General features: G+C 52.7%; 104 protein-coding genes and 3 pseudogenes (2 of these 107 cut by a window edge). 83 read left to right on the top strand and 24 right to left on the bottom strand.

Annotated elements, in window-relative coordinates:
* On the bottom strand, window positions 1-329 hold the start of the coding sequence (locus Q3Y66_RS05985) for a transposase DNA-binding-containing protein (protein ID WP_368411722.1). It extends 616 nt beyond the left edge of the window; the window shows 329 of its 945 coding nt (coding positions 1-329); it begins with the start codon at window positions 327-329; the stop codon falls past the left edge of the window.
* Window positions 330-435: 106 nt separating this feature from the next.
* Between Q3Y66_RS05985 and Q3Y66_RS05990 the strand changes: the two are divergent.
* The 8 genes and pseudogenes from Q3Y66_RS05990 to Q3Y66_RS06025 form a co-directional block, all read left to right on the top strand.
* Window positions 436-728 (top strand): annotated as a pseudogene (locus Q3Y66_RS05990) (transposase); the annotation flags it as partial.
* A 324-nt stretch (window positions 729-1,052) separates the two neighbouring features.
* Window positions 1,053-2,045, top strand: coding sequence for a TRAP transporter substrate-binding protein (locus Q3Y66_RS05995; protein WP_008958705.1), 993 nt, complete (start codon window positions 1,053-1,055; stop codon window positions 2,043-2,045).
* A 48-nt stretch (window positions 2,046-2,093) separates the two neighbouring features.
* Entirely contained in the window at window positions 2,094-2,606 is a 513-nt protein-coding gene (locus Q3Y66_RS06000; RefSeq protein WP_008958706.1) for a TRAP transporter small permease, read from the top strand.
* Window positions 2,607-2,624: 18 nt separating this feature from the next.
* Window positions 2,625-3,923 (top strand): TRAP transporter large permease, encoded by a 1,299-nt coding sequence (locus Q3Y66_RS06005; protein ID WP_008958707.1) that lies wholly within the window; start codon window positions 2,625-2,627, stop codon window positions 3,921-3,923.
* Between the two features lie 108 nt (window positions 3,924-4,031).
* A complete protein-coding gene (locus Q3Y66_RS06010) occupies window positions 4,032-4,700 on the top strand; it encodes an RraA family protein (RefSeq protein WP_008958708.1) in 669 nt (222 codons plus the stop codon).
* 2 nt (window positions 4,701-4,702) lie between these two features.
* The gene (locus Q3Y66_RS06015) at window positions 4,703-5,920 is read left to right on the top strand and encodes a pyridoxal phosphate-dependent aminotransferase (protein WP_008958709.1); all 1,218 of its coding nucleotides are present in this window, start codon (window positions 4,703-4,705) and stop codon (window positions 5,918-5,920) included.
* Window positions 5,921-5,952: 32 nt separating this feature from the next.
* Window positions 5,953-6,423: an acetyl-CoA carboxylase biotin carboxyl carrier protein gene (gene accB, locus Q3Y66_RS06020; protein WP_035587086.1), complete on the top strand. Its 471-nt coding sequence runs from the start codon at window positions 5,953-5,955 to the stop codon at window positions 6,421-6,423.
* 16 nt (window positions 6,424-6,439) lie between these two features.
* Window positions 6,440-7,155 (top strand): annotated as a pseudogene (locus Q3Y66_RS06025) (biotin carboxylase N-terminal domain-containing protein); the annotation flags it as partial.
* Between the two features lie 27 nt (window positions 7,156-7,182).
* On the opposite strand, the gene Q3Y66_RS06030 reads toward Q3Y66_RS06025, so the two are convergent.
* On the bottom strand, window positions 7,183-8,154 hold the full coding sequence (locus Q3Y66_RS06030) for an IS30 family transposase (protein WP_303319548.1): 972 nt from the start codon (window positions 8,152-8,154) through the stop codon (window positions 7,183-7,185).
* A gap of 345 nt (window positions 8,155-8,499) precedes the next feature.
* Between Q3Y66_RS06030 and Q3Y66_RS06035 the strand changes: the two genes are divergently transcribed.
* The 4 genes and pseudogenes from Q3Y66_RS06035 to Q3Y66_RS06050 all read left to right on the top strand — a co-directional run bounded on the left by Q3Y66_RS06035 (window position 8,500) and on the right by Q3Y66_RS06050 (window position 10,749).
* A complete protein-coding gene (locus Q3Y66_RS06035) occupies window positions 8,500-8,787 on the top strand; it encodes an AAA family ATPase (RefSeq protein WP_202945537.1) in 288 nt (95 codons plus the stop codon).
* Window positions 8,788-8,947: 160 nt separating this feature from the next.
* Window positions 8,948-9,601: an AAA family ATPase gene (locus Q3Y66_RS06040; protein WP_202945536.1), complete on the top strand. Its 654-nt coding sequence runs from the start codon at window positions 8,948-8,950 to the stop codon at window positions 9,599-9,601.
* Window positions 9,598-10,203 (top strand): annotated as a pseudogene (locus Q3Y66_RS20940) (DUF4276 family protein). Before Q3Y66_RS06040 ends, Q3Y66_RS20940 begins: the two are co-directional and overlap by 4 nt.
* Window positions 10,204-10,272: 69 nt before the next feature.
* Window positions 10,273-10,749, top strand: a complete 477-nt coding sequence (locus Q3Y66_RS06050; protein ID WP_035586580.1) for a hypothetical protein — start codon at window positions 10,273-10,275, stop codon at window positions 10,747-10,749.
* Between the two features lie 102 nt (window positions 10,750-10,851).
* Here Q3Y66_RS06050 and Q3Y66_RS06055 read toward each other — a convergent pair whose 3' ends face one another.
* Both Q3Y66_RS06055 and Q3Y66_RS06060 read right to left on the bottom strand, forming a co-directional pair.
* Window positions 10,852-10,992 carry a hypothetical protein gene (locus tag Q3Y66_RS06055; RefSeq protein WP_238528481.1) on the bottom strand — a complete coding sequence of 47 codons (141 nt, stop codon included), beginning with the start codon at window positions 10,990-10,992 and terminating at the stop codon, window positions 10,852-10,854.
* A 276-nt stretch (window positions 10,993-11,268) separates the two neighbouring features.
* Window positions 11,269-12,324: an NADH:flavin oxidoreductase/NADH oxidase gene (locus Q3Y66_RS06060; RefSeq protein WP_161598800.1), complete on the bottom strand. Its 1,056-nt coding sequence runs from the start codon at window positions 12,322-12,324 to the stop codon at window positions 11,269-11,271.
* 307 nt (window positions 12,325-12,631) lie between these two features.
* Here Q3Y66_RS06060 and Q3Y66_RS06065 point away from each other — a divergent pair, with 307 nt between their 5' ends.
* The 14 genes from Q3Y66_RS06065 (at window position 12,632) to Q3Y66_RS06130 (ending at window position 29,096) form a co-directional block, all read left to right on the top strand.
* Window positions 12,632-13,801 carry an iron-containing alcohol dehydrogenase gene (locus Q3Y66_RS06065; RefSeq protein ID WP_008957294.1) on the top strand — a complete coding sequence of 390 codons (1,170 nt, stop codon included), beginning with the start codon at window positions 12,632-12,634 and terminating at the stop codon, window positions 13,799-13,801.
* 228 nt (window positions 13,802-14,029) lie between these two features.
* Window positions 14,030-15,001 (top strand): thiamine pyrophosphate-dependent dehydrogenase E1 component subunit alpha, encoded by a 972-nt coding sequence (locus Q3Y66_RS06070; RefSeq protein ID WP_008957293.1) that lies wholly within the window; start codon window positions 14,030-14,032, stop codon window positions 14,999-15,001.
* Window positions 14,998-15,972: an alpha-ketoacid dehydrogenase subunit beta gene (locus tag Q3Y66_RS06075; RefSeq protein WP_303319540.1), complete on the top strand. Its 975-nt coding sequence runs from the start codon at window positions 14,998-15,000 to the stop codon at window positions 15,970-15,972. The genes Q3Y66_RS06070 and Q3Y66_RS06075 overlap by 4 nt, the downstream gene beginning before the upstream one ends.
* Window positions 15,973-15,983: 11 nt before the next feature.
* Window positions 15,984-16,769, top strand: coding sequence for an enoyl-CoA hydratase/isomerase family protein (locus tag Q3Y66_RS06080; protein ID WP_008957291.1), 786 nt, complete (start codon window positions 15,984-15,986; stop codon window positions 16,767-16,769).
* Between the two features lie 5 nt (window positions 16,770-16,774).
* Window positions 16,775-18,052 (top strand): dihydrolipoamide acetyltransferase family protein, encoded by a 1,278-nt coding sequence (locus Q3Y66_RS06085; protein ID WP_008957290.1) that lies wholly within the window; start codon window positions 16,775-16,777, stop codon window positions 18,050-18,052.
* Between the two features lie 3 nt (window positions 18,053-18,055).
* Complete coding sequence (locus Q3Y66_RS06090) at window positions 18,056-19,228, top strand: acyl-CoA dehydrogenase family protein (protein WP_008957289.1); 1,173 nt, start codon at window positions 18,056-18,058, stop codon at window positions 19,226-19,228.
* Between the two features lie 62 nt (window positions 19,229-19,290).
* Window positions 19,291-20,820: an AMP-binding protein gene (locus Q3Y66_RS06095; RefSeq protein ID WP_008957288.1), complete on the top strand. Its 1,530-nt coding sequence runs from the start codon at window positions 19,291-19,293 to the stop codon at window positions 20,818-20,820.
* Window positions 20,821-20,831: 11 nt separating this feature from the next.
* Window positions 20,832-22,175: an MmgE/PrpD family protein gene (locus Q3Y66_RS06100; RefSeq protein ID WP_050805294.1), complete on the top strand. Its 1,344-nt coding sequence runs from the start codon at window positions 20,832-20,834 to the stop codon at window positions 22,173-22,175.
* Between the two features lie 79 nt (window positions 22,176-22,254).
* Window positions 22,255-23,484 (top strand): ABC transporter substrate-binding protein, encoded by a 1,230-nt coding sequence (locus Q3Y66_RS06105; RefSeq protein WP_008957286.1) that lies wholly within the window; start codon window positions 22,255-22,257, stop codon window positions 23,482-23,484.
* Between the two features lie 70 nt (window positions 23,485-23,554).
* The gene (locus tag Q3Y66_RS06110) at window positions 23,555-24,439 is read left to right on the top strand and encodes a branched-chain amino acid ABC transporter permease (protein WP_008957285.1); all 885 of its coding nucleotides are present in this window, start codon (window positions 23,555-23,557) and stop codon (window positions 24,437-24,439) included.
* Entirely contained in the window at window positions 24,436-26,238 is a 1,803-nt protein-coding gene (locus tag Q3Y66_RS06115; RefSeq protein WP_008957284.1) for an ATP-binding cassette domain-containing protein, read from the top strand. The genes Q3Y66_RS06110 and Q3Y66_RS06115 overlap by 4 nt, the downstream gene beginning before the upstream one ends.
* Complete coding sequence (locus tag Q3Y66_RS06120) at window positions 26,231-26,932, top strand: ABC transporter ATP-binding protein (RefSeq protein WP_008957283.1); 702 nt, start codon at window positions 26,231-26,233, stop codon at window positions 26,930-26,932. Before Q3Y66_RS06115 ends, Q3Y66_RS06120 begins: the two co-directional genes overlap by 8 nt.
* 10 nt (window positions 26,933-26,942) lie before the next feature.
* The gene (gene lpdA / locus Q3Y66_RS06125; protein WP_008957282.1) at window positions 26,943-28,355 is read left to right on the top strand and encodes a dihydrolipoyl dehydrogenase; all 1,413 of its coding nucleotides are present in this window, start codon (window positions 26,943-26,945) and stop codon (window positions 28,353-28,355) included.
* Window positions 28,356-28,451: 96 nt separating this feature from the next.
* On the top strand, window positions 28,452-29,096 hold the full coding sequence (locus Q3Y66_RS06130; protein WP_008957281.1) for a TetR/AcrR family transcriptional regulator: 645 nt from the start codon (window positions 28,452-28,454) through the stop codon (window positions 29,094-29,096).
* Between the two features lie 237 nt (window positions 29,097-29,333).
* Here Q3Y66_RS06130 and Q3Y66_RS06135 read toward each other — a convergent pair whose 3' ends face one another.
* Entirely contained in the window at window positions 29,334-30,185 is an 852-nt protein-coding gene (locus Q3Y66_RS06135; protein WP_008957280.1) for a fumarylacetoacetate hydrolase family protein, read from the bottom strand.
* Window positions 30,186-30,262: 77 nt separating this feature from the next.
* The gene (locus Q3Y66_RS06140; protein WP_008957279.1) at window positions 30,263-30,994 is read right to left on the bottom strand and encodes an SDR family oxidoreductase; all 732 of its coding nucleotides are present in this window, start codon (window positions 30,992-30,994) and stop codon (window positions 30,263-30,265) included.
* Between the two features lie 110 nt (window positions 30,995-31,104).
* On the opposite strand from Q3Y66_RS06140, the gene Q3Y66_RS06145 reads away from it, so the two are divergent.
* From Q3Y66_RS06145 to Q3Y66_RS06165, 5 genes are read left to right on the top strand one after another with little or no spacing between them, the layout of a single operon-like run.
* Window positions 31,105-32,091 carry a TRAP transporter substrate-binding protein gene (locus Q3Y66_RS06145; protein WP_008957278.1) on the top strand — a complete coding sequence of 329 codons (987 nt, stop codon included), beginning with the start codon at window positions 31,105-31,107 and terminating at the stop codon, window positions 32,089-32,091.
* 57 nt (window positions 32,092-32,148) lie between these two features.
* Complete coding sequence (locus Q3Y66_RS06150; RefSeq protein ID WP_008957277.1) at window positions 32,149-32,637, top strand: TRAP transporter small permease; 489 nt, start codon at window positions 32,149-32,151, stop codon at window positions 32,635-32,637.
* 2 nt (window positions 32,638-32,639) lie between these two features.
* Window positions 32,640-33,911 (top strand): TRAP transporter large permease, encoded by a 1,272-nt coding sequence (locus Q3Y66_RS06155; RefSeq protein WP_008957276.1) that lies wholly within the window; start codon window positions 32,640-32,642, stop codon window positions 33,909-33,911.
* Between the two features lie 10 nt (window positions 33,912-33,921).
* Window positions 33,922-34,695, top strand: coding sequence for an IclR family transcriptional regulator (locus Q3Y66_RS06160; RefSeq protein WP_008957275.1), 774 nt, complete (start codon window positions 33,922-33,924; stop codon window positions 34,693-34,695).
* Between the two features lie 41 nt (window positions 34,696-34,736).
* Complete coding sequence (locus Q3Y66_RS06165) at window positions 34,737-35,903, top strand: extracellular solute-binding protein (RefSeq protein WP_202945535.1); 1,167 nt, start codon at window positions 34,737-34,739, stop codon at window positions 35,901-35,903.
* A gap of 31 nt (window positions 35,904-35,934) precedes the next feature.
* On the opposite strand, the gene Q3Y66_RS06170 is transcribed toward Q3Y66_RS06165, so the two are convergent.
* Window positions 35,935-36,369 carry an EamA family transporter gene (locus tag Q3Y66_RS06170; protein WP_238528480.1) on the bottom strand — a complete coding sequence of 145 codons (435 nt, stop codon included), beginning with the start codon at window positions 36,367-36,369 and terminating at the stop codon, window positions 35,935-35,937.
* Window positions 36,370-36,867: 498 nt separating this feature from the next.
* Here Q3Y66_RS06170 and Q3Y66_RS06175 point away from each other — a divergent pair, with 498 nt between their 5' ends.
* The 3 genes from Q3Y66_RS06175 to Q3Y66_RS06185 all read left to right on the top strand — a co-directional run bounded on the left by Q3Y66_RS06175 (window position 36,868) and on the right by Q3Y66_RS06185 (window position 38,725).
* Window positions 36,868-37,350 carry a hypothetical protein gene (locus Q3Y66_RS06175; protein ID WP_008957270.1) on the top strand — a complete coding sequence of 161 codons (483 nt, stop codon included), beginning with the start codon at window positions 36,868-36,870 and terminating at the stop codon, window positions 37,348-37,350.
* Window positions 37,351-37,725: 375 nt separating this feature from the next.
* Window positions 37,726-38,172: an AAA domain-containing protein gene (locus Q3Y66_RS06180; RefSeq protein WP_303319541.1), complete on the top strand. Its 447-nt coding sequence runs from the start codon at window positions 37,726-37,728 to the stop codon at window positions 38,170-38,172.
* Between the two features lie 4 nt (window positions 38,173-38,176).
* Window positions 38,177-38,725 carry an AAA domain-containing protein gene (locus Q3Y66_RS06185; RefSeq protein WP_008957267.1) on the top strand — a complete coding sequence of 183 codons (549 nt, stop codon included), beginning with the start codon at window positions 38,177-38,179 and terminating at the stop codon, window positions 38,723-38,725.
* Between the two features lie 97 nt (window positions 38,726-38,822).
* Here Q3Y66_RS06185 and Q3Y66_RS06190 read toward each other — a convergent pair whose 3' ends face one another.
* From Q3Y66_RS06190 to Q3Y66_RS06200, 3 genes are all read right to left on the bottom strand, one after another.
* Window positions 38,823-39,335 (bottom strand): ABC transporter permease, encoded by a 513-nt coding sequence (locus Q3Y66_RS06190; protein WP_008957266.1) that lies wholly within the window; start codon window positions 39,333-39,335, stop codon window positions 38,823-38,825.
* Window positions 39,336-39,488: 153 nt separating this feature from the next.
* On the bottom strand, window positions 39,489-40,682 hold the full coding sequence (locus Q3Y66_RS06195; RefSeq protein WP_008957265.1) for a site-specific integrase: 1,194 nt from the start codon (window positions 40,680-40,682) through the stop codon (window positions 39,489-39,491).
* A gap of 347 nt (window positions 40,683-41,029) precedes the next feature.
* The gene (locus Q3Y66_RS06200; RefSeq protein WP_008957263.1) at window positions 41,030-42,556 is read right to left on the bottom strand and encodes an alpha/beta hydrolase; all 1,527 of its coding nucleotides are present in this window, start codon (window positions 42,554-42,556) and stop codon (window positions 41,030-41,032) included.
* A gap of 425 nt (window positions 42,557-42,981) precedes the next feature.
* Between Q3Y66_RS06200 and Q3Y66_RS06205 the strand changes: the two genes are divergently transcribed.
* Entirely contained in the window at window positions 42,982-43,320 is a 339-nt protein-coding gene (locus Q3Y66_RS06205; protein ID WP_008957262.1) for a hypothetical protein, read from the top strand.
* Window positions 43,321-43,605: 285 nt separating this feature from the next.
* On the opposite strand, the gene Q3Y66_RS06210 is transcribed toward Q3Y66_RS06205, so the two are convergent.
* Together Q3Y66_RS06210 and Q3Y66_RS06215 are read right to left on the bottom strand one after the other, a co-directional pair.
* The gene (locus tag Q3Y66_RS06210; protein WP_008957261.1) at window positions 43,606-44,352 is read right to left on the bottom strand and encodes a Crp/Fnr family transcriptional regulator; all 747 of its coding nucleotides are present in this window, start codon (window positions 44,350-44,352) and stop codon (window positions 43,606-43,608) included.
* Window positions 44,353-44,897: 545 nt separating this feature from the next.
* A complete protein-coding gene (locus tag Q3Y66_RS06215) occupies window positions 44,898-45,677 on the bottom strand; it encodes a CLCA_X family protein (RefSeq protein ID WP_008957260.1) in 780 nt (259 codons plus the stop codon).
* A gap of 196 nt (window positions 45,678-45,873) precedes the next feature.
* Here Q3Y66_RS06215 and Q3Y66_RS06220 point away from each other — a divergent pair, with 196 nt between their 5' ends.
* Both Q3Y66_RS06220 and Q3Y66_RS06225 read left to right on the top strand, forming a co-directional pair.
* Window positions 45,874-46,560, top strand: coding sequence for a type 1 glutamine amidotransferase domain-containing protein (locus tag Q3Y66_RS06220; RefSeq protein ID WP_008957259.1), 687 nt, complete (start codon window positions 45,874-45,876; stop codon window positions 46,558-46,560).
* Window positions 46,561-46,713: 153 nt separating this feature from the next.
* Window positions 46,714-47,451 carry a MauE/DoxX family redox-associated membrane protein gene (locus Q3Y66_RS06225; RefSeq protein WP_008957258.1) on the top strand — a complete coding sequence of 246 codons (738 nt, stop codon included), beginning with the start codon at window positions 46,714-46,716 and terminating at the stop codon, window positions 47,449-47,451.
* A 162-nt stretch (window positions 47,452-47,613) separates the two neighbouring features.
* Here the strand turns inward: Q3Y66_RS06225 and Q3Y66_RS06230 are convergent, their stop codons facing one another.
* The 3 genes from Q3Y66_RS06230 to Q3Y66_RS06240 form a co-directional block, all read right to left on the bottom strand.
* Window positions 47,614-48,369, bottom strand: coding sequence for a MipA/OmpV family protein (locus tag Q3Y66_RS06230; protein WP_008957257.1), 756 nt, complete (start codon window positions 48,367-48,369; stop codon window positions 47,614-47,616).
* Between the two features lie 1,587 nt (window positions 48,370-49,956).
* Window positions 49,957-51,312, bottom strand: a complete 1,356-nt coding sequence (locus tag Q3Y66_RS06235) for a M20/M25/M40 family metallo-hydrolase (protein ID WP_035586552.1) — start codon at window positions 51,310-51,312, stop codon at window positions 49,957-49,959.
* A 106-nt stretch (window positions 51,313-51,418) separates the two neighbouring features.
* The gene (locus Q3Y66_RS06240; protein WP_008957254.1) at window positions 51,419-52,303 is read right to left on the bottom strand and encodes a LysR family transcriptional regulator; all 885 of its coding nucleotides are present in this window, start codon (window positions 52,301-52,303) and stop codon (window positions 51,419-51,421) included.
* 167 nt (window positions 52,304-52,470) lie between these two features.
* Between Q3Y66_RS06240 and Q3Y66_RS06245 the strand changes: the two genes are divergently transcribed.
* From Q3Y66_RS06245 to Q3Y66_RS06270, 6 genes are all read left to right on the top strand, one after another.
* Window positions 52,471-53,436 (top strand): TAXI family TRAP transporter solute-binding subunit, encoded by a 966-nt coding sequence (locus Q3Y66_RS06245; RefSeq protein ID WP_008957253.1) that lies wholly within the window; start codon window positions 52,471-52,473, stop codon window positions 53,434-53,436.
* Window positions 53,437-53,457: 21 nt separating this feature from the next.
* Window positions 53,458-55,368: a TRAP transporter fused permease subunit gene (locus tag Q3Y66_RS06250; RefSeq protein ID WP_008957252.1), complete on the top strand. Its 1,911-nt coding sequence runs from the start codon at window positions 53,458-53,460 to the stop codon at window positions 55,366-55,368.
* Window positions 55,365-56,771 (top strand): acyclic terpene utilization AtuA family protein, encoded by a 1,407-nt coding sequence (locus Q3Y66_RS06255; protein WP_008957251.1) that lies wholly within the window; start codon window positions 55,365-55,367, stop codon window positions 56,769-56,771. Before Q3Y66_RS06250 ends, Q3Y66_RS06255 begins: the two co-directional genes overlap by 4 nt.
* Complete coding sequence (locus Q3Y66_RS06260; protein WP_008957250.1) at window positions 56,758-57,111, top strand: hypothetical protein; 354 nt, start codon at window positions 56,758-56,760, stop codon at window positions 57,109-57,111. The genes Q3Y66_RS06255 and Q3Y66_RS06260 overlap by 14 nt, the downstream gene beginning before the upstream one ends.
* A 138-nt stretch (window positions 57,112-57,249) precedes the next feature.
* Complete coding sequence (locus Q3Y66_RS06265; RefSeq protein ID WP_008957249.1) at window positions 57,250-58,473, top strand: YbfB/YjiJ family MFS transporter; 1,224 nt, start codon at window positions 57,250-57,252, stop codon at window positions 58,471-58,473.
* 67 nt (window positions 58,474-58,540) lie between these two features.
* The gene (locus Q3Y66_RS06270) at window positions 58,541-60,004 is read left to right on the top strand and encodes a sodium-dependent transporter (protein ID WP_008957248.1); all 1,464 of its coding nucleotides are present in this window, start codon (window positions 58,541-58,543) and stop codon (window positions 60,002-60,004) included.
* Window positions 60,005-60,024: 20 nt separating this feature from the next.
* Here Q3Y66_RS06270 and Q3Y66_RS06275 read toward each other — a convergent pair whose 3' ends face one another.
* Genes Q3Y66_RS06275 through Q3Y66_RS06285 form a run of 3 tightly spaced genes read right to left on the bottom strand, consistent with a single transcriptional unit; the run spans window position 60,025 to window position 62,918 of the window.
* Window positions 60,025-61,134 (bottom strand): hypothetical protein, encoded by a 1,110-nt coding sequence (locus Q3Y66_RS06275; RefSeq protein WP_008957247.1) that lies wholly within the window; start codon window positions 61,132-61,134, stop codon window positions 60,025-60,027.
* Between the two features lie 42 nt (window positions 61,135-61,176).
* Window positions 61,177-62,478 carry a Y-family DNA polymerase gene (locus Q3Y66_RS06280; protein ID WP_008957246.1) on the bottom strand — a complete coding sequence of 434 codons (1,302 nt, stop codon included), beginning with the start codon at window positions 62,476-62,478 and terminating at the stop codon, window positions 61,177-61,179.
* Entirely contained in the window at window positions 62,475-62,918 is a 444-nt protein-coding gene (locus tag Q3Y66_RS06285) for a LexA family transcriptional regulator (protein WP_008957245.1), read from the bottom strand. Before Q3Y66_RS06285 ends, Q3Y66_RS06280 begins: the two co-directional genes overlap by 4 nt.
* A gap of 261 nt (window positions 62,919-63,179) precedes the next feature.
* Between Q3Y66_RS06285 and glyA the strand changes: the two genes are divergently transcribed.
* From glyA to Q3Y66_RS06335, 10 genes are all read left to right on the top strand, one after another.
* Complete coding sequence (gene glyA / locus Q3Y66_RS06290) at window positions 63,180-64,445, top strand: serine hydroxymethyltransferase (protein WP_008957243.1); 1,266 nt, start codon at window positions 63,180-63,182, stop codon at window positions 64,443-64,445.
* Window positions 64,446-64,965: 520 nt separating this feature from the next.
* Window positions 64,966-65,907, top strand: a complete 942-nt coding sequence (locus Q3Y66_RS06295) for a mannosyl-3-phosphoglycerate phosphatase (protein ID WP_008957241.1) — start codon at window positions 64,966-64,968, stop codon at window positions 65,905-65,907.
* Between the two features lie 50 nt (window positions 65,908-65,957).
* Window positions 65,958-67,178, top strand: a complete 1,221-nt coding sequence (locus Q3Y66_RS06300) for a glycosyl transferase (protein ID WP_008957240.1) — start codon at window positions 65,958-65,960, stop codon at window positions 67,176-67,178.
* Between the two features lie 267 nt (window positions 67,179-67,445).
* Window positions 67,446-68,312 (top strand): MBL fold metallo-hydrolase, encoded by an 867-nt coding sequence (locus Q3Y66_RS06305; protein ID WP_008957239.1) that lies wholly within the window; start codon window positions 67,446-67,448, stop codon window positions 68,310-68,312.
* Between the two features lie 49 nt (window positions 68,313-68,361).
* Window positions 68,362-68,829 (top strand): YeeE/YedE family protein, encoded by a 468-nt coding sequence (locus tag Q3Y66_RS06310; protein WP_008957238.1) that lies wholly within the window; start codon window positions 68,362-68,364, stop codon window positions 68,827-68,829.
* Entirely contained in the window at window positions 68,826-69,245 is a 420-nt protein-coding gene (locus tag Q3Y66_RS06315; protein ID WP_008957237.1) for a DUF6691 family protein, read from the top strand. Before Q3Y66_RS06310 ends, Q3Y66_RS06315 begins: the two co-directional genes overlap by 4 nt.
* 123 nt (window positions 69,246-69,368) lie before the next feature.
* On the top strand, window positions 69,369-70,070 hold the full coding sequence (locus Q3Y66_RS06320) for a response regulator (RefSeq protein WP_008957236.1): 702 nt from the start codon (window positions 69,369-69,371) through the stop codon (window positions 70,068-70,070).
* Complete coding sequence (locus Q3Y66_RS06325) at window positions 70,067-71,386, top strand: ATP-binding protein (RefSeq protein WP_008957235.1); 1,320 nt, start codon at window positions 70,067-70,069, stop codon at window positions 71,384-71,386. Before Q3Y66_RS06320 ends, Q3Y66_RS06325 begins: the two co-directional genes overlap by 4 nt.
* A gap of 27 nt (window positions 71,387-71,413) precedes the next feature.
* Window positions 71,414-72,079, top strand: a complete 666-nt coding sequence (locus Q3Y66_RS06330) for a c-type cytochrome (RefSeq protein ID WP_303319542.1) — start codon at window positions 71,414-71,416, stop codon at window positions 72,077-72,079.
* A complete protein-coding gene (locus Q3Y66_RS06335) occupies window positions 72,076-73,086 on the top strand; it encodes a c-type cytochrome (protein WP_035587423.1) in 1,011 nt (336 codons plus the stop codon). The genes Q3Y66_RS06330 and Q3Y66_RS06335 overlap by 4 nt, the downstream gene beginning before the upstream one ends.
* Window positions 73,087-73,175: 89 nt before the next feature.
* On the opposite strand, the gene dsbG is transcribed toward Q3Y66_RS06335, so the two are convergent.
* The 3 genes from dsbG to Q3Y66_RS06350 form a co-directional block, all read right to left on the bottom strand.
* Window positions 73,176-73,955, bottom strand: a complete 780-nt coding sequence (dsbG, locus tag Q3Y66_RS06340; protein ID WP_008959660.1) for a thiol:disulfide interchange protein DsbG — start codon at window positions 73,953-73,955, stop codon at window positions 73,176-73,178.
* A 65-nt stretch (window positions 73,956-74,020) separates the two neighbouring features.
* Entirely contained in the window at window positions 74,021-74,836 is an 816-nt protein-coding gene (locus Q3Y66_RS06345) for a TlpA family protein disulfide reductase (protein ID WP_008959661.1), read from the bottom strand.
* 119 nt (window positions 74,837-74,955) lie between these two features.
* Window positions 74,956-76,722 carry a sugar phosphorylase gene (locus tag Q3Y66_RS06350; protein ID WP_008959662.1) on the bottom strand — a complete coding sequence of 589 codons (1,767 nt, stop codon included), beginning with the start codon at window positions 76,720-76,722 and terminating at the stop codon, window positions 74,956-74,958.
* 211 nt (window positions 76,723-76,933) lie between these two features.
* Between Q3Y66_RS06350 and nrdR the strand changes: the two genes are divergently transcribed.
* The 11 genes from nrdR (at window position 76,934) to Q3Y66_RS06405 (ending at window position 89,649) form a co-directional block, all read left to right on the top strand.
* Window positions 76,934-77,437 carry a transcriptional regulator NrdR gene (gene nrdR, locus Q3Y66_RS06355; RefSeq protein WP_035587415.1) on the top strand — a complete coding sequence of 168 codons (504 nt, stop codon included), beginning with the start codon at window positions 76,934-76,936 and terminating at the stop codon, window positions 77,435-77,437.
* Window positions 77,434-78,600 (top strand): bifunctional diaminohydroxyphosphoribosylaminopyrimidine deaminase/5-amino-6-(5-phosphoribosylamino)uracil reductase RibD, encoded by a 1,167-nt coding sequence (gene ribD, locus Q3Y66_RS06360; protein ID WP_008959664.1) that lies wholly within the window; start codon window positions 77,434-77,436, stop codon window positions 78,598-78,600. The genes nrdR and ribD overlap by 4 nt, the downstream gene beginning before the upstream one ends.
* Window positions 78,601-78,710: 110 nt before the next feature.
* Window positions 78,711-79,877, top strand: a complete 1,167-nt coding sequence (gene ribBA / locus Q3Y66_RS06365) for a bifunctional 3,4-dihydroxy-2-butanone-4-phosphate synthase/GTP cyclohydrolase II (protein ID WP_008959665.1) — start codon at window positions 78,711-78,713, stop codon at window positions 79,875-79,877.
* 59 nt (window positions 79,878-79,936) lie between these two features.
* Window positions 79,937-80,425: a 6,7-dimethyl-8-ribityllumazine synthase gene (gene ribE / locus Q3Y66_RS06370; protein WP_008959666.1), complete on the top strand. Its 489-nt coding sequence runs from the start codon at window positions 79,937-79,939 to the stop codon at window positions 80,423-80,425.
* Window positions 80,422-80,916 (top strand): transcription antitermination factor NusB, encoded by a 495-nt coding sequence (gene nusB / locus Q3Y66_RS06375; protein ID WP_008959667.1) that lies wholly within the window; start codon window positions 80,422-80,424, stop codon window positions 80,914-80,916. Before ribE ends, nusB begins: the two co-directional genes overlap by 4 nt.
* Before the next feature lie 36 nt (window positions 80,917-80,952).
* Window positions 80,953-81,954 carry a thiamine-phosphate kinase gene (thiL, locus tag Q3Y66_RS06380; RefSeq protein WP_008959668.1) on the top strand — a complete coding sequence of 334 codons (1,002 nt, stop codon included), beginning with the start codon at window positions 80,953-80,955 and terminating at the stop codon, window positions 81,952-81,954.
* A complete protein-coding gene (locus Q3Y66_RS06385) occupies window positions 81,951-82,424 on the top strand; it encodes a phosphatidylglycerophosphatase A (protein ID WP_008959669.1) in 474 nt (157 codons plus the stop codon). The genes thiL and Q3Y66_RS06385 overlap by 4 nt, the downstream gene beginning before the upstream one ends.
* Window positions 82,425-82,529: 105 nt before the next feature.
* On the top strand, window positions 82,530-83,783 hold the full coding sequence (locus tag Q3Y66_RS06390; protein ID WP_008959670.1) for a DUF945 family protein: 1,254 nt from the start codon (window positions 82,530-82,532) through the stop codon (window positions 83,781-83,783).
* 176 nt (window positions 83,784-83,959) lie between these two features.
* A complete protein-coding gene (gene lon / locus Q3Y66_RS06395) occupies window positions 83,960-86,413 on the top strand; it encodes an endopeptidase La (RefSeq protein WP_008959671.1) in 2,454 nt (817 codons plus the stop codon).
* Window positions 86,414-86,691: 278 nt separating this feature from the next.
* Window positions 86,692-88,536 (top strand): dihydroxy-acid dehydratase, encoded by a 1,845-nt coding sequence (gene ilvD / locus Q3Y66_RS06400; RefSeq protein WP_008959672.1) that lies wholly within the window; start codon window positions 86,692-86,694, stop codon window positions 88,534-88,536.
* Between the two features lie 54 nt (window positions 88,537-88,590).
* On the top strand, window positions 88,591-89,649 hold the full coding sequence (locus tag Q3Y66_RS06405; RefSeq protein ID WP_008959673.1) for an oxidoreductase: 1,059 nt from the start codon (window positions 88,591-88,593) through the stop codon (window positions 89,647-89,649).
* Window positions 89,650-89,685: 36 nt separating this feature from the next.
* Here the strand turns inward: Q3Y66_RS06405 and nudE are convergent, their stop codons facing one another.
* Entirely contained in the window at window positions 89,686-90,327 is a 642-nt protein-coding gene (gene nudE / locus Q3Y66_RS06410) for an ADP compounds hydrolase NudE (RefSeq protein ID WP_008959674.1), read from the bottom strand.
* Between the two features lie 77 nt (window positions 90,328-90,404).
* Here nudE and yrfG point away from each other — a divergent pair, with 77 nt between their 5' ends.
* The 5 genes from yrfG to Q3Y66_RS06435 all read left to right on the top strand — a co-directional run bounded on the left by yrfG (window position 90,405) and on the right by Q3Y66_RS06435 (window position 95,681).
* Complete coding sequence (gene yrfG, locus Q3Y66_RS06415; protein ID WP_008959675.1) at window positions 90,405-91,094, top strand: GMP/IMP nucleotidase; 690 nt, start codon at window positions 90,405-90,407, stop codon at window positions 91,092-91,094.
* Window positions 91,094-91,483, top strand: a complete 390-nt coding sequence (gene hslR / locus Q3Y66_RS06420; RefSeq protein WP_008959676.1) for a ribosome-associated heat shock protein Hsp15 — start codon at window positions 91,094-91,096, stop codon at window positions 91,481-91,483. Before yrfG ends, hslR begins: the two co-directional genes overlap by 1 nt.
* A 98-nt stretch (window positions 91,484-91,581) precedes the next feature.
* Window positions 91,582-92,457 carry an Hsp33 family molecular chaperone HslO gene (gene hslO / locus Q3Y66_RS06425; RefSeq protein ID WP_008959677.1) on the top strand — a complete coding sequence of 292 codons (876 nt, stop codon included), beginning with the start codon at window positions 91,582-91,584 and terminating at the stop codon, window positions 92,455-92,457.
* 311 nt (window positions 92,458-92,768) lie between these two features.
* Complete coding sequence (locus tag Q3Y66_RS06430) at window positions 92,769-94,322, top strand: phosphoenolpyruvate carboxykinase (protein WP_008959678.1); 1,554 nt, start codon at window positions 92,769-92,771, stop codon at window positions 94,320-94,322.
* A 168-nt stretch (window positions 94,323-94,490) separates the two neighbouring features.
* Window positions 94,491-95,681, top strand: coding sequence for an alpha-hydroxy acid oxidase (locus tag Q3Y66_RS06435; RefSeq protein ID WP_008959679.1), 1,191 nt, complete (start codon window positions 94,491-94,493; stop codon window positions 95,679-95,681).
* A 213-nt stretch (window positions 95,682-95,894) separates the two neighbouring features.
* Here the strand turns inward: Q3Y66_RS06435 and Q3Y66_RS06440 are convergent, their stop codons facing one another.
* On the bottom strand, window positions 95,895-96,551 hold the full coding sequence (locus tag Q3Y66_RS06440; protein WP_008959680.1) for an HAD family phosphatase: 657 nt from the start codon (window positions 96,549-96,551) through the stop codon (window positions 95,895-95,897).
* A 213-nt stretch (window positions 96,552-96,764) separates the two neighbouring features.
* Here Q3Y66_RS06440 and rppH point away from each other — a divergent pair, with 213 nt between their 5' ends.
* Both rppH and ptsP read left to right on the top strand, forming a co-directional pair.
* Window positions 96,765-97,256 carry an RNA pyrophosphohydrolase gene (gene rppH / locus Q3Y66_RS06445; RefSeq protein ID WP_008959681.1) on the top strand — a complete coding sequence of 164 codons (492 nt, stop codon included), beginning with the start codon at window positions 96,765-96,767 and terminating at the stop codon, window positions 97,254-97,256.
* 88 nt (window positions 97,257-97,344) lie between these two features.
* Window positions 97,345-99,606, top strand: a complete 2,262-nt coding sequence (ptsP, locus tag Q3Y66_RS06450) for a phosphoenolpyruvate--protein phosphotransferase (RefSeq protein ID WP_008959682.1) — start codon at window positions 97,345-97,347, stop codon at window positions 99,604-99,606.
* An 11-nt stretch (window positions 99,607-99,617) separates the two neighbouring features.
* Here the strand turns inward: ptsP and Q3Y66_RS06455 are convergent, their stop codons facing one another.
* Window positions 99,618-100,400 carry an NRDE family protein gene (locus Q3Y66_RS06455; RefSeq protein ID WP_008959683.1) on the bottom strand — a complete coding sequence of 261 codons (783 nt, stop codon included), beginning with the start codon at window positions 100,398-100,400 and terminating at the stop codon, window positions 99,618-99,620.
* A 209-nt stretch (window positions 100,401-100,609) separates the two neighbouring features.
* On the opposite strand from Q3Y66_RS06455, the gene Q3Y66_RS06460 reads away from it, so the two are divergent.
* From Q3Y66_RS06460 to Q3Y66_RS06515, 12 genes are all read left to right on the top strand, one after another.
* Window positions 100,610-101,776, top strand: a complete 1,167-nt coding sequence (locus Q3Y66_RS06460) for a response regulator (protein ID WP_008959684.1) — start codon at window positions 100,610-100,612, stop codon at window positions 101,774-101,776.
* 210 nt (window positions 101,777-101,986) lie between these two features.
* Entirely contained in the window at window positions 101,987-102,784 is a 798-nt protein-coding gene (gene lgt, locus Q3Y66_RS06465; protein ID WP_008959685.1) for a prolipoprotein diacylglyceryl transferase, read from the top strand.
* 113 nt (window positions 102,785-102,897) lie between these two features.
* Window positions 102,898-103,716: a thymidylate synthase gene (locus Q3Y66_RS06470; protein ID WP_008959686.1), complete on the top strand. Its 819-nt coding sequence runs from the start codon at window positions 102,898-102,900 to the stop codon at window positions 103,714-103,716.
* On the top strand, window positions 103,713-104,270 hold the full coding sequence (locus Q3Y66_RS06475) for a dihydrofolate reductase (protein WP_008959687.1): 558 nt from the start codon (window positions 103,713-103,715) through the stop codon (window positions 104,268-104,270). The genes Q3Y66_RS06470 and Q3Y66_RS06475 overlap by 4 nt, the downstream gene beginning before the upstream one ends.
* A 158-nt stretch (window positions 104,271-104,428) precedes the next feature.
* Window positions 104,429-105,010, top strand: a complete 582-nt coding sequence (locus Q3Y66_RS06480) for a ProQ/FINO family protein (protein WP_238528595.1) — start codon at window positions 104,429-104,431, stop codon at window positions 105,008-105,010.
* Between the two features lie 262 nt (window positions 105,011-105,272).
* Window positions 105,273-106,328 carry a porin gene (locus tag Q3Y66_RS06485; protein WP_008959689.1) on the top strand — a complete coding sequence of 352 codons (1,056 nt, stop codon included), beginning with the start codon at window positions 105,273-105,275 and terminating at the stop codon, window positions 106,326-106,328.
* Between the two features lie 664 nt (window positions 106,329-106,992).
* Window positions 106,993-107,217: a hypothetical protein gene (locus tag Q3Y66_RS06490; RefSeq protein ID WP_238528596.1), complete on the top strand. Its 225-nt coding sequence runs from the start codon at window positions 106,993-106,995 to the stop codon at window positions 107,215-107,217.
* 383 nt (window positions 107,218-107,600) lie between these two features.
* The gene (gene wecB / locus Q3Y66_RS06495; RefSeq protein ID WP_035587417.1) at window positions 107,601-108,728 is read left to right on the top strand and encodes a non-hydrolyzing UDP-N-acetylglucosamine 2-epimerase; all 1,128 of its coding nucleotides are present in this window, start codon (window positions 107,601-107,603) and stop codon (window positions 108,726-108,728) included.
* A gap of 65 nt (window positions 108,729-108,793) precedes the next feature.
* Entirely contained in the window at window positions 108,794-110,068 is a 1,275-nt protein-coding gene (gene wecC / locus Q3Y66_RS06500; RefSeq protein WP_008959693.1) for a UDP-N-acetyl-D-mannosamine dehydrogenase, read from the top strand.
* A gap of 19 nt (window positions 110,069-110,087) precedes the next feature.
* The gene (locus Q3Y66_RS06505) at window positions 110,088-112,724 is read left to right on the top strand and encodes an FkbM family methyltransferase (protein ID WP_008959694.1); all 2,637 of its coding nucleotides are present in this window, start codon (window positions 110,088-110,090) and stop codon (window positions 112,722-112,724) included.
* Window positions 112,721-114,910: a glycosyltransferase gene (locus Q3Y66_RS06510; protein WP_008959695.1), complete on the top strand. Its 2,190-nt coding sequence runs from the start codon at window positions 112,721-112,723 to the stop codon at window positions 114,908-114,910. The genes Q3Y66_RS06505 and Q3Y66_RS06510 overlap by 4 nt, the downstream gene beginning before the upstream one ends.
* A 357-nt stretch (window positions 114,911-115,267) precedes the next feature.
* Window positions 115,268-115,343 carry the 5' end (the start) of a hypothetical protein gene (locus Q3Y66_RS06515; RefSeq protein ID WP_139041601.1) on the top strand. The gene runs 1,658 nt beyond the window's last position, so only the first 76 of its 1,734 coding nucleotides appear in the window; its start codon is at window positions 115,268-115,270; its stop codon lies off the right edge, out of view.

The following is a 115,343-nucleotide window of genomic DNA, read 5'->3' on the forward strand; positions in this document are numbered from 1 at the left end:
ATCTTCTCAGGTGACGAGCGCTTGAAGGAAAATTCGGTTGTATCCTGCAGGATCAATATGGGGCCATCGGTGGCTTGGATGCGCAAAGCAGAGGCGGCAAAATGTCCCTCCAAAATCTTGTCCTCGCTGACATTCTCATTCGCGAAGAAGCGATAGGCGGCCTTGGTATTGGCCCAGTCCTGGAATGCGGTGGGTAGTGATTTGTCTGGCCGATCACCGAGTGCTTCCAGCATGACAGCCAACCTTTGATTCAGTCGCGCGTCCCCCAAGTCGCAGCCAGTCATTTCCTCGTTCACCCAGTGTTGTCCCATATTGATACCTCTTATCATATCGAACGAACTGAGAAGCCAAAAAACACATCGGGCTTTACTTTATCAACGGTATGCTTATGTAGCTGATGACTTGTGGGTAATTGCAAGGTTAGTGGATCGCTTACGAATCAAGGATCAACAACTGAGCCTGTTTGCTGACCGAACCTCCAGCACGCACTGGTGGGCTAATCAGTGGCGGCTGATCTTATCGGGCTTCGCCTATACGCTGTTCGAGCGCTTACGCACTTACCTGAAGAAGACGCCGTTCGCGCACATGAGCCCGAGCAACCTACGGCTAAAGCTCATCAAGGTGGGCGCGTCATCCGCAATACGCGCCGCATCCGGGTGTTGATGAGTGACAGCTACCCCTATAAAACGGAACTATCCGATCTCGTTAGGCGGTTGGTGCCGAACTGAATGCGCGGGCGCCCCTGGCCCGACGCAATGGGGGAAAGGGGGCATGTGTCTGAACGACGGAAAGCGGTTAAAAAGTATGCAATTTAAGATGTGCCAATAGGTTTTTAATAGCATGGCGGCCTGGGGGCGGTACTTGCTGAGGTGCTATGAGAAATCCGGGCTAGGGCAGCTCTTCATTGTGACGCATCTTAATCATTCCGCAAAGGAATTAAAATGCATCTATAAATATCTCTTTTCTTTGTTTTTCAGGCCTGTTATTCATATTTATGGAAATGCAGCATTATGCTGTGACAACGACAATCAACCCAGTTAAAGGATACCAATATGTTAAAAGGTACCGGTTATTTCGCCTCTGCAACTGCTCTGGCTCTAGCTTTCGCTGCTTCTAGTCAGGTTATGGCTGCAACCTCTTGGGATCTTCCGCTTGCTTGGCCTGCTGACAACTATATTGTTGAAAATGTAAGTCAATTCGCAGATGAAGTAAGCGAAGCTACTGATAACGAAGTCAGTATTACCCTTCATCCGGGTGGATCACTTGGCTTCAAAGGTCCCGAAATGTTTTCTGCAGTTCGTGATGGGCTTATTCCCATTGGGGACATGTTGCTGAATCAGCAGACGGGGTCAAACCCGCTCTTGGGGCTTGAGTCACTGCCCTATTTGATAGACAGCTTCGATGAGCTGCGAGAGTTTAGTAAGGCTTATCGTCCCCTGCTTGATGAGATCTTTGCTGAAAATAACCAGAAAATCCTTTTCACTATTCCATGGCCACAGCAGCAAATATATGCAACCAATGAGATAAATACGATAGAGGACATGGAAGGCGTTAAGATTCGAACCTATGACAGGTCTTCTACCGAAATCTTTGAGGCTGCCGGTATGACTCCTGTCCAGTTGCCATGGGGTGAAGTCGTACCTTCGCTAGCTGCTGGTGTTATCGATGCTGTAGCAACCTCATCACCCTCCGCTGTGGATGGTTCCTTCTGGGAATTTGTTAACTATGGATATCCAACACGCCAGACTTGGAACACCAACGTAGTTAGTGTCAACCTCGATTATTGGTCTGAACTTAGTGATAAGGAACAAAGCGCCATACTTGAGGTGGCTAACCGACTAGAGCCGGAGTTCTGGGAGTCTGCCAAGCAGGTGGACGAAAAAATGATGAAAACGCTAGCAGAGAATGGCATCAAAAACCAAGATATTAGCGAAGAACTTCGAAATAATTTGAAAGAACGTGCTGCTCCTTTACGTGAGGCCGCTTTAGAAGAAATGGGTCAGAATGCATCTAAAGTTATTGAGCGTTTTAACGCCCAGCAGTAAGCTAAAGGAGGGCTGCGCCCTCCTTTATACTTTAGCTAGGAGAGGTCAATGTGGCGTTTAATTTTTAAATATACTGACTTCCTTGCTCTTGTGCTTGCCTACTTGAGCGGATTTACTATTTTGTGTATAGCATTGCTGCAGCTATTGGAAATAATAATAAGGAATACTGTAGGGTATAGTTTGCCTTTCGTCTGGGAATATGCTGCGTACATGCATATCTGTGCAGTATTTTTAGCTGCTGCATACACCTTACGGACGGGGGGGCACATACAAGTAACGTTGCTTAAGAGCATTAATCCCCGAATCTTCGAGGGTGTCGCAACATTTATTGGACTCTTGATATCGCTATTCTTATCATGGTCATTAGTTAGCTTGGCCTATGGCTATGGAGAAACAGGCAGGACATCCAGCACAATTAATGCTGTTCCCTTGGTTTATCCTGCTGCAATAGTTGCATTTGGTGCGTTAATGCTTTCGCTTCAGCTAATTTTGCGTCTCGTTAAAGTGGTTTTGGACCATCCCGCAGAATTAAGTATTGACACTGTCCCCACAGGTGAATGAGACCGAAGGTAAAAATCTATGCCACTTCCCATAATAACCACAGTCATTATACTTTTTGCGTTACTTGCTTCAGGAGCGTGGGTAGGGCTTGCTTTGATGGGAGTAGGCATTACTAGCCTAAGCCTTTTTAAGTCATTTCCAGTCGACAAGCTGCTTGCCCAGTTCGTTTGGAACGGGCTCTCATCGCCAGAGCTGGTAGCGCTTCCTCTGTTTATATTAATGTCTGAGCTTTTGATGCGCAGTCGATTTATTGATGATCTCTTCAATGCTTTGGAGCCTTGGGTTCGACGCTTGCCAGGGGGGCTTTTACATACCAACATAATTGGTTGCACCTTCTTCGCGCTTATTTCGGGTTCTTCAGCTGCAACCACGAGTGCTGTAGGTAAAATTACTATTAAAGAGCTGGATAAAAGAGGGTACGACCGTACCATTTCAATGGGTTCCCTTGCCGGTGCAGGAACTCTTGGCTTTCTGATTCCGCCTAGCATAATTATGATTATATATGGTGTGCTGTCTCAAACATCAGTCATCAAACTTTTTGCCGCTGGCTTGATTCCCGGGTTCCTGCTGGCTTTATTGCTTATGTCATTCGTTGCCATCCGCTCGGTAATCGTAAGAGATAGCCAGTCAGTGCTGCCTACAACTAATTCTTCTTCCATATGGCAAGAGCGTTTCAGCCAGTTGCCGAAGTTACTTCCTTTCTTTATTCTGATGTCTGTTCTTCTTGTGTCATTGTATGGCGGTTATGCGAGCCCCTCTGAAGCAGCCGCTATTGCTGTAGGCGTGACACTCATCATCATGGCTGTAGAGCGAAGCTTATCTCTTAAAGCCCTGAAGGCTGCCTGTATCGGAACAGCTCGTACGTCAAGTATGCTAGGCTTGATTATTGCTGCTGCTTCTTTTCTCTCCATTGCGATGGGCTACCTTGGGCTTCCGCAAGCCATTTCTTCTTCTGTCGAATCGTTGGCACTCTCACCATTACAGCTTATAGCTCTTTTGGTTGTTAGCTATATCGTTTTGGGATGTTTCCTTGAGGGTATGTCTTTGATAGTTATGTCTTTGCCAATTGCACTTCCTTTAATTACAGCTGCAGGCATAGACCCAATCTGGTTTGGCGTCTTCATTATTATCGTTGTCGAGATGGCTCAGATAACTCCGCCAATAGGTATGAACCTTTTTGTCATTCAAGGCATTACCGGAGAGAGCCTGGGGCGAATTGCTCGCGCAGTGGTTCCCTTTTTCATGATAATGGTTGCCTTTATATTCATTCTTTTCTTTTTCCCACAACTTGCCCTGTTTTTGCCTTCGCTTATGTAAACACTTGGTATTCCTAAAGGTAATGCATTTGCATGTATTTTTATCGCTAAAAATATTAAGTAATTTTATATACTATACGTTAAAGCCAGACACTAAGAGACTTCTATTATGAACTTGCCTGGAACACGCATTTTCCCTTCCCCAGCTCAGCCTGATCAAAAGACTCTCGACGCGTTTGCGTCGGTGGTGACTCCTCATCTCAGTGATAATATGGGGCGGCATGTTGGTCTACGAGGCCTGACCCGCTTCAATAAGCGCGGAAAGCTTGTAGGAACCGCTTTGACTGTTAAGTGCCGCCCTGGCGATAATCTCTATGTTTATAAAGCCATGACTATGTTGCAACCTGGGCAAGTGCTTGTCATAGCCGGTGGGGGGGCTACTGATAATGCCTTGATTGGCGAACTTATAAAGCTGCAGGCTGAAGCTTGGGGGTGTGTCGGCTTTATTGTAGATGGGGCGATTCGTGATGTAGCCAGCTTTGAAGACACTCCGCTTTATGCACGGGCTATTACCCATTGTGGCCCGTATAAAAATGGTCCTGGTGAAATCAACGTTCCTGTTTGTATCGGTGGGCAAGTCATCAACCCTGGCGATATCATAGTAGGTGACGAGGATGGTGTCGTTAGCTTTTCTCCCGATCACGCCGAAACTTTGTTGGCTAAGGCCCATGCTCATGCTGAGAAAGAACGCAAGGTTATGGATGAGATAGCTACTGGTACAAGAGATCCGCAGTGGTTGAATGCTGTTTTGGACGCCAACGGACTGGGAGGAAAGTGATAATGTCTGATAGCAAACCTGGCTTGGCCAAGCGGCTTGATATTATCAAGCCTTCCCCGAGTATTGCTGCAAACGCCATGGTTGCAGAACTGCAATCACAGGGGCGCGAGATCATCAACTTTACGCTTGGGGAGCCCGACCTCGATACGCCTTCCCATATTCTCGAAGCAGCCAAAGAAGCTATGTATCATGGTGATACACACTATACCCCTTCGCTGGGTACTATTGCACTGCGGCAGGCTATAGTCGAGAAACTATCTCGTGATAACCAGCTAGACTATGATATATCGGAAGTTGTCGTAGGAACGGGTGGTAAACATGTTATTTATCATGCATTTGCCGCTACCCTTAATCCTGGTAATGAAGTAATTGTTCCTACTCCTTACTGGGTTTCCTATCCTGATATAGCACTACTCAACGAAGCCACCCCTGTTTTCATAGAGACATCGCCTGATAATGGCTTTAAGCTAACCCCTGAGCAGTTGGATAAAGCGATAACACCTAACACCAAGTGGGTTGTCCTTAATTCACCTAATAATCCAAGTGGCGCTGTTTATAGCTCTTCTGAATTAACCGCTATAGCAGATGTGCTTCGCCGTCACCCACATGTTTGGATTCTTTCCGACGAAATCTACGAACATTTCGTGTACGCACCTGCAGAGCATATATCACCACTTAACGTCGCACCTGACCTGCGTGATAGAACGCTCATTTTAAATGGCGTATCCAAAGGTTATGCCATGACTGGATGGCGTATTGGCTTTGGCGCAGGGCCTCGTCATTTGATTGTTGCCATTGGTAAGTTAATATCTCAGACTACAACTTGTCCGAGCTCAGTTAGCCAGGCCGCGGCGGTTGCTGCATTTTCCGGTGACCAGACTCCCATTTCTCAAATGCGGGAGAAATACCAGAATCGCCGCGATTTAGTACATGCAAGATTATCCTCCGTTGATGGCATTTCATGCCATTCGCCTGATGGGGCTTTTTACATTTATCTTGATGTATCTGGCCTACTAGGCTGTTCCGCTCCAAATGGAAGTATTCTCAGCAGCGATGATGATGTAGTGGCTTATTTTCTAGAATCTGCTGGTGTTGCTATGGTTAGCGGCAAAGCATATGGGCAATCACCATTTATTAGAGTCTCCTTTGCTAGTAGCGAGGCTGTACTTGAACGGGGCTGCGATGCCATCTTAAAAGCCTGCCAGGCGCTCTCTAGGTAAATTGCTCTAATTCTAAGTATAATGAGTTATTTATTGACATCAATAAAATAAAAGCATTGGCTGATTTGCTTGAGTCTTTTGAGCTCAGCGAGATTGAGCTTCAGGAAGGTGAAAAGTCGGTACGGGTTAGTCGTCACCCCACCGGCACTCAGGCTCAAGCGATACCCTTACATGACGGGGACATGTCTAGCTCTAGCGCACACCAGGTATCGCATCCGCCTGCGACTGACGCACCGACGACTGCCGCGCCTGATGAAACCGAGTCGGCCGGACAAGCCGTCACCTCGCCCATGGTGGGTACCTTTTATCGGGCTTCGGCGCCGGGTGACATGCCGTTCATCGAAGTCGGCCAGAAAGTCAAGAAGGGTGAGACGCTGTGCGTCGTCGAGGCCATGAAGATGATGAATCAGATCGAAGCTGATCAGGATGGTGTAATCGAGGCAATCCTTGTTGAAGACGGGGAACCGGTCGAGTTCGACCAGCCGATGCTGATCATTTCTTAAACAAGTGGATAACGCCATGTTGGATAAGGTACTTATCGCTAACCGCGGCGAGATCGCACTGCGCATCCTGTGAGCCTGCAAGGAACTGGGCATTCGTACAGTCGCAGTACATTCCAAGGCCGACCGTGAACTGATGCACGTGCGTCTGGCCGACGAAGCGGTCTGCATCGGCCCGGCTCCCTCGGCCCAATCCTACCTCAACATTCCGGCGCTGAGTCAGTGCCGCCGAGGTTACTGATGCCAGCGCCATCCACCCAGGCTATGGCTTTCTATCCGAGAATGCCCAATTTGCCGAACAGGTCGAGCAATCCGGCTTCGTCTTCATCGGCCCACGTGCCGAGACCATCCGTTTGATGGGCGACAAGGTCAGCGCGATTGATGCCATGAAGCAGGCGGGAGCCCCCACCGTACCCGGCTCCGACGGTCCACTGCCCGAGAATGATGACGAAGCTGTGTTGGCCATGGGCCAGCGCATCGGTTACCCGGTCATCATCAAGGCGGCAGCTGGTGGGGGCGGACGCGGCATGCGCGTGGTTCACAGCGAGGCCCAGTTACTCTCCTCGATCAGCGTAACGCAATGAGGCCAATGCCGCTTTCGGCGATGGCACGGTGTACATGGAGAAGTTCCTCGAAAAGCCACGCCACGTCGAGGTGCAGGTGCTTGCCGATGGCCAAGGCAACGCCATCCACCTCTACGATCGTGACTGTTCGCTACAACGCTGGCATCAAAAGGGGCGGCCTCAAGTTCCAAGTGCAACACTATTGAAGAGTGCTCGGGCCGGCGACGGATTTCTTGAGCACCTCGGCGTAGACTTCCAGTGGCGAGCGCCAATCCAGTGTCTTGCGCGGCCGTGTATTGAGTGAGTCGGCGATCTCGTCGAGTTCTTCCTGGCTGTAGACCGACAGATCCGTGCCCTTTGGCAAGTACTGTCTCAACAGCCCGTTGGTGTTCTCATTGGAACCCCGCTGCCATGGGCTATGCGGGTCGGCAAAGTAGATCGCTGTCCCCGTCTTCTGAGTGATCTCGGCATGTTTCACCATCTCTTTGCCCTGGTCATAGGTCATGGACAGGCGCAGGGAGCGCGGCACCTCATTGAGCTTGTCGCTGAAGCCGACAGCCGCCGCTGTGGCCGTGGTGCCATCCACTTTCGCCAGAATCACTAAACGCGTCGTGCGCTCCACCAATGTACCAACGGCAGAGCGATTGTTAGCGCCCATGATGAGATCCCCTTCCCAGTGGCCGGGCATCAGGCGATCTTCGATTTCAGGCGGCCGCAGATGGATGCTCACCAAGTCTGGAATCTGTTGTCGCCTATCCTTGCCACGGCTGCGAGGGCGTCGTTTACCTTTACCCTGGCGCAAACAGGCAATCAGCTCTTTCTTGAGCGAGCCGCGCGGCATGAGATAGAGCGCATTGTAGATGGCTTCGTGCGAGACGTGGCGGTCAGTATTATCAGGAAACATACGCTTTAGTGTGCGGGCTATTTGCTCTGGTGACCAGTACTTGCGCAGCAGGTAGACCACCAGTTCGAACAGCTCACCGTCGAGAGGAAGCTTCAAGCTACGGCGAGGCCGACAGCGGGTCAGTCGGGCGCGATGTCCAGCGAGGCTGGCGTCATACGCTCTGTTAGGGCTAACAGTATGACGCACCAGTTCTCGTGAAATAGTACTGGGCGAACGCCCTAACTGACGGGCGATAGCGCGAATCGAGTGGTTAGCCCGCATCAGCATGATGGCGGCTCGGTCTTCGGCAGAAAGATGGCGATAACAGTGAGTCATGGCAATACCCTACCTGATAGGTTAGGTGTTGCACTTGGTCATTGAGACCGCCCACTGGGCCCCGCAGTAAGCTCAGTGAACTGGTTCAGCGCTCAGAGTGTGGACGTACCGGCATAAACTTTTGGTCGGCCCAAACCCTGAGCATAGTCAGAGGCCGCTGTAGGGCAGCAGCCGGAAAATTATTTCTAGCGTATGATATAACCACGACTGACAGGACACTGAGCGTATCTACACCGCTCAGGTCGAAGCTTATTCTAGGCTATGACTACACATCAAATTAGTTGGAGGGCACGGTGAATGGCTAAGGTTGGCTACCTCACGTACCTAGAGATAAATGGTTTTCGCTCTATTGAGTCAACCTCGTTAGCGCTTAAGCCATTGAACGTGCTGATCGGCCCAAATGGTGCGGGGAAGTCGAACTTCATCAATTTTTTTCGCTTCATGAACAAGCTGCTTCAAAAAGATCTGCAGCTTTACGTGGCAGAGCAGGGGGGGCAGATGCACTTCTGCACTTTGGCCGCAAGCAGACGTCCGCGCTATCTACGTATCTACGTTTTGACCCCAACAGCTATGGCGCAACGTTAATTCCCTCGCAGGATGGGCGCTTGGTTTTTAAAGAAGAGTTTTGTGAATTCTTCGCTGATAGCCTTGGCTTTTCAGGTGGTGACAAAAAAAAGCACTCGCCAAGCCAGGTGCTGACGAGTCAGCTTTGCCTTCCCCACAAGGAGCGACTATTGCAGGTAATGTGGCTAAGCACATAGCTGACTGGAAGGTGTATCACTTTCATGACACTAGCAGCAGCGCACCTATGAAGCAGGCGGGAGAGCTGTTAGACAATGACCGTTTACGCGAACAGGGTGAAAATCTAGCGGCTTTTCTTTACGACATTCAGGCGCATAACCCAGAGATCTATAAGCGAATCGTGTCCACGATCCAGCGAGTCGCGCCGTTCTTTCACGATTTCATCCTAGCGCCTGAGCGGCACAATGACAGCAAGATCCGGCTACGTTGGAAACATAAAGGCAGCGATGCTTACTTTGATGCCCATGCGCTTTCCGATGGAACCCTGCGTTTTATCTGCATGGCCACATTACTGTTACAACCTAATCTACCTTCTCTGATATTGCTGGATGAGCCTGAATTGGGCCTGCATCCCTATGCCATACAGCTACTAGGCTCGATGCTCCGGCTGGTTAGCCAATCCACTCAGATCATTATTTCTACTCAATCCATTTCGTTGGCCAATGAGTTCAGCGCTGACGATGTCGTCGTTGTCGAGCACCTGGAAAATCACTCTACTTTTAAGCGGCTAGATACGCACTCCTTAGAAGCATGGCTGGAGGACTATCGCTTGGGTGATTTATGGGAGAAAAATCTGCTGGGAGGTACCCCCGCGTGATTCGACTAGGCATTAGCGTTGAGGGAGCGACTGAGCGAGAGTTTGTAACACGTGTTTTGGCACCGGTATTAGCCCAAAATCAAGTGTTTGCTAGCCCCATTGATATGCGCGGACGTGTGTCACTTGAGCGCATCGATAAAGAGCTTAGCAAGTTGATGGCTATGTTTGATCATGTAACAACGTTTTATGACTTTTATGGTTTTCATAAACGCCCGCCGGGTGACGTTTACGCTCTAGAGGATGCTATCAATGGTCTTGTGCCCGAGGATAAACGTCACCGCTTTACCCCTTATGTTCAGCAGTACGAATTTGAAGCCCTTGTGCTAGCAGTACCTGGTCATGCATAGGAAGTCATTGGCGTCGATGGCCTCAGCGCTAAGCTCCGTAGCATCGTTGGTCTAAGCGGCGGTGCCGAGCTGGTCAACGATGGATACGAAACTTGTCCATCTCGGCGTATAAAAGCAATCGCTCCACAGTACGATAAAAAATTCCATGGACCAGTGACTTTAGAAGGCGCCTTAGATGAAGCAAGGGCGGGCTGCCCTAGATTTGATGTTTGGTTGACGTGTATTGCTCAACTCAGCTCAGAAAATAAAATTTAACTAAATTAAATTTTATTCAGGTCGATAGTAGTCATTGCAGCATTTAAAAAGCTAAATAAGGGAATTTTTATGAAGTTGGCAACTGCTTTGGCGCTATCATGCTCAGTGGGCGTATTAGCTCTACCTACTACGGTCTCAGCCTATTTTGACGAGCCTGGCACTTGGTCTAGCGAATGGGGACAAGGCATTTCTGAATACTCGGCAGTGAGTGCTGATGGGACAGCAAGACTTTATATTGCTTGTAGTCCTGATCGGGCTGTTAGTATGAATCTAACTGTTGGTGATAATACCTACGGTATTGATAGCCAAGGTGATTTTAATCTAATAATCGATGGTGAAGAGGTCTCTACTCCCTATGAAACCGATTCGCATGTTGGTGCTGATTGGTTTCTCTATAGCTGGGAGGCCCTAAGAAAAGCGAATAGCATTGTTGCTGTAACAAGCGATGGTCAGAGCGTAGCGCTTCCAAGCAAAGGCTCAGCCGCAGCTTTGCCTAATGCATCCTCTCCAGAAATGTCCTGCCTGACCGGTTTTTACTCATTTTAAAAATGATAGAGAAACGATTCCTTAGGCGCTACCAGCAATGGTGGCGTTTTTTATTTAAAAGCTGACTTTCAGCCTAAATATTTTTGTAGCCGCTTAAGTTTTTCAAGCAATGTAATCTGCCCACTCTTGCATCATTGCTCTGCGTTTTTCAACAATATCGCCTCGTCGGTAGGCGGCTTCTACTTTATTTTCAATGGCATACGCTAGCGCCATTTCACCTACGTCACATGGATAGCTGGTCACTTCGCCTATCCAGTATCGAATGCTTAAGCGGAAGCCATAAGGTACATAGGTGCTTTTGAGACAGTGATGACAGGCATCGAGGCTTCGTATGGTCTGCAGGAGCAGGCAGCCAAGTTGCCAAGTATTGCATATGATGTCTATACGCTGTTATGGGGGTTGGCCGGATTGTTTAGGTAGCTGCTGAAAATTATTTGCTAAGCCTTTGCAGGGTGCGGGCGCGGTTGGCAAGCCAACTGCGTACCTGTTGGGGCCAGCGTTCGAAGCCTGCTTGTGGATTCAGCTGTTGTCCGCATGTAGTGCCCAGTGGGGGTTAACGAGTGCTTCCCGGGCAATCGCTATTAGATCGGCTTGGTCCCGTTGAAGTACTTCTTCTGCCTGAACTGCCTCCACAATTAGGCCAACAGCCATAGTGGGAATTTCCACTGCTTGACGAATAGCTTCAGCAAATGGCACCTGAAATCCGTACCCACGGGTGATGCCAGTTGTAGTGGCTGATCCCGCTATCCCACCGCTGGAGCAGTCAATCATATCTACTCCTACCTCTTTAAGACGGCAGCCAAAGTGAATGCTGTCTTGTAAGTTCCATCCATCTACTTGTCCATCCACCGCAGATATGCGTACCAGAAGGGCTGTATGTTCTGGCAGGCTTACGCGCAGTGCCCCGACAATTTCTAAAGGATAGCGGCAGCGGTTAGTTAGGCTGCCGCCATAGGTATCCTGGCGGTTATTACTCAGCGGTGAAAGAAACTGATGCAGTAAATATCCGTGTCCACAGTGAAGTTCAATAACCTTAAAACCTGCCGACAGTGCTCGCTTTGCGGCCTTTACGTAGTCACTTTTTAACGCCTTCATTTCAGCAATAGTGAGTGTTGAAGGGGGCGAATCTTGGTCTGCCAATGGCATGTCTCCTGAGGATAACGTGGGCCAAGGCGGCTCGCCTGGAGCGTAATTGCTAGCACTGAGCGGAGCACCGCCTTCCCAAGGACGGGCAGCACTCCCTTTGCGCCCTGCATGGGCTAGCTGTATGGCTGGGATGGAACCTTGTTGGCTTAAAAATGTTGCCAGCCTGCGCAAGCCCGGTATATGCCGATCCGACCAAATGCCAAGGTCTCCATGGGTAATCCTTCCATCGCGAGTAACTGCACTGGCTTCGGCGAACACCATACCCGCCCCTCCCAAGGCGTAGCGTCCTAACTGCACTAAATGCCAATCATTGACCATTCCCTCAATTGCTGAGTACTGGCACATAGGCGAAATAACAATCCGGTTGGTTGTTTCAACGCCTCCCAGACTTAGGGGAGTAAACAGTTGGGTAGCCGCTGATCTATTCACTTTGTCTCCTCGTACTAATAAGTGTCTTTCAATGCAGTGCATGTTAGATGCGCTTTTTGCAGGTCAGTTAACCCTAATCAAGGGCTTAAAGTGCAGACAGTGCTTACCTGGGAGCATTAACACTGGGTGGTAAATTATTTTTACATACTCACTGGTAAATAAACTAACTATTTGTTAAATGTTGTTCAAGCGTTGCGAATTACAAACGCTAGGGAGGAGAGGTTGCGGCGGTTATGCATTTCATTTGGCAGCGTGAATATATATTACTACTAGCTAATAAAGAAACTAACAATAAGAGGATGTTGCAATGTCATTATCAGGACAGTATGAGTTTTTGGCTCAGGATCGCGTGGTATTTGGTGTGCCAGCGGCCCAAGCAGTGCTGGAGCAGGCCGAGCGTTTAGGAGCACAACGGGTGTTCGTGGTCTCAAGTAAAACTTTGAACCGCAATACCGAGGAAATTAAACACATTCGTCATGCATTGGGAGAACGTTTTGTCGGTCTATTCGATGAATGTGTAGCACATGTTCCCAGGGATAGTGTGCTTAAGGCGGCAGCTAAAGTGCGAGCAGCTGATCCCGATCTAATTGTCACTGTGGGCGGCGGAACACCGATAGATACCGTTAAGGTGCTGTTAATTTGCCTAGCCCAAGACCTGTATCGTGCTGATCAACTGGACGACTACCGGGTACGTGTTAATGAGGATGGCAGCAAAGTAATACCTGAGGTGGCGAGCCCACCATTGCGTCAAATAATTGTTCCCACCACCCTTTCGGGGGCCGAGTTTAGCAAAATTGGCGGTGCCAGCGATCCAATTCGCCAAGTTAAAGATCTTTATATAGGGAGCGAGATTGGCGGCCAGGCAGTGATTCTAGACCCTGCTTTAACCATACATACCCCGGATTGGCTATGGTTGTCCACCGGAGTGCGAGCGGTAGACCATGCTGTAGAAACGATTTGTTCGCGCCAATCTCAGCCCTTTACCGATGCCACCTGCCTTTATGGCTTACGTATGCTCAACGCATCGCTACGAATTAACCGCGACCGCCCAGATGACCTTGAAGCGCGTCTTAATAGCCAACTTGGCGTTTGGTTGGCATCCACTGGGCTTGGCCGGGTGGACTGGGGTGCGAGCCACGGCATTGGCCATCAATTAGGGACGGTAGCCGGTGTGCCTCATGGCCACTGCTCGTGTGTGATGCTGCCTAGTGTGCTGCGTTATAACCACGCAGTAAATGCTGATCAGCAGCAATTAATTAGCGACGCATTGGGTCACCCAGAGGCGCTCGCTGCAGATCTAGTGGCAGAGCTGATCAGGGATTTAGGTCTTCCTGAAACGTTACAAGATGTGTCGGTTAAGCGAGCGCATTTTGAGGCAATCGCCCAAGGGGGCATGCAAAACATGATGGTTCGTAGTAACCCGCGCCAGATTAAAAGTCCTGAAGATATTTTGGAAATTCTTGAGTTGGCATGGTGATGTAACCCACCGAGATGTGGCCTCTTTTAGAGAAACTGCTTCCAGCAGTTTTTCTTTATCAGGGACTGTTTAAAGTCAAAAAAGGTAGCTTGCAAACAAATGGATATTTTTTCATTTGACAGATGAAGTTTGATAGTCCAGATTTCTACTAACCAGTCGGTAGAATTAATAACTATAAGTTTAATAAATGAATACCCCCACCGATGAAGCCGAGTTGAGGAATGTAGTATGACGATGAGGAAGAATGCTGAGCTATTAGAACTCTACGAAGGTATGTACTTGATTCGTCAAGTGGAACTTCGACTTGGTCGGCTGTTTGCAGATGGCGAGGTTCCAGGCTTTATCCATCTGAGCATTGGACAGGAAGCTATCGCTACCGGGGTAGGCAGCGTTCTGCGACCTGAGGATACGTTAGCTTCAACACATCGTGGACATGGCCATGCCTTAGCCAAGGGCGTCGACTTAGGTCGCTTTTTTATGGAGTTGATGGCGCGCGAAGAAGGGATGTGCCATGGACGCGGCGGTTCTATGCATGTGGCAGATCTTTCCATTGGTATGCTGGGCGCGAATGCCATTGTGGGGGCCAGTATACCCATTGCTCTTGGCAGTGCTTTGGCGCACCAAGTACGTGGTGTAGATGCGGTGGCCGTGGCTTTTTTCGGCGACGGTGCTATGGCCGAGGGTACATTGCATGAAAGTTTAAATATGGCGGCATTGTGGAATTTGCCGCTGTTATTCGTCTGCGAAAATAACGGTTGGGCAGAATTTTCGCCTACGTCAAAGCAGTTCGTTGCTTCGCTGGACAAACTTGCCAAGGCTTTTGGTATTACCTACGAAAAAGCCGATGGACGAGATGTACAGGCAGTCGCCAAAGCCACTGAGCGAGCTGTAAAAGCAGCGCGTACGGGTAAGGGACCACAGGTGCTGGAGTTCACCACTCACCGTTTTCGGGGCCATTACGAGGGCGACCCACAAAAGTACCGCAGTGCTGATGAACTCTCAGGACTGAGTGACCATGACCCATTGGTCCTGCTTGAGCCAAAGCTAGCTAAAAGTGGGGTCCATGAAGAAGAGCTTGTGCGTATACGCGAGGAGATAGAAGCCCGCGTAGATAAGGCTGTAGAAGCTGCTCGCCAAGGAACAGCGCCAGATTTTGAGGCCGGTCGTGCAGACGTATACACACAGATAGGAGCTGCATGATGGCGGAAGTGAGATTCGGAAAGGCGGTGAATTTGGCACTGGCCGACGCCTTAGAGCAAGATCCTGCGGTGTTTTTATTCGGCGAAGATATCGCAACGGCAGGTGGTCCATTCGGAGCAACTCGGGGTTTATACGAGCAGTTTGGAGACCGTGTTCGTGATACGCCAATTTCTGAAGCAGCGTTAGCTAATGCTGCCGTTGGTGCCGCACTATCAGGTCTTAAGCCGGTGCTCGAAATAATGTTCATGGATTTTATGACATTGACCATGGATGCGTTAGTTAACCAGGCCGCTAAGGCACGCTATATGTTCGGTGGACAGGCATCGGTGCCTATGGTGGTGCGTACTCCGCATGGCGGTGGAATTAGTGCCGGTCCACAGCATTCGCAATGTTTAGAAGCCTGGTTTGCCCATGTACCAGGTCTAAAGGTGGTCTGTCCAAGCAACCCGGCGGATGCCTACGGGCTGCTGAGATCGGCAATCGCAGACCCAGACCCAGTGATTTTTGTTGAAAATAAGGCACTTTACGCCATGAAGGGGGAATTGCCTGAACCGAGGGAAATAATTCCGTTGGGTAAAGCGCGATTAGTACGTACAGGTAAAGATGCCACGGTTGTGTGCTATGGGGCGGCTGTGCATACCGTCGAGAAGGCAGCATCCCAGTTGGCCGAGCAGGGGCTGGAGATCGAGGTGCTGGATTTACGCAGTATCCAACCTTGGGACGAGGCAGCTGTGCTGGCGTCTTTAATGCGAACCCATCGGCTGCTAATCGTACATGAGGCGGTTGAGGCATTCGGAGTAGGTGCGGAAATCGCGGCGCGCATTGGGGATATTGGTTTTGATGAATTAGATGCCCCAATTTTACGTGTGGCGGCCCCCTTTGTTCCGGTGCCTTTCGCACCCAGCCTTGAAAAAGCATACCAACCTGATGCAGCGGCCGTAATGGCAGCGGTACACAAGCTATGCGCCTAGGAGAAACTGACATGAGTGAGAACGTCATAATAAGTGAAGTGAGTGGACACGTGGGTCTGCTCACCATTAATCGTCCTAAAGTTCACAACGCGTTGAGTACCCAAGTATTACTGGAACTTGAGAGAGCGTTTATTGCCTTGGAAAAAGATTCGGAAGTGAGGGTCATTGTTTTCACCGGGGCAGGTGATAAGGCGTTTGTTGCGGGGGGTGACCTTGCGGAAATGATCAGTCGCGATGGGATAACCCATTATCAGGAATTCGCTGAGGATATCCACCGTGTGTTTCGCCGTTTTGAGGCATCTGACAAGCCGACTATTGCTGCGGTAAATGGCTATGCCCTGGGCGGTGGTACGGAACTATTACTGAGTTTGGACATACGTCTACTTGCAGATAGCGCTGATTTGGCACTGCCAGAAATCGGTCTTGGTGTTTTCCCCGGTGCTGGAGGTACCCAGCGTTTAATCCGTCAAGTGCCCCCCTGCATCGCCAAGGAGCTGATGTTTAGTGGGCGACGATTCAAGGCTGAAGAAGCACTCCGTATCGGGCTCGTCAACCGAGTTGTGCCACATGCAGAGCTAATGAATGAAGCTATGAGTTTAGCAGCACAGATAGCGGAAAAATCTCCTCTGATTCTCAAACTAATGAAGCGTGCTTTACGTGACGGCATTAATATGCCGATGGAAGCGGCATTAGCTCATGAGCAAGCTCTGATTGGTTTGGCCTTTGATACCCAGGATGCCCAGGAAGGAATGGCAGCATTCCTGGAAAAGCGCAAAGCAAACTTTAAAGGACGCTAAAGCATATGAGCAATGTGAATGAACTGCTTATGCCAAAGCTAGGGTTGACCATGACTGAGGGAACCCTCTCAGAATGGTCTATCTCGCCAGGTGATAGCGTGCGTCCGGGCGATCTCTTATTTGTGGTTGAAACCGATAAAGTGGCCACAGAAGTAACCGCAGAAGCAGAAGGTGAACTGCTCGAGATTTTAGTGCAAGAGGGGGAAACGGTGCCCGTTGGGACAGTAGTTGGGCATTGGACCGGGCCAGGGCAGAGCTCCAACGATAGCGAAGAGCCATTGCAAGAAAGTGAAGTTGGGCTGGAAAGTGACGATGGGCAGGTGAGCCAAGCTTCACCTTCATCCTCCAAGCCCGAATCGCTTTCTCCTGCAGGGGAGCCACCATCTAGACGCCGGATAATTGCTACACCGCTGGCGCGACGACTTGCACGTGAACACGGCCTAGACCTTGAGCAAGTTCAACCAAGTGGCGGAACTGTTCGAGTAAAAGCGAGCGATGTACGTGCTGCAGTTCATCAGCAACATTCACAACAATCTCCCGCTGAAAGTGCGGAGGTCCCAAGCTTGGCACCTCGTGAGAGCCAAACCATTAACGCCTCTGCTCATATGCAGGCGATGGCTCGTCGCATGGTGGATTCAAAGCAGCAGGTACCGCATTTTTATTTAGCGGCTGAGGCTGAAATCACTGAGCTGCTAACGCTACGGAATATGCTTAATCAACAAGAAGGTTTCGAGAAACTTAGCTTAAACCACTTAGTCGTGGCTGCGGTGGTACGAGCGCTCGAGCGCACACCTGAGCAAAACAGAAGCTTTATTAATAATGACATCGTTCAGTTTGAACATATTGATGTGGGGATGGCGGTGAGTACTGAACGTGGTCTATTCGCGCCTGTACTTAAGCATATGGAAGGCATGGCTCTAGACGACATCGCTATTAAAGCCCGAGCTTTACAAGATCGAGTTCAGACTAATTCTTTAAGTCATGACGACATGCAAGGAGGAGCAATTACCGTATCAAATGGGGGCATGTTCAACGTGAGTTATATGACTCCTATTATAAATCCTCCCCAGTCAGCCATTTTAGGAGTTGGGAGTATACGTGAACTATTCCGCCCCGATGCGCAGGGACAGCCCGCTCTGCATAAAGAAATGGGACTAGTGCTAGCTGCCGATCATCGGTTGCACGATGGGGCTGGCGCGCTGGCTTTTCTAAATCGCATCGTTGACGCCTTGCAGCAGCCCTATCAATTGCTACGCCCCCGCGTCGCTGCCCTAAGAGGTTAAAAAATGGATTTCGAACTAACTAAAGAACAACAAATGATTGTTGATACCGCTACCAAAGTTGGTCAGGACTTTGGTCTGGAGTATTGGGAAGCTCAAGATAAAGCTAAGAATTTTCCACATGAGTGCTGGCAGGCTATTTGTGATACAGGGCTTGCCGCAGTACTGCTACCAGAGGAACACGGTGGTGCGGGCCTAGGCATGCTTGAAATGGCTCTGATTGTTGAAGCTCTAGCAGAAGGCGGGGCGGGTAGTACCCTTGGGCAACTGTTTATGATCAACCCGATCTTTGGTGGAGTGCCAATTGAACAGTTTGGTACAGATGAAATGAAAGCCAATTTGCTGCCCAAACTGGCTAACGGAGAACTTAATTTTTGCATGGCTCTCACTGAGCCAGACTCTGGCTCTAATACGCTGGATATGAAGAGCTTCGCTAAGGAAGATGGCGATGGGTGGCGGTTGCGCGGTCAAAAAATATGGATAACAGGTGTGAGTAGTGCTGGCAAAATGCTGGTGGTATGTCGTACCCGTAAGCTTGAAGACGTTGAAAAACCTACCCAAGGTATCTCGATGTTCCTGATCGACACTGATCGAGAAGGGCTTAGCCACACACCTATTGATAAGTTAGGGACGCATACCTTAAGCGCCAGTTCAGTGTTTTTTGATGATGTACGTATAGAGCCCCATGAATTGATAGGAACGCTGCATAGTGGTTGGCGTGAGCTTCTACAGGTACTGAATACCGAGCGCATTGTCACTACAGCCGGTTTGATCGGTGCTGGTAAATTGGCCACTCGGTTAGCAGTAGAGTATGGGAATGAGCGCAAAGTATTTCGTAATCGCCCTGTTACTGCGTACCAGGGCATTCAGTTTCCCTTGGCAGAATCCCACGCTGAACTTGAGTGTGCACGGATCATGAATTTACGTGCTGCTTCTTTGTGCGATCTTAATCAGGCTTATGGAAGCGAAGCAAACATGGCCAAGCTGGTTGCAGCAAGAGCGGCCATGCATGCTATTGAGCGCAGCATGCAAACGATGGGAGGAATGGGTTATGCCCGGGAATATCATGTTGAGCGATTATGGCGCGACGCTAGGTTGTTTAAATTCGCCCCTGTTTCGGAAGAGATGATACTGAACTTCATTGCTACCCATAACCTAGGTATGCCGAAGTCTTACTAATCGTCTCTGAGTAGCTGCTAGCAAGTACGTTATTGAGACCAATAACAAAAAGGAGAGTGTCCGTGGTGAATTTGAGCGCTTTCATCGCGTTCCATGCGCGGCAAAGGCCGGAGCATACCGCGATTATCTATGGCGAAGAGAGGGTGAGCTATAACGCTTTCGATCAACGAATCCGGCGGCTAGCTGCCCTGCTAAAGCAACGTGGCATTGGAGAGGACGATATAGTGGCTGTGTTTATGAAAAACAGCCCAGCTTTCTTAGAAGTTGCCTTTGCTACTAGTTATTTGGGCGCAGTTTTTTTACCGGTTAACTTTCGGCTTGCAGCGAACGAACTTGCCCACATTTTGAAAGATGCTGGTGCCAAGTTGTTGTTTATAGATGAAGAGTTAACTTCCGTCTGTGAAATTGACCAGCACGTGGTAGTGGTTGATACGATGTCTCAGCATGATAGCCGTCGTCTTTCAAGCCCAGACTTGCCTTTACCGGACGCAGTGCCACGGCGTAGTGATCAGCTATTTAGGCTTATGTATACATCAGGCACTACGGCCCGACCCAAGGGCGTAATGCACAGCTACGAAAACTTCTATTGGAAGTGCATGGATCATGTTATTGCGCTGAATCTAACGGCTGAAGATAAATTGCTAACAGTAGGCCCTTTGTACCATGTAGGGGCCTTCGATTTGCCGGGGGTGGCGGTGCTTTGGCGTGGCGGAACTATATGTTTGCAGCGTGAATTCATTGCTGAGGACGCGCTGGCCAGCATAGAACAACATCAACTTTCGTGTGCCTGGACCGCGCCGGTCATGCTCAACCAAATCCTTTCTTTTGAAAGCCCTGAGCGTTTCGATTTGAGCAGCTTGCGTTGGTGCATTGGTGGTGGCGAAAAAACCCCTGAGAGCCGCATTCGTGATTTTACTCGCGTTTTTACATCGGCTCGTTATATCGATGGTTACGGACTAACCGAAAGCTGTAGCGGTGACACGTTGATGCCGCCAGGCATGGAGATAGAGAAAATCGGATCGACGGGACGTGCCCTTGCCCATGTGGAGATACGTATCTGCGATGAGCAAGGCCATCCATTACCTCCCAATACGGATGGTGAAATTTGCCTGTGTGGCCCGAAGGTTACCCGTGGCTATTGGAATGATCCTGTAAAAACGGCAGAAAGCTTTTTTGGCGAATGGTTTCGTACTGGCGATATCGGACATTTGGACGGTGATGGTTTCCTTTTTGTAACTGATCGGCGTAAAGACATGATTCTCACTGGGGCGGAAAATGTTGCCTCTTCAGAAGTTGAAAACGTGATCTATTTATTGCCTCAAGTTGCAGAAGCGGCGGTTGTCGGTCTGCCGGATGAGCAGTGGGGGGAACGGTTGGTCGCTGTTGTGGTTCTCCGCGAAGGGAAAACGCTTAGTTATTCCCAGCTTGAACAGCACTGCCGTGGTCATCTGGCGAATTTTAAGGTGCCTAAACAGTTGCTGATCAGTGAGGGCTTACCACGTAACCCATCGGGGAAGATATTGAAGCGCGAGCTGCGAGAGATGTATGCGCGACCGAGTTTCGTTTCTTCTCACCCAAAGCAGACAGGATAGAGGTAAGCAACATGAGTCTAGCGATGCGGTTGGCAGAATTTGTTTGTGAATTGAAATTGGAAACGTTACCTGAAGAGGTGGTCGAAAAAGCCCGTACCTGTGTACTTAACGGTTATGGAATAGCCTTAGGTTCGCATACAACGCCTTTTTTTCCAGTAGCTGCACAAGCTGTACTGGCGATGGATGGAGAACGCGAGCTTGGTTCAACGCTGTTGGCAAGTGGTCATAAGAGCACCGTGGCTGGGGCGGCGCTGGCCAATGCAGCTTTGTTTCATGGACGTGCTCAGGAGGATACCTGCGGAGTAGCGCATTTTGGTGCGGTGCTGCTGCCTCTACTAACCGCCATGATGGAAAACAATGAAGGCTCTGTAGAACAATTGTTGCCAGCTTTAATTGCAGGTTATGAGGTGGGCGGCTTATTGGAAACCGCCTACTCTGCCAAAACAACGGCTAAAGGTCTGCGTGCTTCTCCCCTATATGGCACGATTGCAGCGGCCGCAGCAGTAGCAAAAATGCGAGATTTGAAGGTTGAGCAAACGGCGGCAGCATTAAGCAACGCTGCCTCATTCACAGGCGGCATTCTTCAGTCGTTTGGCGATGGCACAGACGAGTGGCGTTATCAAGTAGGTATTGCCGCGCGTAATGGACTTGCGGCGGCAACACTAGCTGAGGCGGGTTCCATATCGGCACACGCCGCTTTTGAAGGACGTAGTGGTTTCGTACGTACTTACGTAGGAGAAGAGTGCGATGTGTCGGCATTGGTTGCTCAGCTTGGAAAAGAGTGGTCAATATCTAAAGTAACCTTTAAACCTTACCCGGTTTGTGCTTTGAACCAAACACCGGTAATTGCAGCGCTTGCTATGCATAAACAGTTAGACGGGGCTCAACCACAAGCGGTGCGTATCCGGATGAACCCCACCTGTGTTGGGTATGCCGGTATGGACAATATCGGTCCTTTTAGTTCACTTTCGGGTACTTTGATGAGTATCCAGTTCTGTGTGGCTACAACCCTGCTTTATGGCGAGCCTAGCGTTGAGCGTATGAGCGATTTCTCTGATTCTGCAGTCATGGCGTTGATGCCATGCATCCAGCCCATTGCCGACCCTGCCTATGATTTGTTGTCTTGCTGTATTGAGGCAGAGGTTGAGGGAAAGGATCAGGCTCTAGTGCAAGAGTGCTTAGTTGACCATACCGAATATAGCTATGACCGATCTCAGGTCTCGACATTAATTCGCCGCATTGGGGTTGAAACCGGTGTCCCAGAGCAAGCCTACGAGTATCTGGAACGCTTCGCTGAAACATTACCACAGGCGAAGCTTAATGATGTGCTTAGTGCATTTAAAACAATCCAATAATAACAACTCAACACTATCTCCTGAAGACTTCACTTACAACGCATGATGATAACGACAAACAAAAGCTAGGAGTATCTCCATGAAACGTCAACAAAAAACAGCTTCTTTTTTGGCTAAGACTACTTTAGGGCTGTGTGTAGCCGCTATTTTAGCATCCCCTGCGATAGCTGAGTCAGATACCATTAAGATAGGTATGACCTCGGCCTTGACCGGCCCTTACAACGAATTTGGGGAGGGAAATCGCCGCGCTGTTGAACTGGCTATTAAGCAGTGGAATGAAAAGGGGGGGATCAACGGTAAAGAAATTGAGCTGGATATGTTGCTTGATGACCAATTGAACCCAGATCGTGCCGTTCAGAACATCCGACGAATTTTTGATAACGAAGAAATCATTGGCATCATTGGGCCTGCAGGCAGTGGCCCCACCTTGGCTGTCATCGATATGGCTGAGGCTGATGGACGACCATATATGAACCCTATTGCACAAACGCCAATGGTGACCTATCCAAACGGTACAGGGACCACGCCGAGACCAAACGTCTTTTCCTTTGCTTTGCAAAATGATGTCGAAGCTACGGCTATGGGCCAGCATTTGTCCGATAATTTTGAACGGGTAGGCGTAGTACATGAAAGTACTGCCTATGGAGTGACTGGCCTGGATTATCTTTCCGAAGCCATGACCGCAGCAGGTGGTAACGCCCCCGTGGCCGCCGACAGTTATAACCAAGGGGCGCAAGATATGACCGCTCAAGTGGCACGTATGAACCGAGCCGACGTGGATGTGATTGCGGCCATCGGACTTGGACGCGACTTGGCGGTGTTGCGCAGAACTATGGAGCGATTAAATGTTGATGTGCCACTCATCGCCACCAACGGTGCTTTGGGGCAGCCTTTTCAGGATGGCGCTGGTGATCTCGTTGAAGGTGTCCAGGGCACAATGATTTCTGCCTTTGGCCAGAGGCCTATGCGAGAAGCTACCCAAGAGTTTGTTGACGCGTATAAAGCAGAGTATGGCGTTGACCGCTGGTGGGGAAACGACGAGGAAAATCCGCAACTTTTTATGGCGATTTCCGTTGCTAACGGGTATGACGCAGCCAATATTCTGTTTGAAGGCATTCGCCTAGCAGAATCCACTGTCCCGAACGACATCATTGCGGCTATTGAGTCTATTCAAGACTACGAAGGCGTTAACGCGGTTTATAGCTTTGCCAATGATCGCCACCATGCAATCGAGGCTGATGGGGTTGAGGTGTTTGAGTACGTGCAGGAAGGCGACAGTTATCCCTTAGTTCCGGTAAGTAACCTATAACGTTACTTCTTGTCTCCTGGCGAGCCCTTGATGGGCTCGCTGAATTTACCTCGTAAGCGAGCACCTAATTATGGACTTCTTCCTGCAAATGGTACTGTCCGGGCTTAGTGTTGGGGCAGTATATTCGCTGATAGCATTGGGACTGAATTTAACATTCTGGACAACAAGGGTGCTGAACTTTGGACAGGGTTCAGTGCTTATGATTGCGGCGATGCTTACTGCTGTAATGATCGGTGCTGGCCTGCCGATGCTATTAGCTCTTCTTATTGCAATGGCGGTAGCTGGTACGGTGTTGATCATTACTGAAATTGTCGCTATTCGTCCGCTCCTTAAAGTAAAAGGCAGCATGGGATGGGTGGTTTCGACGCTTGGTGTGGGTATTTTTCTACAAGGGGTAGCGAGTGTCGCCTTCGGTACCCAAGCAGTAGCTTTCCCTGATGTCCTGTTCAGCAGTTCAGCCTCAGTCGAAATATTCGGCGCCTGGGTGTCCCTTCAATATATAGCTGTATTTGTCATCAGCATAATGATAGTTGGTTTGATGGAGCTTTTTCTACGCTTTTCAACGTGGGGTTATGGCGTACGTGCCGTTGCTCACGACCCTGACCTTGCCTCCCTAATGGGTATTCCGGTGCGAAAAGTTGTTCTTTACTCATTCTTTTTCAGCGGATTGTTGGCTGGTATAGCCGGAATTTTGGTTAGTCAAATCTCCGGCACGGTAGACCCAGGTTTTGGCTTACAACTTCTCATTCTCGCCTTTATTACAGCGGTAGTAGGTGGAATGGGTAGTGCTTCTGGCGCACTGATCGCGGGGCTAATGTTGGGTGTGCTTGAGAAGCTTATTGCTGGATATTACTCCCCTGCAGCAGCGCATATGGTTGCTTTTGTGCTGTTGGTGGCTGTTCTGGCAGTTCGGCCTCAAGGTCTATTGGGCAAGAAGGAAATGGTGAAAGTATGAACCCCCTACACATTATTGGTCGGGTGATTAGTAACCCCTGGTTTGTCGGGGGGCTTTGCACCGTCGCGGCAGTGGCCGCAGGATTTGTTGATCAGGGCACAGTACAGATGTGGTGCTTTTTAATTATCAATATCATGCTTGCACAAAGCATCAATCTATTAACCGGCATAGCGGGGCAAATATCCCTTGGACATGCAGGGTTTCTTGCCATTGGTTCTTATGTAGCGGCTATCCTGCTCAAGGATTATGGCGTTCCCTTTCCATTGGCTATTGTCTTTACTGTAATTGTGTCTGGCATGGTGGGTTATCTACTTGCCATTCCCTCTGGTCGGGTACGGGAGTTTTATCTAGCGATGATGTCGCTGGCGTTTGGTTTGATTGTCTATGAACTGCTCCGAGATTGGCGCGGAATAACGGGAGGTGTCATGGGTACACGTGGCATACCTTCGCCTAATCTCAATACTTTAGAGTTGTTCGGCTGGCAAGTTACCATGGAGTGGTATTTCCGGATTATGCTGTTAAGTTTGCTGGCATTAATGTTCATGCTGCGTAACTTTGTGAAGAGCTATTATGGGCGTGCATTCTATGCCATTCACGTTAGCGAACTTGCTGCCAGTAGCCTCGGTATTTCTCAAGGTGGTACAAAACGCTTTGCCTATATGCTGAGTGGAGCGATTGCCGGCATTGCTGCTGGGTTTTACGCTTATATGGTAGGCTATTTAACCCCAGAAAGTTTTACCCTAATGCGTTCGGTAGAAATACTAGTGATGGCCATCGTAGGTGGACTCGGCTCGCTTATAGGGCCAATCTTGGGTGCAACTTTGTTCACCTATTTGCCACAGCAGTTGCAAGCATTTAATGATTATCAATTTATCGTTTACGGCCTGATCTTAGTCTTTTCCTTTATATTATTGCCGCGTGGTATTGCGGGCTTGTTAGGTACCCATACCCGCTACAGCAAGCATGATCAACTTTCTGCAAACATCTCACAAGCAGAGACGCTCATGAGCAGGAGAAGTGTTGATGGTGGGGCGCTGGTGGAGGTGCAGAGTGTCGTCATGGAATTCTCAGGCTTAAGGGCTTTAAATGATGTAAGTCTACAGGTATTTCCAGGCACTATTACTGGTCTAGTGGGGCCTAATGGCTCTGGTAAAAGTACCTTGGTCAACGTGATCAGTGGGATATATAAGCCCAGTGCAGGTACGGTACGTTTTAAAGGCCAGACAGTCAGCGGATGGCCAACCCACAAAGTAGCTAGCCTGGGGGTTACGCGCACATTTCAAGATCCTCGTAATGTGCCGAGTTTAACTGTGCGTGAGAACATTCTTATGGGGGCGCATAGATTATACAAACATGGTGCTTTTGCTGCCTCTATCAATAGCCGTGCCGCTGCAAGGGAAGAGACTAAATTCTTGGGCCGAGTACAAGCGCTTATGCAAGAAGCTGATCTATTGCAGCATGCTGACGATGCAGTAGGCAGTTTGCCATATGGCATACAGCGGTTGGTAGAAGTGGCCCGAGCACTTGCCAGTGACCCAGAGCTACTTATGTTAGATGAACCTGCCGCTGGTCTCTCTGAGCAAGAGTCAGAGCGGCTGATTGCAATGATACGTTTAGCTAAAGCTCATGGCGTAGGAATCATATTGATCGACCATCATATGGACTTTTTGGAACAACTGGTAGATGAAGTAATTACTTTCGACGCTGGTCAGGAGATTTATCGAGGTGATATGGCCGGTATGCGGGCTGATCTTGCTGTCGTAGAAGCATACTTGGGTAAGGAGGAAAACCATGCTTGAGCTGCAAAATCTGTCTGTAAGCTATGGTGCTATTGATGCGGTGAAATCAGTTAGTTTAACTGCGCAGCGTGGCGTCATTACTGCATTAATCGGTGCGAATGGCGCGGGAAAATCCTCATTGCTTAAATCCATTTCTGGCTTGGTAGCCCCCGAACAGGGGAAAGTTATGCTAGACGGTAATGATTTAGCAAAAATCGGACCTCATGAACGGGCGCGTCTAGGGATCGCTCATGCGCTAGAGGGTCGGCGAATCTTTCATCAACATACAGTGGAAGAAAATCTTATTACTGCATGGCACTTCCGTAAACCTAAGGGAAACTTTAAAGCTGCTCAAGAGCAAGTCTATTCAAATTTTCCAATCCTTCATGAGCGGCGTCGCGCTAAAGCTGGCACGTTGAGTGGTGGCCAACAACAGATGCTAATTTTATCTATGGCGACGCTTCACAAGCCTACGCTAGTGTTGCTGGATGAGCCTTCCCTAGGGTTGGCTCCCATCGTAATCACCCAGATTTATGATTTTATTCGCCGCTATGCTGCGGAGGGTGAACGAGTGGTTTTGATTAGCGAACAGATGGCTACCCTTGCTCTCAAAGTGGCAGATTATGGACATGTTCTTAGACAAGGGGTGCTGATGCAGTCGGGTACAGCCGAGCAGCTTAAAGGCGCTGGGTTAACTAACGCTTATTTAGGCTAAAGAGGAAACCATGGAAAAAACTGTACATGCCGGGCTATTGGTGCTTGGTGGCGGCCCTGGAGGATACACGGCGGCCTTCCGGGCTGCCGATTTGGGTTTAAACGTTGTGCTAGTGGAGCGCGACCCCTACTTGGGTGGGGTATGTTTGAATGTAGGGTGTATTCCTTCAAAAACGCTGCTGCATGCTGCCCTTGTTTTGAAGCAAGCGCGAGAGATTTCAGATCATGGGATTAGTTTCAGTGAACCGAGGATAGAGCTTACCAAATTGCGTAGTTGGAAAGACTCAGTGGTAGATAAACTTACACATGGCTTAGCTGGCCTCGCGCGGCAAAGGAATGTGAAAGTACTCCAAGGAGAAGGGCAGTTCGCCGGTTCACATGAGCTGAGGTTAACAGGGCCAGAGGGGAATCAACGAATATTATTCGAGCAGGCTATCATTGCAGCGGGGTCACATCCCGTACGGCTGTCTATGCTGCCATCCGACCCGCGAATTATGGATTCGACATCAGCTTTAGATTTGGAAGATATACCCAAGCGTTTATTAGTTCTGGGTGGCGGAATCATCGGACTTGAAATGGCTGAGATTTACTCTTCGCTTGGTAGTCAAGTCACTATTGTTGAGCGTACTGATGGCCTAATACCTGGTTGTGACCGTGATTTAGTAAAACCACTGAAGTCGGAGGTTTGCAAACGTTACGAGGCGGTGCTAACTAAAACAGAAGTAACCGCCGTTGTGGCCGAAGCTCAAGGCTTGCGAGTAACCTTCAGTAATAGTCAAGAACCCGCTTACTACGATAAGTTACTCTGTGCCGTAGGACGGGCACCAAACGGTAACGCTTTGAATGCCGAAAAAGCTGGTTTTTTAGTTGATGCTGAAGGCTTTATTGAGGTAGATGAATTTCAGCGTACAACGGTGAAGCATATATATGCCATTGGGGATGTAGTTGGTAACCCAATGCTTGCTCACAAGGCGACATATGAAGGTAAGGTGGCTGCAGAAGTAGCTGCTGGATACCGAGTGGCTAACGATGCGAAGGTGATCCCATCAGTTGCTTATACCCACCCCGAAGTTGCCTGGGTAGGACTAACCGAAACGCAAGCCCGTATAACTGGTAAACAATATATAAAAGCTAGCTTCCCTTGGTTAGCCAGTGGACGGGCACGAACATTTGGTGCGGAGCAGGGTTTGAGCAAGCTATTGGTAGATCCAGATACGGGCGTAATTATTGGTGCCGGAATTGTGGGAGCTCATGCCGGTGAGTTGATTGCCGAAGCTGCACTAGCTATCGAGTTAGGTTTAGAGCCCTCAGAAATAGCCTTAACCATTCATCCTCATCCAACGTTGTCGGAAACTGTAGCATTTGCGGCAGAAGCCTATGACGGCACTCTCACGGAGCTGTATTTAGATAAGCTTAGCAATTAACATTGGCCTGATAAATTACCTGTACTGTCCATTTGAGTGTTTGAATGGTCAGTATAAATTGCCCGTGACGGGCACACCGCTATAGGAATTTGGCTTGTGACGACTTGGAATAATTCCGTTCTCGATAAGAACGAACTGCGTTTAGCTAAGCGAGAAGCCTTATTGCGTGAAGCAGTAACCGCATTTAATCAAAGAGGCTTTCATGCCACTTCGATGGAGGATATTGGTAAGAGCTTAGGCGTTACCAAGGCAGCTCTATACTATTACTTTCCCAATAAGCAGGCGCTGCTTGCCGCCGCGTTTGACCATGTATTAGAAGTGGCTTTTGAAAGCCTGGAGTCTGCAATAAAAGCAGGTGGTACAGGTTACGATAAACTTAAGGCCACTATTCGAGGCTATTTGAGCGAAACACTTAGCGAGCTTAATCGTTGCGTTGTTCTCACCGAAGAGCATGCACTTATACCCAAGCAGCGTGAGGTTATCTTCGAAAAACGGGACCGTTTTGAAGCAGGCTTGCGAGAACTTGTTCGTGAAGGTATTGCTGATGGAAGTATTGTTCCTTGCGATCCGAAGCTAGCCATCTTTACTATCTTTGGTGCGGTTAACTGGGTGCCGAAGTGGTTTTCTACCGAGGGAACATGGAGCAGTAATCAATTAGCTGAAGCAATGACTGAGCTTGTTTGCCGTTCTATCGCAGCCCAGCCGGTCCCAATCCTTATAGAAGATGTTTCAACTGGCTAATTCCAATAAAGATAGCATGCCCTGGAGTTAGATGGTTGAATCGCCCCGGATATTCTAGACACCCGTTAGGCTCTTAAGGTAACGCCTTTCATACTCAATCGGTGACAAGTTATCACTTGTGCCGTGTCGGCGCTTTGGGTTGTAAAGAACCGGTGACTTGGACAGCCAACAATGGTTTTATTACGTACTGTTAGCGTAGCAGGCCCTAAGCGACCGGCCTGCTACTAGCCAGCTTTTCTATGCGCCGTAGCTGCGTACATTTTGCCTCTGTTCTCCGAGACCTTCGATCCCCAGGCGCATAACGTTTCCAGATTTGAGCCAAACTGGGTCGGGTTTGACGCCCATCCCAACACCAGGCGGGGTGCCGGTGGAGATGATATCGCCGGGCTGCAGGCTCATGAACTGGCTAACATAGGAAACTACATTAGCGACACTGAAAATCATCGTTTCAGTCGAACCGTCCTGATAACGCTTACCATCAACCTCGAGCCACATGCCAAGCGCTTGTGGATTGGCCACTTCATCCTTAGTCACCAACCAAGGACCTATAGGACCAAATGTATCACTGCCCTTACCCTTGTCCCAGGTACCGCCGCGCTCAATCTGGAAGTGACGCTCAGAGATGTCATTGACAACACAATAGCCAGCCACATATTCCATGGCATCAGCTTCATCGACATAACGGGCTTCCTGACCAATGACAACACCAAGCTCAACCTCCCAATCGGGCTTGATGGCATTCTTAGGAATAACCACATCATCGTTCGGACCAATAATAGCGCTGGTAGCCTTCATGAAGATGATCGGCTCGTCCGGAATAAGTGCGCCAGTTTCTGCAGCATGATCAGAGTAGTTGAGGCCGATGCAAATAAATTTTCCGACGCTGGATACGCAAGGACCAACGCGCTCCTCGTGGTCTAGCTCGGGGAGGCTGGCAATGTCAGCATTACGGAGCCTATCAAGCCCGGCACAAGAAAGTGTATCACCACCAATGTCACTGACGATGCTTGAGAGATCGCGAAGGGAGCCATCAGCGGCAAGAATAGCTGGCTTCTCGGCGCCTTTTGCACCGACACGGAGTAATTTCATACTAGATATTCCTTCTTTAGTGAGTATTACACTCATTTCAGGTTCAGATGAGCCTGGGTTTTACCGAGGCAGGATGCTTAAGCCGTCCAACCCCCGTCGATAATATGGATTTGGCCGGTCGTATAGGTGGCGCCAGCAAGGTATACCACTAGATCCGCAATTTCTTCTGGCTGTGCAATTCGGCCTATAGGCTGGCGAGCGGCAAACGCTTGACGGGCTGCTTCAACGTCACCGGTAGCGGCCCATCGCTCATGCAGACTTGGAGAATCCACAGTGCCGGGGCAGATGGCATTTACCCGGACATTGCTGCTGGTGAAGTCGGAAGCGATAGATTTAGTTAATCCAATAACGGCGGCTTTAGAAATTGAATAAGCAGCTCGATTAGGCACGCCTTTGACAGAGCTGGCAACGGTCGCCATGTTTATAATAGCGCCATCCTTGCGCTCCAGCATTTGGGGCATTATTGCTTTGATAGTACGAATCTGGGCCTTAACGTTTAGCTCAAGGGCAAAATCAATATCCTGATCACTCATCTCCAATACTGTGCCGGCATGCACAACACCGGCACAGTTAAAAAGTATATCGATATGACCGATGTCAGCGACCACTCGTTTGACGGAATCATCAGATAACACGTCGAGAACGCGAGTCGTAACATTCGCCACTCCCTCCAGCTCAGAAAGCTTGGCCGCATTAATGTCGGTAGCAACCACTAGGGCTCCAGCACTGGCAAAAGCCTCTACCGAAGCACGACCTATGCCTTGCGCAGCTGCAGTTATAAAGACGATTTTCCCTTCTAGGTAAGCCATTTTGTTCTCCCTTGTCATTGCTTGACCACCAGAATTTAGCCATATATGATAAACAGGAATCATATATAAAAAAACAACAATAGCATTAATGTAAACCGGAGAAGAACACAATGAGAAAAACAATTTTGACGACTTCAGCAATCACCATGATTGCTGCCAGCTTTACTCTTTCTGCTAATGCGCAATCGGTTGTTCGGTTCGCACACATGAACTCACCGGAGCATTTCGTACACATCGCTGCTGAAGAAATGGCAGAAACCGTAGATATGCGTACCAATGGCGAGGTAAAGATTGAGCTCTTCCCGAGCGGACAGTTAGGTGAAAACGGTTCAGTAACCGAGCAGATGTCATTTGGGGCCGACTTGATGGGTCAAGTGGGCATAGGCATGCTGGCCGATTACGCACCAGATTATTCGATCGTACTCTACCCCTTCCTGTATCCGGACTTCGAAAGTGCCAAGCGCTTATTGGCCAGCGATCTCATCAAAAATCTTGAAGCGACGGTTGCTGAAAATAATATAAAGGTTATGTGCTACGCCCATTTTGGCGTTCGCGATCTTTATACGCGTAACGTCGAAGTACACTCCCCCAGCGACTCCGAAGGCCTTAGTATTCGTGTTCAGCCGGTGACAATTTATACCGAGTTGGTTCGATTGGTATTCGGTGGCGCAGCTACCCCAATGCCCTGGCCAGATGTCTATAGCGCTCTTGCTCAAGGCGTGATTGACGCAGCCGAAGCACCGCCTTCAGCCATGATTGACCAAAAACACTACGAGAACACTCAGTTCTTCATTCAGACCAACCACATGACTGATATTGTCCCAGTGACGGTCAGCGCTTCTTGGTACAATAATCTATCTGAAGCCAATCAGGCGATTTTCCAAGAAGAATCTAGTGCTGCGTGTGACAGGATGTCGGAAGCGTCCATTGCCAGCTATGAAGCAGGTATTGAGAAGCTAGCTGCCGAGGGAATGACCATAATTTCCGATATAGATCGTGCAGCGTTTGCTGAGCGCGCTGCAGGCATTGCTGAAGCCTTCCCTGAATGGAGTCCAGGTCTCTACGATCAAGCTAAATCCATCGTCGAAGGCCAATAACATTGAGTAATGGCCCGGCGCTAGTCCGGGCCAAGACACAAATAGAGGAGAGGGAACTTGCCCACATTCTCCAAATTGTTTGATAGTGTGCTGCAGGGACTGGACAGATTGCTCATTCTGCTGTGTGTAGCAGCTCTTGTAGTGCTGGTCAGCGTGATTTTCTTCGCAGTAGTTATGCGGTATGCATTCAATGCGCCGCTAATATTCTCTTTCGATCTATCCACATTATTGTTTGCCTGGGTCATCTTCGTGGGCCTGATTATTGCCGATCATGACGACTCTCACATGGGGCTTGATCTCATCCCCATGCTTGCAAACGTGCAACTACAAAACACGCTTATCACATTGCGCTATTTGCTGGTGCTAGCACTTAGCATTTACCTAGCCTGGATTGGCTACCAATTATTCCAACGTACTGGCGCACAGATTTCATCGCTGCGCATCTCGGCGCGTTGGCTTTATGCAGCGATGTCCATCGGCTTTGCGCTACTTGCCCTATCCTATATCGGCCGCATTCTGCGCCATCTAGCCGGCTGGAGGCGCTAACATTGCTTACACTTATTGCCATTCTTTTCGTCCTATTATTACTACTCGGCATGCCCGTTGGCCTTATCCTACTCAGCCTATCGGTTTCCTATGTACTGATTGAGCCAGCCGTGATGGATGTGGTGCTAGCCCAGCGCATCGTTCAGGGCACTCAGAGCTTTCCACTCTTAGCCGTACCGTTGTTTATCCTTGTTGGCGAATTGATGAACATTTCAGGCATTAGTCGCCGAGTAATGGACTTTGCTTCAGCTCTTACTAGACGTATTTGGGGCGGGGTAGCGCAGACAAATATACTTCTATCCACCCTTTTAGCAGGCATGTCCGGTTCGGCGAATGGCGATGCCGCAATGCAGGCCAAAATACTCGTCCCCGAAATGACCAAGAGAGGTTACCCGCTCGGTTTTTCCAGTGCCATAACGGCTATGTCATCACTGATTGCACCGATGATTCCACCGGGTATCGGACTGATTTTATTTGGATTCGTGACAAATACCTCAATTGGATCTCTTTTTGCTGGCGCCATTCTGCCTGGCTTATTCCTGGCGTTAGTGATGATGGCGCAGGCGTATTTCATCGCTAGAAAAAACAAGTGGGATCCCCCCTCCCGTCCAAAAGCTGAGGGCCCTGCCCTCCTGAACAGTTTTTACGGCGCGCTGCCCGCAATAATGCTGCCGGTGATGATTATTGTAAGTATACGGGGTGGCATCTTCACACCTGCGGAAGCTGCTGGAATCGCAGTCATCTATACCGTGTTGTGCATGATGTTTTACCGCGAGGCTAGCTGGACTCAGGTCTGGCAGGCCCTTCGGTCGACCATCGCAACCACCGCAGCGATAATGCTAGTTCTTGCCGCCTCAGCGGCCTTTAGCTGGGTGCTGACCTTCGAACGCGTCCCGCAAACAGTCGCAGAAGGGCTGCTTACCCTCACCGACAGCCCGACGCTGCTTTTAATGTTAATCGCAGGCGTTTTGTTGATCGCAGGTGCCTTTATCGAAGGCACGGCGCTCATCCTCATTCTTGGCCCTATTTTCTTACCGGTGACGAACGCGCTGGGCATCGACCCAGTACAATATGGCGTCGTGTTTGTCTTAATGGCCCACCTGGGGGGCGTGACACCTCCCGTCGGCACGATTATGTTCACAACGTGCACTATTACCAAAACCCCACTTACAGAATTCATACGGGCAGTGTGGCCGATGATCGTGATCTACCTCATCTTCGCGCTTTTGCTGATCGGTGCGCCCGTACTCAGCACTGGGCTAGCGCATTCATAGAGGAAGAGCAATGAACAAACTTAATGATGAGGTCACCGAAAGCGCCCAGCCTAGCTACTCTGCGCCAGCAGTAGACAAGGCTTTCGAGATTATTGATCTCGTGGCTGGAGAAATGGCAGGCCTAACGGTAACAGACATGGCAGCCCGCCTCGGACGTTCGACCAGCCAAATTTATCGCATTGTGGTGGCACTTCATCGTTTAGATGTCCTGCATCGTGAAGAAGAGACAGATCGCTACTCTCTCTCTCTTAAACTTTACGAGGTTGCGACTCGTCGTCCCCCTTTGCAACGCATGATTCACCATGCAACGCCCATCCTCCAGCGGCTAGCAAGCGAGACAGATCAATCCTGCCACCTGGCGGCTATTACAGGCACATCGCTGGTTATACTTGCGCAGGCAGACAGTCCCATGCCCATGCATTATACCGTCAAGCTCGGTTCAAGCTTTCCAGCCATGGAGACTAGCTCAGGCGTAACGATTGCCGCATTTTCGTCTCAATCGCGACAGGCAGCACTGCTGGATGAATTCGCTGCACCTGAGCGACAGGAGTTCAACGAGCGTTTTCACCAGACGAGAAAAGACGGCTTCGAACGGCGAGAGAGTGATGTGACGGCAGGCGTGATTAACTTAACCAAGCCAATCCTTGATGCGGCACAGCAACCACTAGCGGCCATAACGGTACCTTTCCTGCCGCAAAAACGCATGCGCCTTACGATCGATGAAGTTCTTGAGAAAGTTATCGTTGCCGCAGACGAGCTTACCTCCATCATGCAAAAAATATAAATAATTGAAAATATAAGCTTAATTGCTCATCGGAGATAAAATTGACGACACTGAAAGGTATGACATGGCGCCACCCTCGCGGCGTTGACCCAATGATTGCTACATCTGAGGCATGGCGACGAAAAACTGGCATCGAGATTAACTGGGAACAGCGTAGTCTCCAAGATTTCGAAAGCTACCCAATTGAAGAGCTCGCACGCAATTATGACCTGATCGTCATCGATCATCCGCATGTTGGCCAAATCGCAGACGAAAATTGTATTTTACCGCTTGATCAACCAGAGCGTATGGCGGATATAGCAGACCTTGCGGCTAACTCTGTAGGGCTATCGTTTCCAAGCTATCACTGGCGCGCTCGCCAGTGGGCTCTGCCTATTGACGCCGCAGCGCAAGTGCAGGCCTATCAGGCGAATGCTTTGCAAGGACCCGTCAGTCACTGGAAAGAAGTACTGGAGATGGCGCGGAAGGGTAAGGTTTTAATTCCAATGCGCGCCCCGCATAACCTCATGTGCTTTTATACGCTTGCCGCCAACCTGGGAACACCATGTGCTTCTGAGCCAGGAGGCCAGATTATCGAGCCCGAGGCTGGGGAACGTGTGATAGATGAACTCGCAAAGCTCACAGCACATATCCGCCCAGAGTGCTGGAACATGGATCCGATTGCCGCTCTTGAGTACCTAGCCACGGGAGAGGGCCCCGAAGTTCTCATACCCTTCACCTACGGTTATTTAAGCTACGCCGTTGAGGGCCTAAAGCCTCATCGCATCGTTTTTTCCGACATTCCGACTCTAGGACACCAAGGGCCGGTGGGCTCAGCGCTAGGGGGTACGGGCATTGCAGTGTCTGCATTCTCAGCCCATGCAAACGACGCTATCGACTATGCTTTCTGGGTGGCAGGCGAAGAAGTACAGAAAACGATTTTCGCCCAATCAGGCGGACAGCCTGGACATGCCGTAGCCTGGAAAGATGAGGCGGTTAACATGCCAGTACATAATTTTTATCGTAATACCTCAGCGACTCTTGAGGGTGCTTGGGTGCGACCACGTCACAACGGCTATATGAGTTTTCAAGCCGAAGGTTCAAGCATTCTGACATCAGGACTGCAAGGCGGTTATTCCGCGAATAGAATTATAAAAGAACTTAATGCGGCTTATGCCCAAAACAGTTCAGTTAATCACCATACGAACAATTTTCGCCAGAATCATTGAGACAAGCCCCCCTTTAGGCACAGTTAGCTGGTTAAGGCTTGTAACGTGTCAACGCAATGCCGCAAGCAATCAGGCCAGAAGACACAAAGCGCCATACACCGAAGCCTTCTTTCAGAATGATGGTAGAAATCAGCGCGGCGAACAGCACGCTGGTTTCTCGTAGGGCCGAGACCATGCCCAGTGGCGCGTAGGCCATGGCCCAGATAACGAGCCAATACACTCCGACCTGCGCAACGATATTCAGAAGGCTTACATGATTCTTAATCCAGGCTATTTCCCCCAGGGGCGCTGGCCTGGAGAAGGCCGCCGCCCCCTGGTGTTTAGTCAGCAGCTGGCCATCAATATCACCTACCAGAAGCTGGCGCCCTCCAGTGGCAAGCATCATGGCGGTGAATGGCCCGCCAGGCACCGGAAAGACCACACTATTGAAAGACTTGCTCGCCTGCATCATCGTAGGGCGAGCCAAGCTCCTTCTTGAGTACAACTCTCCCGAAGATGCCTTTGCATCCATGGCGGTCGACGCATGGAAGAACGGGGATAACTCACAGAAGTATTACCCACTGGAGAAACACCTGGAGAAATTCTGCGTTGTGGTGGCGTCATCGAACAATGGGGCAGTCGAAAATGTTTCGATGGGTTTCCCTAAAGCCGATGAGGTGGATCAGGTCTGGGGAGCAAATGACAGCCCTTCGTGGACGTTGCGAGTCATTTGCTTGGAGACAAAGGCCCGGCCTGGCGCATGATGTCTGCTCGCTTGGGAAGGCAAAGTAATCGCAAGGATTTCGTCAACAAATTCTGGTGGCCACGCCTCGATCCGACCCTGAAGCCGTCAGAACAAAAGAAGAAAGAGAATATGCTCCCGGGCATGGAGAAGCTGCTAAAGGCGGGCAGCTAGGTTGCCCCACTGAGTTGGCAGGAAGCGCGCCAGCGCTTTGCTTTGGCGTGCCGCAAGGAAGCGGGGGCCATGGCCAAGCGTGAGACGATGGTCAAGGCGCTGGAGGAAACGGAAAATGCGCTGACCAAGTGCGGTAATGCGCGAGCCGCCTGCCGGGAGAATGTTAAGCTCTATACCGATGCCTTCACGCAAGCAAAGGCGGCGGTGGAGAGGGTAGACGCTCCTTTGAGGGCAGCTTACGAAGCTGAGCGGGAATTACGCCTCCGGCACGCAAAGGAACGGGCGCAGACACTGCGTGAGTCCCTGGAAGGCAAGAGCACCCTCAAAAAGCGTCAGCTCACCAAAGAGCGTGAATTGGCAGAGCTGAACGAGACTGCTCCGGCGGCTATCTTGCAGTGGCTAGGCAAATTCATTCCCATGCGCTCGGTTGAGCGTTGGAAAAGCGAAAAAGCGTCCCTGCGACACGATATTAAAGAGGTGGACAGTGCGGTGTCGTATGCTTCGGAAGTGATTGCTTTAACCCAGGCATCGCTGAACACTGCTAATGAATAATGCACACAACAAGCGATTCTGGGCGACTTGAAGAAAGAAGTCGCCGCCGTGAAGGCGGCCAAGCGAATAGAGCGTGAGGCCATGCTGACTTCGCAAAAGGCAGACAAGGCTCTAGCGGAAAGCGAACAACAATATGACCTCGCCAAGACAGCACTAGCGGCAGCGTCTTCCACCTTTAAAGCTTACCGAGATAAGTAGTACGGGAAGAAGGTTGGGGTTTTACGTCCCGAGGTCACCCGTGATGCCGCTGAGCGTGAACTATCCTCGCCCTGGGCGGACGACGACTGGAATGAAGCGCGGGTCCAGGTGTTGCTTGCGGCACTCGATTTACAGGATGCTTTCGTGCTGCATGCTGGCAAGAAGGCCTATCTCAATATGATGACGGCCATAAAACTGATCAACGATGAGGCGCCGGCCAAAGGAGTTACCCGCGAGGTGGCTCAGTCCGCCTGGGCGATGTTCTTTTTGATGGTACCGCTGGTCTCGACCACCTTCGCCTCTTTTCATCGCCAGTTTCAGCAGCTGGAAAACGAAGATATTGGCTGGTTACTCATTGATGAAGCGGGGCAGGCCGCGCCGCAGCATGCTGCTGGCGCCATATGGCGCAGTCAGCGCGTGATGGTGGTGGTTGATCCCTTTCAGCTTGAGCCGGTGGTCAGACCAGCTCCAGGATCGACTCCGGCAGCATGCTTGCGTGGAAGAACAATGGTTGCCAGGCGCAACCTCGACGCAGGAGTGCGCGGATATCCCCAGCCAGTACGGAAGCTACATCAAGAAGAAATGGGTCGGCGCGCCCCTGCTGGTTCACCGGCGCTGCGATAGTCCCATGTTCGATATTTCCAATGCCGTGGCTTACGAAAATGCCATGGTGAACGGCAAACCCACCGGGAAGTCATCCATGCCTGCGAGCAGCTGGGTGCATGTGCCCGCGATAAATGCCCAGAACCACTGGATACCAGGCGAGGGTGAGGCGGTACCGGCTCTCATTACACAGCTGCGTAATAGCGGGCTGGCGCTTAGCTCGATCTTCCTCATATCGCCCTTTACAAAAGTCGTGGCTGGTCTTGAATCATTGATTCAAAAACATCGCTTGCACGGTGTTCAGACCGGAACAATCCATAAGGTGCAGGGCAAAGAGGCGCCTGCAGTGATTCTGGTATTGGGGGCCGATCCCGCCAAAGAAGGGGCTAAGCAGTGGGCCACTAGCAAGCCCAACCTAGTCAATGTGGCGGTGAGCCGGGCGAAATCGCGGCTCTACATCGTGGGGGATCACAATCGCTGGAAGGGCTATCCATACATCAAAGACTGCTTGGACAATATGACAGTAGTGAATGCGCCGTCTCCAAGCGCTCATACGGCCGATCTCGACGTTTAAAAAGCGACAGAGTGCCCGTCGTCTGCTCCGGAGCCTGTGCTCGGCGGGAAGTACTCGAATGGCATCATTTATGGCCGCTTCCCCGGCCATATCAAGATTAGAAAACGCTGCTGCTGGAATACGAGAAGGCCAAAGCGGCAACGATCAGCTGGCATGGGTCTGACTGTGAAATGCCGCGGCTGATGAAAGTGCCGAGACCGCCAGCTTCAATATAGGCGGCAATGGCCATGACGCCGATATTAAGCACCACTACGGTACGTACCCCGGCCATGATTAACGGTACCGCCAAAGGAGTTTCCACCATACGCAAGCGCTGGTTGGGGCTCATTCCGATGCCTCGTGCTGCCTCGCGCAGGGCTGGGTTTACGTTGTTGATAGCGGTGTAAGTATTACGGGTGATTGGCAGCTGGGAGTACAGCAATACCGCAATTACTGCGAGTACATAGCCGATCCCGTATCCAATCAGAGAAAGAATCGGGATCATGATGCCGAACAGCGCAATGGAGGGAATGGTGACGATCATCGAGGCCAAATAGAGTACGTGGCGAGCCAATCGCTCGTACTTGGTGATAGCGATGCCGGGCACCCCGGTAATGGTGGCGATGCCCACTGCTACGCCTACCAGCGCAATATCAGCAACTCAATATTGGCAAGCATGTAAAGGATCAATTCCATATAGGAGCCTCAAATCAAGTTGTGGTTGTATTGCCCTCTCAAAGTCAATGTGTCAGGACTGCTATGATTTAATACTATTAAAGTCAACCTAATCCGTTATGTAGACTGCCCATTCCTGCATCATCGCCCGCCGCTTCTCGAATAAATCCCCGCGGCGATAAGCTGCTTCCACCTTGTTCTCGATGGTGTGTGCTAGTGCCATTTCTGCCACGTCGCGGGGATAGCTGGTGACTTCGCCTGTCCAGTCACGAAAGCTTGAGCGGAAACCATGAGGTACATAATTTCCTTTTTCACCACTAGGTCCATAGCCCAGGCCACGCATAAACTGCAGCAACGACATATTCGAAAGAGGGCGCCCCTGTTTCATGCCTGCGAAAATGTAAGTGTTGCCTTGCACGCGGGGCAGGTTGGAGAGCAGTTCTACCGCTTGGCGAGAGAGTGGAACGCGATGCTCGCGATTCGCCTTCATTCGATCGGCTGGAATCGTCCAAGTAGCATTGTTCAGATCAAGTTCATCCCATTCAGAATTCAGCACCTCCGAAGTGCGTGTAGCGGTCAAGATCAAGAACTGCAGTGCTTTCGATGACATGCTGCTGTATTCCTGCACCACCTTCAAGAAGTCGGCAGCTTCGTCGTAGGGCATGGCTGGGTGGTGATTGACCTTCTGAATCCTTGAAGGTTTGGCCAATAGCTTATCCAGATGCCCACGCCAGCGAGCAGGATTTACCGGGTCACGGAAGCCGTGAGCAGCGGCGTAATCCAAGATATTCTCGACTCGGCCTTGAACACGCTTGGCCGTTTCATTTTTCTTCGTCCAGATAGGCGTAAGTATTTCAAGAACGTCTTGCGTGTTGATTTCATCAATGGGTTTGTTGCCGATCTTGGGCCGAGCATAAGACTTCAGGGTGCTGACCCACTGGCGAGCATGCTTGATGTTTCGCCAGCTACGGCGGTGCGCTTTGATATAGCGTGCGGCGCAGGTCGTGAAGGTGATGCGAACCGCTTCCTCTTCAGTTTCTTCAACGCGGGCTTCAAGAGGATCAGTGCCTTGTTTGACAAGTTTACGATTATTCGCAGTCAGCTCGCGAGCCTCTGAAAGAGGGGTTTCGGAGCAGCTGCCTAGACCCATGTCGCGGAGCTTGCCATTCCAGCGGAAGCGATAAATCCAACTGGCCCCACCGCTTTTTCCGATCTTCAGGTATAGGCCATCACCGTCGTTAGTTAGCGCCGGTTTGGATTCTCGAATCAGCTTCTGAACCCCTTTGGTGGTTAGCTTGCCCATGGCTACGCACTCTGATGATGAGGATCAGAGCGTACCATACAACAGCCCATACATCAGCCCATACTTTTGCTTAGTATTCAGGTGTCTCTCATTGGACTGCTTAGGACAAAAAAATAGAAAAGTCCTTAAAAATCAGTTTTTAATGATGATAGTTAGGTCTTGCTTGTACTCTTTGTATGCGGACTCCCCCTCCGCCACAGAATTTAAAAAGGGAATCAAGCTTTTAGCTTGATTCCCTTTTTCGTTTTTGGCCGTTGGAAGCGTTTTTTTGGGAACAATCCTGGATAGGCGTAAAAAAGCCCGCCGAAGCGGGCTTGGATCTATCAGTTCATGAGAAAGCGAGTAGATTATTCCAACTGCCATTCGGCAAGCGGTACTTCGTTTTGGCAGCTGGTGTCCACCTGCGCGAGTGGGTCGCCAAGAAATTCCTTAATCACGGTGGATCGACACTCATTGACTGGGCTATGTCCCAAGGCCTGCATCTCGATAGCCTGGAGGTTGGGCATGGTGTCGGCTAGCTCATCGCTCCAGCGAGTACCGCAGCAAGGGTCCATCTGACCATGGATCGCCAGGGCGGGCGTCTCAGCCGTTACAGTGTCGTTATGCTCGGGCGGCACGTCACCATCTCCACCCCACCAGGCGCAGAGCCAGATAGGCTCAAAGCCAATAATGGCGGCTTCACGCTGTACTGCAGCCATCGAGTCTTCTGGCGTTGGGCGGTTTGTCCCCATGTCGTTACAGGCCTGAGCCAGGAACGCGCCCATGGCATAGTTGGGTGATTCGGTAACCGGGCTGTAATCATCAATCATGAAGAAGTCATGAAGCGATGAGTAGTCACCCTCAGGCACTTCGGAAACAATGCGAGGCAGTTCGTCATAATATTCCGGCAGCATCAGGTAGAGCGTGTCGAGGAAAGCGGCACCATCAAAGTAGAGAGTTTTCTGCTCGCCCTCTGATTCCACCTGGGCAATATAAGGCTTGTCGTCCAGGGCGCGGCGAGCCCTATCTATGGCCAGGAACCATGCCGGGATCTGTTCTCGACAAGCTTCGCTCTCTTCAACGCACATGGCCAGAACGTCCGTGAATCGACGTTTTAATGTATAAAACTCATCTAACGGCGCTCTATTGCGCAGGCTGGCGTACCAGGGCCAACCAAGAATGGCGGCGCTCACACTGTCGGGATAATAGCGAACATAAGAGAGCGCTGTGCCACTCCCGGTAGAGGAGCCGAAAATATTCACGCTATCGTAATCAAGCAGGTTACGAATCTCTTCGACATCGCGTGAGGTGGCACTTTCCGTATATTGGGCAATCTCAACGCCTTCACCTTCAAGCTTTTGGTAGCAAGCGGCTACTTCGTCGGTGATGTGTTCCATCCGCTCCATGGGATCAAGTGAAGACGTTAGCGCCGGTGTGTGAATGATATTGTGGTACGGGGAGACGGCTGCGTAGCCAGGACACTCCAATGATGGGGTGGCATGCTTAAAGCCGCGAGGGTCAAACACCACTAACGAGCGGTTGCCAATATCCTTTCGCAGTTGCTCGATGTAATCAGCATTGCCGAGGATGGAGTATCCTGGGCCGCCGGGGAAAAAGACCACGGGATCACTTTCCGCGTCGGCGTCAGTTTCAGTCTCTGGGTCGATGACACCTATGGGTAGCTCAACCCTAGTGCCGTTTGGGTCGTCCCAGTTTTCTTGCCCGTAGAAGGTGTAGCAACTGGCATTGAGGTCTTTTAGCGCTTGCGTTGCACAGGCTGTGCTTTCTAACCGAGGGATCGTGTCTTCATCTTGGTCTTGTGCTTGAGCCATTCCAGCACCTAATGCAGCGATAAGGCAAAGGCTACTCAGCGCTTTATGCTTGTTGGGGGGCATCACATCTCTCCATTCACAGATGATTTTGTTAGCGAGAAAGACGGCAAAGCTTTACCGTAAAATCACTATAGGTTGAGTAAACCCTGAGTAACAATGTTTGGCATTTCCCAACAAAGAGCCCGCCCTTCGGATAACTCCCAGGGTGGCGTGAGGGGGCTCCATGCGCTCGACCAAGTATTCAATACAGAATGTATGGCTTTAGCCCTACGTAGAAGTAGACGAAGCTTCTTCTGGCAATTAGCGCATTGCAAAATTTCATCGCCTCCAACGTGTCTATTATTTCCCGAAGCACCATCGATTTTCGGTACAAGGTTGGATCGCTTCTCGATGAAACAGGTCGATAGCTGGAAGGAGTGATGCGAGCTTTCATCTTGGGCAGTCACGGCTTATGCTTTTTGCTACACGCACCGTTAAGGAGAGGGAGCATGCCATTGCAATGGACTGGCCAAGTGACGCTACGTATCTTGGGGCCTGTGGAGGAAGAGGTTGTCGTGCAAGGCCAAGACCTTAATTTGCTACACGCTGGCTTACGTATTCTCGATAATGATGAAATCCGACATGAATTCGTTTATCGCTACGACGATCCCAGGTTTGAGCTGGTGCTCAACGCTACTGTCGAGACGAACATTGTGGAAGTCGATTCCCCTCTTCTCGATGCAAAAACAGCAGTAGGGTTAGAAGAACAGACTAATACACTGGCCGCTACATTCCATCATGATCCCGATATTGATGATGAGCCTTTAACACCCGTTTCAAGTAATTAGTGGGAGGGGGTTGTAAAGGAAAGGCTTGATCAAATGGGGTTTCTACCTTGGAACATAACATATTTTTTGGGTGGCCTTCTGATCAAGGCCCACCCTCCAGTTGGAAAGAGGAGCTTCTTCCTACTTACCTGATGATGCCGCTATTATATGCTTACAGACAGGAGAACGGTTTTTAAGGTGAGGTGTTTGGCCCTGGCGTCCTAGCTACTAACGAGAAGATTAACAGGTCGGGTTTAACTCTTGAATCCGCCTTTCATGGCTATTATATCAAAAGTAAAAAATACTTTACCCTATGACCTTTTTCTCAAGATGAAGGTAAAGTGAATCAAACTCGCCAGCCTCCTTTAATTTCTGCCAGTCAGGTATGGTTACCTTTCTTTTGTTCGTAATGATCAAGCCATCGTTACGAAGGGCCTGTAGCACTCGGTTTACGTGCACTGGGGTCATCCCCGTTGCATCCGCCAGCTCCGCTTGGGTAATGGGCATATCAAAAGTGTTCTCATCCTGTACCAGCCCCACCGCCTCCAGGCGCAGCAAGAGCTCACAGATAATATGAGCGACCCGTGAATAGCCTTCACGTTGCCCAACATTCAACAACCATTCTCGGAAAATGGAAGCATCCACCAACGTCTCATGCCAGAAAGCCGCAGTGAGGCGAGGGTGGCGCTCAAATAAAAGCGATAAGTCTTGGTGTTGTATGTAACCGAGCTTGCAGGGGCTAAGTGAAGCAATGTTGATATCAATAACTTGCAAGTGCAGGCTTTGGAGATCAGGCATATCCCCAGGAATATGCAACGCCATTATTTGCCGTTTGCCCTCAAGGGTTAATTTGTAGACACACGAAAAACCTTCCAGCAGTAAGCAACATTGACTAGGTTGGTCGCCCATTTTAACGATGTCTTGGTTAGACTTGACGTCTTGTGTTTGTACCGGTAATTCCTGGAGTGCCTGCTTCTCTTCGGCGGTAAGAGTAAAATTACTTTCTAACTTGCGAATCATCAGGTGGGTATGAGGAGGCAGGGCAGTAGGCATGTTTGGCTCCAGATTTGGCAGGAATGAAGCCCTTCGCAACAGTGTCTCTGCTAAATTTCTAATATAAATAATGTTTAGGCATATAACCGAATATTATTGACAATTATAGTTTAAAAATAAATTTGTAAAAAGCCTGTTTAAATTTCTTAAAAAGATAAAAAACTACCCTGCTAACTAGGGCGCTTAGGGAAATTAAACATATAAATTAAACGGCAATATCTTTATGAAAATAAAGGTAATTTTTTATGCTAAATTAAAGCTAGCCATTTGCAGGCTAGCTTGTTTGATTTTTTAATCTTTTTTATTTTAACTTTTGATAAGGTGTTTGGGCAGGGCAGGGGTGTGAAGCGCGGCCAGGCGCCCGACGTTAACCACCTTTACGAGCGATTAAAAAGGCAGCACACCGCCGAAGCCAATGCCAAGCACGGCAACGATAACCACAATGATAACGACGATAGTGGTAGTAGATGGCATGTTCTCTTCCTTTGAGTAGTGAGCGTTGCTACATCTTAGGCACGATTGCACCATTTTGCACGCTGTCATGCTTATCCGGTTTCCCGTAACGCCTTTCCCAGCCTGGCAAAATAGTCGCTAAACGCGGCATTGATCTGCTCCCGTTGTGCGCTCTGTGGGTAGAGCCCTTTTTCCGCTTCAAGAGAGGCCTTGGTGCCTTTGACCAGGAAGTGATTGGTGATGTCGGCATCCTGCACAAACGCCTCAAAGGCGCGTGCACAGAGTTCTTCGGGTTTGCTGTAATAGAGCTGGCCAAGCTTTTTATCCATCTGCACCGAGCTTTGAAACAGAGCGCTAGGCTGGTCGCCTTCGGGCTGCAGTAGTACGGCTTTGAAACAGCGCATCAGCAGTTGATTCAGAGGGTGGGCGATGGGCGTTGCATCGGCAAGCCAAGCAGTAGAGGCGAACATACCGGCAGGCGTGCCGCGAAAACACTTACTGGCGATATAGTGATCAAAAGCATGAAACCACTCGTGGGCAATGCTGCCGGGGCCTGCGTTTTTGGCCAGCGCAAAACTGCGTTGGCTGGGGTCGTAGTGGGCAGAAACGCCAGGTCGTCCACCGCTGCCGTACTGCAGAGCTATGGAGCCGCGTAACGAAATCAGCGCCTCTGGCCCCTGTAGAATCAGCATGAGATCGCACAGGGCATCGTGAAACAGCTCGGCGGCACGATCGCGCTCAGCGCTGGTGACCCAGCGGCCAATCTCAATAGAGCGAAAATCAAACTGGTGTCGGATCAAGGCAAAACTGCTGGCTTGCCCTTGGCGGTGATCAGGGCCGCTGCGGTAAAAATCCCGCGCTTCAATACTCACTGGTCGTTTCACCTGGATGATGACTGAATGACGCCATGATAAAGCGCCACTAACAGATTGACACTAGTGGTGGTCATTTACTGTTTGAGCCAGTGACGACGATCTTGGATATCTCCTTGCATTCCTCCTCAGAGGCCCCCACTTAGAAACAACAAGGCCTTTTAATAGCCTCATTTTTCACCGCTAGGAGAAAGATATGAGCAAGCGCATTTTAGTGGTACTGACGTCTCACGATCAGCTAGGCGACACCGGTAATAAAACCGGCTTTTGGCTGGAAGAGTTGGCCGCCCCTTACTATGTCTTCAAAGACGCGGGGGCCGAGGTAACCCTGGCATCGCCTCAAGGTGGCCAGCCGCCGCTGGACCCCAAGAGCGACGCTGAGGATAGCCAAACCGATGAAACGCGCCGCTTCAAGCAAGATGAAAAGGCTAATGCTGAGCTTGCAGCGACCCATCGTTTGGGCGATATGAAGGCCGATGACTTTGATGCGGTGTTCTACCCTGGCGGACATGGTCCGTTATGGGATCTTGTTGACGATAAAGACTCCATTCGCCTGATCGAAACGTTTATTGCTCAAGGCAAGCCGGTCGCTACCGTTTGCCATGCGCCGATTGTCTTAGTGAATGCCAAGAACAGCGCAGGCGAGCCGCTCGTCAAAGGCCGCCAAGTAACAGGCTTCACCAATGGCGAAGAAGATGCGGTTGGCCTGACTGACATCGTGCCGCATCTGGTCGAAGATGCGCTGCAACAGTGTGGCGGTATCTACACCAAGGCGGAAGATTTCACCCCTTATGTGCGTGAAGATGGCCAGCTGATTACCGGGCAAAACCCGCCTTCTTCAGCGCTAACGGCTGAGACGCTGATGGCGTGGCTGGAGAAATAACCGCTAGGTGGTAAAGCAGGCTCAATAATAACGGCGAGGCTATCCTCGCCGTTTCTATTTTGGTCACAGACCATATTCTGACTACCTTTATAAGGTAGAGAGGGGATTTGCTTAATAGGTAGTTTTCAGACACGCATCAAGGAGGTGGTCAACATGGAGACGGCACATGTTTATCGGATGAAAACGGCAGAGCACCTTTGCCCGTTTGGTATGAAAACGGTCGATTTGTTAAAGCGTAAAGGATATGAGGTTGACGATCACCCATTAACCTCCCGAGATGAGATAGAGGCGTTCAAGGCTCAGGAAAATGTCGATACCACGCCGCAAACCTATATCGGTGATAAACGTATTGGTGGTTATGAAGAGGTGCGCAAGCATCTTGGGATGAGCGTGCCGAATGCAAAAAAGACCACATATCGACCGGTAATCGCGATTTTTGTTACCGCCTTGCTGATCGGTCTGGCGGTTAGTTGGGTCGCCAATGGTACCTTGTTGGCCGCGCGGATGCCTGAATACGCAGTGGCAACGGCGATGGTGCTGTTGGGGTTACAGAAACTTCAGGATGTAGAGAGCTTCAGCTCTATGTTCCTTAACTACGACCTGCTGGCTCAGCGCTATGTCCCCTATAGTTATGTATACCCTTACGCTGAAACCCTGGCCGGGGTCTTAATGCTGGCAGGCGCTTTTATTTGGCTGGCGGCGCCGTTGGCACTGTTTGTCGGTACGGTGGGGGCGGTGTCGGTGTTTAAAGCCGTGTACATCGATAAGCGTGAATTGAAATGCGCGTGTGTGGGCGGTAGCAGCAATGTGCCACTAGGCTTTGTATCGTTAACGGAAAACATCGCAATGATACTGATGGGGCTATGGATGCCGCTTAAAATGTGGTTTTGAGCAGAACCACCAGAACAGCACCACTAGAACCAGCCACTAGAACCAGCCACTAGAACCAGCCACTAGAACCAGCCACTAGAACCAGCCACTAGAACCATGCCACTAAACGCAAAAGCGCCCTAAACGTGAAGGGCGCTTTTATTTTGTCCAGGCTCAATACTGCTAGAAATTATAATTGAGCGATACACCCGTCACGGTCTGCCATTCGCTGCCTAAATCCTCAACGATGGGGCTGTCAGACGCATTGCCAGTCAGGTAGCTGGTGCCAACAAAACCAGTGGCCGACCATTGAGGCGTTAGCGCATAGGTTAGGCTGGTACTAACCCCTAAACGCCAGGTGCCGCCATTAGGATGATAGCTGGCAATACCGCTACGCAGGCTGTCACGTGTAGAAACCGCGAACATCGACTCCGTCCACTCTTCGTCGGCATAGGCCACAGTTGGGGTAAAGGTGAAGAATGTTCGCTCATTGAGCGCTAAACGCCAAGCTGCCGACGCTTCAAACTCTGCACCATCCACATCTCCAGAAACCGGTGCACTGCCCGCCAAGCTATATTTCCACTGCCCTTGCTCCAGTGCTACCCGTAAACCGAGCGTAGCGCCGCCATCCACTTTCTCGAACGCCGAAATATCACCTTCATTATCGCGGCCAAAGGTATAGCCAATAAAGGGCGATACGGTCCAATCACCGTTGCGAATCACATGCCATTCAATGCCACTACGTGGGCTGATCGAAAGAGCATCACCATAGTTTAGGTCGATAGAGGGCCAAAGCTGGGTATCGTAATCGTCGCTGCCCAGATAATCGGGGGCATACAGGACACCCGCACCGAGACTGCCTTCCCATTGCTGGGCCCATGCTTGAGGAGCTAACGCGAGGCTAAGCGCGGCGGCTGGCCACCAGTACTTTGAGATCATGATCGCACTCATTTTAAGAAGGATTAAGCAAACGTGCATGATTGTATGTGCTTGCTTGGAAGCTTGGCAAGCCGCTTGTTAAAATGGCAAACGAGCGTTTAATAATAATTTATTTTCTATTGCCTAACACAGGTTAAGTAAACCTGTTTCTATAAAGTTCATTGTGTGCATAGCGAAAGGAGCTCGCGAAAAGGAAGATTAGACAAGGATTGCTTGCGTAGCACAAGGATGCACAAATAGGATATTTGTGACGTACGGTTATGGAAGACCTAATAAAGCTCAACCAGAATATGGTTGAGCTTTATTTTTTGCTGAAGATGATAAAAATTAATCAATCGTTTGTTGAGCTTTAATGGGTGACTAGGTTAGTAGGATTAATTATTTCTCGATATTGTCAATCGTTTGCTAGTCGTAATGACCGATAGTTTTTCCTAAGCTACTGAAATTATTGGTTTTTTCGACAGTTGGCTGGTTGCGAAGTAAGGCCGACGTTGCTTGGGTGCTTTAATCAAAAATGCCTTAAAATTAGAAAATTATATAATGCTTATTTGACATAATGATGACAAGATAAGCATCTTCTTAAAGCGCGCGATTCTCGCTAAAAAATACTTGGCATAGTGTAAAAACTATTTTCTCATTAAATAACCTAGGTTAGTTAAAATCGTCGTTAAAAGGTGCATCCTAATCATCAAGCACAAGGATGTGGTGACAAGGAAGGTAGGGCCAGGACGGCTTAAACTTTCATGGACGCGCAAACAGGATGTTTGTGAGGAAGAAAGATGCGGTAATAAAACCCTAGCCAGGGAATGGCTAGGGCTTTTTTTTATGCTTAAATAAATGACGTGTTAGTTACATTCTTATGAATTTTCTCATTTAACGTAAATAGCATGCTAAGGAAAAGGGCAGATGTGTTAGCCATCTACCCCTTCTTTTTTATTAGCTGGCCTGTTAGCAAAATAAGCTATTGATTAACCAGCCTGCCCACTAACACGCATGGTGATAATAGAGCGTGCTTAGTTCATTCAAGGGCACTTCAACTGCTGTTTGGCAGTTAAGGCAGCGCACCGTCGCCGTGTTTTTCCCTGTGCCTTCTAAACGAAAGCGATTAAAAAATGGTGACTTGGCTGTCTCTGAATTGCCGCAATGACGACAGATGACATCTAGTTCATTGATTTTATTGCTTATTATAATGTTGCGCACGCTGACCTCCTACCATTGGGTTGATGATGGTTCAGGCGTGGTAACCTCCCTGTTGTTCCGTATCGTTACCGACACGTTTTAAGTATAAGTGTCAATTCATATATTCGCCATGCGAAATGTATTGCAAACGTGCATTAAATCGACGCAACAAGGCTATTTTAATATTAAAGCAATATTTTTTTGATTTAATAACCTGGGATAGATAAATACAGCGCTATCACGTCCATTGTGAGCACACACCACAAGGAAGTGGAAACAAGGAAGGCAACGCCAGGAAGGCTAAACGCTCTCAGGGAAGCACAAACAGGATGTTTGTGAAGAAAATCAAGGAAGAGTTGATAAAGCCCCGGCCAAGGAATGGCTGGGGCTTCTTTTTATACGCTTGTTTTATTTTTTCGCTTTTTTCTTGGTTTTCTTACTAGCAGCATCATTGCTGTTGGCACTGCTTTCCTTACTTTCCTTACTCTCTTTGCTTACCTGGCTCTCTTTGCTGTCATCACTCTCACTGTCGGGCTTGTCGCCGCCCTGGTGGGTCAGTGGGCTCGCTTGGTCTAAGCGTGGGTGATTATCCAGGAACTCACGCGGTAGATCCGGCATGGCATCCATTGCCTGCAGGGTATGGGTGAGGGCATGAATAGCTGCCAGCACATCCTGGGTATGGCCGGTTTCCGAGATCGTGTGCATGTTGCGGATAGGGAAGCCGATCGAGGTAGCAGCACTATCGATAGATGCCAACACACCCGCCATACCATCGGTACCGGTGTCCACGCCCACGATATCGCGCTGTAGCGGAATATCGTGCGCTTTAGCGGCTGTCGCGATAATCCGGTTGAGCTGTTCGCTGGCAATCGAACCCACCGCCATGGTGAAGCCCTTGCCCATTTCCAACGGCTGCATGCGTTTGTCGCCGATGCCTGGCGCGCCCACGTAGTCGTGATTGACGTCAACGCCAATCAGCGCATCCGGCTTCATTTCACCGGCCATCACGCGGCTACCGAAGCGGCCAATTTCCTCATAGCTGGCAATCGCAAACAGTACGCGTACATTTTTAGTACCGCCTGCCTCTGCGATAAGACGCGCCACTTCGGCGGCCACAAAGCAGCCCAGGCCGTTATCCAGGTAAGCGCCATAGAACGTATTAGGGCTAAAGCCGGGGCGGATAGGGCGGTCAAAGATAATCGAATCACCAGGGCGCACGCCCAGGTTCAACACCTGCTGTTTCTTGTTGTCGCCGTGAATCTGCAGATCCAGGTAGATCTGCTCTTTCTTGATCCCTTTGCTGCCATCACGCTGGGCAGGGTCAGAGAAGTGGATGGCGCCGAGTGCTTCTACCGTGCCGCCTTCAATGCAGCGATAGCTGCCAGGGGCATCCGGGTCTTCGCTGAACAGCTTCACTTCATGGCCGATCAGTACGGTGGGCAGGAAGGAGTCGGTGTTGATCCAGATCTTGCCGTCTTCACCAATCGAGCGCACCTGCATACGGATTTTATCCGCATGGCCGATCAGCATGACCTTGAACATATCGTCACGGCCGGGGTGGGTGTCCAGTACAACACCGGCGTTGCCCTTGAACTGGTGCAGGTGCCAGCCTTTAGGCGCAAAGCTGTCAAAATGCGGCTTGAGCACCCCGTAGGTCATTGCGGCTTCAAGGCCCACGGGGCTAGGCGCAGCAAGAATATCGCGCATCAGTTTGAACTGCGCGTCGGGCATGGGTTGTGTCCAGGGTTTTGCTGTATCGCTCATCGTATCGCTCACTTAGTAAGGTGGATGTTCATCGGCTCTAGTCTGCCAGATTCCCACCCCAGGTGTAGAGAAAGCCGTACCGAAAACGCTTATTTGTGGAAAGTCCTCATTCGTGATCACGAATCAGTTGGCACAGGGCGCTGGCGGCGGCGGAAGGGGGGTGGCGTCGGCTCAATATCATGCCCAGCTCGCGACGGATAGTCGGTTCGACCAGCGGGCGGTGTTCAATGCCATCGGTGGCAATCTGGCGAAAGCTGAGCGAGGGCAGCACGCTAATACCCAAGCCCGCCGCCACCATGCGGCCGACGGTGGCGATCTGGCGGGCATCGCACAAGATATCCAGCCGTTCCCCGACGCTCTGCATGATGCGGTCAATATCCTGGCGTGAACTGGAAAGACGATTGATGCCGATAAACGGGTAGGCGGCGAGCTGCCCCCACGCCACTGCCGGTTGTGCCAGCAGTGGGTGCCCGCAAGGGCAAACCGCCACGTAGCTATCTTCGAGCACGGGTTCAAACGTGAGGTCATCTGCGTCACCGGGAGGTACGGAAAGTCCCAGGTCGGCACGGCCTTCGCGCACCATCTGGTTAATCTGTTCGGCCAGCACATCATGCAGGCTGAGGTTGATACGGGGATACGCCTCGTGGAAAAGCCGGATGACCTGCGGGAACAAGCCCGCCGCCAGGGTGGGTAAGGCGGCGATCGTTACCTTGCCGCGCTGCTTGGAAAACTGGTCGTTAAGATCCTCAAAGGCTTCGTTCCAGTCATTTAACAACCGCACGGCAACCGGTAGGAAAGCGTCGCCTTCCGGGGTCAAGGCAAGCTGGCGTGATGTGCGGGCAAATAGCGCACCGCCTACGTTCTCTTCCAGCTTGCGTAGTGCAATCGAAATCGCCGGTTGGGAAAGGTGTACTCGCTCGCTGGCCTCCGCAAGGCTGCGGGAGTGGGCGACGGCAATAAAAACGCGCAACTGCTGGATGCTTGGATTCATTTAGAAAGTAAAACATAAATTAAAAACTATTCAATATACAAAATGAAACCTTCACACCATGCTTGGTTTATCGCGATGCGTGCGTCGCGGTCATCGTTCTACAAAATCGTTTTACAATAACCGTATTTACAACAACAAAGGCTCGTACAGCGAGCTTCGGAGACACAATGAAAACGCTACTTACCGCCATGGTGGCAAGCGCCGCGGTGCTGGCTGCTGCCACTTCCCATGCCGATGAGCGCCTGCTGATTGGTTCTACCTCCAGCTCCTCCAGCCACTACAGCTACTTTGTCGCGGTTAATCAGATCATCAACAATCAGGTCGAAGGGGTGAGTTCTTCTGTCGCTGAAACCGGCGCTACGGTTGATAACCTGCGTCGTTTGGGGCGCGATCAGATTGATATGGGGCTGGTAACGACCAATACCGGCTATCACGCCTACGCCGGTGAGGAAGATTTTGAAGGCCGCCCAGTGGATAACCGTCTGCTGTGGGTCTACACCGTGGCACCCCAAAACGCAGTGATGCGCCAGGATGCCAACGTTGCCACCTTCGCTGATTTGGATGGGGTGCGTTTCAACCCCGGTATCACCGGGTCGGCCACTGAGAAAACCACTGAAGCCGTGATGCGTACCCTCGGCATCGAGCCCGACTACGTGCGTGGTTCCACCACCGATATGGTCGACGCCATGAAAGATGGCCGGGTGATGGGCTCGGTGAAATCGGGCGTCGGAGAGCGCCTGGATGGCTCCTCTATGGATATCGCGACATTTACCCCCATTAGCGTGCTGTCTCTCGATGACGCGCAGGCCGACACACTGCGTAGCGAAATGCCCGACGTGGCGATTGTCGATGTGCCCGAAGGCGCCGCAGACGGTATCCCCGCTTATACCACCTGGGCGTTTGGGGTTGCCGTACATGCACACCCGGATATGGATGAAGAGACCGCCTATCAAATCGTCAAAGCCGTGATGGAAAACCCCGAGCCGCAGGTCAACGCCTTTGCCGCGATGAAAGATGCCGATATGGCGAAGATGACCCTGGAAGTTGGCACTGTGCCGCTGCATGCCGGTGCGGCGCGCTATTTCGAAGAGCAGGGGTACGACATCCCCGATGCCTTGCAGCCTGTCCAGTAAGGCCATTCGGAGAAGATGATCATGCGTGAGACAGTCACCAAAGGCTTGGCGCTGCTATTGGGCGGTCTAATCCTTTATACCTCCGCCACTGGGCCGTTCGAGAGCTTGATTCAGCGGAGTATCTTTCTCGCGCTGGTCATCCTGCTAGGGCTTGCCGTCTACCCATTAGGGGAGGGCAAGCGCTGGCGCCCGCTGGGTATTGCGATAGATGTGGTGCTGGCAGTGGGTGTGGTATTCGCCTGCGGCTATGTAGCGCTTAACCACGAACAAATTCTGGTCGAACTCCCCTGGGCAACACCCCGCGACATGCTGCTAACCGGCGTGCTGTTAGTGGCGATTTTGGAGCTTTCGCGACGCGCGATCGGGGCTATTTTCCCACTGTTGGTAGTCGCGGGGTTAGCTTATGCGTGGTTCGGGGCCGCGATTCCAGGGCCGCTTGGCCACCGGGGGTTTGATCTCTACTACATGACCGAAACCATCTACCTGGGTGATCTAGGCGTGTGGGGCATGCTGGTCGGCGTTGCCGCCACGACCATTGCCGCTTTCGTGCTGTTCGGCTGTTTGCTACTGCACACCGGGGGCGGCAATACCTTTATGGATTTGGCGCTGCGTATTAGCGGCCGTTCGCCGGGCGGTGCAGCCAAAGTAGCCACGGTAGCCTCTGGGCTGTTTGGCATGGTCAGCGGCAGTGCCGTGGCCAATGTCGCCACGACGGGCAATTTCACCATTCCCATGATGAAACGCTTGAACTACCCACGCCCGTTTGCGGCGGGGGTAGAAGCGGTCGCCTCCACCGGCGGTCAAATCGCACCGCCGATCCTGGGCGCTGCGGCATTTATCATGGCGGAAATTCTCGGTGAGAGTTACCTGCGTATCGCCTTGGCGGCCTTGCTGCCAGCGATCCTTTTCTACCTGGGCGTGTTTGTCACGATTCACCTGGTGGCCAAGCGCCGTCAGTTGCAGGTGGTACCCGATGAAGAGCTGCCCAGCTGGTCAGACGTGATACGCGCTGAACGGATCATTCCCATTCTGGCTGCGTTGGGTGGGCTATTTTACGGTGTGCTTAGCGGCCGTTCGATTCAGATGTCCGCTTTTTACGGCATCCTGATGACCGTACTCACCTTTGTGCCTTTTGCACTGCTGTCCAAAATGCCCCTGCGCGAGATCCTCGGCAAGCTGGTGGCAGGCTTGGTCGATGCAGGCAAAGGCATGGTGATTATCGGCGTGCTGTTGGCCGGGGCGCAGATTCTGGTGGCGATGATCGGCATGACCGGCATCGGCGTAACGCTGGCCAGCTTGATTGTCACGGTCGGTGGTGAATCGCTCTTCCTGGTCGCCTTTATCGTTGGCGGTGTGTGTCTGATTTTAGGCATGGGCATACCCACTACCGCGGCCTATGTGTTGGTGGCCTCGGTGCTGGCGCCAGCGCTCACCACCATCGGTGTCGAGCCGCTGATTGCCCACTTGTTCGTTTTCTATTTTGCGACACTCTCGGTCATTACGCCGCCTGTCTGTATTGCGGTATTCGTGGCCTCAGGCATTGCCGATACCAATTGGCTGCCTGCCGCCGTCGAATCGGTGCGTTTGGCAGCGGCGATCTATGTCATTCCTTTCCTGCTGCTGATCTATCCAGCCCTGGCGGGGTTTGGGACTCCTCTGGAGATCGTCTTGGCCAGTTGTCAGGGGGTCGTGTTCGTGATGGCCTTCGCCGCGCTGATGTCTCGGGTAGCCATGACGGGTAAGCGCGTGATTGATGTGGTGGCCTTGATCGCGGTGATTGGGCTGGCGCTGACGCCAGGCTGGCTGACCACGCTGGCAGCGCTCGCTCTGATCATTGGGCTATTTATACGCCGCCGCTCGCTGCTGGATGACGAGCCGGTAGTTGCCTCCGGCGACCACCACTCCCTTCAGGCCAAGGAGACACATTTATGAGTTTTTTACTGGGCAGCGGGGCAGGCTTTTCCGGTGACCGTACCGATGCGGCCGTGGCGGTGGTGGCAGAGTTGATCAAGCGACAGCAACCCTCTGCCTTGGTATTCGAAACCCTGGGCGAGCGGACATTGGCGGCCGCCCACCGGGCAATGCGTGAGGACCCCGAAAGCGGGTTTGAACCGCTGCTGGACGAGCTGCTGGCGCCAGTGCTTCGCGATTGCCTGGATCACGGCATTAAAATTCTAGGCAACTTCGGTGCCGCCAACCCTGGTGGCGCGTGCCAGGTTATTGCGGAGCTAGCCGCCCAGCTTGGTCGTCCAGAGGTGCGGATTGCCCAGGTGCACGGCGATGATATCCGCCAGCAACTGCATGGCCTGGACTTGCAGCGTTGGGAGGCCGAACGGCTGGAGATGCCGGGCGATGACGCCTTGATTTCCGCCAATGTCTATCTGGGCGCCAAGGCACTGGCCGAAGCGTTAGCCATGCAAGCCGATGTCGTGGTCACCGGGCGTGTTGCCGACCCGGCACTGTTTTTAGCCCCGCTGATGCACCACTTCGATTGGCGTTGGGATGATTGGGACCGCCTGGCTTGCGGCATGATGGCCGGGCACCTGGCCGAGTGTGGTGCCCAGGTAAGCGGCGGCTACTTTGCCGACCCAGGTTTTAAAGACGTGCCTGGCCTCGCCACGGTGGGCTACCCGATTATCGAAGTAGAGCAGGATGGCAGCCTAATCATCACCAAGCCCGCCAATACCGGCGGCTGTGTTACCGAGCAAACGGTGAAAGAGCAGCTGCTCTATGAAGTTCATGATCCAGCCAATTACCTGACCCCGGATGTCACGGTGGATCTTACCCACGCCGAAGTACGCCAGCTTTCACCCAATCGCGTGGCGGTGACGGGGATTCGCGGCAAGCCTGCCCCAGAGCGATTAAAAACCACCGTGTGCTACGAAGGAGGGTGGCAGGGCGAAGCAGAAATTTCCTATGCCGGGCCCAACGCGCTAGCAAGAGCCCAGCTTGCCGCCCAGGTACTGCGTGAGCGGTTGGTATTTCGCGCCCCGGCTGAGCTGCGAACCCGGTTGGATATCATTGGCCTGGCCAGCGTATTCGATAGTGATAGTGGCGAGCTTCAGCGTAGCGCATCGCCTTCCACCAGCGGGGATTACCGGCTGCGCTTGGCAGCGGAGCACAGCGAGCGGCGCTGGGTAGCCCGCGCCACCCAAGAGCTGTTGGCGCTTTACTGTGCCGGGCCTGCCGGGGGCGGCGGGGTGCGACGTCAGTTTCAACGGCGGGTGTTTACCGCCTCGTATTTGGTTAAGCGTAGCGACATTCATGCCCATGCCACTCTATTTGAGTCGCCGACCCAGGAAGCCCACAGGAGCGAACGCTATGCTGCAAGCTGAACCCACACAAACGTCAATGCGTGCGCCCGCCTCGATCTCTCTTCACCAGCTGGCGCACGCCCGTGCGGGGGATAAAGGCGAACGCCTCAACGTGGCACTGTTTGCCTACGAGGCGGATCACTACGCCACCTTGCTGGAACAGGTCACCGAGGAGCGAGTGCTGGCGCTATTCTCCCATCGCGGCGCTAGCCGGGTGCGGCGCTACCCTCTACCTAACTTGGCAGGCATGAACTTCGTGATCGATGATGTGCTTCAAGGCGGCGTTAACGGGGCACTCAATCTGGATGGCCATGGCAAAACGCTATCGTTTTTGTTGTTAAGCCTGGAGGTTCACCTTTAGCCAGTTTTTTAACCACGCACTCGACCTAGGTGGTCATGACGCGCTGCTCAAAACGCCCTACTATGCATGAACTTGCATGCGAGCTAATCAATATAGTGATAGCTAATATAATAAAAGTGGTGTTTAAGGAGCAGCCCGATGACCGCAGCAACGCTAGGTTCCCAGCGCTTTAGAGTGCTATTGGCGGGCGTTTTCAGCCAGATATTGTGTGTGGGTATCGCCCGCTTTGCCTATACGCCGTTGCTGCCGGTGATGCAGCAGCAAACCTGGATGGGTGACGCCGATGGTGGTTGGCTGGCGGCGCTCAACTACGCGGGCTATATGCTGGGGGCGGTGTTGGCCGCCACCATCCGCAGTCTCTATATCAAAGACCTCCTATTCCGCTGTGGGTTAATCCTGGCAGTGCTTACCACTGCGGGCATGGCGCTCACCGAGCACTTCTGGGTATGGGCGGGGCTGCGTTTTCTGGCGGGACTTTCCAGCAGTGGCTCAATGTTGCTAGCGTCCGGGTTGATTCTTCACTGGCTGATGCAACACCGTCAGCGCGGCGAGCTGGGCATCCACTTTGCAGGTTTGGGCATCGGTATGGTGGTGGTCTCCGTCGCGGTTGAAATGATGCTGCAACTGTCGTTTAGCTGGCAGACCCAGTGGTGGGGCTTTAGCCTGCTGGGTGCAGCTCTACTCGTGCCCGCGTGGCGGTGGTTGCCGCGCCCGGAGAAACCGGTCGTCGGTGCGCCCGCGGCGAACAGCCAACCCGCGATGCCGCCCACACGCACCTTTATGCGCTGGATGCTGGCTGCCTATTTCTGCGCCGGTTATGGCTATGTGATCAGCGCTACCTTTCTCGTCGCGATTGTCGAGCGTGAGCCGCTGCTGGCGGGGATGGGGAATTGGACCTTTGCCCTGGCCGGTTTAGCCGCGGCCCCTGCGGTGATGCTATGGGATTTAGTCGCCCGCCGCGTCGGTTACCTGGGGGCGCTGATTATCGCCATGTGCATTCAGGTAGTAGGCATCGTACTGCCTGCGATTACCGCGAATGCAGCGGCGGTGTTGCTCAGCGCCGTGCTCTACGGCGGTACCTTCCTCGGCTGCGTCAGTCTGGTGCTAACCATGGCGGGGCGGCTTTATCCTTCAAGCCCTGCGCGGTTAATGGGGCAGATGACCCTGGCCTACGGCGTTGCCCAGATATGCGCCCCGGCCTTGACCGGCATGCTGGCCGAAGCCTCTGGCAATTACAGCCTAGGGCTTTGGTTGGCAGGCGGCTTTGTGGCCCTCGGCGCTGTGCTACTCGCCTGTTTACGCAAGGTGGATCAAACCGCCCAGCGTCTGGATGCTGCCGCCAAAACCGCCGTATACGCGTAGGCCTGTTAGGCATTGCCCGCGAAATCCTATAGGATGAGCGCCTTTTTCTGACAGGGTAACTGGGCAAATGACCTCTTCTGGGCAACCTCGCACCCAGTGGCTAGGCCGCTGGGGGTTTATGTTGGCAGCAACCGGTTCGGCGGTTGGGCTGGGCAATATCTGGAAATTCCCCTATATCACTGGGGAGTTCGGCGGCGGTGCCTTCGTGCTGGTGTACCTGGCCTGTATTTTTGCCGTGGGTGTGCCGGTCATGATGACCGAGATCGCCTTTGGACGGCGCGGCCAGGGCAGCCCGGTGGATGCCATTCGCCGCGTGGTCAATGAATCAGGCCGCTCGTCGGTGTGGTCGCTGATTGGCTGGATGGCCATGCTCTGCGGCTTTATGGTGCTGTCGTTTTACGTCGTTGTGGCGGGCTGGTCGTTCTCGTATCTGTGGAAGATGCTGACCGGTGGCTTAGCAGGCAGCAGCGTCGATGAGATGGCCGCCGTGTTTGGCGCCAACAACGCTAATCCGCTGAATCTCGGTTTCTGGAGTACCTTGGTGACGCTGCTCACCATGCTGATTGTGGGCAAGGGCGTACAGAAGGGGATCGAGAAGAGTGTCAGTTGGATGATGCCAGGCTTGGTAATCATGCTGGTGATCCTGATTGGCTTTGGCATGTTTTCCGGTGGCTTTGGCGCGGCGGTGAACTTCCTGTTTTCGTTCAACGCAGGCAGCCTCTCCAGCGAAGGCATGCTGGCAGCGCTGGGCCACGCCTTCTTTACTCTCTCGCTGGCCTCCGGGGCGATCCTTACCTACGGCAGCTATTTACCTAAAGATGCTTCCATCGGCCGTACCACGGTCAGTGTGGCCGTGGCGGATACGGTCGTCGCGCTGATGGCGGGGATGGCGATCTTTCCGGTCATTTTTGCCAACGGCATGGACCCCGGTGAAGGCCCAGGGCTTATTTTCATGAGCCTGCCCCTGGCCTTTCAGGCGATGCCGCTGGGAACGCTATTTGGCATTTTGTTCTTCCTCATGCTCTCCATGGCCGCGTTGACCTCTGCCATTTCCATGGTCGAGGCGACGGTTTCCTGGCTGTGCGATAACAAAGGCATTTCGCGCCCGGCAGCTGCTTGGGGCACGGGTATTGTGCTGTGGTTGATCAGCACCCTGGCGATGCTGTCATTCAATCTGGGCGCGGATTGGACGCTGGCAGGCAAGACCTTTTTCGACTGGCTGGATTACCTGACCTCACGCTGGATGATGCCGCTGGGCGGCCTGGGCATGGTGCTGCTGGCGGGCTTTATATTGAAAAGCGACACCTTCCGCGAAGAACTCGGGCTGTCGCCACTGCCTTATGCACTATGGCTGGCCATGGTGCGCTACGTTAGCCCGCTCGGCATTGTGGTGATTTTTGTCGATGCGCTGGGTGTTTATCAGGTCTCGTTTGCAGCGCACTGGCCCTGGCTGCTGGCGATACTGGTGGTCATGGCGGTGCTTGGGGAAACCCTAAGCCCGCGGCTGCGTCACGCGCTAAAAACGGCGTAATCCTCTACGGCATCTATCCTTTACGGTGCCTGACCTGATAGCAAACGCCGCTGCTGTGCTTTTATATCCTCATTGCGCAGCGGCGTTTGGCAGGTTGCAAACACCTCGACTAAGAATTTTTTGCGCGAACCCCGGTAGGTGCCGCTAAGCAGCGCCGCCTGGGTGAGTGCATTGAGCAGTGTTTGGCGCGCAGGGGCAGGTAACTGGGCATAGTCGCGCAGGGCAATGGGCCAATCTACCTCCAGTGCCTGCGGCTTACCCGTTAGGCTGTTCAGCAGGCGAGCCAACAGTAGCACCAGGTTAGGGTGAGGATGCTGATTGCGCATGATAAGTTCGCCCACCCCCTGGGCTACCAGACGCCGGGTATGCTCATCGCTGTCAGCCAGTGTTTTCATTAAGTGTTTCACCAGGGCAGGGCCACGCGCCTGCAAATAGGCTTCTTGAATAATGCGTGCGGCAATCCAAGCATTCCACGCCGCGTATAGCGGGCCGGTTAAAACGGGTAGAAAACCGCGTAGCGTCAGTCGGCCTAATAATCGACGCAGCAGTAGGCGCAGTAGAAAGCTGCTCAAGCTGATTTTTAAGCGGTAAAGCAGTGATCTAAAGGTTAATCTCCAGCCGTGCAGATAGGCGTGAGGGTCTACGCCATAGATTAGACTACCGGGGCTGGGGTATTCCAAGGCCGCTCGGGAAATACCGTGAACAGTCAACTGAATATCGGGCTCCAGTGCGTCCGTTTGCCCATAACGTAGGCCCGCTAAGCGCGTTATATTCGCGACGCCGCGCAGCGCATTCCAGTACAAAAAGCCAATTTCCAGCGCGGTAACGGTACCTGCGACGGCCAGGTAGCCCGCCCAGTAGGGAAGCTGTTCCCGCAGGCTCATGGCTTTCCAGTTACCAGTGGCAAATTCGCGCATAAACCACTCGGCGCCACCAATCAGCGTGCCGGAAATCATGCCAGCTAGCGCTGCCCAGGCAATGATCCAGCGCCGTGCACGCTTAAGAGCATGTGGATCGGGTGAGTCTAGGGCCGGCTGACGGCGTAAATAGCCCTGTACATAGCGGCTGGCCCAACGTTGCGCTAAGCCAGGGGCAGGAGCGTACTCTTTATCTGGCCGATTGAGAGACATGAGAACGGCGTTTCCTACGCATTTGGCCTCTTAGGGTAGCGGTTACGTCCGCGAAGTACACGCATCGATAGCGCCGGGGTGAGTGCCCACTTTCATCAGCTCATCCCAGCGTGTGGTAAAGCGGTTGGAACGGTGAGCACAGCGTAGCTGCCAGGCAGCAGGCGCATCGGTCATGCCAAAGCTGATGGTGCCTTGCCCCATGCGCTGATTGATCTGATCGACTGTGGCCATCAAGAAGGGGTGACGCTCACGGGCCGGGGGATGCAGCAGTGAAAGCTGATGCTGCTCGGCGTCCACCAAGTCGAGCAGCATCACGCCCGCTTTCATAAAACGAAAGCGAGGACGGTGAATCTGCTCAAGCCCCTGGCGTACGGCATCAAGAATCACCCGCGTATCGTCGCTGGGTGAGGGTAGGGGGATCAGTGCCTGAGGAAAATACTGCGGCTGGTCGCGGCGGTGGCGGTTGGTATTGAGAAACACCATCACCGCTCGGGCCATGCTGCCCTGTTCACGCAGTTTCTCAGCGCTACGCTGGGCGTGGTGGCGCAACGCGTTGTGCACCTCGGCAAACACGCCGGTCGGTTGGCCGAACGAGCGCGAGGTCATAATGCGCTGGCGCGGCTGGTCCAACGCATTCATTTCCAGGCAAGAAGTGCCGCGCAGTTCAAGCGCTGTGCGAGCCAGCACCACCGAAAAGCGCTTGCGCAGCAGTTTTTCATCGCTTTCGCGTAAATCCCAGGCGGTATTGACGCCGCCAATCGCCAAGCGCTCGGCCAGCCGACGCCCGACCCCCCACACACTGCCCACCGGGGTGCGCTTTAGCAGCGCTTCCGTGGTGTGGTCCTGCCCGCTTAATAAGCAAACGCCTTCGTAGTGAGGGTCTTGTTTTGCAAGGTGATTAGCCAGCTTGGCGAGTGTATGGGTAGGGGCAAGCCCCACGCACACCGGCAACCCTAAATGACGACGAATACGCTGACGCAGCTTTCGTCCCAGTGCTTCACACTGCTCGGTGGTGAAACCTTCTAAATAGACGAACATTTCATCAATGGAGTAGGGCGCAATCTCTGGGCAGGCATCGCGGAGCAGTTGGGCCAGCCGTGCGGACATATCGCCATAAAGCTCGTAGTTGGAAGAGAGCAGATGGATCTCGCCACGCTGGCGCAGCCCTTCGAGTTTGAAGGCGGGCGTACCCATGGGAATATCCAGCGCCTTCAACTCGGCGGAACGCGCGATCACACAACCGTCGTTGTTGGACATCACCCCAACGGGCCTACCTTCCAGCTTGGGCTGAAATACCCGCTCGCAGCTGACATAGAAGTTATTGGCGTCGACCAGGCCAATCATCGCACGTACTCATGGATGACAGCGCGCACCACGCCCCATAGCTGACAGTCGCTGCCCTCAAGAGGCAAGGGCGGGTAGTGGGGATGGGTGGAGCAGAGGTGGGGCGTACCCTGGTAAAGCGCGTAGCGTTTGATCAACGCTTCACCCTCCAGCATAGCGACCAGAATGTGGCCCAAGCGAGGCTCGATACCGCGGTCGACGATCAGCAGGTCACCCTCAAAAATCCCCCACCCCTCCATGCTGTTACCGGTAGCGGTGACATAAAACGTCTGGGTAGGGTTTTTAACCAGCCGGGTATTGAGATCCAGCGTACACGGCTCGTAATCCTGCGCAGGCGAAGGGAAACCACTAAAGCCAGCGCGGCCCAAAAAGGTTAAATACGGCAGCGGCTGGGCGCTTAACGGCAAGGCGGGGGTAAAATGAGAAGACTGGCCCGGCATTGTCGGCATCCTGACTCTTAAAGTGTATGTATGAATATACAGTATTTTTCAGAGTGAAGGAAAATGCAAATGGACCGCTCGCTAATGACTTCTAATCTGGTAGCTAAGTTGCCCAATCGGTCAGCCTTTGCTGGCTCGCGCAACATGAAGCACGCTCATGCACGACCTGACGCGGATGCGATGAAAGTAGTGTCAGGCTGCGTTATGATACCGGCCTCGCTTCTTCCATGATGATCCTTTCTCGTTACGAGGTTCCCGCCGATGTTCAGCCGTGATATGTCAATTGCCGGATTCGATGATGTGCTGTTTGATGCCATGCAGAAAGAAGTGGCGCGCCAGGAAGCCCACATCGAACTGATTGCTTCAGAAAACTACGCCAGCCCCCGCGTACTCGAAGCCCAGGGCAGCCAGCTGACCAATAAATACGCCGAAGGTTACCCCGGCAAGCGTTACTACGGCGGCTGTGAATTCGTCGATATCGCTGAAAACCTAGCGATCGATTACGCTAAAGAGCTGTTCGGCGCTACCTATGTAAACGTACAGCCGCACTCCGGCTCGCAAGCCAACAGCGCCGTTTTCCAGGCACTGGTCAAGCCAGGCGACACCATTCTAGGCATGAGCCTGGATGCTGGCGGTCACCTGACCCACGGCGCCAAGCCGAGCTTTTCGGGCAAGCACTATAATGCCATTCAGTACGGATTGAATGATCAAGAGCTGATCGATTACGACCAAGTGGCTCAGCTGGCTCGTGAGCACAAGCCCAAAATGATCATCGCTGGTTTCTCAGCCTATTCACAAATTGTTGACTGGGCCAAGTTCCGTGAAATCGCCGATGAAGTGGGCGCTTACTTACTGGTTGATATGGCGCACGTCTCAGGCTTGGTAGCGGCGGGTGTTTACCCAAGCCCCTTACCTCATGCGCACGTGGTCACGTCTACCACCCACAAAACACTGCGCGGACCGCGTAGCGGTGTGATTCTCTCGGCCGAAAACGACGCCGATATCGAGAAGAAGCTGCAATCAGCGGTATTCCCCGGTGGCCAGGGCGGCCCGCTGATGCACGTGATTGCGGCCAAGGCAGTCTGCTTCAAAGAAGCCATGGCGCCCGAGTTCAAAACCTACCAGCAGCAGGTAGTGAAAAACGCCAAGGCAATGGCGAAGGTGTTTATCGACCGCGGTTACGACATTGTCTCCGGCGGCACTGAAGACCACCTGTTCCTGCTCTCGCTGATCAAGCAGGGCGTAACCGGTAAAGATGCCGATGCGGCGCTAGGCCGTGCCCACATCACTGTGAACAAGAACGCCGTGCCTAACGACCCGCAAAGCCCGTTCGTCACCTCCGGCCTGCGTATTGGCACCCCGGCAGTCACCACACGCGGTTTCGGTGAAGAAGAGTGTACCCAGCTCGCGGGCTGGATCTGCGACATTCTAGACGTGCTGGCCAAAGGCGAAGACACCAGCGCCATCGAAGCGAAGGTGCTGGATAAAGTGGCTGAGGTTTGCGCGCGCCTGCCTGTTTATAAGTAGTAGCTATAGCGATTCTCCTGGCTAAGGACAGCCCAAAAAACGGGTGACCCATGTGGGCCACCCGTTTTTTGTCTCTGTTGTGGTAGCCCATAAAAAAAGCCCGCCGGGGGAGGCGGGCATGAAAGGGCTTGGCTCACTGCAGCCCACTGGCATCAGGTGAGGGGGTATACAGGATTACCAGTGGGTACAAGTTGAGTATAGCTATTTATGAGGCGTTGCCAAGTACTGTCTCAGTTTTTTTAAAGTTTGGTCTCATTTCTTAATGGGTATCAGTGCGACAGTGCACTATTGTGTTTCATGCGTTATTTTGGTGCATTCAAGCTGCTTCTTTTTGGTGCTTGGGAGTGTGACGCGCCATAAAATTCTAATAATCCCCGATAACCCTCTGCTAAAGCTACATTTCTCTGATTTGGCTTATAACTTGCTATCCTTTTCATAGCCAACTACTCGTTGGTCATCGCCATAGGGCATCGCAGGCTACTGCCTTGACGATGTGCTAAGACCGAATAGAGGTAGTGCCATGCCGGAATTCAATCAGTTTTCAGCGCCGCTTTCTCCGTCGCCTTCTCCGCCACCATCGCCGGTAGACCCTGCGTTTCAGCCGCGTCTGGTAGTGACCGATTTAGATGGCTCGCTGCTGGATCACCATAGTTATGACTTCAGCCCCGCCGCGCCGTGGCTTGCTCGTTTAAAACAAATGGGCGTGCCGGTCATTCCGGTCACCAGTAAAACCCGTGCGGAGTTGATTCCGCTGCGCGAAGCGTTGGGCCTGACGGGTACGCCTTTTATCGCAGAGAATGGAGCGGTGATTGGCTTGCCGCCCGGTTGGTGCCATGCCCGTTTAGACCGCCCTGGTGGTGGCCGAGATGGCGTGGTGATTAAACACCCTGGGGTGGATATTGGCTTTATTCGTGCGCGCTTAAAGGTGTGGCGCGAGCGTTTGAATATTCAATTTACCCGGATGGGTGAACTGACTGTGCAAGAAGTCATGGAGCTTACCGGCTTGGATGAGTCCCGCGCCCGTGATGCGCGGCAGCGAGAAGGAAGCGAGCCGCTGATATGGAAAGACAGTGACTCAGCATTAGAAGCATTTCGTGCAGCTCTGGAGGGAGATGGCCTACAGCTAACACAAGGCGGACGTTTCTGGCATGTCATGGGGCGCTCCGCGGATAAAGGCAGTGCAGTGGAGTGGCTGGTGAAACGCTTTACGGCATTAAGAGGCCGCACACCTCTTTCGCTAGGGCTGGGGGATGGACCGAACGATATCTCTATGCTTGAAGCTGTTGATCAAGCTGTTGTCATCCGCGGTTGCCACGATTTAGTCGTAGAGCCGCGTAACACTTCGTTATATCGCACGGAAGCAACAGGGCCGACCGGCTGGGCAGAGGGGGTTGCCCACTGGTGGGGGCGAGATGACCGCCGTTTAGCGACGGCGGAAAAAAATGATGCTGTTGTTGTTTGAGAATGGTTCGGTATTTGAGAACAGTTCCATGAATCCAGGGAGGCAAGCGCATGAGTGACTTTCATCAAAATGGGATTATTACCGATTTCCATAACCTGACTAAGCGTTCAGTCGAGGCACTTGAAGAGGAGCTATGCCAATTTTCCCGACGGCGGCCGATGGGTTTGATTCTACCGTCGCTTTTTTCCGAATTGGAAGGACCTGCGCTTTCAGCGATTGTGGATGAACTGGTTAAGGTCCCTTACCTCAATGAGATAGTCATTGGCCTGGATCGCGCCGACCGCGAACAGTTTTTATACGCCCGCGAATTTTTCTCACGTCTGCCGCAACATACGCGCATTTTATGGAACGATGGACCACGCCTGAAAGCGCTTGATGCGGAACTGGAAGAGCATGGGCTAGGGTCGTTGGAGCCGGGCAAAGGGCGCAATGTGTGGTACTGCGCTGGTTATATGTTGTCGTCTGGGCGCTCGACAGTGGTCGGGCTGCACGATTGCGATATTTTGACCTACGAGCGCGGACTGCTGGCGCGCTTGATGTACCCGGTGGCCCACCCCAATTTCAACTACAGTTTTTGCAAAGGCTATTACCCCCGTATTGCGGAAGGCAAGCTCAATGGCCGTGTCTCTCGGCTATTAGTCACGCCGTTGCTGCGGGCGCTTAAAACCGTCTGTGGGCCGCTGCCGTATCTCGACTACTTGGATAGCTTCCGGTATCCGCTTTCGGGTGAGTTTGCGATGCGTAGCGAAGTGCTGGAAGGCATTCGTATTCCCGCTGATTGGGGGCTGGAGATCGGTGTGCTATCGGAGCTGCAGCGTAACTACTCACTGCGTCAGCTCTGCCAAGTCGATATTGCCGATGCCTACGACCACAAGCACCAGCCGGTTAGCGAAGATGATCCCAACGGCGGCTTAAACCGGATGAGTTTGGATATCTCAAAAGCGCTGTATCGAAAATTAGCCACTCAGGGTATTACCTTTAGCAGCGAAGATTTCCGCACGCTCAAAGCGACTTATTACCGCTTCGCATTGGATTTGATCGAAGCCTACGACCACGATGCCACCATGAATGGCCTGAGCCTTGATCGCCATAGTGAAGAGCAAGCCGTCGAGCTATTCGCCAGCAACCTGCTCGAGGCCGGTAATCTATTCCTGGATAACCCTAGAGAACGGCCTTTTATTCCCAGCTGGAACCGCGTACAGGCAGCCGTGCCCGACCTCCTCACGCGTATGCACGAGGCGGTTGAGCTGGATAATCAAGGTAAGGTTTAACGCCACAAAATACGTAATGAAAAAAGGCCAGCTACCCACCGGTAGCTGGCCTTTTTTGTAATTGAGTAGCACTGCCACTATTTCTTTACTATCGGCTTAAACAAGATAGAGATGAGCGAAATTTCTCATAAAACTGTTTGGCCCATCACTCCTCTTTTGTGAATTGTAGCTGCTGTAATATTCAAAAATAGTCTAACGATAGAACCTAGAATGCACTATGCTGTCTTTAAAGCATGAGAATGCGATTACCACTAATGGGAGGCAGCAATGCAACGCCCAATCGTTAAGCACTTTTTTGATGAACCCACGAACACCTTTAGCTATGTTGTTCAAGACCCCGATAGCAGTGCCTGCGCGATCATAGATTCGGTGCTCGATTTTGATTATGCCGCAGGGCGAACGGATGGGCGTTCAGCTGACAACATCATCGCCTTTGTTCGCGAACACCAGCTCGACGTCGCCTGGATTTTGGAGACCCATGTGCACGCCGACCACCTTTCGGCAGCCCCCTATCTGCATGAGCAGTTAGGAGGCAAAACCGGCATCGGTGCCAAAATAGTCAAGGTGCAAGAGATCTTCGGCAAGGCGTTCAATGCGGGTACCGAATTTGCTCGGGATGGCAGCCAATTTGATGCGCTGTTTGAAGAAGGGGATACCTTCGCCATTGGGCAATTACAGGGCCGTGTACTGCATACCCCTGGCCATACGCCCGCCTGCTTAACCTACGTAGTGGGGGATGCTGCCTTTGTAGGCGATACGCTCTTTATGCCGGATTATGGCACCGCGCGGTGCGACTTTCCCGGCGGCGATGCACGTACCCTGTATCACTCTATTCAAAAAGTGTTGGCGCTGCCCGAGCAGACGCGGCTGTTTTTATGCCACGACTATAAAGCCCCCGGCCGCGATACCTTTCAGCATGAAACCAGCGTAGCAGAACAACGCAATGAGAATGTGCATATTCACGAAGGTGTCAGCGAAGAGGCGTTTGTGAAGATGCGCACCGAGCGCGATGCCACCTTAGGCATGCCACGGCTCATTATTCCTTCGGTTCAAGTCAATATGCGGGCAGGAGCGCTGCCTCCGGCGGAAGAAAATGGCACGGTCTATTTAAAAGTGCCGATTAATTTTTTCTAACCGTTTCTATTTTTTTAACTTGTGAAAGCGGAATGCTTGGGAGATACCAGTGGATTGGACAGCAGGTTTACAAGGCTTAGCTGGGGGCTTGCTGATTGGGCTTTCCGCCACCTGGCTAATGGCAACGTTAGGGCGTATCGCGGGGATTAGTGGGATCGTTGGTAACTTAATAACCCAGCGTCCCAAAGGCGATAGCGCTTGGCGGGTGGCATTTGTTTTAGGGCTGATTAGCGGGCCGCTGTTGATCATGGCATTAGGTGGCGGCTTGGGAAACGTGGCCGGTAACCCAGGTGAGGTGATTGGCGCGCCAGCCGGAGGCGTCGGATTGATGTTGGTGGCCGGCTTGCTGGTGGGTGTGGGCACAGGGCTTGGCAGCGGTTGCACCAGTGGGCATGGCGTATGTGGCTTGGCACGCTTGGCGCCACGCTCCATGGCTGCCACCGGTATGTTTTTGCTGACGGCGCTAGTGACCGTTTATATCTCGCGCCATCTGTTAGGCCTAGGCGGTGTGCAATGAACAGGAACGCGATGAAAACAGCGGCTGGTTATGCGGCGGGGCTGATTTTTGGTTTGGGTTTGGCAATTTCCGGTATGACCGACCCCGCACGAGTGCTGGGGTTTTTAGATGTAGCGGGCGCCTGGGACCCGACGCTGATGTTTGTGCTTGGCGGGGCCGTGGTAACCACCTTTATCGGCTATCGGCTGGTATTCAAACGTTCGGCACCCCTGTTGGGCGGCGTCTTTCAGTTACCCACCAAAAAGGAGCTGGATGGCAAATTGCTGGGCGGCGCAGCGTTGTTTGGCATTGGCTGGGGGCTTTCCGGCTACTGCCCTGGGCCTGCGATCGCCTCTATTGGCGGCGTATCACTACCGCTAGCGGCCATGCTGGTGACGATGGTGCTGGGGTGGTTTGCCGCCAAAAGGCTCGGCTAATAAGTCGGACTTATATGGTCGCTGCTGCTAACGCCCTTGCCTTTACTGCAAGGGCGTTTTGTTTTCTTAACGCTGGGTTAATGCGTGGCAGTCATGCTGTCAGGTAATAAAAAGGAAACCGTTATGCACGTCTTGCTGATTGAAGATGACCCGCTGGTGGCATCGGGTATCCGCTCTGGATTAATGACCTTCGATTTTGTCGTCGATCACGTCTCCACGCTCAACGCCGCTCGCCAATCGATGCGAACAGTCACTAGTGATGTGGTCATTCTTGACCGTGGCTTGCCGGATGGCGATGGCCTGCAGTTGTTGGCCGAGTGGCGTGAGCAGGGCGTCGATGTGCCGGTGCTGGTGTTAACTGCAAGAGATACCGTGCGAGACCGGGTGGATGGTCTGCAGGGCGGTGCCGATGACTATCTGGTAAAGCCCTTCGATCTGGATGAATTAGTCGCGCGCCTGCACGCTCTGCTGCGCCGTGTGGCAGGGCGTAGCAGCGGCATGATTTCCCATGGAGCCCTCGCGTTAGATCCCGCCGCCCGCGAAGTGTATGTCGAAGGGCAACTGATCGCACTGTCTCGCCGTGAGCTGGTGCTGCTGGAAACCTTCCTGCAATCGCCGCGCAGCGTACTGTCGGCCGATCAGCTCAAAGACAGCCTTTATGGCATGAATGATGATGTCGAGAGCAATGCCCTGAATGTGCATATTCACCACCTGCGCCGCAAGCTCGGGAGCGGAGTGATCGAAACGGTGCGCGGGCTTGGCTATCGGCTGGGCAAGCCTGAGGCGGTGCACTTGGCGGGCACACTCTGTAAGGACCAGCTATGAGTTTACGCGCGCGCTTACTGCTCACCCTGGGGCTCACCCTGGCGTTGCTATGGGGTATCGCCGCTGCGTGGCTGATGCGTGATCTGGAAGACAAATTTGTAGAAACCCTGGACCAACGCCTGGCGCAGTCGGCGCGAATGGTGGCTGGGCTGGTTTTGCAGCTTCCCCTTGACGTATGGGAGGACGCCGAACATCCAGTGCTCTCCATTCCCTCTATTGAAGGGCTGGCCTGCCAGGTGCATTCCCCCCAAGGCGAGGTCATGGCGCGCACCCATGCCGATATGGACGATGTGCTGGCGCCAGGAGAGGGCGGGCACACTTATCGCCAGGCTGGTGATGTGACCTGGCGGGTCTTCACCTACGAGCGCAATGGCATCGTGATTACCACCGCCGACCGAATGGATGAAAGGAACATACTGCTGAGCGGCGTTATTCGAGTGGCGGTGGTGCCGTTTGTGGTGGCGCTGGTGGGCAGCATGGTGGCGTTGTGGCTAGGCATCTGGCGTGGGCTGGCACCGCTGACACGGCTGCGAGAGTCGCTTGCCAACCGCCATCCGGATGCGCTGGCCCCGGTGGCTACCTACGGCTTGCCAAAAGAGATCCGGCCCCTCATTACAACGCTTAACGCGCTGTTGGCGCGGGTGCAGCAAACCATTATCCGCGAACAGCGCTTTACCAATGACGCCGCGCACGAGCTGCGCACGCCGCTGACGGCCATCAAAACTCACCTGCAAGTTGCCCGCCGCGTTGACGGGGAGGCGGCGAAGGCATCGCTCAATCAGGCGGAAGAGGGCGTGGTGCGGCTGAGTTCGACCCTTGATCAGCTGCTGACTCTGGCACGGGTAGAAGGACGTGCCCGGTTTGATGATGGCGAGGTAAGCCGTGTTGCCGATGTTGCCGAGTGCGCCCTGGCGGATTGCCACCACAGTCACTCTGGCCGCTTTGTGGTGCCCGCTGGCTGGCCAGAGACCACCCTGGCCATGCCCCGTGAGCTAGCGATTACCGCGCTACGCAATTTGCTCGATAACGCGCTGCACCATGGGCCGCCGGAAACGCCCGTAACGCTGGAGGCGCAGTGGGAGCACGGGCAGCGCTTTCTTACTTTCAGCGTCAGCGATCAGGGCCCTGGCGTCGATGACGCGACGCTCAAGCAACTGACGCAACGCTTCTGGCGTGCCAGCAAGCAGCAGGGAAGCGGGCTGGGGCTGGCGATTGTCGCGGCAATCGCTGAACGATTCGATGGCGAAGTGGCATTCGCCAGCCCGGCGGGTGGCGGGTTTACCGCTCGCCTGATGGTGCCAGTAGCGGACAGCTAAAAATGATAACGCAAGGGAGAAACCGATATGAATAACAAATACGTTAGCAGGGTTGGTCTCTGTGTAGGTCTCACCCTGATCGCCGCAGGGGCGGTGGCCCAGGAAGGGGATGTGGAGCGGGGTCAAGCCGCCGCGGCCAGCTGTAGCGCCTGCCACCAGGCCGATGGCAGTGGCATGAATGTGCCTGATGGTGAGTCCTGGCCGCGGTTAGCTGGCCTGGATGCCGACTATATCGCCAAGCAGTTACATGATTTTAAAGCGGGGCGGCGTGAAAACGCGACGATGGCAACATTTGCCAATATGCTCAACGACCAGCAAATCGCTGATGTGGCCGCCTACTACAGCCAGCTACCCGCTACCCAGGGGCAAGGCGGCGATGAAGTCGACGAGACGCTGCTGGCCCGCGGGCAGCAGCTCGCCGAACGTGGCGATTGGAACGCCTACATTGTTTCCTGCCAAAGCTGCCATGGGCCTGGGGGCAGGGGGGTAGGTGATACCTTCCCAGGCATTGCAGGCCAGCATGCCGGCTACATCCGCACCCAATTGTCGGCGTGGAAAAACGAAACTCGCAGCAACGATCCGCAAAACCTGATGGGTGCCATTGCCAAGCGCATGAGTGATGACGACATCCAGGCTGTATCCGCCTGGTACGCCAAGCAACCCGCCTCCGCCGACCAGGAGTCAGCACAATGATAACCTGTCCACGCCCTCTCGTTTTAGCGCTTACTGGCTGTTCATTGACGGTCGGCATCGGTATTAGCGTATACGCCACCAGTGTCTTTGCTCAGGAAGAGCGGGCGGATGCAGCGCTGAACCAATTGGTGCACGAACCGCCCACCATGGAAGATCTGGAAAGTGCCGATATTCATCCGGAACTGAAAAAAGTCATCCGCTACGGTCACGATCTATTCACTAATACGCAGCAATTGCGTGGTGAGAATGTCTTCAATGACATGAACTGCTCCAGTTGCCATCTGGGGGAAGGGCGGGTGCCGTTCAGCGCGCCGGTGTGGACAGCGGCCATTACACTGCCGGACTTCCGTGGCAAGAACCAGCATGTGAATAACCTGGAAGAGCGTATCGCCGGCTGTTTTGCCTACTCCATGAACGGCGTGCCACCGGAGTATGGTAGTGATGAAATGTTGGCACTCAGTGCCTATCACCAGTGGCTGGCCACCGGCGCACCGATGTATCCCGACAAGCCGATTTATGGTCGTGGCTTCCCGGCGCCAGAAGAGCCGACCGAAGAGCCCAGCTACGCTAGAGGGGAAACTGCCTACCAGGAAAACTGCTCGATATGCCACCAGGAAAATGGTGCCGGGCACTATGAAAATGATGAGTACGTGTTTCCCCCGCCATGGGGCGACGGCTCCAATAACTGGGGAGCAGGCATCGCGCGGCTGGAAACCATGGCGGGCTTCATTTATCAGAACATGCCGCTTGGCCAGCCCCGCTCGCTCAGTGATCAACAGGCCTGGGATATTGCCTACTACATCACCAGTCAGGAGCGTCCTCAGGATCCTCGCTATACGGGGGACGTCGCCGAGACGGCGGAACGGTTCCATGGCCGTTCACTCTATGGTCAAACCCGCGAGCATGATGGTCATGTGCTGGGAGATCATGACAACTTCGGCGAGAAAGGCGATATCAAACCCTGGAATGTAGGCATGCCGAGGTTTGAGAAACTGTCGGAGGAGTAAAATCGGTAATCGGTTGCAACACTGCAGGAATTAACGTCAGCTCGCGATCACGGTGTCGCGAGCTGACGTTGAAGAGTGACGCCGCGGCTTCAGGGCGCTTCACTGCCCATCATGTCGATCAGGCGCTCATCGCTGGGTAGGCCCTGGATGCGGTCGATGCGTATCGTCCCATCTTCTGTTTCGCGCTGAAAGGCGCTGGTGGGGGTTGCGTATAGCCCCAGCTCTTCAAAAAGCTGGTTGTTGGCGTACACCTGCTCTTCAATCTCGCGAGGTTGTGCGCTGGCTTCAGCTTCTTCGCCACTATTGTGCCCGTGCAGTGTGGCCGCTGGATCTGCGGAGCCAAGTATGGCGGCGGCCTTGCCAGGGCTGTCGGGCGCTAAAATACCCACCATGATATGACGCAGTTGCACTTCACCGGCCTCTACCCAGGGGCGAACGTCTTGCCATAATTGACGGCAATAGGGGCAGTTGGCGTCCGTGAAGGTGTAAATCACACGAGGGGCATCCACGTCACCATCCTGAATCCAATGACTTTCGCTCAGAAGCTGCCAGGTCTGTGCTTCTAAAGGCGCACGCACGTGCTCATCCAGTTGCGCTTCAGTGAGGTCGTTACCCTCGCTATCCATCAGTGTCCCCACCACCGCGTGCTCGCCATCTGGGGTCAGGTAAATGGCCATGTCCTGGCCCTGAGCGCTGGCGCCGTAGCCGCGCAAACCGCCAGGGGCGTCAAACTGGCCATGAATTTCCAGGCCCTGGTCGGCCAGTGCCTGAACTGGGGCGGGGAGATCATCGGCGTAACCTGTGGATACTCCTCCCAGCCCTGCCAGGAGAACAAGACTGCTGATAGTGGTGTAGTGGTTTAAGCGCATTGCAACATCCTGTTTGAGTGAGGTGACGTTAGCCAGGCGAAAAAGGTGGACGGTTCATGCAGCAATCAGCGTAAACGCTCCAATCCTTGCTGCAGGGTGGCGCTGGAAAGTTCGCCAAAATGAGTACTGACGAGTTGACCGTCGGCATCGTAGTAAAGTGTGGTAGGCATCGCATTGGCGCCGGTAGCCTGGCCAACGGCATTGCGTGGGTCTTGCCACACGTTCTTGAGAGAAAAGCCGTACTCATCCATGAAAGCGTTGATCTGGCCGAGCGACTCCCCTTGGTTAACGAACACAAAGGTGATGCCGGGTTCATTATCCTGCGCTTGCTCAAACACCGGCATTTCACGGATACAGGGCGGACACCAGCTGGCCCACAAATTGACCACCATGGGTTGCTGGGTCGAGCGTGACAGGTGGGGAAGGTCAATGGGCTCGCCTGAACGGGTAGTCAGCGCCACCTCCGGCAACGGCCGGGATTGATGCTCTATCATGGTGGCGCTAGCGGCGGTCAACCCCCAGACAAGGCCGCCCGCCAGTAGGGCACCGGAAAGTGGCACCCGCTGGCGGGGGGAGCGCCACAGCGTCCAGCCGGCGTACGCCAGTGCCGCGATAAGGCCACCGACAATATCAAAGCCGCCATCTCGAATATCCAGACGGCCAAGTAGCCCCTCGTATTCTCCCCAGTAACGCAGGACAAAAACCAGGCGCGCGCCGACAAGGGCAACCAGCAGCAGTGTAAACAGCGTATCGCTGACGGCTACCCGATGGCGCCTTCCCAACAGCGCGCCAGCCAGCAGTGCCAATAAAAAGGCCAGGCCGATCAATAGCTGGTGAATACTAAAGCCCATCGGGCCAAGGGCGATGCTTTGTTGCAACATAACCAGTAACGATCCTTCATGTGATCTTGGACTGGCATCATCGCAGCACTAGATTATTTAAGGATTATGTTAGTCGCCCCTGGGACGTTATGTCGCAACTGGCGAGCGAGGCGCCGCGACTAACCGGTGGCCACCAGCCAGCGCACCGCATAAGGCGGAAGGGCGCCTTCGGCCTCCCACGGGTTGCTTGGGTCAAGCGCGTGCCATGCGTGTTGGTTCAGCGCTTGGGTTACCGCCTCACCCACATTCGCTAAGGGGAGCGGCAGGTCGGTAACGTTATACAGCGCCAGCAGGCGACGGCCATCATGCAGGGGGCCACGTTCCACCGCCAACAATTCTGGTGGCGACTCCAACACCCGCTGGGCAGCAGTGGGATGGAAACAGGGCTCTTGACGACGCTGATCCAGCAGCCGGTTTAAGGCATGAAACACATCGTGGGTAGGGGTGGAAGGACTATCCAGTAGCAGGTCCAGCTCGCTACGCTGCCAGCGTCGCCGATTGATCGAGCGCAGGCGACCACTGCGCTCAACGCCTTCTACATCGTTGAGTGTGCCCGTTAACGTATGGATATAGAGGGCTGGAATTCCCTGCAGGCTGAGCATGATCGCTTGGCTGCATAGGAAGCGGGCTATTTGCCATGGATCCGGGCCACGGCGAGTGCCGCGCATGGCTTCAAACCAGGTGATGTTGATCTCGTAGGGCGTGTCGCTGCCATCCGGGTTGCTCCGCATGCTGACAAAACCGCCGAACTTGTGCATCAGCTCCAGTAGTGCATCGCGCTCGTGATCGGGCAGTAGGCCTTCCAGTGGGCGCACACCAATACCGTCATGGCTGGCGGTAAAATTCAGGTAAGTACAGTGGTCAGGCAGAACCGGCAGACTGGCAAGCCAGGTTTGCAGCGTGCTGGCCTCGCCACGGGTTAAGGTATGGAGCAGCAGCGGTGGCAGCGTGAATTGATAAATCATGTGCGCTTCATCGGGCGGCCCCTTGGGGAGCCGTTCAAGCCCGAAATAGCTGATGTTCTCTTGGTGCGGCACGTTGGTTTCGGTAATCAGCAGAGTGCCTGGGGCGACATGGTCGACAATCGCGCGAAGCAAACGCACCACGGTGTGGGTTTCCGGCAGGTGAATACAGGAGGTGCCCAACCGCTTCCATAAGAAAGCCACCGCATCCAAGCGGATAATCCGTGTGCCCTGCTCCAGGTAGAAGAGCAGAATACCGACGAACTCCAGCAGTACATCCGGATGTTCAAAGTTTAGATCGAGCTGGTCTTCGGAGAAGGTTGCCCATAGATAACGAGTGCCGCGCCGGGTTGAAACAGGTACCAGCAACGGGTTGCTGCGGGGGCGAACTACCTGGGAGACATCGGTGTCAGGGTCAACTTCGATGAAGTAGTCGCGGCCGGGTAGGCTGCCGCTCAGGTAATCCACAAACCAGAGCGACTCCCTGGAAACATGGTTGAGCACCAAATCGGCCATCAGGTCGTAATGACCGGCGAGCTCGCGGATATGCGACCAGTCGCCAAGCTCACTGTTCACTTCCCGGTAGTGGATCACCGAGAAGCCGTCGTCGCTACTCCACGGGAAGAAGGGCAGCACATGCACGCCGCTGATACGCTCACCCAGCCGCGCTTGAAGAAAATCGCTAAGGACTGCCAGTGGCGGCACACCCTCTTCTATAATGGAGTCACCATAGCTAATCACCCACTGATCTTTTTCGCTCCATGAAGGTGCGTTTTTGGAAGGAGCATCGCCGGGGGCAGACGAAAACGGTGCAAGCGACAGAAAATGCTCAAGGTGTTGATTTAAGCGGCGCTGCACTTCGCCAGCACGCGGCCCGTATAGGTGGCTGAGGTAGCCGTGCACGGTCTGCTCAAAGGGGGACATGGGTGGCTCCTGATAAACAATCTGCCACAAACGCTGCAGCTTGTGTGCCAAATCGTTACAATGCGAGGTTGATAGCGCGTTTAAACGCTAACATCCATTAGCTTAAGACGTTGATGCCGGTTTAAACGCCATTAATAGCATATTCATTGCCAGGTTATAACACGCTAACTCGTGCGGCACGCCCGCACGAGCTGACAACAGGTTGACCGCTATGCATTGCCCTTTTTGTGGTGCAAACGATACTCGAGTGACCGATTCGCGGTTGGTAGCCGATGGCGATCAAGTGCGTCGTCGTCGCCAGTGTGCGAGCTGTCAGGAGCGCTTTACCACTTACGAAACTGCTGAACTAGTAATGCCTCGCGTGGTGAAGTCAGACGGATCACGGGAAAGTTTTCATGAAGCCAAGCTCCGGGCGGGCATGCTGCGTGCGCTTGAAAAGCGCCCGGTCAGCGCGGAAGCCATTGAAGCGGCCGTCGAGCGCATACGTCAAACCCTTCGTGCCCGAGGCGATCGTGAGATCAACGCCCGTGATATTGGTGAGTCGGTGATGCAGGCGCTTAAAACCCTCGACCATGTGGCTTACATCCGCTTTGCCTCGGTGTACCGCAAGTTTCAGGATTTGGATGAGTTTCGTGCTGAGATTGATCGGCTTTCCCAAGAGCCCGATCAAGAGCCCTCTTCTACAGTGAGACACACTAGCGAGCCGCCAAAATGAGTGCCCTGTTTAGCCAAGACGATTACCGTTTTATGGCGCAGGCGCTAAAGCTGGCGCGCAAAGGGCTTTACACCACCGATCCTAATCCTCGGGTCGGTTGTGTGATTGTGCGCGATGAGCAGATCGTCGGGGAAGGCTTTCATCGGCGAGCCGGTGAGCCGCATGCGGAAATCCATGCCTTAAACGCGGCCGGTGAACGGGCCCAGGGCGCGACGGCTTACGTCACCCTTGAACCTTGCTCGCACACTGGGCGTACCGGCCCCTGTGCGGTTGCTCTGCAAAAGGCCAAGGTGGCACGGGTAGTGATTGCGATGCAGGACCCCAACCCCCAGGTTAGTGGCCGGGGTATTCGCTTGCTTGAGGAAGCCGGTATTGAGGTGGCAGTAAGCCTGCTTGAAAGTGAAGCGCGGGCATTGAACCCAGGCTTTATTGCCCGAATGACCACGCAGCGCCCCTTTGTACGCCTGAAAATGGCCATGAGTTTGGATGGCCGTACTGCCATGGGCTCAGGCGAGTCTCAGTGGATTACCGGCCCCGAAGCGCGAACGCAAGTGCAGCGGCTGCGAGCGCGCTCCAGTGCGATATTAAGCGGCGTTGAATCGATTATTATGGACGACTCGCGGCTTACTCTTCGCGCTGAGCAGTTGTCGCTTGCCAATGCCGATGAGGTGGTACAGCGCCAACCGCTGAGGGTGGTGTTAGATACCCATTTGCGCTTGCCCTTGGCGGCCGCCTGTTTAAGCGAACCGGGGCGAACCTTGGTGGTGACCACCCCAGACCATGTGGCTCAAAAGCGCGAACGGTTAACCAAAGCGGGCGCCGAGGTGCATGTGTTGCCTGCCGGTAGTGATGGCCGCATTGATTTAGCCTTGATGCTGAATTGGTTAGCCGAAAGCGAACAGGTTAATGAGCTGCTGGTAGAAACCGGCGCGACCCTGGCGGGTGCTCTGCTTGATGCGGCGTTAGTCGATGAGCTGCAGCTATTTGTCGCCCCCACGCTGTTGGGTGGAGAGGCACGACCGCTATTTGCGCTGCCAGGGCTCTCACGCATGGCCGATCAGCGACGTTTAACCATTCATGATATGCGAGCGGTGGGGCGCGATTGGCGCATTATCGCTTCCCCTCAGTCGACTAGCGCAACTGGCGATAGCAAGGTACCCTGACGCGCGAAATCGCAGCTAACGTGACAACCTTATTTCGTGACGACTTTTCGTTACAAGCTGGCGCAACAGCTTTTTTGCGGCAACGTTACGCGACAACTTTTGGAGATTCCATGGCGCACTCCTCCTCTAGAGGCTTAGCCCCTATCGCCGAGCTGGTGGAAGATATCCGCCAGGGCAAAATGGTGATTCTCATGGACGATGAGGATCGCGAAAACGAAGGTGATATCATCATGGCCGCCGAAAAAGTGCAGGCTGAGCATATCAACTTCATGGCCCGTTTCGCCCGTGGTCTTATCTGTATGCCGATGACCCGTGCCCGCTGTGAGCAGCTTAATTTGCCGCTCATGGTGCGTGACAATGGCTCCGGTTTTGGCACCAAGTTTACGCTTTCGATTGAAGCGACTGAAGGCGTTACCACCGGTATTTCAGCGGCGGATCGCGCACGCACGGTTCAAGCGGCAGTGGCGCCCCATGCCAAGCCCTCTGATATCGTTCAGCCGGGGCATATTTTCCCGTTGATGGCAGAGCCTGGCGGCGTGCTTCGCCGTGCGGGGCATACCGAAGCAGCGTGTGATTTGGCCGCACTGGCAGGATGTGATCCCAGCGGTGTGATCTGCGAGGTCATGAACGACGACGGCAGTATGGCGCGTCGCCCAGAGCTTGAAGCGTTTGCCCAAGAGCACGGCATTAAAATGGGCACCATTGCGGATTTGATTCACTACCGCATCGTCAACGAGCAGACCATTGATCACCTGGAAGCCTCAACGGTGATGACGGCGCATGGCGAACTGACGCTGCACGTTTTCCGCGACCGCATTCAGGGCGCTCACCATTTGGCGCTGGTGAACGGTCAGCCCACCCCAGAGGAGTCCACCACGGTTCGCGTGCATCTTACCGATACGCTGCGCGATGTGATGGGCCTGATGAAAGGCGACCAGTGCCGCTGGGATGCCCATCGGGCGCTGGAGGAGATTGCCAGTTCGAACGCAGGGGTGTTTGTGTTGATTGATGACGGGCGCCCCCATCAGGATTTAAAAGATCAACTGGATATCTTTTTGGATCGCGTTCGCCAGCCGCGTACCAGTGATTCTGACGGCGCTGGTAACTATTTAACCATCGGCACCGGCTCGCAAATCCTGCGCTATTTAGGCGTGGGTAAAATGCGGTTATTGAGTTCACCGTGGAAGTTCTCCGCGCTATCCGGCTTTGATCTCGAAGTCGTTGAGCGTCTGGGGCCTAATGACACGGCGGATGAGCCAACCTTTCAGCAGGAGTGATCCAGCAGGATCACTCCAGCAGGACTAATCTCGCAGTACTAAGCAGCAGGAATAAATTGATGAACTCCCTTTCTCAAGTTGAAGGTACTTTTGTTGACGTCGATGGGCATTATGTCATCGTGGTCGGTCGTTTTAACCATCACGTGGTGGATAGCCTGGTGGAAGGGGCGGTGGACAGTTTGACGCGTCATGGCGTCGATGCCGAGCATATCCATATTGTTCACGTGCCGGGCGCCTGGGAACTACCGCTAGCGGTCAAGCGCGTGCTGAAGGTGATGAAGCCTGATGCCGTCATCGCGCTAGGCGCGGTGATTCGCGGTGGAACGCCACACTTTGAATACGTGGCGGGCGGCTGCAACACAGCGATTAATCACTTGCAGCTTGAGTTCGATACCCCGGTCGCTAACGGCGTGTTAACCGTTGAGACGATCGAACAAGCGATTGAGCGTGCGGGCACCAAAGCCGGTAATAAAGGCACCGAAGCGGCCATGGCCGCCATGGAAATGGTCTCACTGCTACGCGCGCTGCCGTTAGGAGATACCCAATGAGCGAGCGTAAACCCTCTGCTGCTCAGCAAGGCCGCCACGCGGCGCGTGAGTTAACCGTGCAGGGGCTTTATCAGTGGCACATGACGGGTAAATCCATCACTACCATTGAAGCCGAGTTTCGTAGTCAGGTAGCCGATGACGACCTGGAAGACCACGAAAACTGGGTCAAGGTGATGGAGATCGCTGACAAAGCGCTGTTTCACGAATTGCTGCACAACACCGTTCGTTTTAAAGCGGAACTGGATCGTGAAATCTCCCCGCTGCTAGATCGCCGTCTGGAAGATCTCGATGCCATCGAGCTGGCGATTCTTCGCTTAGGCGCTTATGAGCTATCCCGGCGAATGGAAGTACCCTATCGTGTAGTGATTAACGAAGGCGTTGAGTTGGCTAAGTCATTTGGCGCCACCGACGGCCATAAATACGTGAACGGCATTCTAGACAAGCTGGCGATTCGCCTGCGTAGTGCCGAGGTCAGCGCTCGCCGTCTCTGAACGCGAGCGTCATGACAATGCGTTTAAGGGGCCTTTGTGCTTGCCGAATTTGATTTGATCCGACGCTATTTCATGTCGTCGCAGGAGGCGTCGACCGCGTCAAATGGCGTCACACTAGGATGTGGAGACGACGCCACGCTATTGATGCCGCAAGCGGGCCAACAGCTGGCCGTGAGCGTTGATACCTCGGTAGTAGATGTTCACTTTCCCCGCGAAGCGCCAGCGTTCGCGGTGGGTCATCGTGCCTTGGCGGTCGCGCTTAGCGATTTGGCCGCCATGGGGGCCAAATCCCGCTGGTGCCTGATGGCATTAACCTTTGATCAGCGCCACTTTGCCGATGATGAAGCAACGCATCTTTGGCTTGCTGACTACGCGCGTGGTTTTCATACACTCCGCCAGCAACACGCCACCACGCTGGTGGGCGGGGACGTCACTTCCGGCGCGCTTTCGATTGGTGTGACCGTGATGGGCGATGTGCCAGTGGGCGAAGCGCTGACCCGCAGCGGTGCTCAGCCTGGCGACCTGATTGCCGTTACTGGTGCATTAGGCGGCGGGGGCGGTGGGCTAGCGCTTTGGCGCAAGGGCGAGCGTGACTTGGCGCACCCATTGCTGCGCCGCTACTTGCTGCCTGAACCGCGTTTGGCGGCGGGCGTGGCGCTGCGTGGATTAGCTACCGCGGCGATGGATATTTCTGATGGCTTAATGGCCGACCTGGCGCATCTTCGCGAGGCTTCGCAGGTCGGGGCAGTCATCGACGTAGCCGCTTTACCGCTGGCAGAAGAGCTGGAAAGCATGCTGGGTCGGGAGACTGCACTAAAGGCGGCGCTTTCCGGTGGCGATGATTATGAACTGCTCGTCACCTTACACGCTGACGATATAACCAAGGCTCAGCAACGGCTGGCGTCATTAGGCTTGACGCTAACGGTGATTGGTCGCTGTTGCGAGACGCTAGGCATTAGTGCTTCTGACCAGAGTGATCTGAGTAGTTATGTAAATGGCTATGCCGGTTGGCAGCATTTTAGTGGGGACACGCCATGAATCGTGCACCGAAAAGTGTCTGGCGTCGCCCAACACATTTTTTTGCCTTTGGCTTAGGTAGCGGCACGGTGCCGTGGGCTCCCGGCACATTCGGCACGCTGGCCGCCATTCCGTTCTACTGGATGATGGCGGATTTGCCCTTAGGGTGGTACCTAAGTATTTGTTTCGTCGCTTTTGTGGTTGGCGTTTGGCTATGCGATAAGACGTCACACGACTTAGGCGTACACGACCACTCAGGGATTGTGTGGGATGAATTTGTCGGCTACTGGCTCACCATGGCCGCGGTGCCCTTTTCATGGGAAGCTGCGCTATGGGGATTTGTGGTCTTTCGTATCTTCGATGTTTTTAAGCCCTGGCCAATACGTTGGGCTGACCGCCGTGTAGCCGGTGGTTTTGGCATTATGATTGATGATGTGATGGCAGGGGTCTACGCCTGGAGTACTATGCACTTATGGTTCTGGCTGCATTAGAAAATTCATTAGGAAAACGGTACGGATACTAGGTATTACAGATACTAGGCATTGTCATTGTCGGTAGCTTTCGCCATTTAAGTGCGTTGGCATCAAGGAGGCAGTATGCGCAAGGAACGTCTGATTGTCCCTACCCTGGCGATAATCGCCGTGGTATGGATGGCAGCGCAACTTCTCTCAAGCGTGCTCTTTGAACGTAGCCTGCGTCAGGCGCTAGAGGATTTGGAAGCGCGGGGCGAATGGCGTGTCAACAGAACTGAGAGCCACCAGGGTTGGCTAAGTTCCCAAGGGCGGCTGATACTTTCTCCGCTATTGGGTCGCCCCTGGCGGCTTGAACTGACCTATAGCGCCCGCCACGGCATTTTAAGCACGGATGTAGAAGGCACGGTATTACCTCGATTGGATACTGTGTTGCAGCAAGCAGTGGGGGAGGTTACCGCCCCTTCGGTGCCACGTTGGCAGGGGCGTTATCACACCCTTAGCGGCCGCAGTGAACTACGCCTTGCCCTGGCGCCCTTTGTCATTCAACAAAATGGTCGCGAGTTAGCCGTCCGTGGTGGTCGGCTGCGCCTAGAAGGCGTCTTTGGTGATTGGCGCCTGCGTGGGTTATTGGATCAGCTAACGCTGACCGATGGTTTGGCCCAGCTTGCATTAGGCCCCACGGTACTTGAAAGCCGCTACACCTATATCGATGGTGCCTACCACTTTGCCCAGCGCGACCATCTGCATATTGAGACACTGACGCTTAGCTATCCCTCCTATGACATCCAACTGGCGCCGCTCGATTTAAATAGCCATATGGTGCTGGATGAAAGCGAACTGCGCATTACAGGCGATTTAGAAGTAGGGGAGGTGATGGTTCCCTCAGAAGCGCCCGACACGCCGTTGCTTAATGGACGAATAGAGATGGAGCTTTCGCGCATCAATGCCGATGCGGTTCGCCACGCCATTCGTCGTTTACGCCAGGAAGCCGCCTGGGGGGATGCCAGCCTGCCCATGGCTGAAGGGGTGCTGGCCCGTCTTGAGCCTGATTTTCGGAATATGCTTAGTGACTCGCCGCGCCTAGATGTGCCCACGGTGGCGGTAGACAGCCCACTGCTTGGCATTCGGCTCGATGCGGATGGCGCGCTGTTTTTTGACGCCCGCGCGTTGGATGAGCTTAGCGTGGTGCATCTTGACGACGAGGACGAGCAGGCGAAATGGCTGGAGCGTATTGATGGCGACTTCACCTGGCATGATGCCCCCACCGTTGCCGCGCTATGGTTAGGTTTGCCGCTCGGCACCCGTGAGCTGCAGTTTGATGTAGTGCGCGGTGTCTGGCGTGTTAATGGTCGCCCCATGCCCGAGCTATGGCCTTAAGTTTGGTACGAAAAGTCTTGGCTTTATCCTCTCAGCTGCATGACGTTGCACCGGTCGCTGGCTACCGCTGCTTCCCACAAATCAGGGTCTAAGGGTTGAAGTTTTGGCGCACTGCCCGCATTCCATGAACAACGCTAGGCGGTTCTCACCGCCGGTATCGGTTCATTGGAGGACGCATGAGCGACCAGGATTACGAACGCGATCACGAACACCTTGATTGGCAAGTTGACGATGAAGCGTCAGCATCAACTACCGATGACGAGTACCGCTCCGACGGCGAACGGGTAAATTCCATAGTGCCCGCCAGCGATATGCTGCCTGAGCGCATTTATCTTCTTCCTATTCATAATCGTCCTTTCTTCCCTGCCCAGGTTCAACCTTTGGTGGTTAACCGTGAGCGCTGGGAAGAGACCATGCGCCGCGTGGGTAACACGCCGCACCACACCCTGGGTGTCGCTTATGTCGGCGAGCAGGGCGTCACCTCTCTTGATCACGAAGGTTTTCCTGAGGTTGGCACGGCGGTAAAGGTGCATAAACTCAAGGGCGAAGACGATCAGATTCAGTTTATCGCTCAGGGCTTGCAGCGCTTTAAAATTACCCGTTGGCTCTCCAAAGAGCCGCCTTATCTGGTGGAGGTTACCTACCCGAAAGAGCCGGTTGACGCGGAGAATGAAGAGACCCGCGCCTACGCCATGGCGATCATCAACGGCATCAAAGAGCTGCTACCGATTAACCCGCTGTACGGTGAAGAGCTCAAGCACTACCTTAACCGCTTTAGCCCGCACCAGCCGGGCCCGCTGACCGATTTTGCCGCCGCCATCACCTCCGCAAAAGGCCCAGAGCTGCAGGATGTGCTGGCCACGCTGTCGGTGGAAGAGCGGATGCAGAAAGTGCTGCCGCTGTTGCGTAAAGAGATTGATGTAGCGTTGTTGCAGGGTGAGATCAGCGAGCAGGTCAACGCGCAAATGCAGGACCGCCAGCGCGAGTTCTTCCTGCGTGAGCAGCTCAAAGTGATCCAGCGCGAGCTAGGCATTTCCAAAGACGATCGCGAAAACGATGTCGATACCTTTCGAGCGCGGCTGGAAGCATTGGTCGTGCCCGAGCGCGTACAAATACGTATTGATGATGAGCTGAATAAGCTTAGCGTGCTGGAAACCGGCTCGCCGGAGTATGGCACCACACGTAATTATCTCGACTGGCTAACGTCGTTGCCCTGGGGCGTGACCAGCCAGGATCAGCTCGATCTACCCCATGCGCGGCAAGTGTTGGATCGTGACCACGACGGCCTGAAAGACGTTAAAGAACGCATTATTGAGTTTCTGGCCGAAGGTACTTTCAAAGGCGATGTCGGTGGTTCGATCGTTCTGTTGGTAGGCCCGCCAGGGGTGGGTAAAACCTCTATTGGCCGCTCGATTGCCGAAGCTTTAGGTCGTCAGTTTTACCGCTTTTCGGTAGGCGGTATGCGCGACGAGGCGGAAATTAAAGGTCATCGACGCACCTATGTCGGCGCCATGCCCGGCAAGCTGGTGCAGGCGTTTAAAGAGGTCGAAGTCGAGAACCCGGTCATCATGCTCGACGAGATCGACAAGTTAGGGCAATCCTTCCAGGGCGACCCTGCTTCGGCGCTACTGGAAGTGCTTGATCCCGAACAGAACGTCGATTTCCTTGATCACTACCTCGATGTGCGCATGGATCTCTCCAAAGTGCTGTTTATATGCACCGCTAATACGCTGGATTCGATTCCTGGGCCTCTTCTTGACCGCATGGAGCAGATCCGTCTTTCTGGCTATATCGCCGAAGAGAAACTGGCAATTGCCAAGAACCACCTGTGGCCGAAGCTGCTCAAGCGCGACAACCTAACGAAAAAGCGTATCAGTTTATCCGATGCGGCCTTGAAGCAAGTGATTGAAGGCTATGCCCGTGAAGCCGGTGTTCGCCAGCTTGAAAAGCAGCTGCATCGTATTGTGCGTAAATCGGCCGTCAAGCTGCTCGAAGAGGAGCCCGAAACGGTCAAAATATCGGTGAAGAATCTGGAAGATTTCTTAGGCGCACCGATCTTCCGCAAGGAAAAAGTGCTGACCGGCGAAGGGGTCGTGACCGGTCTGGCGTGGACCTCCATGGGCGGGGCAACGCTACCCATTGAAGCGGGCAAGGTACACTCCCTGGATCGTGGCTTTAAGCTGACCGGCAAGCTGGGTGAGGTGATGCAGGAGTCGGCCAATATCGCTTACAGCTATACCCTTGGGCACCTGCAGGAGTATGGCGCCGATGCCGATTTCTTTGACTCGGCATTTGTGCACTTACACGTGCCCGAAGGGGCCACGCCGAAAGATGGGCCTTCGGCCGGTGTCACCATGACCACCGCGCTGCTGTCGTTGGCTAAGCACCATGCGATCGACCGGCCCCTGGCGATGACTGGCGAGCTAACCTTGACTGGCCAAGTGCTGCCCGTTGGCGGTATTCGCGAAAAAGTGATTGCCGCACGGCGCAGTGATATTTTCGAATTGATCCTGCCCGAGGCCAATAAACGTGATTACGAAGAGTTGCCGGACTATCTGAAAGAGGGAATGACGGTGCACTTTGCCAAACGCTATCGCGATGTAGCAGACGTCGTATTTGGTCGCGGGTAGGCTCAACCGTTACACCCATGACGGTAATTAAAGCGCTGTACGTAAGTACGGCGCTTTTTTACATCTGTACGAGATAACCCTACATCAGCGTTACAGTTAGTAAGGGCAATTACCCTTGCTCGCTGTGTTTTCAGAGTGGGCCTAGTCTCTGTGTAAAGCTCATGCCACAATCCAAGGTTGCTGATATTATTCAGAATAGCTTGGCCTGCGGCCATCCTTGCTGTGGGCTAATAAAAATAGTGAATCGTCTTTGAGATAGACATCAAGAGAGAGACGCCATGCCAGAGTATCGCTCACGAACCACCACCGCTGGTCGTAATATGGCCGGTGCACGCGCCCTGTGGCGCGCCACCGGTATGCAGGACGGTGATTTTCAAAAGCCGATTATTGCCGTCGCCAACTCCTTCACCCAGTTTGTGCCGGGCCATGTTCACCTAAAGGACATGGGCCAGCTAGTGGCGCGGGAGATTGAGAAAGCGGGTGGCGTAGCGAAAGAGTTCAACACCATTGCGGTGGATGACGGCATCGCCATGGGGCACGATGGCATGCTTTACTCGTTGCCTAGCCGTGACCTGATTGCCGACAGCGTTGAGTACATGTGCAACGCCCACTGTGCCGATGCGCTGGTATGTATCTCCAACTGCGACAAAATTACCCCTGGGATGCTGATGGCCGCGTTGCGCCTCAATATCCCGGTTATCTTTGTTTCCGGTGGCCCCATGGAGGCGGGTAAAACCAAGCTGCTTAACCATGGCCTTGATTTAGTCGACGCCATGGTAATGGCCGCCGATGACAGCGTGGATGATGAAACCCTCGCTGAAGTCGAGCGTAGCGCGTGCCCCACCTGCGGCAGCTGTTCAGGAATGTTCACCGCCAACTCGATGAACTGTCTGACCGAGGCGCTAGGCTTGGCTTTGCCTGGTAATGGCACCGTGCTGGCCACCCACTCTGATCGTCGTCGCCTATTTGAAACCGCCGGTCACCGCATTGTCGAGCTGGCCAAACGCTATTACGAAGGCGATGAAGCGCACCTGCTACCCCGTGCCATTGCTTCCAAAGCAGCGTTCAAAAACGCCATGACGCTGGATATCGCCATGGGCGGCTCTACTAACACTATTCTGCACTTCCTGGCTGCTGCCCAGGAAGCCGAGGTGGACTTCACCATGGCGGATATCGACCGCCTCTCCCGTGAAGTGCCCCAGCTCTGCAAAGTAGCGCCCAACACTCAGAAATATCATATCGAAGACGTCCATCGTGCGGGCGGTATCATGGCGATCCTCGGTGAGTTGGATCGTGCCGGTGTATTGGATACCTCGGTGCCCACCGTGTATGGCGACAGCCTCAAGGCCGCGCTGGATGAGTGGGACATTATGCGTTCGCCCAGCACCGAAGTAGTTGAGTTCTTTAAAGCCGGGCCGGGCGGTATTCCCACCCAGACCGCCTTTTCCCAAAGTGCCCGCTGGCCGAGCCTGGACGGCGATCGCGCCACCGGCTGTATCCGCGACCTGGAGCACGCCTTCTCCCAGCAGGGCGGCTTGGCCGTGCTGTATGGCAATATCGCGCTGGATGGTTGCGTGGTGAAAACCGCCGGGGTCGACGAATCAATCCTGGTATTCGAAGGCCCCGCCTATGTGGTTGAGTCTCAGGATCAGGCGGTTGCCGATGTATTGGCGGATAAGGTCAAAGCGGGCGATGTCGTCGTGATCCGCTACGAGGGGCCTAAAGGTGGCCCCGGCATGCAGGAGATGCTTTATCCCACTTCTTATCTCAAGTCTAAAGGGTTAGGCAAAGCCTGCGCGCTGCTCACCGATGGTCGCTTCTCGGGCGGCACCTCTGGGCTTTCGATTGGCCATGTGTCGCCGGAGGCCGCGGCAGGTGGCGCCATTGGCTTAATCGAGCAGGGCGATATCATCCGTATTGATATTCCTAACCGGACGATCAACGTCAACCTGGGCGATGCTGAGCTGGCAGCTCGCCACGAGGCGATGGAGGCAAAAGGCGTCACCGCCTGGAAGCCCGTTGAACAGCGCTCCCGCAAGATTACCCCAGCACTGAAAGCCTATGCGCTATTGGCCACTTCTGCTGACAAAGGGGCCGTTCGGGACCTAAGCAAGCTGGATTGATAGGGCACTAAGCTCGGCAATCATCAGTCGCAGTCACAAACTTGAAGGAATCAAATGAAGGCAATTATTAACGTTGGATTAGTCGGCTACGGATTCGCTAGCCAAACTTTCCACGCACCGCTTATTCAGGCCACGGAGGGCCTGGATTTGGTGGCGGTATCCTCAAGCGATGCTGCTAAGGTGCAGGCGTCACTTCCTAACGTAGAGGTGGAGGCTCAGGCGTTAGCGCTTTGTAAGCGCAGTGATATCGATCTGATTGTCATTCCGACACCGAACGACACGCATTTTTCACTCGCGAAAGCGGCGTTGTCGGCGGGCAAGCACGTGGTGGTCGATAAGCCGTTCACGGTCACGCTGTCTGAAGGAAAGTTACTTAAAAAGTTGGCGGATGAAAAAGAGTGTCTATTGTCGGTATTTCACAACCGCCGTTGGGATAGCGATTTCTTGACCGTTAAAGCGCTGCTTGAAGCGGGAACGCTAGGGCGACTGGTGAATTTTGAATCACATTTTGACCGCTTCCGCCCGGAAGTGCGTGATCGCTGGCGCGAGAAAGCGACCCCCGGTGGTGGAATCTGGTACGACTTGGGCCCGCACCTGCTGGATCAAGCCTGCGAATTGTTTGGCATGCCTCAGGCAATCTTGCTGGAACTAGACGCACTACGTGACGGTGCCCAGGCCGACGATGACTTCCTGGCACTGCTCGATTACGAAGGCTTCCGCGTGACCTTGGCTGCTGGCACATTGGTTGCTGATCCAACCCCGCGTTTTCGGATTCATGGCACCCAAGGCAGCTTCGTTAAGTACGGCCTGGACCCCCAGGAGGGTCGCCTGAAAGCAGGCGAAGTGCCCGCACCGCAGTGGGGCGAGGATAGCCAACATGGCACGTTAACGCTGCGCGAAGGAGAGGGTGAAAATGCGCCGCTGGTGCGCCGTGAACTTCCGACGCTATCGGGCGATTACCTGGCTTACTACCAGGGCATTACCGCTGCTATTCGTGATAAAGCGCCGCTACCGGTAAGCGTCGACGACGCCCTGCGTTCGATGGCTCTGCTGGAAGCGGGGTTAGACAGCCACCGCCAGCGGCGCTGGATTACTTTGAAAAATCATCTTTAGATAAGTATGAGATAACTATCGCGAGCTAAAGCTGCCTCAAAGCAAATCCGTCGCACTATTGCGCTTCTCTTCACGCAGCCTGTCCCGCGCAATATAGAGCGCGGCGATGGCGCGGGCTTCGTGAAAATCCTCGCGCAATAGCAGTGAAGGGAGCTCCTCAATGGCGTGGGTTTCCACAATCAATGGCTCGGGTTCATCCCCTGGCAGTCGCTTGGGGTAAAGGTCGGTGGCAAGCAGTACCTGCATACGGTGGCGCATATAGTTCGGCGCCAGGGAAAGTTCAACCAGCGGTTCAATGCGGTGCGCACCCACGCCACACTCTTCCATCAACTCGCGATTGGCAGCGGTGATAATGTCTTCACCGGGATCGACCAACCCTTTGGGCAAGGTGAGCACATAATCTTCAAACCCGGCGGCGTATTCGCGAATCAGCAGCACGTGCTCCGGGTCAGGCATTGCCACCATCATCACCGCACCCCGATCCGCGCCGGTTAAGCGTTCAAATTGGCGCTCTTCGCCATTGGAAAAACGCAGATCCAGTGACTCAATCTGGAATAAACGGCTTTGGGCAATCTGCTTACGAGCAAGAATCTGTGGCTTTTGCTGGTAACCCGAGCGGTTAACGCTGCCATCTTTAGGGTGATTAAAGGTGGGGCGAGTAGGGGGAAACGTAGACATAAACATGTGCCTCCATGGCTGGTAAAAGGCGGTTAAGCTACAATAGCACGCTTACTCCTAACGTGACTGGAGCGGCAATGATTGATTGGCGCGAGATAGACACTGTCCTCCTTGATATGGACGGCACGCTGCTGGATTTACACTTTGACAGCCACTTTTGGCTGGATCATTTACCGCGACGCTACCGCGAATTGCACCAACTTGATGAAGCCTCCCAGGAAGCGCTGCGCGCGCGTATCATCGGCGAGCAGGGCACTTTAAACTGGTACAGCCTAGCGTACTGGAGCCGCGAGCTGGGCGTGGATATCGTCGCCCTGAAACGAGAAGTCCAACACCTGATAGGCCTGCGCAGTGACGCACTGGATTTCCTCAAATGGCTTAAGCTAGCACATCCTCGGGTGGTGCTTGCCACCAACGCTGATCGCGCCAGTCTTGCTCTGAAACTGCCCCTCACCGGTCTGGAAAGCTACCTGGACGCCATCGTCTCTTCCGAAGATGTGGGGGCCGCCAAAGAGGAGCAGGCGTTCTGGTTTGCGTTGCAGGAAATCGAGCCTTTTGACCCGGCACGAACACTATTCATTGATGACAATGCCCGCGTGCTGGAAAGTGCTCGTGAGTTTGGCATTAAGCATTTGCTGGGCATTAAACAACCTGACAGCCAGCGGCCTGAAAAAGAGCTACAGGAATTTATAGCCCTTGATCGGTTCGCTCACCTGTTTCCCGAACAACTGCCGGAACAGCTGTCAGAATCGCAAGGAGAGCGTTAATGAGCGAGAGCGTACGCTTAGATAAATGGCTCTGGGCAGCACGTTTCTTTAAGACCCGCGCGCTGGCTAAAAAAGCCATTGAAGGTGGCAAGGTTCACTATGACGGCGGCCGCGCTAAAACCAGCAAGCAGGTCGAGTTAGGTGCGCTTATTCGGGTGCCCCAGGGCTGGGAGGTCTTAGAGGTAGAGGTGATATCGCTCTCGGATCAAAGACGCGGTGCGCCAGAAGCGCGCACGCTCTATGCAGAAACCGACGCAAGTGTGCAGCGTCGTGCCAAGGAAGCCGAAGCAAGGCGTCTCACTAACGAGGCGATGCAGCATCCGCTCAAACGCCCTGATAAAAAGCAGCGCCGCGATATTCAGCGTTTCCAACGCAATCAGGGTGAGTAGCCCTCGCGGCTATTCACTCAGTGCAGCAGCATCAATAGCCCAGTTAAAGATTAGTCGCAGCTAAACACCCGTCGTCCTTTATAGTAGGTTGCCAAATTATGTCCGATCAAATTCAACGCTTTATGTTCGATCACACCAATGTCCGCGGCGAGATCGTCACCCTGGCGGCCGCCTATCACGAAGTGTTGGATCGCCACGCCTACCCACCCGCGGTCAATGAGCTATTGGGCGAGCTGTTAGCTGCCGTGGCGCTGCTCACCGATACCGTTAAGCTGGATGGCACGCTAAGCATCGAAGTGCGCGGCCGCGGCGTTCTGTCATTACTGATGGCCGAATCCAACCCCGGTGGTGAATTGCGGGCGATTGCCCGTATCGCGGAAGACGCCGACCTGCCTAGCGAGCATGCCTCTTTCCGTGAACTGGTCGGCGAGGGCCAAATCGTCATCACCCTCGATCCCCGTGAAGGGCATCGCTATCAAGGCATTGTCGCGTTGGATCAAGAGACGCTAGGGGGCTGCCTGGAAGCCTACTTTACCCAATCCGAGCAGCTGCCAACCCGCCTATGGTTAGCGGCGGATGAGAAGCGCGCAGGTGGGTTGCTGCTCCAACGCCTCCCCGCAGAGTCACAAAACCAGGATGTCGATGCCTGGGATCGCAGCGTGCAGTTAGCCGATACGATTAAAACAGAGGAACTGCTCGGGCTTGAGCAGCGCGAAGTGCTGCACCGACTTTACCATGAAGAAACCGTGCGCGTTTTTGAGCCTAAAGCCCTGCGCTTTGGCTGTACCTGCTCCCGCGAGCGAATGAGCCATGCACTGCACACGCTAGGCAAGGAAGAACTGCGAGATATTCTTCACGAACAGGGCGCTATCGACACCCAATGCCACTTTTGCCATACGAAATATCACTACACGGCGGCGGATATTGAAACTTTGTTAGACGACCCCGAAGCCCCATCGCCCACAATTCACTAGGTATGTAGTCGCGGCTGTACAGTCGGGCGTTTTTTTAGTGTCGCTAGGCGGGCCAGTGGAACCAATGAATTTGGCCGTTATTGCAAACGACTGTTTTAATTTTTACTGCACTGCAACACAAAATGTAGTGCCTTTGTAGTAGTTTAACTACAAGATATTTGATCTTCGCCCCCGTTTCCTGGGGGCTTTCTTTTTGCCATAATGCGCCGGACTTCAGCGTGCCCAGCCGATTTAGCAGGGCTGGGATGAAATTTAAGGCGTCGGTGACGCCCGGTAACGAGATATAACGGCCTCAAGGCCCAGGAATCGACATGACCACGACTCAAGCTCCCCAAGCCCACGTCAATCTCAGCAGCGCCGAACTTATCGAGCGCGCCGTGGCACGTGGCGAAGGCCGCCTCTCGGCTAACGGTGCCCTGGTAGTAAATACCGGCCTGCGTACCGGCCGCTCACCGAAAGACCGCTTTATTGTTGATGAGCCCTCTACGCGTAGCCAAATTGATTGGGGCAGCGTCAACCGTCCCTTTGATGCTGAGAAATTCAACGCCTTGTGGGATCGGGTCGATGATTACCTGAACAGCCAAGAGCACTTTGTCTCTGAGCTTCATGTGGGTAGTGATTCTGCTCACTATCTGCCGGTTCGTGTCACCACCGAAACCGCTTGGCAAAACCTGTTTGGCCGTACCATGTTTGTGCGCCCTTTGGCCTACAATCAAGCTGCTAAAGACGAGTGGGCCATTCTTAACGCGGCGGGCTTTGAGTGTGATCCTTCTCGCGATGGCACCAACTCCGATGGTTGCGTGATCATCAACTTCGCAGAGAAAAAAGTGCTTATTGCAGGCATGCGCTATGCCGGTGAAATGAAAAAAGCCATGTTCTCCGTGCAGAACTTCCTGCTACCCGCCGCCGACGTGCTGCCGATGCACTGCTCTGCGAACGTGGGTGAAGATGGCGAAACCTGCCTCTTCTTCGGTCTCTCGGGTACCGGTAAAACCACGCTTTCCGCTGACCAGGCACGCTTCCTGATTGGTGATGATGAACACGCTTGGGGCGACGGTATCGTCTTCAACATGGAAGGCGGCTGCTACGCCAAGTGCATCGATCTTTCCGAGAAGAACGAGCCGGTCATCTGGAGCGCTATCAAGTTTGGCACCGTGCTGGAAAACGTCGTGCTGGATGATCGTCGTGAGCCCGACTACGCCGACGATAGCCTGACCCAGAACTCACGCGCCGCTTACCCGCTGGAGCACGTTGAAAAGCGCGTAGCGGAAAATCTGGCGGGCGAGCCGAATGCGATTGTATTCCTGACCTGCGATATGTCCGGCGTACTGCCCCCCGTGTCGATTCTTAGCAAAGAAGCCGCGGCCTATCACTTCCTGTCCGGTTACACCGCCAAAGTGGGCTCCACTGAAATGGGCTCCTCTGAAGGCTTGGCTGCCACGTTCTCCACCTGCTTTGGTGCGCCGTTCTTCCCGCGTCCTGCACGCGAATACGCTGACCTGCTGATCAAGCGCGTCGATAAGCAGGATGCTCAGGTTTACTTGGTCAACACCGGCTGGACCGGCGGCGCTTACGGTGAAGGCGGCTCGCGCTTCTCAATCCCGACCACCCGCGCCATCATTAGCGCGATTCAGTCGGGTGTACTGCGCGATATCGACACCAAGCATATCGACGGCCTCAATCTACAAGTGCCGGTTGCAGTACCCGGCGTTGATTCCAGCCTGCTCGACCCGCGTGAAACCTGGCAGGACCGCGATGCCTACGACCGTCACCTTAAAGAGCTGGCGACCAAGTTCGTCGATAACTTCAAGAAATTTGAAGGTGTTAACGAAGCGATCATTCAGGCTGGGCCTCAGTTGACCTAAGTCGCTGTAGCGTTAAGTAGCCACAATGGGACAGTGCCAAGGCACTGTCCCATTTTTATTGGCTGCTTGAACTAACGTATTTGAGAGTGATTTAGTAACCTAGTGCATTGGTAAACAAAGGTTAGTTGTCCCAGTCGCTTAAAGTAAAATAATCATTAGGAGTGTTGCGTGAAAGGTTGGCTCCAACAACGGTGGACTCGAAACAAACTTGCCAGCATCCATAATTTGCACGATGTAGAGCGTTTAGCACGTCGTAAGTTGCCAAGGCCTATTTTTGGTTACATCGACCATGTCGCAGAGGATGGGCGAACCCAGCGCGCTAATCTCACCGCTTTTGATGATTACCGCTTTTTGCCCAAGGCATTTGTCAACGTCTCGCAGGTTGATCTGCAAGCAGAGCTGTATGGCAAGCGGTATGCCGTGCCTTTCGGTATCGCCCCCATGGGCATCAGCGCGCTATCAGCTTATCAAGGCGACCTAGTGCTAGCGCGGGCAGCAGCGAAACGTAATCTGCCGATGATCATGAGCGGGTCGTCTCTTGTGCCTATGGAAGAAGTGGCAAAGGTTGAGGGCGCCGACTGGTTCCAGGCGTACCTGCCCGGCACACCGGAAGGTATCGAAGCCCTGCTCGCGCGGATCAAACGAGCCGGTTTTAAAAAGCTGGTGGTCACGCTGGATTACCCAGTGCCGCCCAATCCGGATAATTTCCGGCGTTCAGGTTTTTCATCCCCTTTGGAGCCAACGCTTCGCTTGGCAATCGATGGGTTGATGCGGCCAGGCTGGTTGTGTAATACCTTTCTTCGTACGCTCTGGAAACAGGGAATGCCGCATTTCGAAAACAACCATGCGGAACGGGGAGCACCCGTGATCTCTCGCCAAGCAGCGCGGGACTTCTCAGGACGTCGCCATTTTGACTGGGGCTATCTCGATCTGGTGCGGCGGTTATGGCCCGATACGCTGATCGTCAAAGGGGTGCTAAACCCCGAGGATGCGGTACGTGCCCGTCAGGCAGGAGTGGACGGCATCATCCTCTCCAATCACGGCGCTCGACAGCTGGACTGCACGATCTCTCCACTTGAGGTGCTACCCGAGGTCAAGCGCCGTGTCAGTGATATCCCCATCATGATCGACAGTGGCTTCCGGCGTGGCACCGATGTCATCAAGGCCTTGGCGCTGGGGGCCGACTTCGTCTTCGTCGGACGTCCATTTAATTACGCGGCCGCCTGCGCAGGCCAAGCCGGTGTGGAGCATGTCGCCGATCTCTTACAGCGCGAGATTGAGCGCAATATGGCGCTGCTGGGCCTGACCAGTCTTTTCCAATTGAATCACGCCTGTCTATATCAGCCCATAGAGAATTAATCGCAACAGCCGGTGGTGGCTGCAAAAACGACTGACACTGCACCCTGAAAATAATGAAATGATCGAGTCTTACTATAGTCTTTTACAGGTAGACAAGAATTTCTTGAATGGAACGCCAGAATCGATAGAGGAAGTACTTTCACCAAGAGGAAGTACTTTCACCAAGCTATGCCGTTCATGGTTACCGTACTGAGGCCTAGCGCCTTCACCAATCTAATCCCTCAAGCTCATAATTCGCCACTGGCGCTCTTCGGCGACGTTGCGCAGGGTGTCGTCAGGGTCAACGGCGACAGGGTGCTCTACTATTTCTAATAGTGGTAAATCATTGTGCGAGTCGCTGTAGAACCAGGCGCCTTCCAGGCTTAAGTCTTGCTCTTGAAGCCACTGCTCTAGGCGGGTGACTTTGCCTTCGCGGTAGCTCAGCGTGCCGGAAACCCGCCCCGTGTAACGGCCCTGTTCCACTTCCGGATTCACCGCGATCAAGTGATCGACACCCAAGCGCTCAGCAATCGGCGCGGTAATAAAGCGGTTCGTGGCCGTAATAATCAGCAGTGTGTCGCCTTTAGTGCGGTGACGGGCCAGCAGCTCTTCCGCTTTGGGTAGAATGCTGGGCTCGATTTTGCTGGCCATAAATTGCTGATGCCAAGCAGCGAGCTGCTCAGGAGTGTTATCGGCTAGCGGCTTAAGCGCCATTTCTAAAAAGGCGGCCATATCCAGCGTGCCCGCATTGTAATCGGCCATAAAACGCTCATTGGCTTCCCGGTAAGCGATCGGGTCGACAGCCCCTTGTTCGAGTAAAAACTCGCCCCAGGCATGATCGCTGTCGATGGATAGCAGCGTATTATCCAAATCGAATATGGCCAGACTCACGGCGCTCCCCTTTTTAGTCAGTGATAGTAGGCGAATAGTAGTGGTGAAATAGGCGCTAATTAGGCAAATAGCGGAGGCGGATTATCGCAGAGTCGCCACCTCATTCCCACCAGCACGCCGCAACCATTCATCACTTAGCGTTATATTGTATTGATACGTTTGTCTCCCTTGTGGAAAAATGGGGACAACTGAAAATTTATGAAGGTGATGTCCGTGATCGACGCTGACGGCTTTCGCCCCAATGTTGGCATTATCATTGCCAATAGCCAGGGGCAGCTGCTTTGGGCGCGTCGGGTAGGACAAAATGCGTGGCAATTTCCCCAGGGGGGCATCAATGCAAGCGAGACGCCACAACAAGCACTTTTTCGTGAGCTTTACGAAGAGATCGGCTTAACCGCCGGCGATGTTGATATTGTTGCCTGCACCCGGGGCTGGCTACGCTACCGTCTGCCACGACGCATGATTCGCACACATTCGCGTCCGGTCTGTATAGGCCAGAAGCAGAAGTGGTTTTTACTTAAAATCCGTTGCCAGGAGAGCCAAATCTGTATGACGGCAACCCCAACGCCCGAATTTGATGGGTGGCGTTGGGTAAGCTACTGGTACCCGCTAGGGCAGGTAGTGCCTTTTAAAAGAGAGGTGTATCGGCGCGCGTTGCGAGAATTGTCTCCCCGCGCTCAGCGCCTGGCACAGGATGACGATTAGGGTGAAAAGCCGCTGCCCAAGGTAGGGCAGCGGTAGTTTGCCAAGAAATTCCTCAGCGAGGCAAATAACAGTGAAAAGTAAAACGTCCATGCTTGAGGTATTGCGTCGGGTAATTCAGGAAGTGAACGGCGCGCGTAACCTCGATGCCGCGCTGTCCACAATGGTACGTCGAATTCGTAAGGCGATGCAGACCGATGTGTGCTCTTTCTACCTTTACGACAAAGAGCTTGAGTCGCTGGTATTAATGGAGACCATTGGTCTGCGCACCCAGGCCGTTGGGCGCGTCGTACTGCCATTAGGTGAAGGCCTAGTAGGCTTAGTAGCCAAGCGCAGTGAGCCGCTTAACCTCGAAGACGCCCAGGCCCACCCGCAATTCCGCTATTTTGAAGCCACCGGTGAAGAGCGCTACTCCAGCTTTTTGGGTGTGCCGATTATTCATCAGCGCCATATGCTGGGCGTGCTGGTGGTTCAGCAAGCCGAAAAACGTCGCTACGACGATGAAGACGAAGCCTTTCTGGTCACCATGGCCGCTCAGTTGGCGGGCGTATTGGCCCATGCGTTGGCGACCGGCAATCTAATGCGTCCGGCGCTTGCGGGCGGCCAGGCAATGTTTAAAGGCGTTGCCGCCTCGCCAGGCATGGCGATGGGCGAAGCGGTAGTGATTACCCCGCCTGCTGACTTAAACAGCGTGCCTGATTTGGTACCCAGCGACCTGGATTATGAGGTGGCACGCTTAAAGGAAGCGATTGGCAAAACCCGCAGCGAAATTCGTGCGGCGGCCGAACGTTTGGCCAGCCGTATCTCCGCCCAGGAGCTGGCGCTGTTTGATGTGTATCAGCAGATGCTGGGTGAAGCGGCGCTGGCCGATGAAGTCGAAAAGCGTATTCGCGAAGGACAGTGGGCCCCAGGCGCACTCGCCGATGTAGTGCGACGCCACGTACAGTATTTAGAACGGGTTGACGATAACTACCTGCGTGAGCGTGCGGCTGATATTCGTGATCTGGGGCGCCGAGTGCTGGCGCACCTGCAGGAAGACACACCATCCACGCCGGAAACCTATCCTGATAACGCCATTCTGGTCGGCGATGAAATTAGCGTGGCCATGCTGGGTGAAGTCCCCCGCGACAAGCTTAAAGGGCTCGTCTCGGTGCGTGGCTCCAGCACGTCCCACGTGGCGATTGTCGCCCGCGCCATGGGTATTCCTACGGTGCTCGGCATGGTGGATTTGCCGCTGCCGCGCCTAGGTGGTGCGCCGGTGGTGTTGGATGGCCACCGTGGCCGACTGTTTGTGCGCCCAGCGCCTGAACTTAAAGCGCGCTATGCCAGTCTGATCGCCGAAGAAGAGGCGCTCAGCGAACTGCTTGAGCACGAACAGGATTTGCCCAGCGCCACGCCCGATGGCCATATCATGCCGCTGATGGTGAACACCGGCTTGGCAGTCGATGCCACTGCGCTGCTGAAAAGCCGCATCGGAGGGGTGGGACTTTACCGTACCGAAGTGCCGTTTATGATCACCGAGCGTTTCCCCGGCGAAAAAGAGCAAACTCGGCTCTACCGCGATCAGTTAGAAGGCTTTGCGCCACTACCGGTCGTGATGCGTACGCTGGATATTGGTGGTGACAAAGATCTGCCTTATTTCCCCATCGAAGAGGCTAATCCATTCCTTGGCTGGCGCGGTATGCGGGTAACGCTGGACCACCCCGAAGTGTTAATGGTGCAACTGCGCGCCATGCTTAAAGCCTCTATCGATCTCGATAATCTCTATGTACTGTTCCCGATGATCACCAACGTAGAAGAGGTCGATGAGGCACTGCGTCTGTTGGATCGCGCCATTTTAGAGCTAGGGGAAGAGGGCATTACGGTCATTCGGCCTCAGGTCGGCGTGATGATTGAAGTGCCCGCCACCATCTATCAAATGGACGCACTGGCGAAGCGAGTCGACTTCTTCTCCGTGGGCAGCAACGATCTTACCCAGTACTTGCTGGCAGTAGACCGCAATAACCCACGGGTATCGAGTCTGTACGATGCCCTGCACCCAGCGCTACTCGGTGCGCTGCTGGAACTTGCCAACGACGCCACGCGGCTGAATAAACCCATTTCTTTATGCGGTGAGTTAGCCGGTGATCCGGCCGGGGCGCTGCTGCTGATGGCCATGGGCTTTACCAGCCTATCCATGAACGCGCCCAGCCTGCCCAAAGTACGCGCGGCAATCCGCCGAGTACCTTTTAGCGATGCCCAGCAGCTGCTCAAAGAAGTAATGGAGCTGGATACGCCTGCCCAGGTGCATGCCCATTTAGATCAGCGTTTGGATGAGTGGCAGTTGTCGCATTTGATGCCGCCCCGTGACTAAGGTGTGTGTCGTCAACGGCTGGGTAGCGCTAAGGAAGTTTCACCTTCAAAGCGCCCCAGCGGCCCAAAGCGCTGCTCGGTAATGTTGATGTTCCCTTGGGCATCTAACGTCAGCCACGAAGTGGCACGGGTGCCATAGCGCTCGCCAACAATAAACGCCGCCGATAGCTGGCGCTCTAATTCAAGCCCCACACCGGTATCCGGCAACTCCTCGACAGCTGCTTCTTGCGGGTTCTGCATGGCGCGCTGAACGGCGGTTGGCCATGCCGGTAATAAACCAGAGGGTAACAACTGCTGCTCAAGCGCACTGCGAACATGTAAAAGTTTTGGCCAGGGGGAATTAAGATCGGCATTGGATAGCCCATGTACGCCGGGGGCCACCTCACTTAGAGCTAAGCGGTCACGGCCGCGGTGCAAGTGCCAAAGCCGTTGTGGGGTCGCCACTAACAAATTAAAACCCGCATAGCGCAATGCTTCCCCCTCGCTGAGTGCGGTTAGCCACGCGTCGATATCGTCACACTGCAGGGCACCTGCGACCAGTTCACCCCGGCTTGGCGCACCAGGCGGTGTGACTAGTTGCAGGTCGCGCACGTTGGTCAAAGCTGCAATAACACCGCCGTGTTTGGCAGCCAGCCAAGAGCCTCCGGCCTCTAAATCACGGCCACCGACAATTGCTGGGTGATCTTTCCACTCAGCCAGTGGCGCGGTCGGACGCGCATGGAGCTCATCTCGGTTGCCTATCAGCCACAAAGGCGTCGGCGTGCCAGGTTGCCAAGCAAATGAAATCAAACACATAACAAACTCGTAGGCGAAAGGGTGAAAAATGTTCAACGGAAGAGCAGCATGACAGTAACGAAACGTAGACGTACACTGATATCAGTATCATGTTTGTAGCATAAATCATCACACAAAAGGGTGTGAGTACCGTAATATTGGCAGGTATCTCAGCGGTTAAACAGCGGTCACGTTATCAGCGCCCATTCGGCCAAGAGGAAGGCGAGATCATGCAACGCTATCAAAGGGAGTACTATTGGAATGCCATCGTGTGGCCACTGCTGTGGCCGCTGCTACTTTTGCAAGCGGCACTGATTGCGCTCTGCCTAGTAGTCGGTGCAATGGTCTGGTGGATGTCACCAAGCCACGCCTCCTGGAGCACCTTGCTATGGTTAATGATCGCCTTGCTCATCGGTAGCAGTTTGAATGTCGGCGCCTTCCTAATGCTGGTCAAAGCGCGTGGCCGGCGTAACGACATTCGTTTCAGCCAAGAGATCACCGAGCTTGAACGGCAAAGCCTGTCAATATGCGCCACAGCTGCATGTTCGCAGCCCGAGCATACATGTGCCCCGCCGGATGCGTCCGACGAACCTCATCTTCCTCTACAGCGTCTGGTCGGCGTTAACGAAATGCTAGCCGGGCTCAAACGCCGCATTAACTACTCGCAGGTGGCTAATGCTGCTACTAAAAGCACACAGCATGAGCATAAACAAACGCTACTGGACGACCTTCAACACCAGCAGCGGCAGCTCAAACACTTAATGGCGGGGCGTGACAGAGCGCGGGAAGAGTCGCGTTTAAAATCAGGTTATCTGATACTGCTCCAGCGTGAAACTGACAGCCTGTTTAAGCACTTAAACGCGATGGCCGAAACTGAGATCACCGATAGTTGTCGGCAAAATATTATGGATGTGCGCGAGCGGCTGTTAGATATTCGCGCGCTACTAGCTAACCTTGTTCAGCATACTGCTGAGGAAGGTATGGTGAAGGGCAGGGACAATTTACGTGTGCTGGTGGTTGATGATGGGCCGGTGAATTTGATGCTGGCGCGGCAAATGCTGGAAACCCAGGGTCTTCAAGTAGAAGGTGTAAGTAGCGGTGAGCAGGCGCTTGAACGCCAGCAGAGCGCTTTCTTTGATCTGGTGTTTATGGACATTTTTATGCCTACCTTGGATGGGCTTGAGACTACCCGGCGCTGGCGTGAATATGAGCGAGCCCATAGCAGTAGCCAAAGCGTGCTGGTTGCGCTGACGGCCAACGTCGACAACGCCGGGCGTGATGCCTGCTTAACAGCCGGTATGGATGACCTGCTAGCCAAGCCGTACCAACCTGAAACCCTTCTCAGTATGATTACCCATTGGTTTCCTGGCACGCTGAAACCAACACTCCATGCATGACCGTCATCGTAGCGTTATAACAAATAATCTTAGCAGTGGTCGCTCGAAGTAAGGAGCAGGTGTTGAGATTTGGTGCGCGTTTTTCAGTATTGTTGCCACCAGCGTTCCATTTGCCTGCTCAGGCGTTAAACTTGCCCGCTAACTAAGTAAGTTGGGCGCTTTTAGTGATTCGTGAATGAAAATTCCCTTTGGTCAGAGTAGAGAGTGTAAATGATTAATTACCCGACGATTGACCCAGTGGCGATCTCCTTAGGGCCGCTGCAAGTTCATTGGTATGGCTTGATGTACGTAGTGGGTTTTGTCGCAGCCTGGTGGCTTGGTTGTCGGCGGGCATCGCGCATCGGCCTTAATAATGACGATATCGGCGATTTACTTTTCTACTGTGCGATCGGGGTGGTGGCAGGTGGACGCTTAGGTTACGCCTTGTTTTACGGGCTAGGGCAGTGGACAGCTGACCCGCTATGGATTTTTCGCGTATGGGATGGTGGCATGAGCTTTCACGGTGGCCTGCTCGGTGTGTTGCTCGCGGCCTGGATATTTGCTCGGCGCAAACAGCTAGCCTTCTTAACCCTGACGGACTTTATTGCTCCTTTGGTTCCCATCGGTTTGGGGGCAGGGCGCATCGGCAACTTTATCAACCACGAGCTGCCGGGGCGCGTGACCTCGCTACCCTGGGGCATGCCATTTCCCGGTATGGAGCCTGAACCGCGCCACCCATCCGCACTCTATGAAGCTTTACTGGAAGGTGTCGTGCTGTTCGCCATTCTATGGTGGGTCTCCGCTAAGCCGACATCTCGCGGCTTCTTATCCGGGCTGTTTTTAGTCTGCTACGGCGTTTTCCGCTTTATGGTCGAGTTTGTCCGCATGCCCGACGCCCATATTGGCTATCTTGCGTTTGGCTGGTTCACCATGGGTATGCTGCTCAGCCTCCCCATGATTGCCCTGGGCCTATTCGTTATTGTCTGGTCACGCTCCCAGCCAGTGGATGTGAAAATCCAAAAAGTGTAGCAAAGGGAGCGTTTAGCCAGCTGGTCAAAAAAAGAGGGGCAATCTTCGCATTGCCCCTTATGACCCCACCACCTAGAATAAACCGCTACACCGCCTGTTAATTTGGAAATTCTGTGACTGTACCAACGCCCGCGCTTGAGCAACCTTATTTAGACTTGATGCAAACCGTTTTGGAGCATGGCGTTGATCGCCACGACCGCACAGGCGTGGGCACGCGTTCCGTGTTTGGTCATCAAATGCGTTTCGATCTATCGCGTGGTTTTCCGCTCATCACCACCAAAAAACTGCACCTGCGCTCTATCATTCACGAACTTCTATGGTTCCTGAAAGGCGACACTAATATCGCCTACCTAAAAGAGAACGGCGTGCGGATATGGGACGAATGGGCAGATGAAAACGGCGACCTAGGCCCTGTATACGGCTACCAGTGGCGTAGCTGGCCTGACCCTAAAGGTGGCAGCGTTGACCAAATTGCCAAGGTGTTGGAGCAAATTCGTAACTCGCCACAGTCGCGCCGCCTGATTGTTTCCGCCTGGAACCCCGCCCAGGTAGACGAAATGCAGCTACCGCCGTGCCACTGTCTGTTCCAGTTTTACGTGGCCAACGGCAAGCTATCGTGCCAGCTCTATCAGCGCAGCGCCGATATCTTCCTCGGTGTACCGTTTAACATCGCCAGCTACGCCTTGCTGCTGACCATGGTCGCGCAAGTAACCGGCCTGCAACCGGGTGAATTTATCCACACCTTAGGCGATGCGCACTTGTACAGTAATCACCTGGAACAGGCCAAAGAACAGCTCGCGCGCACCCCAAAGGCCGCGCCAAAACTAGTACTTAACCCAGTAATAGACGACCTATTTGCGTTCCGGTTTGAAGACATTGAAATTGAGGCTTACGAGCCGCACCCCCACATAAAAGCCGAGGTAGCGGTATGAGCCAGCAAAACAATATGGTTAAGCCAAACGTTACTTTCGACTCTCTAGTGCCCGTGGCAATGATTGTCGCCATGGCAAAAAACCGCGTCATCGGCGTAGACGGCAAGCTGCCCTGGTACCTGCCTGAAGATCTAAAGTTCTTTAAACGCATCACCCAGGCAAAACCGCTCGTGATGGGGCGAAAAACTTACGCTTCCATTGGCAAGCCGCTACCGAACCGGCTTAATGTAGTGGTAACCCGCAACGCGGAGTTTTCCCACGAAGGCGTGCGTGTGTGCCATGACCTGCCCACAGCGCTGGAACTGGCCGACCAACATGCCACGATAGAAGCGGCAGAAGAGATCATGGTGATGGGCGGCGGGGAAATCTACCGCCAGGCGCTACCCTTTGCCCAGCGGCTCTACATAACGGAAGTAGATATCGACGTAGAAGGCGACGCCACGTTTCCTGACTTCGGTCCCAGCGAATGGCAAGAAGTACAGCGCGTAGCGGGGCAGCCAGCAGAAGGGCAGCCAAGCTACGATTTTGTGGTCTACGAGCGCATCGCCGACTGAATTGGTCAAAGGAGAAGGCTATGGCCGCCAGCTTAATGAATATGTTGGATGACTTAGAAACGCGTCTTGAACGCACACAAGCTGAGCTGCAAGCCCTGCGCGAAGAAAACCAGCGGCTCAAGCAACAGTTGGCGCTAGACAGTGCCCAAGAGCAAAGCGTGCCAAGCCAAGAAACTACGGCCACAGCTGAGAAATACGGCGAAAGCAAAGAAGCTCCTGAAAAAGAAGCTCCAGCCGAAATAGGTCAATCAACGCAAACGGTTGAATCAGCGCAAACACCGTCGCCGCATGCACTGCTTAATCAATGGTATGAGCGTTACCCAAAAGCGTTTTTCAAAGGCCATACCAAGCCACTCAAAGTTGGCATTCACCAGGACCTGGCAGAGCGCGAAGAGTGGCCGAACAAGCTGATTCGCCGAGCGCTTGCCAACTATGTAAACCTTCCGCGATATATAAAAGCAGTGCGCATAGGCGCTGAACGGGTGGATTTAGATGGTCTACCTGCCGGTAAGGTTGATAAAGAAGCCGCACAGCATGCATCAGAAAAACGCGGTGAAAAACGCGATAATGGAGCTCCAAAGCAACCTCGCTCAAAAGCATCTCCTATAGCTAAAAAGCCCCGCCAAGAGGCGCCAAAACAGCCTGTGGTGGGGCATGAGTTAGAAAAACATGAACCTCGCAAGACGCTTAGCATGGAAGACAAATTATTGGGCTTGCAGCAAAAATTCAAAGGACGCTGAGACCGGGGCTGGAAGCAGGGGTTCCATAAAAAAGTGCAAATAGTAAAGAAACACTGTTTTTTTCTATTGCGTTCCCTGGAATCCCGGTATAGAGTTTGTCCTGCGAGCATTGGACTATAACAAGGCTTAGTTGAGGACATGCCGCATACCACCGGGAAAAACCGGCGGATGGGAAAAGAGCATGGCCCGCGAGCCACCTGCCGGCTTATTAAGAGTCGAGCAGCAACGATCGAAACAGTATACGAGTTAAGGAACTTACATCATGAAAAAAACACTTTTAGCGACTGCTATCGTTGGCGCCCTGGGTGCCTCAGCTGCAGCACAAGCTGCAACTGTCTATGACCAAGACGGCACCAAGCTGGACATCTATGGCCGTATCGCCATGGGTATCGCTGGCGGCGGCCCTGAGTTCAATAGTTCTGGTGCAGAAATCGATGACGGCGCTGAGTTCGTAGACGTTTACTCACGTCTTGGTCTGCGCATGAGCCATGAAGTTTCACGTGACCTGACTGCTTTCGGTCGTCTTGAGTGGCGCTTCAGCGGTGATGAGCGCAACACTGACCAAGGTTTCAACGAAATCCGTCAGAGCTACCTCGGTCTGCAAAGCGACCAGTTCGGTACTTTCCAAGCGGGTAACTTCGATGCGTTCTACAACCAGTTCGTTTCACTACCGTTCGATGTTTACATCGACCGTGGTTTGGAATTCTCTGGCCACCCGACTCAGTCACGTGGTGACTCTATCGGTTACTACACGCCTGATCTGAGCGGTTTCACTGCATTCTTGCAAGCTAAGCACTACAGTGAGCGTGGCGAAGTTGAAGGCGTTGGCACTACTGAAGAAGGTGCTGTTGTTGCACCGCAAGGTGGTGTTCGTTACGCACAAGGCCCGATCACTGTAGGTCTGGGTTTTGTTGAAGACGTTGAGCGTGGCGGCGGTAACGGCGAAATGCTGTACGGCTTGATCGGTTCTTACGACTTCACTGACCAGTTCTCTGCACGTCTGGGCTATGAAACTCGTGACAACAACGATGGCTACACGCCGAACGCTACTGGTGACAATGGCTTCGACAAAGTTGGTCTGGGTGGTACTTTCACCACTGGCGCTTGGGCATTCACTGCTGACTACTACAACGTAGATCGTGATACTCAGGACGACAGCAACGCATGGGCGGCCGGCACTTACTACAACGTTTCCAGCAACTTCGACGTGTTCCTGGAAGTGGCAGATGGCGACGCGCCGACTGTTGATCGTGACGTTACCCTTGGTGACCTGACCGACGACGTATACTGGCTGACTGGCGCACGTTACCACTTCTAAGCTTGGTTTAAATACCACGCTTAAAGGTAAACTGCCTAGCAGAACCAATAGAACCGGCCTCTTTAGAGGCCGGTTTTTTATTTGTCTAAACTAAATTTACCGCTAACGAACAAGCTAGAACAAGCCACCTAGAAATAGCGGCAAAGGAAAAGTCACTTTCTTTATTTAATGCTACTATATAACATATATGGTAAATGTGAATCTAACAGCATCACGTAAGCGTATTAATAAAATAAAGGTAGGGGATTTAAGATGAAAAAACGCTGTTAGCAGCAGCTGCCACTGCTGCACTGTCGTCTTCAGTAGCGCAGGCAAAAAAATACATGACCAAGAGAACACAAAGCTCGATATTTATGGATGTATTGCCATGGGCATTGCTGGCGGTGATTCCAAGTTTGATAGCGCAGGTAACAAGCTGGATAACAGCACAGAATTCATTAATGTCTACCTCGATCGTGGCCTGCTCTTCAACTCAACCGAGCTACAGTCACGAGGGCTCCCATTGGGCGCCTCACCCCAGAGCTGAATGGCTTCACCTCTTTCCTACAGTTCAAACACTACCGCGAGCGTGGATTAACCCTGTTGGAGTGGAGAGGGCGAAGTGATCGCCGCGTAAGGCGGCATTCGCTATCAGAAAGGACCATTCAAGGTGGGGTTTGGCGCGATGGAAAACGTGTTGCGTGGTGGTGGCGAAATGCTCTACGGCCTTGTAGGTTCCTATGCTTTGTGTGACCAGCTGACCATGCGCATGGGAGCAGAAACGCAAGACAACAGCACTACTTACGGCGAAGAATTCGATACGCTAGCCCTAGGCATTACCTACACCACTGGTCCATGGGCATTTACCGCCGACTATCATTATTACGAAGTACTTCCTCGACGCGAGTGAATGCTTTTTTGTTAGCATCAGAACCAATTTTTTAGTACCGCTTCAGATAGGACTTTGCATCATACTAGAGGCAGACAATAGCTAGCTACCGGAGAAGGGGGGCTAGAGTTACATGCACTAAGCCAAAAAGGTATGATAGCCGAACTTTTAAGCTATGTTCGCTGCAAGAGGCGAGTCATTGGCTGCACCAAAATCGCAACTAGGTAATTTAGGGCAAGGGAATGCGCCCGATAATCCCTGGGCGGTAGCGTGCTCGCGAGCTCAAACCATTCCTGCGTAAAAAGCCAAAAGCTCCTAGCATATGAAGGCTTACTTGCCTCATTCAAGTAAGTGAGCATTGGCTGGAAGCCTGATTCTTATTCATTTTTCACGAAAGTATGTATATGACCATAAAGACACTTTGTGTATTTGGTACTCGACCAGAAGCTATTAAAATGGCTCCTCTAGCGCTTTCCTTGGCCGCTGATACCCGTTTTGAGGCGCAAGTCTGTGTCACAGGTCAGCACAGGGAGATGCTGGACCAAGTGCTGGATTTGTTCGAGCTCAAGCCTGATTATGATCTGAATATTATGAAGCCTGGCCAAGATTTGACCAATGTCACCACCAGCATCTTGCATGGGATGAAAGCAGTTCTGGCAGAGGTCAAGCCGGATATTGTCTTGGTACATGGGGATACAGCGACTACTTTTGCGACTTCCCTCGCTGCCTACTACCAACAGATTCCAGTAGGACATGTAGAGGCAGGTCTGCGAACCGGTAATATTTATTCTCCTTGGCCTGAAGAAGCCAACCGTAAGCTAACTGGCGCATTGGCCGAGTTAAATTTTGCCCCCACTACTCGTTCACGGCAGAACCTGCTGGATGAAGGTGTTCCAGCTTCCAAGATTCATGTGACGGGTAACACGGTAATTGACGCGCTGCTTGATGTGGTAAAAAAGCTTGAAACTAATTCTGAGTTAATGGGGCAATTTAAGCGTCAGTTCGATTTTCTTGATGAAAATCGCCAACTAATCCTGGTGACAGGGCACAGACGTGAAAGTTTTGGCGGTGGTTTTGAGCGAATTTGTCAGGCGCTTCGCGAAACGGCACTGGCCCATCCCACTACTCAGATCGTCTACCCAGTGCACTTAAATCCTAATGTGCTTGAGCCAGTCAAAAGACTCCTCTCTGACATTGATAACGTGCATTTGATTGAGCCGCTCGATTACTTACCATTTGTCTACCTAATGAACCAATCCTGCATAATCCTTACCGATTCTGGCGGTATTCAGGAAGAAGCCCCTTCGCTTGGCAAGCCTGTTTTGGTAATGCGCGATACCACAGAGCGACCGGAAGCAGTAGAAGCAGGTACCGTTAAGCTGGTAGGCACCGATGTGGAGTGTATCGTCAGTGAATTGCATACACTCTTGACAGATCAGGAAGCCTACGAAGCGATGAGTTATGCACATAACCCCTACGGTGACGGTAAGGCTTGCCAGCGAATTATCGAGACGCTAGCCAGCACGCTATAGAAAGCCGATAATTAGCGTATTGTTAGGCAATATACTTGTACTTAATTAATTTATTGGATGGACCCATGAAGTTTGAAACTATCTCCGTTATTGGTCTTGGTTATATTGGCTTACCGACCGCGGCTGTTATCGCATCTCGCCGCAAAAAGGTCGTTGGTGTCGATGTGAATCAGCATGCTGTGGATACCATTAATCGTGGGGAAATCCACATTGTCGAGCCAGAGTTGGACATTGTTGTTCGTGCTGCGGTCAAGGAAGATTACCTTCGCGCTACAACAACGCCCGAAACTGCCGATGCCTTCCTTATTGCCGTTCCGACACCCTTCAAGGCAGAAGGTGATAATGACCATGTACCTGATCTTACATATATAAAATCTGCCAGCCAATCAATTGCCCCTGTATTAAAGAAAGGGGACCTAGTTATTTTGGAATCCACCTCCCCCGTAGGTGCTACTGAGCAAATGTCAGCGTGGCTGGCTGAAGCAAGGCCCGACCTGACTTTCCCTCAGAGCCATGGCGAAGAGTCCGACATTCGCGTGGCCCATTGCCCAGAAAGAGTACTGCCTGGGCACGTAGTGCGTGAGCTGGTAGAAAATGACCGAGTGATTGGCGGCATGACTGCCAAGTGCTCAGCTGCAGCGACGGCGCTCTACCAGATATTCGTAGAAGGGGAGTGCATCACAACAACGGCCCGTACCGCTGAAATGGCCAAGCTCACCGAGAATAGTTTCCGCGATGTGAATATTGCGTTTGCTAATGAGCTCTCCATTATCTGTGACAAAATCGATATCAGCGTCTGGGAGTTGATCCGACTGGCCAATCGCCACCCTAGGGTTAACATTCTACAGCCTGGCCCAGGAGTCGGCGGCCACTGCATAGCCGTGGATCCATGGTTTATCGTTAGTGAAACACCGGAAGAAGCACGTCTTATTCGAACAGCGCGTGAAGTCAATGATGGCAAGCCTCAGTGGGTCATCGACAAGGTCAACGAGGCTGTAGGTAAGTATCTGAGCGCTAATCCGGATAAAACAGCTAAAGAAGTAACCATTACCTGCTTTGGCTTGGCTTTCAAACCTGATATTGATGATTTGCGTGAAAGCCCAGCGCTTAGAATTGCTGAGGATATTGTGGCGAGCCATCCAGGTACAGTTTTGATAATGGAGCCAAATATTGAAATCTTGCCTAAAAGTCTAGAAGGAAAGGCAAAATTAGTTATGTTAGATGAGGCTTTCAGTGAAACTGATATCATACTGATGCTAGTTGATCATAAAGAATTCAAAGCAGTACCTAAAAATCGGCTTGAAAATAAATTTCTTGTCGACACTCGTGGTGTCTGGTGAAGTTTCACTGGGAGTTTGTATGGCTAATTTTCAAAAGATCAGTGTAGACGCTGCAGAATATGATATTAAATTACCTCACTCAGAGACTGATTATATTCAAGCTAAAATAAAAAATGAAAAACAGCCATATGAGCTACTAATGTTGCGGGATATGGCTTCAAGAGTTGAAGCTAATGAGCTTGTAGTGGACGTAGGCGCTAATATAGGAAATCATACTCTTTATTTAGCAGCAGTAAAAGGTTGTCGAGTTTACTCTTTCGAGCCTAATGTAGAGTTGTGCGATGCTTTAAATGAGTCTACTGAGCGAAATGGATTTCAAGATCTAATTTTTGTTCATAAGTGCGGTGTTTCTTCTGAAAGAGGAAGCGCCAATTTCTCTATTAGGAAGCCTAATAATCTAGGAGCGCAATCTTTAAAAATAGATGATAACTCGAATGGTGAAATTGATTTAATTGCGCTTGATGATGTTGATTGGCCATCTCCAGTAAAATTAATAAAAATTGATGTTGAAGGTATGGAGTCTCTTGTTATACGAGGCGCTAGAAATTTAATTGAAAAAGATAGGCCGAACATATACGTCGAAGCGCAAAGTAAAATAATTTTCGATGAGCTCTATAAAATGCTGAAAGGTTTTGGCTATTGTTATTGCGATAGCTTTAATGCCACGCCTACTCATCTGTTTGCCCATCATTTGAGCATAAAAGAAAGTGATTTACGTGCATCGCTAGAGAAAAGGCCTATCGATATTTATGAAAAGATGGAGTTTAATGAGTTAAGAAAAATTGAGAGAGAGAGAGTTAATAAGCTAAATACAAAAATAGAGCATGTAGAAAAGGAAGTTTCAAAACTTAAAAAAATAATCGAGGAAGAGAAACAGCTCAGTAATCAGTTAAAAGAAAAAATAAGCGTTGAAGTTAAAAATAATAAGAAGTTAAGCGAAGAAGTGGTGAGTGCTAAAGCTGATTTTCAACAACAGAGCAATGAGCTTAAAATAGAAATTGAGAAAAGATTGTCTTTGGAAAAAAAGCTTAACTTGGTCTCGGGTCAGGTTCGGTCAATCAAGCAATCAGCTAGATACCAAATTGGAACCCATTTTGCAAATGCGACTAAGTCATGGCGAAATGCTCTTCTTTTACCTTTAGCGCTTTATCGTGTTTTTAGGCGAAAAAAAGTTAAAGGTTTTTTGCTTCAAAAGTTAAAATCAAATATTTGTAGATGGGCTGGTTATTTAAAGAATAATTGTTATAAGCATGTTAGAAGAAAGGGTAGAAATGACAATGTTAGCGATATTTATACCCCAAGTAATAACCCCATCCAGAAACGTTATACCTCAGATCTGACGGTAGCGTGTGTGCTTGACGAATTTACCACGGAATGTCTATCACACGAGGTCAAGTTGATTAAGGTGACTCAGGAAGCGTGGCAAACACAGCTGGAACAAAACCCGCCTGATTTTTTGCTGGTGGAAAGCTGCTGGAAGGGTAACGACGGTAACTGGGGTACGATAACCAATGGCAGCGGTGGCGCCAAGAAGCTGAGCGGCCTACTACGCTTCTGTAAGCAACACAGCATTCCCACCGTATTCTGGAACAAGGAAGATCCACCCCACTACGAAAAATTCGGTGCTATCGCTGCACTCTTTGACTTAGCCATTACTACCGATGTCAACATGGTGCCTCGCTACAAAGAAGACTTTGGCATTGATGTCTATCCACTTTCATTTGGTGCCCAACCCAAGGTGCACAACCCTGCGTCGGTGATTTCGCGCTTGCCTAAAGCTGTTTTCGCAGGTTCCTATTACGGTGACAAGCCCAAGCGCTGCGAAGACTTTAATGAAGTAATGAGGCAATTGGAATTAGCCGGGATTTCGTATGACATTTTCGATCGTAATTATCAGAAAGGCATTGAAAAGTTCGCCTTCCCCGCCCACTACCAAGCCAGCATAGTTGGCAATCTACCTCCGGACCAGGTCTGGAAGGCTCATAAGGGCTACAAGTACCAAGTTAATATGAACTCGGTACAGGACTCCTCTACAATGTTTGCCCGTCGAGTTTATGAGTCCCTTGCCTCCGGTACTCCGGTTATTAGCAATGACTCAGTAGGCGTGCGTGAACTCTTTGGCGATATTGTCATAATGCCGGGTAAGGAGAGCATTGCAGAGCAACTGAGAACACTGGAAGCCTCTCCGCATACCTATCATGAGCTAGCGCATCGTGGTGTGCGCGCCGTGATGCGCGAACACACTTACGGCCACCGCATCCAGTCGCTTTGCAGCCTGCTTGGCATGGATATCATGGTTGATCTCCCTAAGGCCACCTTGGCTATCACTGCCAGCAGTGAGGCCGATATCCAACGCGCCAAGCAACTATTTGACGCTCAAAGCGCGCCGCGCAAACAGCTTTTCATTGAACTGGAAAACTTCGATACCGCCTACAAGTTCCTCAATGAATCTAACGACACTGTGACCTACGCTATGCAGCTCGCTCAAGAGTTCTATGTCGATGAGGGTCAATATTACGGCAGCAACCTAGTCCTCAAGCACAACGTGAATGAGCTATTGCCTACTGCGGCCCTGGAAGACTTCATCTACTGGGGTGCAGAGGATAAGGACTCATTACAGCCGCAAAACGTCAATCAGGTGAAGGTAAGCGAATGAGTCAAAATACTCACAAAAAAGTGCTGGTTGTTTCATGGCATTTCCCACCTTACAAAAGCTCCTCCGCCTTTAACCTATTTAAACGCCTGAAGGACACCGGCTACGAGTATGACGTGCTGCAAATCAAGCGAGCTGACAAACCCGACAACGAAGGAATGTTTCGCTACGCTAGCAGTCGTTTCAATCGTTATGAGATAGAAGTACCTACTGAGGATGCACGAGATATTAAGGCCCGCGCCCACTTCGTGGAGAAGGCGCTGGACTTCTACCAGCGATTGAAGGTGCACAAACACTACCGTGTGATGATCTCCCACTCACATGAAATAGCTTCTCACTTGGCTGCTATGGCCATTAAGAAGGCCAATCCGGACCTGCGTTGGGTCGCCTCTTTTGGCGACCCAATCGCTGCCAACCCGTTCAACGCGTCTTATAAATTTCCAATGTTGGAAGAGGATAGCCAATCCGAAGCCGAAGTGCTTCAACAGGCTGACCGTATTGTCGTCACCAATCCTTACCAGCAGGTAATAGTGGCCGAAAGCCAAGTCGTGCCGGTGGATAGCGACAAATTTTTTGTGTTGCCGCATTGTTTCGACGAGCGCATGTACTCTAAACAGCCCAAGCCAACACGGAATGATAACTTTCCTGTACCAGAAGAGCGCCTCTTTCGTTTTATGCATGTTGGTATGCTATATAAGTTTAAGCGTACCTCAGAACCTTTCATGCAAGGCGCCCAGCGCTTGTTGGAGAAGCACCCTGAGCTAAAAGGGCGCTTCTCCCTGGAGTTTTACGGCGCCAACGACCGCTACATTCAGGCCGCCGCTGACTACGGTCTACAGGACATCGCTAGTTTTAAGGGCTCCGTCAGTTATTTAGAAAGCTTGTCGGTCATGACCCAGGCAGACTGTCTACTGTTGCGAGATGCCGATTTTAGCGATCAGGGCCTGCGGGACACACCGTTCTACCCTGGCAAGCTCGCCGACTACCTGGGTGCCAAAAAACCTGTGCTGGCAGTGACCATGGCCCATGGCTGTGTGCCGGACATGCTGGCCAAACTAGGTGGCGCCTCACTCACCGAAGATAATATCGATGGCATCGCGGATGCCATGTGCGACGCTATTCAAGGTCGCTTAACCATTAACACTGAAGAAGCCGAGCGATACTCCCATCAGCATACCGCTGAGCGAGCGCGCCAAGCGCTGAGCTTCTCTCAGGATAAGAAGAAGATCCTGATTGCGGGTCACGATCTCAAGTTCGCCAAGTTCATTATGGAAGCTATTGAGCAGCGTGATGATCTGGAGCTGTTAATAGACCAATGGCAGGATCACAACAAACATGATGAAAATGAGAGCAAACGGCTACTCAGCCAAGCCGACACCATCTTCTGCGAATGGGGATTAGGCAATGCTGTTTGGTACTCTCAGCATAAAAAGGAAGGGCAGCGCTTAGTGGTCCGAATGCATCTTCAGGAGATCACCACGCGCCATCCTGACCAATTCAACCACGAGGCGATTGATACCTACATCATGGTGTCACCGTACTGGTTTGAAAAGTTCGTGCATGAATTCGCCCTCCAGAGAAAAAAATGCAAGATGTTCTATAATCTTGTAGATATTAATTTGCTTAATAAGCCTAAAAAACCTGAAGCCAGTTTCCATCTTGGCATGATCGGTGATGTCCCTCAGCGTAAGCGTCTGGACCGAGCGCTGGATATCTTTGAAGAGCTCTATTCTAATGACAAGCGTTATAAACTTTTTGTAAAGGGAAAGCGCCCGGAAGACTATGCCTGGATGCATTCACCCTCACGCAAGTCAGAAATGAATTACTATCGTGTTCAGTATAAGCGGATAGAAAATAACGGTTGGCAAGACAACGTCATCTTCGAAGGGCATGGGGCAATTGACAGTTGGTTGCAGAAAATTGGCTATGTGCTGTCTGTTAGTGATTTTGAAAGCTTTCATTTAGCGCCAGCAGAAGGTATGGCCTCAGGAGCTGCTCCTATCATATTAAATTGGGATGGGGCCTCAACTATTTATCCACAGGAATGCATCTTTAAAAATGTAGAGAAGGCCAGAAATGCAGTGGCTAGTGGTGAGTTGCTAAGGAATGAAGATGCTAAAAACTATGTAACCAAAAGATTTTCATCTAGTGTCATTTCTCAAGAGATTTTGGAGCTTTTAACAAACTAGACAGGTCCTGTTGCTGTTCTCTTTTAGTTGCTTTCAGTCAAGTTGCGAGGAGCTAATGATACGCATAGCCAGTAAGTCTATTTTAACTAGTGCTGATGAAAAGTCACGAAGAGATGCTTATAAATCTGCAAACCACGTATCTGCTCTAGCAGCCGGATAACCCGGCTGCTAGAAGAAACCAGCAACTTAGTTTCAAGTTGGTCAGAATCTGATCTTAGTTTTTGTTAAATATACTTCTTTCTTGTGCTAGCTATCTGGTTATTAAAAAACAACTCTCCTTGAGTTTAAGGGATATTGTTGATCTGAGTTATTCTATTTTACTGAGCGTAATACACCGCATATGGACTATTCTTTATTATGTTTTTAAATATTGTAACGATTTTAAAATGGAACGCTTCTCTAGGTGTAAAATTCCTTCGTGTTGTGTCGTTTC

It is taken from the genome of Halomonas sp. HAL1, from assembly GCF_030544485.1.
Lineage (GTDB): Bacteria > Pseudomonadota > Gammaproteobacteria > Pseudomonadales > Halomonadaceae > Vreelandella > Vreelandella arctica.

Coding starts and splice junctions, on each gene's coding strand:
- Q3Y66_RS05995 (WP_008958705.1), top strand. CDS start 1,053: ATGTTAAAAGGTACCGGTTATTTCGCCTCTGCAACTGCTCTGGCTCTA.
- Q3Y66_RS06000 (WP_008958706.1), top strand. CDS start 2,094: ATGTGGCGTTTAATTTTTAAATATACTGACTTCCTTGCTCTTGTGCTT.
- Q3Y66_RS06005 (WP_008958707.1), top strand. CDS start 2,625: ATGCCACTTCCCATAATAACCACAGTCATTATACTTTTTGCGTTACTT.
- Q3Y66_RS06010 (WP_008958708.1), top strand. CDS start 4,032: ATGAACTTGCCTGGAACACGCATTTTCCCTTCCCCAGCTCAGCCTGAT.
- Q3Y66_RS06015 (WP_008958709.1), top strand. CDS start 4,703: ATGTCTGATAGCAAACCTGGCTTGGCCAAGCGGCTTGATATTATCAAG.
- Q3Y66_RS06030 (WP_303319548.1), bottom strand. CDS start 8,154: ATGCTGATGCGGGCTAACCACTCGATTCGCGCTATCGCCCGTCAGTTA.
- Q3Y66_RS06035 (WP_202945537.1), top strand. CDS start 8,500: ATGGCTAAGGTTGGCTACCTCACGTACCTAGAGATAAATGGTTTTCGC.
- Q3Y66_RS06050 (WP_035586580.1), top strand. CDS start 10,273: ATGAAGTTGGCAACTGCTTTGGCGCTATCATGCTCAGTGGGCGTATTA.
- Q3Y66_RS06065 (WP_008957294.1), top strand. CDS start 12,632: ATGTCATTATCAGGACAGTATGAGTTTTTGGCTCAGGATCGCGTGGTA.
- Q3Y66_RS06070 (WP_008957293.1), top strand. CDS start 14,030: ATGACGATGAGGAAGAATGCTGAGCTATTAGAACTCTACGAAGGTATG.
- Q3Y66_RS06075 (WP_303319540.1), top strand. CDS start 14,998: ATGATGGCGGAAGTGAGATTCGGAAAGGCGGTGAATTTGGCACTGGCC.
- Q3Y66_RS06080 (WP_008957291.1), top strand. CDS start 15,984: ATGAGTGAGAACGTCATAATAAGTGAAGTGAGTGGACACGTGGGTCTG.
- Q3Y66_RS06085 (WP_008957290.1), top strand. CDS start 16,775: ATGAGCAATGTGAATGAACTGCTTATGCCAAAGCTAGGGTTGACCATG.
- Q3Y66_RS06090 (WP_008957289.1), top strand. CDS start 18,056: ATGGATTTCGAACTAACTAAAGAACAACAAATGATTGTTGATACCGCT.
- Q3Y66_RS06100 (WP_050805294.1), top strand. CDS start 20,832: ATGAGTCTAGCGATGCGGTTGGCAGAATTTGTTTGTGAATTGAAATTG.
- Q3Y66_RS06105 (WP_008957286.1), top strand. CDS start 22,255: ATGAAACGTCAACAAAAAACAGCTTCTTTTTTGGCTAAGACTACTTTA.
- Q3Y66_RS06110 (WP_008957285.1), top strand. CDS start 23,555: ATGGACTTCTTCCTGCAAATGGTACTGTCCGGGCTTAGTGTTGGGGCA.
- Q3Y66_RS06115 (WP_008957284.1), top strand. CDS start 24,436: ATGAACCCCCTACACATTATTGGTCGGGTGATTAGTAACCCCTGGTTT.
- Q3Y66_RS06120 (WP_008957283.1), top strand. CDS start 26,231: ATGCTTGAGCTGCAAAATCTGTCTGTAAGCTATGGTGCTATTGATGCG.
- lpdA (WP_008957282.1), top strand. CDS start 26,943: ATGGAAAAAACTGTACATGCCGGGCTATTGGTGCTTGGTGGCGGCCCT.
- Q3Y66_RS06135 (WP_008957280.1), bottom strand. CDS start 30,185: ATGAAATTACTCCGTGTCGGTGCAAAAGGCGCCGAGAAGCCAGCTATT.
- Q3Y66_RS06140 (WP_008957279.1), bottom strand. CDS start 30,994: ATGGCTTACCTAGAAGGGAAAATCGTCTTTATAACTGCAGCTGCGCAA.
- Q3Y66_RS06145 (WP_008957278.1), top strand. CDS start 31,105: ATGAGAAAAACAATTTTGACGACTTCAGCAATCACCATGATTGCTGCC.
- Q3Y66_RS06160 (WP_008957275.1), top strand. CDS start 33,922: ATGAACAAACTTAATGATGAGGTCACCGAAAGCGCCCAGCCTAGCTAC.
- Q3Y66_RS06175 (WP_008957270.1), top strand. CDS start 36,868: ATGGCCAAGCGTGAGACGATGGTCAAGGCGCTGGAGGAAACGGAAAAT.
- Q3Y66_RS06180 (WP_303319541.1), top strand. CDS start 37,726: ATGATGACGGCCATAAAACTGATCAACGATGAGGCGCCGGCCAAAGGA.
- Q3Y66_RS06185 (WP_008957267.1), top strand. CDS start 38,177: ATGTTCGATATTTCCAATGCCGTGGCTTACGAAAATGCCATGGTGAAC.
- Q3Y66_RS06195 (WP_008957265.1), bottom strand. CDS start 40,682: ATGGGCAAGCTAACCACCAAAGGGGTTCAGAAGCTGATTCGAGAATCC.
- Q3Y66_RS06200 (WP_008957263.1), bottom strand. CDS start 42,556: ATGCCCCCCAACAAGCATAAAGCGCTGAGTAGCCTTTGCCTTATCGCT.
- Q3Y66_RS06205 (WP_008957262.1), top strand. CDS start 42,982: ATGCCATTGCAATGGACTGGCCAAGTGACGCTACGTATCTTGGGGCCT.
- Q3Y66_RS06210 (WP_008957261.1), bottom strand. CDS start 44,352: ATGCCTACTGCCCTGCCTCCTCATACCCACCTGATGATTCGCAAGTTA.
- Q3Y66_RS06220 (WP_008957259.1), top strand. CDS start 45,874: ATGAGCAAGCGCATTTTAGTGGTACTGACGTCTCACGATCAGCTAGGC.
- Q3Y66_RS06225 (WP_008957258.1), top strand. CDS start 46,714: ATGGAGACGGCACATGTTTATCGGATGAAAACGGCAGAGCACCTTTGC.
- Q3Y66_RS06230 (WP_008957257.1), bottom strand. CDS start 48,369: ATGATCTCAAAGTACTGGTGGCCAGCCGCCGCGCTTAGCCTCGCGTTA.
- Q3Y66_RS06235 (WP_035586552.1), bottom strand. CDS start 51,312: ATGAGCGATACAGCAAAACCCTGGACACAACCCATGCCCGACGCGCAG.
- Q3Y66_RS06240 (WP_008957254.1), bottom strand. CDS start 52,303: ATGAATCCAAGCATCCAGCAGTTGCGCGTTTTTATTGCCGTCGCCCAC.
- Q3Y66_RS06245 (WP_008957253.1), top strand. CDS start 52,471: ATGAAAACGCTACTTACCGCCATGGTGGCAAGCGCCGCGGTGCTGGCT.
- Q3Y66_RS06250 (WP_008957252.1), top strand. CDS start 53,458: ATGCGTGAGACAGTCACCAAAGGCTTGGCGCTGCTATTGGGCGGTCTA.
- Q3Y66_RS06255 (WP_008957251.1), top strand. CDS start 55,365: ATGAGTTTTTTACTGGGCAGCGGGGCAGGCTTTTCCGGTGACCGTACC.
- Q3Y66_RS06260 (WP_008957250.1), top strand. CDS start 56,758: ATGCTGCAAGCTGAACCCACACAAACGTCAATGCGTGCGCCCGCCTCG.
- Q3Y66_RS06265 (WP_008957249.1), top strand. CDS start 57,250: ATGACCGCAGCAACGCTAGGTTCCCAGCGCTTTAGAGTGCTATTGGCG.
- Q3Y66_RS06270 (WP_008957248.1), top strand. CDS start 58,541: ATGACCTCTTCTGGGCAACCTCGCACCCAGTGGCTAGGCCGCTGGGGG.
- Q3Y66_RS06275 (WP_008957247.1), bottom strand. CDS start 61,134: ATGTCTCTCAATCGGCCAGATAAAGAGTACGCTCCTGCCCCTGGCTTA.
- Q3Y66_RS06280 (WP_008957246.1), bottom strand. CDS start 62,478: ATGATTGGCCTGGTCGACGCCAATAACTTCTATGTCAGCTGCGAGCGG.
- Q3Y66_RS06285 (WP_008957245.1), bottom strand. CDS start 62,918: ATGCCGGGCCAGTCTTCTCATTTTACCCCCGCCTTGCCGTTAAGCGCC.
- glyA (WP_008957243.1), top strand. CDS start 63,180: ATGTTCAGCCGTGATATGTCAATTGCCGGATTCGATGATGTGCTGTTT.
- Q3Y66_RS06295 (WP_008957241.1), top strand. CDS start 64,966: ATGCCGGAATTCAATCAGTTTTCAGCGCCGCTTTCTCCGTCGCCTTCT.
- Q3Y66_RS06300 (WP_008957240.1), top strand. CDS start 65,958: ATGAGTGACTTTCATCAAAATGGGATTATTACCGATTTCCATAACCTG.
- Q3Y66_RS06305 (WP_008957239.1), top strand. CDS start 67,446: ATGCAACGCCCAATCGTTAAGCACTTTTTTGATGAACCCACGAACACC.
- Q3Y66_RS06315 (WP_008957237.1), top strand. CDS start 68,826: ATGAACAGGAACGCGATGAAAACAGCGGCTGGTTATGCGGCGGGGCTG.
- Q3Y66_RS06320 (WP_008957236.1), top strand. CDS start 69,369: ATGCACGTCTTGCTGATTGAAGATGACCCGCTGGTGGCATCGGGTATC.
- Q3Y66_RS06325 (WP_008957235.1), top strand. CDS start 70,067: ATGAGTTTACGCGCGCGCTTACTGCTCACCCTGGGGCTCACCCTGGCG.
- Q3Y66_RS06330 (WP_303319542.1), top strand. CDS start 71,414: ATGAATAACAAATACGTTAGCAGGGTTGGTCTCTGTGTAGGTCTCACC.
- Q3Y66_RS06335 (WP_035587423.1), top strand. CDS start 72,076: ATGATAACCTGTCCACGCCCTCTCGTTTTAGCGCTTACTGGCTGTTCA.
- dsbG (WP_008959660.1), bottom strand. CDS start 73,955: ATGCGCTTAAACCACTACACCACTATCAGCAGTCTTGTTCTCCTGGCA.
- Q3Y66_RS06345 (WP_008959661.1), bottom strand. CDS start 74,836: ATGTTGCAACAAAGCATCGCCCTTGGCCCGATGGGCTTTAGTATTCAC.
- Q3Y66_RS06350 (WP_008959662.1), bottom strand. CDS start 76,722: ATGTCCCCCTTTGAGCAGACCGTGCACGGCTACCTCAGCCACCTATAC.
- nrdR (WP_035587415.1), top strand. CDS start 76,934: ATGCATTGCCCTTTTTGTGGTGCAAACGATACTCGAGTGACCGATTCG.
- ribD (WP_008959664.1), top strand. CDS start 77,434: ATGAGTGCCCTGTTTAGCCAAGACGATTACCGTTTTATGGCGCAGGCG.
- ribBA (WP_008959665.1), top strand. CDS start 78,711: ATGGCGCACTCCTCCTCTAGAGGCTTAGCCCCTATCGCCGAGCTGGTG.
- ribE (WP_008959666.1), top strand. CDS start 79,937: ATGAACTCCCTTTCTCAAGTTGAAGGTACTTTTGTTGACGTCGATGGG.
- nusB (WP_008959667.1), top strand. CDS start 80,422: ATGAGCGAGCGTAAACCCTCTGCTGCTCAGCAAGGCCGCCACGCGGCG.
- Q3Y66_RS06385 (WP_008959669.1), top strand. CDS start 81,951: ATGAATCGTGCACCGAAAAGTGTCTGGCGTCGCCCAACACATTTTTTT.
- Q3Y66_RS06390 (WP_008959670.1), top strand. CDS start 82,530: ATGCGCAAGGAACGTCTGATTGTCCCTACCCTGGCGATAATCGCCGTG.
- lon (WP_008959671.1), top strand. CDS start 83,960: ATGAGCGACCAGGATTACGAACGCGATCACGAACACCTTGATTGGCAA.
- ilvD (WP_008959672.1), top strand. CDS start 86,692: ATGCCAGAGTATCGCTCACGAACCACCACCGCTGGTCGTAATATGGCC.
- Q3Y66_RS06405 (WP_008959673.1), top strand. CDS start 88,591: ATGAAGGCAATTATTAACGTTGGATTAGTCGGCTACGGATTCGCTAGC.
- nudE (WP_008959674.1), bottom strand. CDS start 90,327: ATGTCTACGTTTCCCCCTACTCGCCCCACCTTTAATCACCCTAAAGAT.
- yrfG (WP_008959675.1), top strand. CDS start 90,405: ATGATTGATTGGCGCGAGATAGACACTGTCCTCCTTGATATGGACGGC.
- hslR (WP_008959676.1), top strand. CDS start 91,094: ATGAGCGAGAGCGTACGCTTAGATAAATGGCTCTGGGCAGCACGTTTC.
- hslO (WP_008959677.1), top strand. CDS start 91,582: ATGTCCGATCAAATTCAACGCTTTATGTTCGATCACACCAATGTCCGC.
- Q3Y66_RS06430 (WP_008959678.1), top strand. CDS start 92,769: ATGACCACGACTCAAGCTCCCCAAGCCCACGTCAATCTCAGCAGCGCC.
- ptsP (WP_008959682.1), top strand. CDS start 97,345: ATGCTTGAGGTATTGCGTCGGGTAATTCAGGAAGTGAACGGCGCGCGT.
- Q3Y66_RS06455 (WP_008959683.1), bottom strand. CDS start 100,400: ATGTGTTTGATTTCATTTGCTTGGCAACCTGGCACGCCGACGCCTTTG.
- Q3Y66_RS06460 (WP_008959684.1), top strand. CDS start 100,610: ATGCAACGCTATCAAAGGGAGTACTATTGGAATGCCATCGTGTGGCCA.
- lgt (WP_008959685.1), top strand. CDS start 101,987: ATGATTAATTACCCGACGATTGACCCAGTGGCGATCTCCTTAGGGCCG.
- Q3Y66_RS06475 (WP_008959687.1), top strand. CDS start 103,713: ATGAGCCAGCAAAACAATATGGTTAAGCCAAACGTTACTTTCGACTCT.
- Q3Y66_RS06485 (WP_008959689.1), top strand. CDS start 105,273: ATGAAAAAAACACTTTTAGCGACTGCTATCGTTGGCGCCCTGGGTGCC.
- Q3Y66_RS06490 (WP_238528596.1), top strand. CDS start 106,993: ATGGAAAACGTGTTGCGTGGTGGTGGCGAAATGCTCTACGGCCTTGTA.
- wecB (WP_035587417.1), top strand. CDS start 107,601: ATGACCATAAAGACACTTTGTGTATTTGGTACTCGACCAGAAGCTATT.
- wecC (WP_008959693.1), top strand. CDS start 108,794: ATGAAGTTTGAAACTATCTCCGTTATTGGTCTTGGTTATATTGGCTTA.
- Q3Y66_RS06505 (WP_008959694.1), top strand. CDS start 110,088: ATGGCTAATTTTCAAAAGATCAGTGTAGACGCTGCAGAATATGATATT.
- Q3Y66_RS06510 (WP_008959695.1), top strand. CDS start 112,721: ATGAGTCAAAATACTCACAAAAAAGTGCTGGTTGTTTCATGGCATTTC.